General features: G+C 61.7%; 85 protein-coding genes and 1 tRNA gene. 43 read left to right on the forward strand and 43 right to left on the reverse strand.

Annotation, left to right across the window (positions count from 1 at the left end; translation table 11 throughout):
- The 5 genes from NZ746_04070 to NZ746_04090 form a co-directional block, all read right to left on the reverse strand.
- Nucleotides 1-777 (reverse strand): DNA repair exonuclease (locus tag NZ746_04070; protein MCS6816541.1); only part of this gene is annotated, 777 nt, incomplete at its 3' end.
- 62 nt (nt 778-839) lie between these two features.
- Entirely contained in the window at nt 840-2255 is a 1416-nt protein-coding gene (locus NZ746_04075; protein ID MCS6816542.1) for a sigma-54 dependent transcriptional regulator, read from the reverse strand.
- 66 nt (nt 2256-2321) lie between these two features.
- A complete protein-coding gene (locus NZ746_04080) occupies nt 2322-5222 on the reverse strand; it encodes an ATP-binding protein (protein ID MCS6816543.1) in 2901 nt (966 codons plus the stop codon).
- Nucleotides 5223-5444: 222 nt separating this feature from the next.
- Complete coding sequence (locus tag NZ746_04085) at nt 5445-7133, reverse strand: TonB-dependent receptor (protein ID MCS6816544.1); 1689 nt, start codon at nt 7131-7133, stop codon at nt 5445-5447.
- A gap of 209 nt (nt 7134-7342) precedes the next feature.
- Nucleotides 7343-7756, reverse strand: coding sequence for a hypothetical protein (locus tag NZ746_04090; protein MCS6816545.1), 414 nt, complete (start codon nt 7754-7756; stop codon nt 7343-7345).
- Between the two features lie 174 nt (nt 7757-7930).
- Here NZ746_04090 and NZ746_04095 point away from each other — a divergent pair, with 174 nt between their 5' ends.
- Nucleotides 7931-8236 (forward strand): ferredoxin family protein, encoded by a 306-nt coding sequence (locus NZ746_04095; protein MCS6816546.1) that lies wholly within the window; start codon nt 7931-7933, stop codon nt 8234-8236.
- A 95-nt stretch (nt 8237-8331) separates the two neighbouring features.
- On the opposite strand, the gene NZ746_04100 is transcribed toward NZ746_04095, so the two are convergent.
- The 5 genes from NZ746_04100 to NZ746_04120 form a co-directional block, all read right to left on the reverse strand.
- Nucleotides 8332-9408 (reverse strand): dockerin type I domain-containing protein, encoded by a 1077-nt coding sequence (locus tag NZ746_04100; GenBank protein ID MCS6816547.1) that lies wholly within the window; start codon nt 9406-9408, stop codon nt 8332-8334.
- Nucleotides 9409-9448: 40 nt separating this feature from the next.
- Complete coding sequence (locus tag NZ746_04105; protein ID MCS6816548.1) at nt 9449-10750, reverse strand: DUF1501 domain-containing protein; 1302 nt, start codon at nt 10748-10750, stop codon at nt 9449-9451.
- Between the two features lie 10 nt (nt 10751-10760).
- The gene (locus tag NZ746_04110) at nt 10761-12311 is read right to left on the reverse strand and encodes a DUF1800 domain-containing protein (GenBank protein MCS6816549.1); all 1551 of its coding nucleotides are present in this window, start codon (nt 12309-12311) and stop codon (nt 10761-10763) included.
- A 106-nt stretch (nt 12312-12417) separates the two neighbouring features.
- Nucleotides 12418-12774, reverse strand: a complete 357-nt coding sequence (locus NZ746_04115; protein ID MCS6816550.1) for an HU family DNA-binding protein — start codon at nt 12772-12774, stop codon at nt 12418-12420.
- A 169-nt stretch (nt 12775-12943) separates the two neighbouring features.
- Entirely contained in the window at nt 12944-13321 is a 378-nt protein-coding gene (locus NZ746_04120) for a helix-turn-helix domain-containing protein (GenBank protein MCS6816551.1), read from the reverse strand.
- Nucleotides 13322-13678: 357 nt separating this feature from the next.
- On the opposite strand from NZ746_04120, the gene NZ746_04125 reads away from it, so the two are divergent.
- The 9 genes from NZ746_04125 to dtd all read left to right on the forward strand — a co-directional run bounded on the left by NZ746_04125 (nt 13679) and on the right by dtd (nt 22880).
- Nucleotides 13679-13885 carry a cold shock domain-containing protein gene (locus tag NZ746_04125; protein ID MCS6816552.1) on the forward strand — a complete coding sequence of 69 codons (207 nt, stop codon included), beginning with the start codon at nt 13679-13681 and terminating at the stop codon, nt 13883-13885.
- A 184-nt stretch (nt 13886-14069) separates the two neighbouring features.
- Entirely contained in the window at nt 14070-16763 is a 2694-nt protein-coding gene (locus tag NZ746_04130; protein ID MCS6816553.1) for an insulinase family protein, read from the forward strand.
- Nucleotides 16764-16854: 91 nt separating this feature from the next.
- Complete coding sequence (locus tag NZ746_04135) at nt 16855-17526, forward strand: sigma-70 family RNA polymerase sigma factor (GenBank protein MCS6816554.1); 672 nt, start codon at nt 16855-16857, stop codon at nt 17524-17526.
- Nucleotides 17523-18023 carry a hypothetical protein gene (locus NZ746_04140; protein ID MCS6816555.1) on the forward strand — a complete coding sequence of 167 codons (501 nt, stop codon included), beginning with the start codon at nt 17523-17525 and terminating at the stop codon, nt 18021-18023. Before NZ746_04135 ends, NZ746_04140 begins: the two co-directional genes overlap by 4 nt.
- Nucleotides 18023-18433, forward strand: coding sequence for a periplasmic heavy metal sensor (locus NZ746_04145; protein MCS6816556.1), 411 nt, complete (start codon nt 18023-18025; stop codon nt 18431-18433). Before NZ746_04140 ends, NZ746_04145 begins: the two co-directional genes overlap by 1 nt.
- 14 nt (nt 18434-18447) lie before the next feature.
- The gene (locus tag NZ746_04150; protein ID MCS6816557.1) at nt 18448-20280 is read left to right on the forward strand and encodes an efflux RND transporter periplasmic adaptor subunit; all 1833 of its coding nucleotides are present in this window, start codon (nt 18448-18450) and stop codon (nt 20278-20280) included.
- A gap of 137 nt (nt 20281-20417) precedes the next feature.
- On the forward strand, nt 20418-21227 hold the full coding sequence (locus NZ746_04155) for an ABC transporter ATP-binding protein (protein ID MCS6816558.1): 810 nt from the start codon (nt 20418-20420) through the stop codon (nt 21225-21227).
- A complete protein-coding gene (locus NZ746_04160; protein ID MCS6816559.1) occupies nt 21175-22395 on the forward strand; it encodes an ABC transporter permease in 1221 nt (406 codons plus the stop codon). The genes NZ746_04155 and NZ746_04160 overlap by 53 nt, the downstream gene beginning before the upstream one ends.
- A gap of 35 nt (nt 22396-22430) precedes the next feature.
- A complete protein-coding gene (gene dtd / locus NZ746_04165) occupies nt 22431-22880 on the forward strand; it encodes a D-aminoacyl-tRNA deacylase (protein ID MCS6816560.1) in 450 nt (149 codons plus the stop codon).
- 24 nt (nt 22881-22904) lie between these two features.
- On the opposite strand, the gene NZ746_04170 is transcribed toward dtd, so the two are convergent.
- Nucleotides 22905-23315: a nuclear transport factor 2 family protein gene (locus NZ746_04170; GenBank protein ID MCS6816561.1), complete on the reverse strand. Its 411-nt coding sequence runs from the start codon at nt 23313-23315 to the stop codon at nt 22905-22907.
- A gap of 195 nt (nt 23316-23510) precedes the next feature.
- On the opposite strand from NZ746_04170, the gene NZ746_04175 reads away from it, so the two are divergent.
- A complete protein-coding gene (locus NZ746_04175; protein ID MCS6816562.1) occupies nt 23511-24440 on the forward strand; it encodes a hypothetical protein in 930 nt (309 codons plus the stop codon).
- 51 nt (nt 24441-24491) lie between these two features.
- On the opposite strand, the gene NZ746_04180 is transcribed toward NZ746_04175, so the two are convergent.
- Nucleotides 24492-26285 carry a UbiD family decarboxylase gene (locus tag NZ746_04180; GenBank protein ID MCS6816563.1) on the reverse strand — a complete coding sequence of 598 codons (1794 nt, stop codon included), beginning with the start codon at nt 26283-26285 and terminating at the stop codon, nt 24492-24494.
- A 690-nt stretch (nt 26286-26975) separates the two neighbouring features.
- Here NZ746_04180 and NZ746_04185 point away from each other — a divergent pair.
- The 11 genes from NZ746_04185 (at nt 26976) to truD (ending at nt 39696) form a co-directional block, all read left to right on the forward strand.
- Entirely contained in the window at nt 26976-28868 is a 1893-nt protein-coding gene (locus NZ746_04185) for a S8 family serine peptidase (GenBank protein ID MCS6816564.1), read from the forward strand.
- Nucleotides 28869-28887: 19 nt separating this feature from the next.
- Nucleotides 28888-30675, forward strand: a complete 1788-nt coding sequence (locus NZ746_04190; protein MCS6816565.1) for a M1 family metallopeptidase — start codon at nt 28888-28890, stop codon at nt 30673-30675.
- A gap of 152 nt (nt 30676-30827) precedes the next feature.
- Nucleotides 30828-31541, forward strand: coding sequence for a hypothetical protein (locus tag NZ746_04195; GenBank protein ID MCS6816566.1), 714 nt, complete (start codon nt 30828-30830; stop codon nt 31539-31541).
- Between the two features lie 44 nt (nt 31542-31585).
- Nucleotides 31586-31996: an SCP2 sterol-binding domain-containing protein gene (locus NZ746_04200; protein ID MCS6816567.1), complete on the forward strand. Its 411-nt coding sequence runs from the start codon at nt 31586-31588 to the stop codon at nt 31994-31996.
- Between the two features lie 14 nt (nt 31997-32010).
- Nucleotides 32011-32529 carry a DinB family protein gene (locus tag NZ746_04205; protein MCS6816568.1) on the forward strand — a complete coding sequence of 173 codons (519 nt, stop codon included), beginning with the start codon at nt 32011-32013 and terminating at the stop codon, nt 32527-32529.
- A gap of 117 nt (nt 32530-32646) precedes the next feature.
- Nucleotides 32647-33165 (forward strand): hypothetical protein, encoded by a 519-nt coding sequence (locus NZ746_04210; GenBank protein MCS6816569.1) that lies wholly within the window; start codon nt 32647-32649, stop codon nt 33163-33165.
- An 82-nt stretch (nt 33166-33247) separates the two neighbouring features.
- Nucleotides 33248-33874 carry a peptidylprolyl isomerase gene (locus NZ746_04215; protein ID MCS6816570.1) on the forward strand — a complete coding sequence of 209 codons (627 nt, stop codon included), beginning with the start codon at nt 33248-33250 and terminating at the stop codon, nt 33872-33874.
- A 72-nt stretch (nt 33875-33946) separates the two neighbouring features.
- Nucleotides 33947-35683: an ATP-dependent DNA ligase gene (locus tag NZ746_04220; GenBank protein MCS6816571.1), complete on the forward strand. Its 1737-nt coding sequence runs from the start codon at nt 33947-33949 to the stop codon at nt 35681-35683.
- A gap of 152 nt (nt 35684-35835) precedes the next feature.
- Nucleotides 35836-37206 carry an anion permease gene (locus tag NZ746_04225; protein ID MCS6816572.1) on the forward strand — a complete coding sequence of 457 codons (1371 nt, stop codon included), beginning with the start codon at nt 35836-35838 and terminating at the stop codon, nt 37204-37206.
- 117 nt (nt 37207-37323) lie between these two features.
- The gene (locus tag NZ746_04230; protein ID MCS6816573.1) at nt 37324-38427 is read left to right on the forward strand and encodes a metal-dependent hydrolase; all 1104 of its coding nucleotides are present in this window, start codon (nt 37324-37326) and stop codon (nt 38425-38427) included.
- Nucleotides 38428-38436: 9 nt separating this feature from the next.
- A complete protein-coding gene (truD, locus tag NZ746_04235) occupies nt 38437-39696 on the forward strand; it encodes a tRNA pseudouridine(13) synthase TruD (GenBank protein ID MCS6816574.1) in 1260 nt (419 codons plus the stop codon).
- 54 nt (nt 39697-39750) lie between these two features.
- Here the strand turns inward: truD and NZ746_04240 are convergent, their stop codons facing one another.
- Both NZ746_04240 and NZ746_04245 read right to left on the reverse strand, forming a co-directional pair.
- The gene (locus NZ746_04240; protein ID MCS6816575.1) at nt 39751-39954 is read right to left on the reverse strand and encodes a hypothetical protein; all 204 of its coding nucleotides are present in this window, start codon (nt 39952-39954) and stop codon (nt 39751-39753) included.
- Between the two features lie 253 nt (nt 39955-40207).
- Nucleotides 40208-43573: a fused MFS/spermidine synthase gene (locus NZ746_04245; GenBank protein MCS6816576.1), complete on the reverse strand. Its 3366-nt coding sequence runs from the start codon at nt 43571-43573 to the stop codon at nt 40208-40210.
- Between the two features lie 171 nt (nt 43574-43744).
- Here NZ746_04245 and NZ746_04250 point away from each other — a divergent pair, with 171 nt between their 5' ends.
- The 6 genes from NZ746_04250 to NZ746_04275 all read left to right on the forward strand — a co-directional run bounded on the left by NZ746_04250 (nt 43745) and on the right by NZ746_04275 (nt 53897).
- Nucleotides 43745-46621 (forward strand): carboxypeptidase regulatory-like domain-containing protein, encoded by a 2877-nt coding sequence (locus NZ746_04250; GenBank protein ID MCS6816577.1) that lies wholly within the window; start codon nt 43745-43747, stop codon nt 46619-46621.
- Nucleotides 46622-46780: 159 nt separating this feature from the next.
- Nucleotides 46781-48334: a M20/M25/M40 family metallo-hydrolase gene (locus NZ746_04255; protein MCS6816578.1), complete on the forward strand. Its 1554-nt coding sequence runs from the start codon at nt 46781-46783 to the stop codon at nt 48332-48334.
- Nucleotides 48335-48419: 85 nt separating this feature from the next.
- Entirely contained in the window at nt 48420-51620 is a 3201-nt protein-coding gene (locus NZ746_04260; GenBank protein MCS6816579.1) for a glycosyl hydrolase, read from the forward strand.
- Nucleotides 51621-51770: 150 nt separating this feature from the next.
- Entirely contained in the window at nt 51771-52544 is a 774-nt protein-coding gene (gene surE, locus NZ746_04265; GenBank protein MCS6816580.1) for a 5'/3'-nucleotidase SurE, read from the forward strand.
- Entirely contained in the window at nt 52513-53181 is a 669-nt protein-coding gene (locus tag NZ746_04270) for a protein-L-isoaspartate(D-aspartate) O-methyltransferase (GenBank protein MCS6816581.1), read from the forward strand. Before surE ends, NZ746_04270 begins: the two co-directional genes overlap by 32 nt.
- Entirely contained in the window at nt 53178-53897 is a 720-nt protein-coding gene (locus NZ746_04275) for a DedA family protein (GenBank protein MCS6816582.1), read from the forward strand. The genes NZ746_04270 and NZ746_04275 overlap by 4 nt, the downstream gene beginning before the upstream one ends.
- Before the next feature lie 26 nt (nt 53898-53923).
- Here NZ746_04275 and NZ746_04280 read toward each other — a convergent pair whose 3' ends face one another.
- From NZ746_04280 to NZ746_04295, 4 genes are all read right to left on the reverse strand, one after another.
- The gene (locus NZ746_04280) at nt 53924-54424 is read right to left on the reverse strand and encodes a GNAT family N-acetyltransferase (protein ID MCS6816583.1); all 501 of its coding nucleotides are present in this window, start codon (nt 54422-54424) and stop codon (nt 53924-53926) included.
- Nucleotides 54421-55185, reverse strand: coding sequence for a nicotinate-nicotinamide nucleotide adenylyltransferase (locus tag NZ746_04285; protein MCS6816584.1), 765 nt, complete (start codon nt 55183-55185; stop codon nt 54421-54423). Before NZ746_04285 ends, NZ746_04280 begins: the two co-directional genes overlap by 4 nt.
- 116 nt (nt 55186-55301) lie before the next feature.
- Complete coding sequence (gene nrdR / locus NZ746_04290; GenBank protein ID MCS6816585.1) at nt 55302-55787, reverse strand: transcriptional regulator NrdR; 486 nt, start codon at nt 55785-55787, stop codon at nt 55302-55304.
- Nucleotides 55784-56875 carry a flippase-like domain-containing protein gene (locus NZ746_04295; protein MCS6816586.1) on the reverse strand — a complete coding sequence of 364 codons (1092 nt, stop codon included), beginning with the start codon at nt 56873-56875 and terminating at the stop codon, nt 55784-55786. Before NZ746_04295 ends, nrdR begins: the two co-directional genes overlap by 4 nt.
- Nucleotides 56876-57020: 145 nt before the next feature.
- Between NZ746_04295 and NZ746_04300 the strand changes: the two genes are divergently transcribed.
- The 3 genes from NZ746_04300 (at nt 57021) to NZ746_04310 (ending at nt 57858) form a co-directional block, all read left to right on the forward strand.
- Nucleotides 57021-57278: an HU family DNA-binding protein gene (locus NZ746_04300; GenBank protein ID MCS6816587.1), complete on the forward strand. Its 258-nt coding sequence runs from the start codon at nt 57021-57023 to the stop codon at nt 57276-57278.
- 38 nt (nt 57279-57316) lie between these two features.
- A complete protein-coding gene (locus tag NZ746_04305; protein MCS6816588.1) occupies nt 57317-57751 on the forward strand; it encodes a MerR family transcriptional regulator in 435 nt (144 codons plus the stop codon).
- 29 nt (nt 57752-57780) lie between these two features.
- A tRNA-Pro gene (locus NZ746_04310) sits at nt 57781-57858 on the forward strand.
- Between the two features lie 12 nt (nt 57859-57870).
- Here NZ746_04310 and NZ746_04315 read toward each other — a convergent pair.
- The 15 genes from NZ746_04315 to NZ746_04385 all read right to left on the reverse strand — a co-directional run bounded on the left by NZ746_04315 (nt 57871) and on the right by NZ746_04385 (nt 77451).
- A complete protein-coding gene (locus tag NZ746_04315) occupies nt 57871-59007 on the reverse strand; it encodes a fructose-1,6-bisphosphatase (protein ID MCS6816589.1) in 1137 nt (378 codons plus the stop codon).
- Nucleotides 59008-59103: 96 nt separating this feature from the next.
- On the reverse strand, nt 59104-59811 hold the full coding sequence (locus NZ746_04320; GenBank protein MCS6816590.1) for a queuosine precursor transporter: 708 nt from the start codon (nt 59809-59811) through the stop codon (nt 59104-59106).
- On the reverse strand, nt 59789-60028 hold the full coding sequence (locus tag NZ746_04325) for a DUF3006 domain-containing protein (protein ID MCS6816591.1): 240 nt from the start codon (nt 60026-60028) through the stop codon (nt 59789-59791). Before NZ746_04325 ends, NZ746_04320 begins: the two co-directional genes overlap by 23 nt.
- Nucleotides 60025-61119 carry an MBL fold metallo-hydrolase gene (locus NZ746_04330; protein ID MCS6816592.1) on the reverse strand — a complete coding sequence of 365 codons (1095 nt, stop codon included), beginning with the start codon at nt 61117-61119 and terminating at the stop codon, nt 60025-60027. The genes NZ746_04325 and NZ746_04330 overlap by 4 nt, the downstream gene beginning before the upstream one ends.
- Before the next feature lie 7 nt (nt 61120-61126).
- A complete protein-coding gene (gene purF / locus NZ746_04335; GenBank protein ID MCS6816593.1) occupies nt 61127-62572 on the reverse strand; it encodes an amidophosphoribosyltransferase in 1446 nt (481 codons plus the stop codon).
- A gap of 61 nt (nt 62573-62633) precedes the next feature.
- Complete coding sequence (locus NZ746_04340) at nt 62634-63758, reverse strand: glycosyltransferase (GenBank protein ID MCS6816594.1); 1125 nt, start codon at nt 63756-63758, stop codon at nt 62634-62636.
- 12 nt (nt 63759-63770) lie between these two features.
- On the reverse strand, nt 63771-64997 hold the full coding sequence (locus NZ746_04345) for a glycosyltransferase family 39 protein (GenBank protein MCS6816595.1): 1227 nt from the start codon (nt 64995-64997) through the stop codon (nt 63771-63773).
- A 17-nt stretch (nt 64998-65014) separates the two neighbouring features.
- Nucleotides 65015-66931 carry an asparagine synthase (glutamine-hydrolyzing) gene (asnB, locus tag NZ746_04350; GenBank protein MCS6816596.1) on the reverse strand — a complete coding sequence of 639 codons (1917 nt, stop codon included), beginning with the start codon at nt 66929-66931 and terminating at the stop codon, nt 65015-65017.
- Entirely contained in the window at nt 66907-68094 is a 1188-nt protein-coding gene (locus NZ746_04355) for a 1-deoxy-D-xylulose-5-phosphate reductoisomerase (GenBank protein ID MCS6816597.1), read from the reverse strand. The genes asnB and NZ746_04355 overlap by 25 nt, the downstream gene beginning before the upstream one ends.
- 65 nt (nt 68095-68159) lie before the next feature.
- Complete coding sequence (locus NZ746_04360) at nt 68160-68963, reverse strand: phosphatidate cytidylyltransferase (protein ID MCS6816598.1); 804 nt, start codon at nt 68961-68963, stop codon at nt 68160-68162.
- 48 nt (nt 68964-69011) lie between these two features.
- Nucleotides 69012-69809 carry an isoprenyl transferase gene (locus tag NZ746_04365; GenBank protein MCS6816599.1) on the reverse strand — a complete coding sequence of 266 codons (798 nt, stop codon included), beginning with the start codon at nt 69807-69809 and terminating at the stop codon, nt 69012-69014.
- Between the two features lie 82 nt (nt 69810-69891).
- Nucleotides 69892-70626 (reverse strand): tRNA pseudouridine(38-40) synthase TruA, encoded by a 735-nt coding sequence (gene truA, locus NZ746_04370; GenBank protein MCS6816600.1) that lies wholly within the window; start codon nt 70624-70626, stop codon nt 69892-69894.
- A 50-nt stretch (nt 70627-70676) separates the two neighbouring features.
- A complete protein-coding gene (gene pyrE, locus NZ746_04375; GenBank protein MCS6816601.1) occupies nt 70677-71252 on the reverse strand; it encodes an orotate phosphoribosyltransferase in 576 nt (191 codons plus the stop codon).
- Complete coding sequence (locus tag NZ746_04380; protein MCS6816602.1) at nt 71249-74908, reverse strand: tetratricopeptide repeat protein; 3660 nt, start codon at nt 74906-74908, stop codon at nt 71249-71251. The genes pyrE and NZ746_04380 overlap by 4 nt, the downstream gene beginning before the upstream one ends.
- A gap of 26 nt (nt 74909-74934) precedes the next feature.
- A complete protein-coding gene (locus NZ746_04385; protein ID MCS6816603.1) occupies nt 74935-77451 on the reverse strand; it encodes a protein kinase in 2517 nt (838 codons plus the stop codon).
- A gap of 117 nt (nt 77452-77568) precedes the next feature.
- Between NZ746_04385 and NZ746_04390 the strand changes: the two genes are divergently transcribed.
- Nucleotides 77569-78633 carry an isoaspartyl peptidase/L-asparaginase gene (locus tag NZ746_04390; GenBank protein ID MCS6816604.1) on the forward strand — a complete coding sequence of 355 codons (1065 nt, stop codon included), beginning with the start codon at nt 77569-77571 and terminating at the stop codon, nt 78631-78633.
- A gap of 196 nt (nt 78634-78829) precedes the next feature.
- Nucleotides 78830-79576: a CDP-diacylglycerol--glycerol-3-phosphate 3-phosphatidyltransferase gene (pgsA, locus tag NZ746_04395; protein MCS6816605.1), complete on the forward strand. Its 747-nt coding sequence runs from the start codon at nt 78830-78832 to the stop codon at nt 79574-79576.
- Nucleotides 79577-79585: 9 nt separating this feature from the next.
- Here pgsA and NZ746_04400 read toward each other — a convergent pair whose 3' ends face one another.
- Nucleotides 79586-80581 (reverse strand): CPBP family intramembrane metalloprotease, encoded by a 996-nt coding sequence (locus tag NZ746_04400; protein MCS6816606.1) that lies wholly within the window; start codon nt 80579-80581, stop codon nt 79586-79588.
- Nucleotides 80578-81741: an SWIM zinc finger family protein gene (locus NZ746_04405; protein ID MCS6816607.1), complete on the reverse strand. Its 1164-nt coding sequence runs from the start codon at nt 81739-81741 to the stop codon at nt 80578-80580. Before NZ746_04405 ends, NZ746_04400 begins: the two co-directional genes overlap by 4 nt.
- 87 nt (nt 81742-81828) lie before the next feature.
- Here NZ746_04405 and NZ746_04410 point away from each other — a divergent pair, with 87 nt between their 5' ends.
- The 6 genes from NZ746_04410 to NZ746_04435 all read left to right on the forward strand — a co-directional run bounded on the left by NZ746_04410 (nt 81829) and on the right by NZ746_04435 (nt 89453).
- Nucleotides 81829-84072 carry a transglycosylase SLT domain-containing protein gene (locus tag NZ746_04410; protein ID MCS6816608.1) on the forward strand — a complete coding sequence of 748 codons (2244 nt, stop codon included), beginning with the start codon at nt 81829-81831 and terminating at the stop codon, nt 84070-84072.
- A 7-nt stretch (nt 84073-84079) separates the two neighbouring features.
- Entirely contained in the window at nt 84080-84988 is a 909-nt protein-coding gene (locus NZ746_04415; protein ID MCS6816609.1) for a tetratricopeptide repeat protein, read from the forward strand.
- Entirely contained in the window at nt 84985-86370 is a 1386-nt protein-coding gene (gene der, locus NZ746_04420; GenBank protein ID MCS6816610.1) for a ribosome biogenesis GTPase Der, read from the forward strand. The genes NZ746_04415 and der overlap by 4 nt, the downstream gene beginning before the upstream one ends.
- Before the next feature lie 22 nt (nt 86371-86392).
- On the forward strand, nt 86393-86881 hold the full coding sequence (locus tag NZ746_04425; GenBank protein MCS6816611.1) for an acyl-CoA thioesterase: 489 nt from the start codon (nt 86393-86395) through the stop codon (nt 86879-86881).
- Between the two features lie 144 nt (nt 86882-87025).
- Entirely contained in the window at nt 87026-87814 is a 789-nt protein-coding gene (locus NZ746_04430) for an enoyl-CoA hydratase/isomerase family protein (protein MCS6816612.1), read from the forward strand.
- Between the two features lie 43 nt (nt 87815-87857).
- Nucleotides 87858-89453 carry a DASS family sodium-coupled anion symporter gene (locus NZ746_04435; GenBank protein MCS6816613.1) on the forward strand — a complete coding sequence of 532 codons (1596 nt, stop codon included), beginning with the start codon at nt 87858-87860 and terminating at the stop codon, nt 89451-89453.
- A 9-nt stretch (nt 89454-89462) separates the two neighbouring features.
- Here the strand turns inward: NZ746_04435 and NZ746_04440 are convergent, their stop codons facing one another.
- The 7 genes from NZ746_04440 to NZ746_04470 form a co-directional block, all read right to left on the reverse strand.
- Nucleotides 89463-89954 carry a DUF393 domain-containing protein gene (locus tag NZ746_04440; protein MCS6816614.1) on the reverse strand — a complete coding sequence of 164 codons (492 nt, stop codon included), beginning with the start codon at nt 89952-89954 and terminating at the stop codon, nt 89463-89465.
- Between the two features lie 46 nt (nt 89955-90000).
- Nucleotides 90001-91497: a M48 family metalloprotease gene (locus tag NZ746_04445; protein MCS6816615.1), complete on the reverse strand. Its 1497-nt coding sequence runs from the start codon at nt 91495-91497 to the stop codon at nt 90001-90003.
- Between the two features lie 234 nt (nt 91498-91731).
- Nucleotides 91732-93432, reverse strand: coding sequence for a cation:proton antiporter (locus tag NZ746_04450; protein ID MCS6816616.1), 1701 nt, complete (start codon nt 93430-93432; stop codon nt 91732-91734).
- Between the two features lie 157 nt (nt 93433-93589).
- The gene (locus NZ746_04455; GenBank protein ID MCS6816617.1) at nt 93590-94078 is read right to left on the reverse strand and encodes a cation:proton antiporter regulatory subunit; all 489 of its coding nucleotides are present in this window, start codon (nt 94076-94078) and stop codon (nt 93590-93592) included.
- Nucleotides 94079-94099: 21 nt separating this feature from the next.
- The gene (locus NZ746_04460) at nt 94100-95257 is read right to left on the reverse strand and encodes a dihydrodipicolinate synthase family protein (protein ID MCS6816618.1); all 1158 of its coding nucleotides are present in this window, start codon (nt 95255-95257) and stop codon (nt 94100-94102) included.
- 94 nt (nt 95258-95351) lie between these two features.
- Nucleotides 95352-95897 carry an NUDIX hydrolase gene (locus NZ746_04465; protein MCS6816619.1) on the reverse strand — a complete coding sequence of 182 codons (546 nt, stop codon included), beginning with the start codon at nt 95895-95897 and terminating at the stop codon, nt 95352-95354.
- A 10-nt stretch (nt 95898-95907) separates the two neighbouring features.
- Entirely contained in the window at nt 95908-97026 is a 1119-nt protein-coding gene (locus NZ746_04470) for a glycosyltransferase (GenBank protein MCS6816620.1), read from the reverse strand.
- Here NZ746_04470 and NZ746_04475 point away from each other — a divergent pair.
- Nucleotides 97019-98215 carry a prepilin peptidase gene (locus NZ746_04475; GenBank protein MCS6816621.1) on the forward strand — a complete coding sequence of 399 codons (1197 nt, stop codon included), beginning with the start codon at nt 97019-97021 and terminating at the stop codon, nt 98213-98215. The two genes, NZ746_04470 and NZ746_04475, sit on opposite strands and share 8 nt — an antisense overlap.
- 30 nt (nt 98216-98245) lie before the next feature.
- Here NZ746_04475 and NZ746_04480 read toward each other — a convergent pair whose 3' ends face one another.
- Complete coding sequence (locus NZ746_04480; GenBank protein MCS6816622.1) at nt 98246-99214, reverse strand: quinone oxidoreductase; 969 nt, start codon at nt 99212-99214, stop codon at nt 98246-98248.
- A gap of 209 nt (nt 99215-99423) precedes the next feature.
- Here NZ746_04480 and NZ746_04485 point away from each other — a divergent pair, with 209 nt between their 5' ends.
- The 3 genes from NZ746_04485 to NZ746_04495 all read left to right on the forward strand — a co-directional run.
- Nucleotides 99424-100131, forward strand: coding sequence for a Crp/Fnr family transcriptional regulator (locus NZ746_04485; protein MCS6816623.1), 708 nt, complete (start codon nt 99424-99426; stop codon nt 100129-100131).
- A gap of 194 nt (nt 100132-100325) precedes the next feature.
- Nucleotides 100326-101276, forward strand: coding sequence for a hypothetical protein (locus NZ746_04490; GenBank protein MCS6816624.1), 951 nt, complete (start codon nt 100326-100328; stop codon nt 101274-101276).
- A 120-nt stretch (nt 101277-101396) separates the two neighbouring features.
- Nucleotides 101397-101752, forward strand: a 356-nt coding sequence (locus NZ746_04495) for a hypothetical protein (protein MCS6816625.1), incomplete at its 3' end; no start/stop codon positions are given.

The raw sequence follows: 101752 nt of genomic DNA on the forward strand, positions 1-101752 counted from the left end.
GCCGCGCTCGTCTATCTCTCCGAGGAGAGCGAAGTGGGGACCTGCTTCGGAGAGATAGCGACCGGCCAGACATCCGGCATAAGCAGCGCGCACGCGCCCGTCATCGTCTCTGATCTCCGCATAGTGGTGGTAATGACCGAGCGCCGCGTAGGAGAATCCTTGCGCGAGCAATTCCCCGCGGGAGAACGGGGCGGTGAACAATTTGTCCTCCTCGAAGCGATCTCTCCCCGCATATTCGATCCACGAACCGTGAAAGAGGAGCACGCTCACCCGCGCCGGGGGGCGCGGGATCGGATTCCGCAAAAGCCGCTCCTCGAGACGAACGTTCTCCAAGAACGCGCGTCCGGTGATGGTGACTTCGGAGCGCGCCGGATGGCGGATGGTCTCGAACTCAGAGGACCGAAAAATGTGGACGTTCTTCGGCCATGTGGGCAAGCCGCGGGCGCGCAGGACATCGCCGTTATACGGCGAGGTCGGCGAGTAGAAGTCGTGATTGCCGGGAGCGATGAAGACGGGGATGGGATCGAGCGCGGCGAAGGCGTCGATCAACTGCGCGATGGTCTCGGCCGAGATCGTCTCATCGTCCCAGAGATCGCCGGGGAGAAGGAGCGCTTCGACATCACGCTCGCGGGCGAGATGACAAGCCTTGCGCGCGGCCTCGGCGATCTCTCGAATCCGTTGCTCGCGTTTCTCCTTGGGCCAGGCCAAGCGCGATCCCGTCAGTCGAGAGTCCAGATGGACGTCGGAGAACTGCAAGAAGCGAAACGTCGCGGCCATGTGGTTCGTCCTCGCTCATCTGATGCCCCATCCGCTGGAGGGGGGAGATTGGTGAGCGCCTCTCACTTCACGTTGAGATTGTAGGCCTTGATCTTGCTGTTGAGCGTCGTCGGATTCATGCCGAGCAAGCGCGCGGCGCGGCTCTGATTGCCGCCGGTGAGCTCCAGGGCGCGCCGAATGAGGCGGATCTCGAACTTGGCGACCTCGTCGTAGAAGGAGATGCCTTGCGCGATCGGAATGTCGCGCACGAGATCCTCCGTCTTCAGGCGATGGAGGAAATCCTCGGCGGCGCGAGGATCGAGGATCTCATCGGGCAAGCAGTCGAGCGTGATCCGATCGCCGCGGGCGATGATGACGGCGCGCTCGATCACATTCTCTAACTCCCGCACATTGCCTGGCCACGGGTATTCTTCCAGCACGCGCAGCACCTCCGGATCCAGGTCGGTCGAGATGTTCCGATTGTTCTCGGCGTTGAATTTCCGGATGAAGTGCTGGGTGAGCGGCAGGATGTCCTCCTTCCGCTCGCGCAGCGGCGGCAGATGGATCGTGATGACGTTGAGGCGATAGAAGAGGTCCTCGCGGAAGCGACCTTCGCTCACGGCCTTTTTGAGATCAATGTTGGTCGCCGCGATGATCCGCACGTCCACCCGCCGCGTCGTCGTATCGCCGACGGGGGTGAATTCCCGTTCTTGGATGACGCGCAAGAGCTTGGCCTGAATGTCGAGGCTGATGTTGCCGATCTCATCCAGGAAGATGCTGCCGCCGTCGGCGATCTCGAAGCGCCCTTTCTTGGCGGCAATGGCGCCGGTGAAGGCGCCTTTGACATGGCCGAAGAGATCGCTCTCCAGAAGCTCCGGGGAGACGTTGCTGCAATTGACGGCGACGAATTGCCCGGTCTCCGCGCGCGGGCTCATGAAGTGAATGGCGCGCGCGATCAGCTCCTTGCCCGTTCCCGATTCCCCCTGGATGAGGACGGTCGAACGGGTGGGGGCCACTTGCGCGACGAGATCGAGCACCTTGCGCATCTTCGGACTGCGGGCGATGATCTGACGCAGCGCTGAACCTTGACGCAGCGTCTGGCTCAAGATGCGGCGTTCTTCGTCCTTACGCCGACGACGGATGCCGGCCTCGACAATCTGCAGGATCTGATCGTTCTGGAACGGCTTGCGGATGCAATTGAACGCTCCCAATTGCCAGGCGGCCATTGCCGTCTCGAACGTCGCATAGGCGGTGATGATGACGACGACAGCTTCCGGATCCACGCGCAAAAGCTCCTGCAGGGTCGCGATGCCCCCCATGCCGGGCATGGAGACGTCCAAAAGGACGAGATCATATGGGCGCTCGCGGAACTTCTCTAATCCCTCTTCGCCCGTGCGCGCGACGTCCACCCGATACCCCTCGGCCGAGAGGAGGCTCTCCAGAACATCGCGCATGACCTCCTCATCGTCAATGACCAGGATCGTGCCCTTGCGCCCCATAGCTTTCTAAATGCTAGCACAGAGGTTGGGGGTGAAGGAACGGATGCGCGTCCGCGGTGGAAGGCCTCAATCTCCAGCCGCGGCCACGCGATCGAGGGGACGGAACGCCCGTTCCAGCGCCGGCAGCGCGATGGTGAAGCGCGTTCCTCGGCCCACCTGACTCTCGACGAAGATGCGCCCGGCGTGTTCCTGAATGATGCCGTAGCTGAGCGCCAGGCCCAAACCCGTTCCACGTCCCACGCCCTTGGTCGTGAAGAACGGATCGTAGATGCGAGTGATGTGCTCGGGCGGGATGCCCACGCCCGTGTCTTCGACATCCACGCAAACCTGACCATTGCTCACGTAGGCGGCCAGCGTGAGCCGCCCTCCCTCGGGCATCGCATCGCGGGCGTTCAAGATGAGGTTCATGAAGACCTGCTGCAACTTCGTCGCGTCGCCGAGGATTGGCGGGAGCTCCTCGGGGTATCGCTTCACCACCTCGATGCGCGTATTGCGCAACTGCGGCTCCAAAAGCTGGAGCGTATCATCGAGGACCTTGCGGATATCGAGTTCGCTGACGGTCGGCCGCTCCATGCGGGCGAAGTTGAGCAGATTCTGGACGATCTGTGAAGCCCGCAGCACTTGCGTCTCGATCTTCTCCAGAAGCGAGCGGCGCGGATCATCGGCCGAGAATTGCTTGAGCAACATCTGCGTGTAACTGGAGATGCCGGCCAACGGAGTGTTCACCTCGTGCGCGATGCCGGCGGCCAGCAAGCCCAACGAGGAGAGCTTCTCGCGTTGCTGCAGCTGCTCTTCCAGCCGCACCCGATGCGTCATGTCTTCGAGCACGAGCAACGATCCCGATGGCTCCCCTGAGCGCATCCACAGCGGCACGATCGAGACGTTGAGCACCAGATCGCGCTCGCGATCCGCGCGCCATCGGAATTTGTAAATGTTCCGTGCTTCGGGCACTGCCCATCCATAGGGCCGCGTGACGTCGTGCAGGGCGCGAATCAGATCGGCGTCCAGAAGCGTCTCGATCGGACGATCGAGCGCCTGCGGCCGCGCGATCCCCAGCAATTCTTCCGCCGCTGAGTTCCACATCGTGACGCGCCCCTCGGGCGTGAGCGCGATGATCCCCACGTTGATGGATTCGATGATGCTCTCGCTGAAGTCCTTCAGATGCGCCAATTCGGCCGCGCGCTTGGCCTGCTCGCGATAGAGGAGACTGTTCTCAATGGCGATGGCGACGTAGCCGGAGATGACGCGGAGCAGCTTCACCTCTTCCGAGGTCAAGAGCGGCGCATCGAGCGGCCGACCAAGGGCCAGAATCGCAATCGCGCGCTCATGAATCGAGCACGGGACGAAATACTGCAAATCATCCACGCCGCGCGCGAAGGTGTCCGGAAGCCAAGGCATCACATCGCGCGCGAGGACGCCCCCAGGACCGCTCTCCGCGCAGACGATTCGTCCGAAATCTTGCGGTAGCTGCAACTCGCTCTCTCGCACGCCGTGCGAGCGCGCCAGGCGATAGCCAGCCGGGGCCTCGGCATCTTCGATGAAGATGGCGACCTTCTCCACGGCGAAGGCCCGCCGCACCCATTCGACCGTCTGCTCCAGAAGAGCGGAGAGGTCCGTCGTCGCCGAGATCGTCCGGATGAACGCATCGAGATTGCGACGGGCGCTGTACCGCTCGCCATAAAAGAGCCGGTCCATGCGTTCCATGAGCCAATTCTTGATCGGAGCGAAGAGCATGGCGATGGCGAGCACGCCACTGACGGTGACCGCTTGCAAGACCCAGCTCGGAGCATTCGGCACAAGCGCCGTGATGAGCGCCGCCCCTTTCCCAATGAGGATCAAGTAAACGCCGGCCACCGATGCCGTCGCCAGGAAGTGGACGAAGCTGCGGCGCACGATCACGTCCACGTCCATCAGCCGATACCGCACAATCGAATACCCGAATGAAAGCGGGATGAGGATGAGCGGCCCGATGGCCAAGGCTTCCACGAGCGGCGAGACGGTGGACGCGGTGAAGTAGGTGTACAGTTCGTAAGCCGTGAAGGGAACGATGCTGACGCCCAATCCCCAAACGATCCACTTCATCTGCTGACGCAGGAGGGGCGTCTCAGCCTTCAGGAATGTTCGGAACAGAAGACCTCCGCCGGCGAGGAAGCAGACGATGAACTGTACGAGCGCTGCCGCGTCCAAGCGCGCGCGCAGTCGCAGCACCGATTCGCTCTGCGGTCGCCAACCGACGGCTAGCGCGATCTCCAAGGCCAGGAGAATCACGGCCGGCACGTAGAGCGCGACGGTGACAGCACGCCGTCGCGCGACGATCTGTCGCCTCAAGGGAAAGAGCGCTGCGAAGTGCAGAAAGAGCGGAGCCAGCAGCAGGAGCGCGGCGTTATCCGTGAGGAAGATGATCCGATCTAGGCGATCGAACGTCTCCGTGAAGCTGTAAAAGTGCACGACGAAGGCCATCAGGCAGATCCCGTAAAAATGGCGCACATACGGCGCCGATCCTTGCCGGAGTAGCACGTAGAGTCCGATCACCAGGTAGACCAGACCAATGGCTGCCAGATACAGTCCTCGCCCAAGCTTCTGCGGCTTGGCCACTAACTCGGGGATATCCGCTGCCCACGTCGAACGATCCCCGTAGACGTTCTCCCGTTCGAGCGCATACGAGATCGGCGCACCGACGCCAGCCGCCTCCAGATAGATCTGCACATCGCTGGCGCGCGCGATGGCATCAAACGGGGCTTCCCCATTCAGGCTGATCCCCACCAGATAATCGCCCTGGCGAACTCCGGCCCGCGCTGCTGGTCCTTGCGGGTCCACGACAGCGGCCACGACGCCACGAGGGGAATCCGCCCAGATTACTCCGTCGTATGGAATTTGGGGACGTTGAAGGCGAGAGTGGAGGTTGAGGGTCCCCAGCAGGACCAATGCGCCGGTCACAAGCAGGAGGAATATCGTTTGTCGGCTCAACCTCCTCGGCATCATCGTCGTTGATGTAAGCAAGTGGCGTTCCGCAGCAAGGTGATGGAGAGTAAGCGCCGGATTTTCAGGCGATTTCCAGGAAGTCGCTCACGAAGCGCCCTCCACGAAACCTCCATTTTTTCGGAAGCTCCTTCCAGATTTTCGGACGTCCTCACACGATCATGCTTCAGACCATTCATGGCGACGATTCGGGCTGTGCGAACTCCTGGCTCAGAATCGCACGGCGAGGCTGCCTCGGATCAGGCGCGGAGCGCGAACGAGGACGGGGGTGTTCCCGTCAGCATGCGCGTTGTGAGCCCAAGCGATGATGTTGCGCGCCTCGATGATCGCCTCCCATCGGCCGGGCAGGAAAGCAACGGTGGGGAGCTGCTGCGCGATGACCAGCGTCAATCCGGGATCCACAAGCGGCAAGCTGGGGACGCCCTCTTCCAGTGGCTTCTCCCAAAGCGGGGCGATTAGAAGCGACAGGACCTCCGGCGAGAGGTTGTAGAACGGGTCGGATTCGATCCATCCCCGTCCCGCGCGAAAGTGAGCGATCAGCCGCGTGCGCGTGCGCGCGAACATCGCGTCTACACGTCCGGCGAGCACGTGGAAGTCCCCTTGGGCGAACGTCCCGAACACTTCAGCCGGATGGGCGCGCCTATGGCCGAATGCGTAACCGACGGTCGTCTTCACAGCTCCTCCCAAAGCGCGAGTGTAGAGGACGCGAATCCCCTGTTGGGATTCGCGCTCGCACGGATTCCCATCGCGAGTCTCTCGCGTGGCGGAGGGAAAGGCCTCGTGCGTGGGAGTCGCGCTCTGAAAGACAGCGATCTCGATCATCTGGTGCTCTCCAAGAACGCGCTCGACGCCAACCTGCCAATGATGCCCCTCGTCTCCAACGTGGCCATCGTTTCGAACCTGAGGAAGGATCGGGTATGGGGCGAGAAGCATCGGCCCGCCGTGCGTGAGATCGGTCTGCGCCTCTTGGATGGTGAAGGGGAGGAAGTTCGCTTTGATGCGCGTACGGTCAGTGGCATTCCATCGAACGCCGAATCGCGGAGCAGCATCCCAAAAGGTGTGACCGCGAGCAGTCGTCCGCTGTACATCAACCCCACCGATGAGCGAGAGCTCAGGGAGAAGATGCCACCGATCAGCGACCCGAAGCTCCAAACGCCGCGCTTTAGCCGTTCGTGGCGCTTCCAACGCCGCCTGCCAATCGGTCACGGCGATCACCGTCTTCAGGTGATGCGCCGCACGGGGCCTGGCGAGGACTCCCATCTCCCATCGCCCAGGATGCCCCCCAAGCCCATTGGTCTGAGCCGCCACTCCGAGTTCGAGCCAGGGGCCCAGCCCTTGCGAGAACGCGAGATTCATCGTGCTGCCCGCTGAGCGGCGTTGAGAGAACCCGCTGGCGATGACTACCTGTCCGCGCCATCGTCCATCGGGATTCCGAACCATGAAGCGCTCTTCCCTCTCTCCGTTCTTATTGAAGCGAAGCACCGGACGGCGCGAGGCGCGGACAGCCCATCGGTAGTCATCGCGATCTTCGCGTTGCTCGGCCAACGTCTGCGTCCGTCGCAGCTCGAAATCGATGCTGAGGAGGACGTGCGGCTTGATCTCGACGACCTGCGCGACGGGGAGGAATCCTCGCGCTTCCGCGCGGATGCGATAGATCCCCGGCGTCAGCTTCTTCACGAGATATTTCCCCGCCATGTCCGTGCGTGAAGTCTTCACGGGCTGACTCGGGGCATCGGCTGGGAGCAGACGCACGACTGCTCCGATGATTGGATTTCCCACTTCATCCAAGACGAGCCCAGTGATGCCCCCAGAGGGACGCCCTTGTGAGAACGCGCTTTCGGATACCCCCCATAAGGCGAGTAACAGAACCAAAGCGGTGGGCGATGATTTCCTTCGCATATTCCCCCCTCCTCGTATCCCCATTTGTCTTCGAGGAGATCGTCGGTGCACACAGTCGCGCAGGCCCTTAGCGAAGGCAGAAAACAGGTGCCGCGTTCGGTTTCGGTTGGCCGTCATAGCCGGTGACATTGTGCCCAAGAGGCGCGCCTTCTGTCAAGCGCCGAGCTGACCGAGACCAATCGCGCGGATGAACCCCCTCTGTCCCCACCTCATGGCCAGCGGGTTTGATAATGGCACTCCGCGCAGTAGGTGATGAGGCGTCCGAAGAGCATCACGGTGAGCATCGCATCCTTCCGATCGGCTTGGTTCTTCACCGACTGCGTGTCGCGCGCCAGATTGCGCGAGATGTTCGCCAGATCAGCGTTGGTCTCTAACTTCGCGTATTCCTCGGCGAGCCGGATGAGAGCCGCTGCTTGTGCGCTCAATTCCTGGAAATCGGCGTCGGTGAATTTCGCTTCGACGGCGCCCGTGTAGATCTTGGCGTGCAAGGCGCGATAGACCTGTCCCATCTCGATCATGTTCTCCTTCTTCGAGCGCTGCCGCGGCGCCTCCGCCCGATGTGAGAGGCCAAGCAGCACACCGAGGGCGAGTATCCCGACCACGATCCCCCCAATCCCCTTCATGTCCATTCCCTCCCGCTGTGGGGTGTCCGTTCGCGAGCTAGTGTAGCACACCCGACGGGCTTTCCCCGAAAGATCTTCTTCCGTGGCCGAGCCCCGGCGACCTCGCCCTTGCCAGAGCGAGCGAAATCGGGTATAACGAAACGCTTCGAGTTTCGATCGCGTGGAGGGAGATGTATGGCCTATACCATCGCAGAACCGTGCATCGGAACCAAGGATACGGCGTGCGTGGATGTCTGCCCGGTGGATTGCATTCATCCGGGGAAGAACGAGCCGGGATACGACATCGTCGAGCAGCTCTACATCAATCCGGAGGAATGTATCGACTGCGGCGCGTGTGTGCCCGCCTGTCCCGTAGAGGCGATCTTCCCCAACGACGAAGTTCCCGAGAAGTGGGCCTTCTACATCGAGAAGAACGCCGATTACTACGCGCTCTCGGCGGCGGAATTTCAAGCCAAATGGAACTCGCCGAAGCCCGAGTGAGCGGGCGCGCGCCGTCATCGAAGGAGCAACGAGAACACACCAACGAACCTCTCTGAGCGATGCTCGCCAGAGAGGTTTCGACTTCTCTTTGTTGTTCATCCCACGCGTTGTCTCAGAAGCAGCTCGAGCAATCGGAGCGCATCTTGAAAGTTGATCGCGCCATCTCCGTTCACATCGGCCATCGGTATGGGAGGGGTCTTCCCAGAGAGGATGCGAAGTAAGAGTTGGAGGTCTCGTTCATCGAGGCGTCCATCGCCGTTCACATCTCCGGGCTGTCCGTGCGGTGCTGTCACAATGCGAAAGGGCTTACTGTCGGCGAGGGCGAAACCGACGTCGTTGAACGCAAGAACGGCCAAACGCGCCGATTCGGTTTGGAGATCGGGGACGATCCACAACAGGCTGCGCGCTTCAGCGGGAAGTCCGCTGGCGATCGTCATCGGCAGCGCGCCTGCGCGCGGGAAGAAGAGCACGTCGAATGACGTCACGTTGGATGAGGCTTCCCAGTGGATGACGACGGGCTGTCCGGGACGAAATGTCTCGCCGCCGCGCGGGAAACGCAAGGTCGCTGTCGGATACGAAGGGGGGACGATGGTGGATTCCGCAGCGTAAATCCAATCGCCCAGCCGCGTGCCATCGCCATCGGCCGCATTCCCCGTCGCATAGAACGTCACCGGACCAAGGTCCCGCTCCGGCGCGCGCCAAGCAACCACCCATTGCGCGCGATCTCGGTGTCCGGCGAACGTCCCTTCTCGCGTGTGTCCGATGTATGGACGTCCGTTGGGTCCCTCCACACGTCGGGTATGAAGCGGATCGATGACGAGAAGCTCTCCGGCCGGTTCGGACGTATCGGCAGTAAGGGCCGTCAATTGGAAGCCCCATCGGCGCTGACCCGCGTGCTCGAGCTTCACCACAACGGTCACGACCTGTCCAAGCTCGTATCGAGGGGGATGCTCGATGACGAGTTCGCCCGGCCCGCGATTGGTTGCCTCGCCAAACGAATCGTGACATTCCGTGCACGTGCTTTCCCCCGGAGCTTGGGTGAATCCCGGCGGTGGGCCAGTCGAGAGACCAAAGGCCATAAGCCCCGTGGCGAGAAATCCGAACACCAGTCCCAACAGATATGTGACGAATGCCGGGAATCTTCGACAGCGAAATCCCCAGCTCTCGGACATGAAACGGCGCATGTCGCACGAAGCCGGAGGCTCCCCACATCTAGAGGATATCGAGCAGCTCGAAGCCGCCGCCCAGGATCTCCCGCGAGTCTACGAGGAACCACTTCTCCAGGATTGTCGCGTAGATCGAGCGGAAGTCGATCGCGCGGGCGGAGAACTTCGGATCGCTCAATCCGGGGTTCAAATCCTCCGGGCGCAGGCTCGGATGTTCGCCGACGATTCTTCCTTTGACGCGCGTCCCGATCAGGAACTGCGGGCCTACGGTCCCATGATCCGTGCCCTGATTTCCGTTCTCCGTGACCTTGCGACCGAACTCCGACCACGTCATGATGAGAACACGATCATCGAGCCCAAGGCGGACAAGGTCGGCATGGAACGTGGCCACAGCTTCCGAGAGTCGAGCCAGAAGAGTCGCATGCGTGTTCGCTTGGGATTGGTGCGTGTCGAATCCTCCGATGCTCACATAGAGGATACGCGTACCGAGCGTCGCCGCCAGAATCTGCGCCACTTGTCGTAAGGCCTGCGCTAAGGAATTCTGCGGGTTGTACGTGATGGCGGGATCGGACGTGTATCGCTGGATGCCCGATTGAAGCCTCTCAACGCTCTCGTAGGTGTCGAGCGCGACGAGTTGGATCTGCTTGCGGAGGACGTGATCCGAAGCGGTCTCTCGATTCAGAGCCAGAAAGGCGCGTATCTTGTTTTGATGATCGCCCGGGGGCTGGGTGCGGAATTGATAATTGGCTACGCTGCCTACGGCTGGCACGAGCACATGCTCGGCATGAAGCGTGAGCGGAAGACGGGTCCCGGCCAGCGAGACGGCCAACAAGGGATTCTCCGCCGAAGGAGAGGTCACATCCAGGTATCTGCCGAGCCAGCCCGTGCGCTTGCGACCTTCTGGATCCCCCGTATGCCAAATATCCTGCGAGGCGAAATGCGAACGGTTCGGATTCGGATAGCCGACCGATTGAATGACGGCGACATAGCCGCGGTCATACAGCTCCTTCAACGGTTGCATATTTCGGTGAAAGCCAAGGAGCGTCCCCGCAGCATCTGTTCCAATGGGCAGAGCGTTTGTCTCCGGGATGGCCAACGTCGGCCGATACTGCCGATAGAGCGAAGCCGCTGAGCCGCTCAACGGAATCACCGTGTTCAGGCCATCGTTACCGCCATCCAGTTGAATGACCACGAGGATGCGATCCGCGGGACTGAGCGCTGCCGCCTGCGTGAGGACGCTCTCAGAGGCCGCACGCACATGGCGCCAAAAGGCCTGCTGACTGAGACCCACGCTCAGCGCCATCATTCCGCTCTTCTTGATGAACTCACGACGTGTGGTCTTACTCATAGGCGCCTCCTCAGCTCAGTTGAAAGTCCGGGGCTGCGAGCATCAGGTGAATCAGCCCGCGGATCTTCTGGCTCACGAGAGTGCTCTCGCTGGTATTCGGGATCGGCGCTTGCAAGTATCCGATGAGCGCTTCTCGCGCCTCGGCCGATGGGGGGATCTGCCACAACAGACGGGCGAGGAAATCCACGACTTCGCCATAGCGCCGCTGTTGCAGAGCTTCCTGTAGCCTCGCTTGGGTCATGAGCCGCGTCAGGTCTATGCCCCCTTGATTGACCTGAAGCGCGAGGATGTCATTGGCGAAATTGAAGCGCGCTAGGACCGACGTCGTCGAGATCCACGCCAAGCCCTCTCGCCAACCGCTCACATCCGGAGGGGCGAAAAGTTGCTGTCCCATCTGGACCATTCCATTCGATAGCAAGCGCATCACGGCAGAGGAAGAAGAAATGCCCTCAGGTCGGCTCGTCGCGCGGTCGAACGTGAGCAGGCGCACGAGGCTCACCACATATTCAGTTGGACTCTTGACGCGCGCGCGAAAGGCTCGTTCCGAATAGAAGGCCTCGGAGACGAGATTCCCCGGCGTGAAGATCGTCCGCAACATGTTGCGGATGTTGAAGGGTTCTCCTCCATGGGCCCCGTCGAAGACGTCAGCCAAGGCATTGATGATCTCCGGCTCCGGGTCCTCGTAGCCGAAGAATGTGAACAGCCGATAACCGAGAAACCGCCCGACGGCGCTCTGCTTCTGCCCAGGATTCCGATGCCGCACGATGTTATCGAAGATGAAATCAGCGTTGTTGCCCCCGCGTTTGCCCAAATGCTCGTAGGGACCGAAATCATGCCGCGTCGGGTCGAAGGAGAAGACACGTGGGAAGGTGAAGTTCGCCGAGCGCGGTAACACGCGCCATCCCGTCAGCGCGCGCGAGGCTTGTCGAATGTCACGCTCCGTATAGTTGGGGACTTTCGCCACCACATCCTCAACGCCCATCGAGAACAATTCGTGCAATTCCCGCGCATAGTTCTCGTTGCTGCCGACCTCGTTGTTCTTCTTCACGTTGAATTGATTGTCGAGCCAATAGAGCATGGCCGGGTCTTTGGAGAGATACTCCAACATGCGGCGGAAATTTCCCACAGGGAACGGATTCCCCGGCGCCGGCCTCAGGAGCTGTCCCGTGTCGGGATCGAAATTGCCCCGAAAGTTTTCATTCTGGAGGTAAATCTGCTGCCAGAACTCCAGTCCCGCGACCGAAGTCGCAAACAGCCCGTGCCAGAAAAGCACCATCTTCTCCTGGAGCGGGCGCGGCGTCGTCGCCATCGCATGAAGCCACCACCGGGTCAGTCTGTTCAAGAAATCCCCGCGCATTCGATTGAAGGTGTCTTGAGACTGGTCTAAGGCGGCGAGGATCTCCGGATCAGGAGGCACGTCGGGAAATCGCTCGAAGTTCAAAAGGTCCTCGACCACCGCCTGGAGGCCGCGCGCGGTAGCAGCCTCTAACTCATCGGGATGGGCCGTGAAGCCGGCACGACGAAGAAGATGGGCGATCTTGTCGTACTCGTCAAGCGGCATAGCTCCCTCCTTGTTCTAACCTCACCACCATCCGTCCCGGAAAGACGGAGAACGCATCGAGAAAGTTTGAAAACTTTTCGACCAGCGACCTCACAAGGTGCGAGCGTTACGCCGAAAGGGAGGCCTCGCCCGCTTCTGCTGAGTCTTCCTGCTCTTTTTGGCGCGCCTCGCCTGGTGCGCTCAAGATAGCCGTCTTCAAGGTCCTCGCGATACGGAACTTCAGTACCGCCCGTGCCGGAATCTCGATCGGTTCCCCCGTCTTCGGATGCCGTCCCGTTCGCGCTTTCCGTTGCGAGAGGACGAGCTTGCCAATTCCTGGGAGAGAGAAGATCCCGACCGTCTTCACTTGCTTGGCCGCTAACGTCTCCAATTCTTCCAAGATCCGACGAGCCGTCACTTTGCTCAGGCCGAACTTTTGAGCCAGATGTTCGGCCAACTCCATCTTCGTCAGTCCTCTTTTCATGTCGCCTCCTTGGGGGCTCCCGCAAGATCCCCCTCTTGCGAAAGCCCCGCTCCATCGAGAGTTTTTGACCGCGTGGATTATACTCAGGAGGCGAAAAATCCCCAAGCTTTTTCCGCCAAAAAGGCCCTATTGTAGGGAGAGCCCTACTCCTCACAGAATGGAATTTGGATCACTCCCCTTCGGCCCGTTCAGGCACGGGGTAGAATACCCATTCGTTGAGCGCGGGGCTCTTTCGCGGAGACGGGCCACTGGATTGGTGCGAAGACTCGCGTTGCCCCCCCTCTTCAATCGGTTTGGCCCGATTCGACAGCGGCTTGCCACTATACAGGCCCTCGATCCCGAAACGGTTGAATTGCCGAATCCACATTCGAACGCGACTTTCATGTCGCCCGATCCGCCGCGCGATATCCGGCGCCGAAAGCCCATCGGCCGAAAGCAATATGATTCGAGCCCGAATGTAATGGTCACGGGACGGGGGGTTCTTGATCCACTCTTCCAACGTCTTCCGCTCCTCAGGAAGCGGCTGTCTGGCAAAAGTCGGCGTCATCATCCACCTCCTCGATATTTTATCGCGTTTTATCGCGCTTTGGTTTATTATTAAGCACAACGGCATAGTATACTATCATTGACTCAAAAGTCAAGCGTTTAGTATTTACAGATGCCTTGATCATTGGTGTGAATTATGCTCGGGGATGAAGCTCAGGCCATGTTAGGGGACAGCTTGCAAGTGGCGAAGTCAGGCTTTTGGGGGTGCGTGCCGTAATGGGTTGACTTTCGATGAGGTTTCCTCTACGCTCTTGGCCGTTGCTTCGCAAGGCTCAAAGCGCTGGCGTGAGGACAGAACCTCATGGTGGATGGTCGAGAGCCCGAGGAGCAATGGAAAATTTTGGGAAAGGAGTTGACAATGCGAGAGACAGGACGCGTCAAATGGTTCAACAATAAGAAGGGGTACGGATTCATCGAGCGCCAGGAGGGCGGCGATGTCTTCGTCCACTATACAGCGATCAAAGCTGAGGGCTTTCGATCCCTCGAAGAGGGGGAGGTCGTGACCTTCGACATCGTGCGTGGGCCGAAGGGCCTACAAGCTGAGAACGTCGAGCGATTGAGGTAGCACTCGGGGGTACTCACTATTTGGTCCTGGGCCCTTCTCTTGGGGCTCAGGGCCTTTTTCATGGAGATGCGTCTCGTTCATCAGCCTTAGTTTTGACTGGGTTAAGAACTGTAAGCCTGGGCTTCGATTTCCACTCGCCTTTGCGTATAATTTCCCTCTTTGACATTGCTGCAGGGAGGTACTGATGAGGAGCCAACTGCCGGAAGGTATGGTTTTCGTAGCTGAGTCAGGAGGGATCGAGGAATATCGCATGGCCAATGGGATGAAGGTGCTCCTTTCGGAGCAGAGAGCGGCGCCAGTAGTTGCCTTCATGGTCCTCTATCACGTGGGGTCGCGGAACGAGGCCGTGGGACATACAGGAGCGACGCACCTTTTGGAGCATATGCTCTTCAAGGGGACGCCGACGTTCAACGCGCGGCGAGGGACGGCGATCGCGACCGTGTTGCACCGAATTGGCGCAGTCTTCAACGCGACGACGTGGTTCGATCGGACGAACTATTATGAGGCCGTCCCTCGCGAGCATTTGGAGTTGGTCATGCAGCTTGAGGCGGACCGCATGCGAAATGCGCTCATCTTGGATGAGGATCGGGAGCAGGAGCGGATCGTCGTGCGGAACGAGTTGGAGCGCGGGGAGAACGATCCGCTCAACGTCTTGGAGATTCACACTTGGGCGACGGCTTTTCGCGAGCATCCGTATCATCATCCGACGATCGGGTGGCGAAGCGATGTGGAGAACGTTCCGACGGAGCGGTTGCGGGAGTTCTATCACACGTTCTACTGGCCAAATAATGCGACGGCGATCATCGTCGGGGACTTCGATCGGGAGAAGGTATTGCTCTGGCTCGAACGCTATTTCGGAGTGATTCCGCCTTCTCCACGTCCGATCCCCAAGGTTTACACGGTGGAACCTCCGCAAGAAGGGGAGCGTCGCTTCGTCATTCGGCGAGCGGGCGAAGTCGGCGCTTTGATGCTTGGCTATCATACGCCTGAGGCGACGCATCCCGACATTTATCCGCTGGCGGTGTTAGGGCGTCTTTTGACCGGAGGCGTGACGACGCGCCTTTATCAGCGGCTCGTGGATGGGGAACTGGCCATTAGTGTACGGGCATTTGTCGCGCATCTTCGGGACCCGGGGCTCTTCGAGATCACGGCCGTGCTTCGCCCAGGCGTCGAGCATGCGCGCGTCGAAGGAGCAATCCGCGATGAGATTGCGCGGCTCCAAGATGCCAAGGTGAGCGAGGCGGAACTGGAGCGGGCGAAGAACAAGATCGAGGCCGAGACTTTCTACGCGCGGGATGGCGCGCTGCAATTCGCGTTCGCGCTAGGAGAGGCGGAGGCGAGCGCCGATTGGCAATGGTTCATCACTTATGTCCCGAACGTGCGACGTGTCACGGTTGAGGACATCCAGCGCGTCGCCCAAACGTATCTCCATCAGGACAATCTCACGGTAGGATGGTTCGTCCCGAAGAACGCGATTGGAAGTGGACCAACCGCGAGCGCCGGTCAGCCGGGAATGCTCTGGCTTCATCGTCCGGCGTTCTTCGCTCCAGAGGCGCCGGATGCGTCGGCTGGAGCCACAGAACCCCTCGTGGGGCAGTCCTTCGCCAAACGCACGCTCTCCTTCGCTCTCCCCAATGGTGTTCGAGGGCTTGTTCTAGAGAATCGTGCGAATCCGACGGTGGAGGTTCGAGCAGCGCTCTTCGCTGGTCGAGCCTTCGAGCCAGTCGAACAGCCGGAGCTGGCCGTTGTGACGGCCTCCATGCTGATGCGGGGGACTGAGCGACGGAGCAAGTTGGAGATCGCCGCTTGGCTGGAGGATGTGGGAGCGGAGATGCACATTGGGGCGAATCGCTTTCTGGCGACGGCGAGCGCGACTTCCCTCAGCCAAGATGTCGGACGTCTGCTGGAGACGTTGGCCGAAGTACTGCGGGAGCCGGTTTTTCCTGAAGAGGAGCTGATGAAGCTCAAGTCGCAAATGATCGGTCAAATTCGCCGGAGCCAAGAACACACGGGCGTGCGCGCTTTCGAGCGCTTTTCACAGCTCATCTACGATCGGTCGAGTCCGTTTTATGAACCTCCGGCATCCGAGCGCGTAGCGAGCATCGAAGCGATGACCGTCGAGGATGTGCGGCGCTTTCATCGCGCGCATTACGGCCCGCGCCATTTGGTGCTCGTCGTCGTCGGTGATGTCGTGGCGACGGAGATCGTCGAGCGGATTCGGCGACAGTTTGGCGACTGGTCTGCTGAACCGGCCGAAGACCCGCGCACGAGATGGGCTCGAATGCCACGCACTCCCTTACCCGAGGCCTCGCTTCGCGAAGTGATCTACATGCCGGATAAGGCGAACGTAGACGTTGTTCTCGGGCATGCAGGCCAGCTGCGACGAACCGATCCCGACTATGTGGCGGCGATCATTGGCAATGCCGCCTTGGGCTATTCGACGCTCTCCTCTCGGCTAGGGGTGCGCGTCCGGGATCAGGAAGGGCTCACATACGGGATTATCTCGCGCTTTTTCGAACCGAGTTTCCTGGATGGCCCGTGGGCCGTGAGCGTGACGGTCAATCCGGCGAACGTCGAGCGCGCCATCGCCTCCACGATGGAGGTCCTCACTCGCTATGTGGCCGAGGGGATCACCGCACAGGAGTTGGAGGATGAGAAATCGGCCTTCGTGGGGTCATTCCTCGTGGGATTAGGGACCAATGGGGGGATCGCCGCGCAGTTGCTTCTAGCCGAGGTTTTTGGCTTCGGGCCCGCATACCTGGATCATCTGCCTGAGCAGGTCCGAGCCCTCACGCGGGAGGAGGTGAATGCGGCGATTCGCACCTATCTGCATCCGGAGCGGCTCATCACGGTGATCGCCGGGGAATATCGGCCGTGATGGGGGGATGCGGCGTAACCGAGATCTCTTGGCCCGACGTAGTAGATTCGGGAACCAAGATGGCACAAGCTGAGTTGTATAGAGCGTGGTGGTGGAGAGGTGCAATTCGGCGAACGAGCTTGTGCCCGACGACGAGGAGCTGGTTGAGCGGAGTCTGGCGGGCGATGCTGAGGCATTCGAGGCGTTGGTCCGGCGCTATGGTCGAGCCATCTACAATGTCGCAGGGCGCTTCTTCCGGCAGCCGGAGATGCGGGAGGACATCACACAGGAGACGTTCTTGAAGGCATATCAGGCCTTGCACACGTATCGGCGGGGAGCGTCCTTCGAGAGGTGGCTGATGAAAATTGCCGTGAATGCATGCTATGATGAATTACGGCGGATGCAGCGGCGGCGGGAGTTCAGTTTGGCGGACTTGACTGAGGATGAGCGGACGTGGTTGGAAGAGGCGTTAGCCAGACCGGCATTCGAGCTGTTTGAGCAGCAGCAGCAGAACGAAGATGCTGCGGCCTTGGCCGAGAAGTTGCTCGCCAGTCTCTCGCCGGAGGATCGCTTAGTTATGCTTCTGTACGAACGCGATGGGCTCTCGACGGCCGAGATCGGCGAGCTGATGGGGTGGTCGCGCTCGAAGGTGAAGATCCGGCTGTTTCGAGCGCGTCGCGCTTTGGATAAACGGCTGCGTCGGATGCTGCAGATGGCGCAGCCAGCATCGGCCTCAAGGACGAAGGCTGACGAGTTGAAATCGCAGCGGGCGAGAAAGAGATGACGTGCCGAGATATCCGAAAGCGCATGGCGATGTGGGCGCGCGCGGCGAATCGCGGGGGGGGCGCCGCAGAGGAGCGGGAGGCGCTCGCGGCGCATCTGTCCGCATGCCCGGTCTGCGCGGAGGAGCTGCGGTTGCTGGCGCTCAAGCGCATCTTGTTGCAAGCGACCCGAGCGCCGGAGGCCGAGCCGATGCCTTCTCTCTATGCGCGCGTGAGCGCGCGACTTCGCGAGGAGCGCGTCCGACCCGTTTTCTCCTTCTGGGAGGCAGCGCGCGCCTTTGCGGCGAGCGTCGCCGTGGTGGCGATGATCCTACTCATGCTGCTTGTCGGAGTGAATGTGTATATCCACCGGCAGATTCCCGCCGAGCGGCGGGATTTCATCTCCGCCCTGATGGAGCGCAATTTCTCGGAGGCCGAGCGCCTGGTCTTCGCTGGAGAAGAGCTGAGCCAAGAAGGCGTGTTGAGCGCGCTGGCGGCTGAACCGCAGGGATCGAGATGATGTTTCGCAACAGCTCATGGCGAGCTCGCTTAACGGTTTTGGGCGTTTTCGCGCTTGGAGTAGCGCTTGGCGCGTTGGCCATGGACTTTTATCAGCGAGGCGTTTGGGGGCGTGGCCCTCAGGAGCCGCCTCCGCGCGGAGAGAGCGCGCGCGAACGCCATCTGCAGCATCTTGTCCGAGAGCTGAAGCTCACGCCGGAGCAGACCGAGCAGGTGCGACGCATCCTTGATGAGACGCGGCAAGAGTTCCTGCAACTTCGGAATGAGATGCGTCCGCGCTTTGAAGAGATTCGGCGTCGCTCGCGCGAGCGGCTGCGTGCCGTCCTGACGCCGGAGCAGCAGGCGAAATTCGATGAGTTGATGAAGCGCATGGAGGAAGAGCGGCGACGCTATCGCCGAGAGGGGCCGTGAGGGAGGGAAAATCTATGGAACGGATGAAAGCCCTTTTGACGAAAAAACGGATTGTGATCCTCTCGCTCGTGCTTGTGGTCGTCGTCGGGGGAATCCTCTCGATGACGGTGTTTCGACAGCGAGCGGCCGCGAGCGAGTTCTTCACCGCGACGGTGGATCGTGGACCCGTGCGCAATGTCGTTAACGCTACGGGCACGGTCCAGGCGGTCGTGACGGTTCAGGTGGGAAGTCAGGTCTCCGGGCAGATTCAAGCCCTGTATGCGGACTTCAATTCCGTCGTCAAACGGGGGCAGCTTCTGGCGAAGATTGATCCCCGCAACTTCGAGGCGCAGTTGGAGAACGCGCGGGCGAATCTGGCCGCGGCCGAAGCCCGCGTGCGCACGGTTGAGGCCGAGTTGAACACACAACGGGCGAATCTGGCGGCTGCCGAAGCGAATCTCGAAGCGGCGCGCGTCGCCATGGAGAACGCCAATCTCATCTTGCGCCGCTATACGGAACTGGCGCAGGGCGGGGTGCTCTCGCAGAACGATTACGACACGGCCAAGGCCAATGCCGATTCGGCCCGAGCGCGGTATAATCAAGCCTTGGCGGCCGTGCAACAGGTGAGGGCGCAGATTCGCGCTACCGAGGCGCAACTGGAGCAAGCGAAGGCCCAGGTCGAGCAGGCGCGTGCTGAGGTCAATCGCGCCCAGGTCAATCTGGAGTACACGAACATCTATTCTCCTGTGGATGGAGTCGTCATTTCGCGCAACGTAGACGTCGGGCAGACGGTCGCCGCGAGCTTGCAAGCCCCCACGCTCTTTGTGATCGCCAACGATCTGACCAAGATGCAAGTCCAGGCGAATGTGGACGAGGCCGACATTGGAAAGATCTCCGAGGCAGTGGATGTGCGCTTCACAGTAGACGCTTATCCCAACGACACATTCGTCGGTCGGATCCAAGAGATTCGTCTGAACCCGCAGACGGTCCAGAACGTCGTGACCTACAGCGTGATCATCGCCGTGGATAATCCCGACCTGAAGCTCAAGCCGGGGATGACGGCGAACATCACCATCACCGTGGATCAGCGGGAGAATGTCTTGCGCGTGTCGAACGCCGCCTTGCGGTATTTGCCGCCGGGAATCACGCGGGAGAAGGTGATGGAGCTGTTGCGGCAGGGGCCACCGCTTCAGCCGCCTTCCTCGCCTGCGGGGAAGCCCGGTGCTGCTTCGTCCGTGGAGAGGAAGGCCGAACCTTCGGCGCGTGGGGGACAGGCGCCTGAAGCACGTCCACAATCCCCGCGCGGGTCCAGTCAAACGTCTGCCGAGATTCCTGGGTTGTCGCCCGAAGCCGCGGCCTTAGTCCGACAGCTTCGCGATCCCAATCTGACGCCGGAAGAGCGTCAGGCGCTCGTGCAAAAGCTGCGCGCCTTTCCCGAGGCCGAGCGACAGAAGATTCGCGAGAGCTTCCAGCGCTTTCGCCCGGAAGGGGAAACCCCGACGGCCGCATCAGCGCGACCGATGGAGCGACGCAGACCGACATCCGCGGTGACGCTTGCTCCCGGACAGCTTTGGGATCCGGCTGAGAAACTGCGCTTTCCGACGCCGCGCGAAACCAATCGGGTTCGTCCAGCGGTCGTCTGGGTCCTGAATGCGCAGAAGAAGCCCGAGCCGCGGCGCGTCCTGCTGGGCATCACTGATGGGGTGAATACGGAGGTTCTCGCGGGCGAGTTGAAAGAGGGGGATCAAGTGATCATCGGCGATACCTCGCAGGTGCCGGCGCAGGCGCAAGGTGGCACTCCGTCGCCCTTCGGTCGGCCCGTTGGTTTTGGCCCGCCGCGGCCGGCGGGTGGCGGCATGCGCCGGTGAACGTCAGGGACCCGGTGAATGGGCGGTCGCGACGCTTCGCCCATTCCCGGGAACGCTTTGGAGAGGGAGAAGCGGATTTGGTTGAGGCGATTCAAAAGAACCTCTGGCATCGGAAGGAAGAAGAGAGCAGCGTGCGGTTGCCCCCGTACGCGCCTAATCAAGTCATCCGCCTGGAGCGAGTGCACAAGATCTACAATACGGGCGAGGTCGAGGTCCATGCGTTACGTGGCGTCTCGCTCTTGATCGAGCGGGGGGAGTTCGTGGCGATCATGGGGCCCTCGGGATCGGGGAAATCCACCCTGATGAACATCGTGGGGTGTCTGGATCGGCCGACGCGCGGCCGCTATTTCTTGGAAGGGGTGGACGTCTCGACGCTCTCCAAGAGCGAATTGGCCGATATTCGCAATCGGCGCATTGGGTTCGTCTTCCAAGCCTTCAATCTGGTGCCCCGCACGTCGGCGTTGGAGAACGTCGAGTTGCCGCTCCTGTATGCAGGTGTACCGGCCAAAGAGCGATTGCGACGCGCGCGCGAGGCCTTGGCGGCCGTTGGGTTAGCCGATAAGGAGAAGAGCTTCCCCAATCAGCTCTCGGGCGGCCAGCAGCAGCGGGTGGCCATTGCTCGAGCTTTAGTCAACAATCCCTCGATCATCCTCGCGGACGAACCGACTGGAAACTTGGATAGTCGAACGTCGGTCGAAGTGATGGAGATCTTCCAGCGCCTCAATCGGGAGCGAAATCTGACGATCATCATCGTCACGCATGAGCAGGACATCGCGCAGTATGCCAGACGCATCATTCTCTTCCGCGATGGGCGGATTCGGCATGATATGCCGGTCGAGGCGCCGCGCGAGGCGCGCGAGGTCCTCCTGACCCTACCTCCGGAGGAGGAGAGCGATGAAAATTTGGGCGATTTTGAAGGTGGCCTTTCGGGCCTTGGGGCGAAATAAGCTGCGTTCGACGCTGACCATGCTTGGCATTATTATCGGCGTTGGGGCCGTCATCGCCATGGTCTCCATCGGCCAAGGCGCCCAAGCGATGGTCAAGGATCAGATTCAGAGCATGGGGACCAACGTCATGTTCGTCTGGGCGGGAAGCCGGATGTGGGGAGGGGTACGCCTAGGGGCTGGCGCTGCGGCCACGCTCACGGCCGAAGATGCCGAGGCGATCGAGCGCGAGATCCCGCTGGTCGCGGCGGCTTCCCCAATTGTGCGCGCCTCGGCGCAAGTCGTCTTCGGGAATCAGAATTGGTTCACCTCGATCCAGGGGACCAATGAGAAATTCCCGAAGATTCGGAATTGGCCCGTGCAAGACGGAGAATTCTTCAATGAAGGGGATGTGCGCGCGGCCGCGCGCGTCGTCGTGCTCGGTAAGACCGTCGTGGACAACCTCTTTCAAGGCGTCAATCCCATCGGGCAGACCATTCGCATCCGCAATCTGCCTTTCCGGGTCATCGGCGTGCTCGCCCCGAAGGGACAATCCGTGATGGGGCAGGATCAGGACGATGTGATCGTCATGCCGTACACGACGGTGCAGCGGAAGCTGCTCGGGCAGCAAATCCTCTCGGTCAACGCCATCATGATCTCGTTCGTCACCCCGACGGCGGCGACGGCGGGCGAGCAGCGCGTGGCTGAGCTGTTGCGGCAACGCCATAAGACGCCTCCGGGGCAGGACGATTTCATGGTGCGGAACATGACGGAGATCGCCGAGGCCGCCGAACAGACCAATCGAGTGATGACGCTCCTTTTGGGGAGCATCGCCGCCGTCTCGCTCATCGTGGGGGGGATCGGCATCATGAACATCATGCTCGTCTCGGTCACCGAGCGCACGCGCGAGATCGGCATTCGCATGGCCGTTGGCGCGCGTCCCGGCCACATTCGCATGCAGTTTCTGACCGAGTCGGTCGTCCTCTGCTTGATGGGCGGGATCATCGGGCTGCTCTTGGGGGTGGGGTTATCGGTGGGCATCTCCCGGGTGCTCGGTTGGCCGACGCTCGTCTCTCCGCTCTCGATGATCATCTCCTTCAGTTTCGCGGCGGCCGTGGGCATCTTCTTCGGCTATTACCCAGCGCATAAGGCCGCCTCGCTTGATCCGATCGAGGCGCTGCGCTACGAATGAGCTCACCACTTCGTTGCCTCCCCTGAGGACGCACCATGCGAGCGGTCGTGCAACGGGTCGCTTCGGCGCGCGTGCGCGTGGGCGATCGCACGGTCGGAGAGATCGGACGTGGTCTACTCGTCTTGCTCGGCGTCGGGCGAGAGGATACGGAAGCGGATGCCGAGTATCTCGCCGAGAAGATCGTTCACCTGCGCGTCTTCGAAGACGAGGCGGGGAAGATGAACCGTTCGCTGCTGGAAATCGGGGGAGATATGCTCGTCGTTTCTCAGTTCACCCTCTACGGCGATTGTCGCCGAGGGCGACGCCCTTCGTATTCCGAAGCGGCGCCACCCGATCGAGCGCGCGCGCTCTATGAGTATTTCATCGCGAAGGCCCGCCAGTATGGCCCGCGCGTGGAGACCGGCGTCTTCCAGGAGATGATGGACGTCGAGTTGGTGAACGCCGGTCCCGTCACCGTGCTCCTCGATAGCCGCAAGCAGTTCTAGCCTCGCGCGAGCGCGCTGGTGCCCTCATGTCTCCCGCTCTGGCCGATGATGCGCGCGAGAGAAGTGTTCGTGCACGATTCGCCATTGACCGTTCTCTCGGTGAAAGACGTGTGTCCCGCGTCCATGGATCTCACGGCGATGAGTGCCGTCGCTCAACACGACCGTCCAATAGAAGCTCACGATCGCCGTCTCGCCGAACTGCTGAATGAGCGGTTCCGAGATCTGGTACTCGACTCGCTCCGCTTGTCGGAGATAGTACTCGAACGTCTCGCGTAAGGCCTCCAGTCCTTTCACGCGCTCGTGCCGTGTTGAGGAGAAGCCCACGATTTCGGGGGAGAAGCTTGCGAGCGCGGCGACGACGTCTCGGCGGTTGAAGGCGGCGGCTTGCTCTTCCTCAAGGCGAAGCAATTCGCGTTCGAGGTCCGCGTTGACCATAGGTTCCCTCCACGTTGAGGGTTTCCGCTCGACACCTTTTGTAGCACAGCCGGAGGAGGGGAAGCAATCGCCGTTCGTCCTTCGCTTTCGCCGGGCTGGGGTGGTAAACTGAGAAGCTCCTCCGAGGGGCAACGCGCTCGGTCGGAGATTCATCCAATCGGGCTCGGAGGGGGAACTTATTCGGAAGGGGGGAATATGGCGCGAAAGACGCTGGACGAGTTGCTTCTCGGGAAACCGCTCTCTGATCCTCACAGAGATGAGGGGACCCAAGGTGGTGGGCATCGTCTTTGGCCTCTCCTTGCGGGAGTGTCCCTGCTGATGATCGTGGTGATCGCCATGCTGTATCTGATCTACGACCTGAGAGCGACGGCGCGCCAATTGCGCGCCGATTTGGATGCGACCCAGCGAGATCTGCAAGTCGCGCTCAAGCGATTGGACGATGCCGACGCTCGCTATGCGAATCTGAAGGCGCAGTTGGCGGTCACCGCTGAGCATATTGGCATCACGGAGAAAGAACTGCAGCGGGCGCGAGCGCTGGCGGTGGAGATCAAGCGAGAGCAGGAGCAACGGGTCGCCGCGCTTCAAGCGGAGTTGGCGCGAAAGGCAGAAGCCGCACAGCTTTCGGCGCTACAAGAGGAACAAGCACGGCGAATCGGCGCCATCACCGGCGAGATCACGACCGTGAAGAGCGATGTCTCGGCTACGCGAGAGGAGATTGAGAAGGCGAAACGGGAGATCGGTGGGATTCAACTCAAGCTGAGCGAATACGGAACGCTCATCGCGCGCAATCGCGAGGAATTGGCGGAATTGCGTCGGCGCGGCGAGCGGGAATATTTCGAGTTCGACATCACGAAGAAAGGCGGATGGCAGCAGGTCGCCGATGTTCGAATTCGGTTGACCAAGACCGATGTCAAAAGGCAGAAGTTCAACATCGCCCTGTATGTCGGCGACCGGCAAGTGGAGCGCAAGGATAATCTCATCAACACCCCCATTCAATTTCGTGCGGAGCGAGGAGTCGCGCCCTACGAGTTGGTCGTCAATGAAGTGAAGCCCGATCGCATCATCGGGTATTTGGCCCTTCCGAAGGAGCGGGCGGCAGCGCTGCAGCCGACGATCACGCGGTGAACCAGTGAGGGCTCAGTCCGAGAGGGGCGTGGACGTCCGCACGGGGGTGGCTCACGCCTTCGGGAAATACTCGGACCAGCGACGATCCACCAGCCGTACGATCTCCTCGCTCATTTCCAAGGGGCGGGGATACCCCTCCTTCCACGTCGCATCAATGGCCAGCCGTCCGCGATAGACCGGCCGAGCGCCAACAAAGCGCATGTCTTCCGCGATCATATCGCGCGCGGGATCGAAGCGCGTGAAGATTCCCCAGAGCAGGTTTTCCTCGTCGTCGAGGCGCACATCGGGACTAACGGCCACGAGGATCTTGATCGGGCCGAGCGTTGGGGCGCGCACGAGATCCGCGAGCACGGCGCGCGCTTCGCGTTCGATGGTGAGCACCAGCATTCCTCCCTCGAGCAAACGAGAAGCGAGGATGCGCCGGTCGAGCGCGCGCGGATCAGCGACGTCAGTGGGCGGCGGATTCGATTCGATGCGCTCACCGGTGGCGTCGAGGATGAGTTTGCTCCCGACGTGCGGAACGAAAGAGGTGAAGTCGAGCGTGTCCAGTGGCGCCGTCGGCAAAAGCAGCAAATGTCGCTCGGGATTGAAACGGAACCACAACTCGCGAAGCAGCGCCCGAAAGCTCCGACAGTTCACATCCTCGCGCACCAAGACCATCACTTTCGTGAGCGCCAATTGTCCCAATCCCAGCAGCGCGAAGGCCGTCTTGAGCGCTTCCTTCGGATGGCGCTCCCGAAGGGCGACTCCGAGCAGATTATGAAAGCCCGCTCCCGGGAACGCCCATAGGTCTACGACATTGGGATTGGTGAGCCGCGCCAGAGGGCCGATGACCTCCGTGGATGCGATGCCGAGATACTTGTCCTCCTGCGGTGGTTTGCCCACGACGGTAGCGGGATAGATGGCCCTTCGGCGGCGCGTGATCCGATGGATGTGAAAGACGGGGAATTCGGCCGCATCAGAATAGTGGCCGAAGTGATCGCCAAAAGGCCCTTCCATCTGGCGTTCATAGGGGGGGACAACGCCTTCCAGGATGAACTCGGCATTGGCAGGAACGAGCAGCGGGATCGTGTGGGCTCGGACTAAGGGAACTGGCCGTCCGCGCAGGAATCCGGCGAAGGCGATCTCGTCGAAATCTTCCGGCAGGGGCAAGATCGCGGAGAGCATCAGCACGGGGTCTCCGCCCAGGATCACCGCCGCCGGTAGCGGACGCCCTTCGCGTTCGGCCTCGTCGTAATGGGCGCGTCCGCCCTTGAGGCTTTGCCAGTGCATCCCCGTTCGATCGCGTCCGAAGACATGCAGGCGATATAGGCCCAGATTCCGCCGATGCGTCTTCGGATGCTCCGTGAGCACGAGTCCGAAGGTGATAAATCGGCCTCCGTCCTCCGGCCAACATTTCAGGATCGGCAGCTTCTCGAGATCGGGTTCTTCGACGACCTCCTGTACGGGGGCGCGCCAAACTCGCTTGGGACGCATGTTGAGGGCACGCCACAGCACTGCGCGAGAGCGCCACAGCCCACCAAGCGTCGGCGGATTCAATCGCTCGAGAGCGCAAATGAGATCATGACCGATCTCAGCCGGATGGCGACCGAGTGCCCACTGGACGCGTTCGGGTGTCCCGAACAGATTGATGACCAGCGGGAAGGCGGCGCCTTTCGGGCGCTCGAAAAGAAGCGCCGGACCGTTCTCCCGAATGACGCGTTGGACGATCTCGGTGACTTCGAGAACCGGATCCACTTCCGCGCGAACGCGGACGAGTTGGCCGCGCCGTTCCAAGAAGGCCAGGAACGCCCGCAGATCTTCGAATCGGCCTCCCTTCTGATCTCGCTCGCTTCCCGAGAGCATCGGGAACACTGTATACGATCCGCGGGCTTCGTGAAAAGGGCTCTTGTGGGCGTCGAGCATTTCCTCTAGCGCACACGCCGGTTCAAAAGACTTTCTCTTTACGACGCGCGGTCTTTGGCCTAGACTAGGGGCGCATGATCGAGAGCGAACACAGAGGAGGAGCCTATGCGGTCGAGGAGAGGGATCGTGTGGTTGCTCGTGGGAATCCTGATGGTGTTGAATCCGTTGTGGGGGGCATCGCTCCGAGGACGCCCGTCTCCACGGGCTCAAGCACTTCCAGAGACGATCTCCGTCGAGGGGAAGAAGGCCTACATCCTCATCTTCAAAGAACCTCCGCTTGCTCGATATGAGGGGGGGATTCGCGGGTTGGCAGCGACGAGCTTGCGCGTCGCGCCGCAGAATCGGCGCCAGGGCAAGTTGAATTTGGAATCTCCAGCTTCGGCGAACTACTTGAGCTATCTCGAAGCTCGACAGGACGTCTTCGTACAGAGGCTTCAGCAACGCGTGCCGGAGGCGGAGTGGGTATACGCGTACCGAATCGTCCTGAATGGTCTGGCGGTATTGATCCCTGAGGAGCGAGCGGAAGAAATCGCTCGTTGGCCGGAGGTCGCCCGTTTGGCGCCGGTTCGATTGAATCAATTGTTCGTGGGACCGGCAGCTCCCGCCCCATTAGACGTGAGCAATCCGCTCATGGGGGTTCCAGGGCTTTGGGAAGCCGTGGGGGGCGCGGAGAACGCTGGGCGCGGGCTCAAGATCGGGATCATTGACAGCGGGGTGGATTTCAGCAATCCCATGTTTCAGGATCCGACACTTGTGCCTCCCCCCGGGTTCCCCAAGGGGGATCTCACGTTGGCCAATAGTAAGGTGATCGTGGCTAAGGTGATCCCTTCGCTCAAGGATCTCAACGACAGGAATCTCAATCCGGGGCACTTCACGGCTCAGGATCTCGTCGGACATGGGACGCATGTGGCCGGAGTCGCGGCTGGTAATTTCGTAGACTTGCGAGGTCGGCCCGGAGCACGTCCGGTCGTCTTGAGCGGCGTTGCGCCCAAGGCGTTCATTGGGAGCTATCGCGTCTTCGCGCCCAATGCGGCGACGGATAACGTCGTCAAGGCCATTGAGGAGGCTGTCGCCGATGGGATGGACGTCATCAATATCAGCTTCGGCAGCATCTCGCTTGGCCCTCAGGAAGAGCCTGATCCACAGGTTGAGGCCGTCGAGAATGCTGTTGCGGCTGGCGTCGTCGTATGCGTCGCGGCGGGCAATTTCGGGCCGGATCGCGCGACGATCACCTCGCCGGGGACGGCTCCGAGCGCGATCACCGTCGGCGCGGTGACCAATGCGCACGATGGCTTCACGCCGGGCCAGCTTCGCGTCGTTCAGGTGACTTCGCCGGAGGCCCCAGCGCCTGGGCTCCGGGTCGTCGGCGTGCGCGCCAATCGGTTCCCGGAATCGCTGGTGACGCCGATCGTGGATGCCGATTTGCTCGATAACGGACGATTGGATGGAGGGGGATATGGCTGCAACCCCCTTCCCTCGGCACTCGTTCGCGATCGCGCGCTTCTGGTTCAGCGCGGCAATTGCTTGATCCTCACGAAGGCCTTCAACGCCTGGATGAGCGGCGCGACGGCGCTCATCATCTACAACAATCAGGAAGCCGGCGACGTGATTGATGCCATTCCCTTGGCTGGGCAATTTCTGCCCACCCTCTTTCTGCCGCGTTCGAGTGGGCTCGCGTTGAAGAACCTTGTGGCGACGAATGCGACCAACGGTCGGGAGACGATCATCGCTCTGACGCCGGCGAGCGAGCCACTTGTCTTCGAGCGTCAGCCCAATGTTTTGCTCGATCTCAGCTCGCGCGGGCCGACGCCGACGCGCCTGCTGTTGATCAAGCCCGATGTGGTGACCATTGGCGGAGGCAGTTACGGACCGGCTCAAGACGACGATCCGCGTGGCGAGAATCGGTTCCCCCGTCCGGATCCGGGATCGCTTCAAACGACGCTTTATGATCCGAGCGGATTTGTCTTCACCTCCGGCACGAGCTTCGCTGCGCCGCGCGTCGCTGGAGCGGCGGCGCTGCTGCGTCAGCTTCGTCCCGACTGGTCGCCGGCTGAGATCAAAGCGGCCTTGATGACGACGGCCGCGCGTCCGACCGGCCCCAACGAGGTTGGACTCGCGCGCATCATGGATCGGGGCGCGGGGCTCGTGGATCTGGACGCCGCGCGGCGCGTGCTCGCGCTCGTGGATCCTCCGAGCCATAGCTTCGGGTCAGTCATCGTCGGCACGCCTTCGACACTCATCCGGGAATTCACGATCAAGAATCGTTCCCGGTCAGCGGCCGTCTATACGCTTCGAGCGGCGCTCTCCCCTCCGGCGCCATCGTTCCTGAAGGTGGATATCTCGCCGGCGCAGCTCACGGTGCCGGCTGGTGGTACGGGGACGTTCACCCTCAAGCTCACTATTGACGCGGGCTCGATCTCGAGCCGGATTGACAGTGAGGGGTTTGTGCTCGTCTCCGATGGTGGGCAGACGACGCCGCGGCCGCTTTACATCCCGTTCTGGATTCGGACGGCCTCACGATGATTCCGAGGGCGTCATCAGCATGTGGCTTCACCGACTCCTCCGGATCGGCTCTCGATTCGCTCGCGCGAACTCTCGCGCGGGGCTGCTCCTTGTGCTCGGGCTCTCGCTGGGAGCGCCAACGCTCTCTTCCGGCACGATCTGGCGCTCCTCGGAGGCTGAGAAATGGCGCGGACGAGTGGAGGGAGCGATCTCCGCTCGCCGCGCTGTTGAGCCGCAGCCGCTTGATGTCGAGCATTACGTGCTGCAGATCACGCTGTTTCCCGAAGCGCGCCGAATCCAGGGGCGCGTGACACTTCGTGGTCGGACGACAGCTTCGGTTGAGAGCCTTCGGGTTGACCTTCTCACTGCGCTTACGGTCACTCGCGTATTGTGGGAGGGCGCGCCGATCGCTTTCACTCACGCGGACGATCGGGTGCGAGTGCCGATTCCGCTCGCCCGCGGGCAGACATTCACGCTCACCATCGAATACGTCGGGCGGCCGGCGCTGCTTGGACGGCTGCCGAGCGGGATGTTCTTCAGCGAGCATGCCGGCTTCCCCGTCGTCGCGACGTTGAGTCAGCCGAATGGTGCGCCTGCGTGGTGGCCATGTGTGGACGATCCCGCGGACAAAGCGACAGCCGATATCGAAGTGACCGTCCCCCCCGGATATCTCGTCGCCTCCAACGGACTCCTCGAGGATGTGCGTCTGCATCCCGATGGATGGCGCACGTATGTATGGCGAGAGCGGTATCCAATTGCGACTTACCTCATCTCGATCGCGGCCACGAACTTCGTGCAATTTTCGGACGTTTATCGAGCGCGCGACGGCACGATGATGCCGCTCGTCTACTACGTCTATCCGGAGCACTTGGATCGCGCGCGGCGCGCCTTCCCCATCACTCGTGAGGCGCTGCGCGTGTTCGCCGAACTGTTCGGCGAGTATCCCTTCCTCGCCGAGAAGTATGGTATGGCCGAATTCCCGTGGAGCGGCGCCATGGAGCATCAGACGATGACAAGCATCGGATCGTCCGTTCTCACCCATGTGGATACGATCGTGCATGAGGCCGCCCATCAGTGGTGGGGGAACATGGTGACGCCCCGCACGTGGCACGATATTTGGCTGAGCGAAGGTTTCGCCACCTACAGCGAGGTCCTCTTTCGCGAGCACATGTATGGAGCCGATCCCGGTCAGCTTCTTCGCCAACGGGATGATGGACTCGCAGCGGGGCGGTTGCGAGGGACCGTATACGCTGAGGACGCGACGGATCCCTTCGATGACATCCCGGCCATTTACACGAAGGGGGCGTGGGTGCTGCACATGCTTCGGTATCTTCTTGGCGACGATCGCTTCTTCGCCGCGCTGCGGGAATATGGGCGGCGTTTCGCCTATGCGAACGCGAGCACCAATGACCTCGAGCGCGTCTTCTCAGAATTCTATGGCGAATCGCTCGAATGGTTCTTCGAGCAGTGGGTCTATACCCCCATGCGTCCGATCTATGCGTTCAGTTGGTCGGTCCATCCCGAGAGCGAGAGCTATCAGTTGCGTCTCCGGCTGCAGCAGCGGCAGACCCATCTGATCGCGCGGCGGAATCCGACGCTCCCCCCAATTTACATCATGCCCGTGGAGTTCACCCTTTACTACGCGGACGGGACGTCCGAAGTGAAGCGCGTGTGGAACCGCGCGCGGGAGGAGGAGTTCACGTTCGCTCTGAAGCGCCCTCCCGTGCGCGTCACCTTCGACGAACGGGGATGGATTTTGAAGGAGATGCGCGCAAGCCTCGCAGGGCCTGCGGCCGTCAGGACGCCGTCATGGCGCCGCGTCCGGTGAAACGAAATGTGCGCATCGGCGCGTCCTTTTCCAGGAGATATCGTGGACCCCTTGCGTCGAAGGGGAGTAGCGTCTCCTTGACAGCAAATGAGGGGGACCGATATACTCACGCGCGTTTTCGGGGAAGATTGCGGGAAAGGAGTGCGAGAGGGATGAATGTCGTAGAGACGCCGGCGGAAGCGGGACCGCTGAAAAGGTACCATGTGCTGGTCCTCGCGTATTTCCTCAGCGTCTTGATGGTGCAGCTTGCGGTGGCGTATCGGTACATCGGTTTGTTCCCGCCGGAATGGCGCGGCCTCTTCGCGATGACCGTCCTCATGTTCTTCCTCTTCCAGTCGTTCTTCATGGTGGCGGTCGTGCCGCTCGGCATGACGTTCATCTACTGCTGGCTCTATCTGATCGACATCAAGGCGCGAGTGCGCAGCCTGTATGCGATCGTAGCGGCCTCGCTTCTGCCCTTCGTCCTCTTGCTGGCGATCAGCCTCATCTACGTGGCCCTCATCATGGATGTGCGCGTGCCGCCGACGCAAGATGTCCAGGAGCTGGCCGAATTGATTCGCGCCGATCTCATGAGCAAGCGCTTTCCGATTCGGGGATTAGGTGCGGCGGCGGCGATCGCGAGCGTGCTCATCTGCGCGTATGAGATTCGGCGACGGCTTGCGCTCGGGGAGCTGCTGCGACGACGGATCGAGCAGGGGCCAGCTTGGCTCCAGCGCTTGTCCGGAAAGGTGGATTTGAGCGTGATCGTCGCGTTGCTCATCCCGCTGACGTTCGCCGGATCGCTGTATCTCTTCAATCGAGTGGGGAGCGCGATCGCCGGGAATTTCTGGGAGAAGTTGAATCTGCCGGTCCCCCCGCCTCAGTGAGGGGGTATGAACGAAGTGGTTCGAGACGATTGCGAGCGTGTCCTATGACGATCCCTTTTCCGAGTGCCGAATGGGCACAGGCTCTCCGCGAAGCCATCAACGCGAGTCCCGCATATCGGGAGGCGGCCGCGGATTGGGAAGCCGGGCCGATCGGGTTCGTCGTTCGTGCGGGAGAAGAGAAGACGTATCTTTGGCTCGATCTGCATCGAGGGGAGTGCCGCGCGGCGGAGTTGGTCTCTCCAGCGGAAGGGGAGCGCGCGCCGTTTCTCATCTCCGCTGAGTATGAGGATTGGAAGCAGATCTTGCGCGGGCAGCTCGATCCGGTGCGGGCGATCTGGATGGGGAGGCTGAAGGTCCGAGGGGATCTCTCGCTGCTGTTGCGCTACATGCAGGCGGCTCGCGAGCTGCTCGCTTGCGCCGCGCGTGTGCCCACGCGGTTTCAAGACGAATCGTGAGGGGAGCGAATCCGATGTGGCCGGATTCAGCGAGAGCGGGGACGACGATGCGAACTGCGGAACGCCTTCGGGCTCATGTGCAGAGCGTTCGCGCGCGAACGCTCGCGGTGCTTCGCCATATCCCGCGGGATCGGGTGAATTGGCGGCCGGCCGAGGGAATGCTCACGCTCGGGCAGCTTGTGCGGCATCTTGCCCAATCCGAGATGATGTGGCAAGAGGTCGTGAAAGGGCATTGGGATTTGAAGCAATTGCTGGCCGTGCGCCGCGATCTGGATCTGATCGAAGCCACCGGTCCGGTGGAGAATCTCATGGCCGAGCTGACGCTCCTTGAGGTGACGCATCAGCAGACGCTGGAGCTGCTCGCGACGCTCACGGATGAGGATTTGGCGCGCTCGATGAATGGACTGGCGGGTCGCGTGACGCTCTACGATGTGATCCTCGGCCTTTGCGAGCACGAGGCGCATCATCGCGGGCAGATCGTGGCATATCTGCGAATGCTGGGCGTCGAGCATCCCTCCCCTTGGGGATTTTGAGCCCCGATCGTGTCTCCGATGACGCGCGAACCTTGAGGTCGCGCGAGTGAGACCTTCGCCCTTGTCCTCTCCAGGCCGAAGCGGTATAAGTGTAAGGAGACCATCGTGAGGGGGGATATGTTCACACCACCTTTGGAGCACGAGGAGCGCGAGCAACGGCGGAGGCAATGGAGGATCCTGGTGCTCACCCTTGCGGGGTTCGCTCTCATTGCGGGGCTTCTCCTCTATTGGAGCGCGCGGCGCACGACATCGGGACCGGGTGGGGTGGCAGGAACGGCGCTGACGGGATTCGTCTCAGCGGGTTCGCCGGAGTTCGAGGCGTATCGCCGCTTCGTGACAGTGGAGGATCAAGAGGCGACTCAGGCGCAAAACCTCATCGGGCAAAAGCAAGTCGTCGTTTACGGGCGGCTCACCAATCGGGGCACGCGCACGCTCACGGGCGTGCAGGTTCGGGCGATTGTCTACGATCTGGAGGATCGGCCTGTGGCTGAACGCACGGCCTTCCCTATTCCGCGTCGCCGACCGAGCTTGGGGCCGAACGAATCCATGATCATTCAGGTCAACGTGGACAATGTCCCGCCGAAGGCGGACCTAGCGCGGTTCGAGATCGTGGTCGAAGGATTGCGGTTCCAATGACCGTCTGGCCGATTGAGCAGATGTGTGCGCGACTGCGCGGCCTTCCGCCCTCGCTCGCCTCTCGACATGGGGAGGATGGGTCATGAGGAGAATGTGTGTCTCTAGTTGGGGAATGATGAGTTTTGCGCTGGCGCTCGTGCTCGTCTCCGGAGTCTGGGGCCAGCAGCGGCCTTCTGCGCCGGCGCGTCGCGCTCCGGGCCTATATGCCATCTTCGAGACGAGCATGGGGCGGATCGTATGTCGGCTCTTCGAGCAGGAGACGCCGAAGACCGTCGCCAACTTCGTCGGCTTAGCCGAGGGGACTAAAGAACACCTGTCGCCGCGCACGGGGCGGAAGATCAAGAAGCGATTTTACGATGGCCTGATGTTCCATCGCGTCATCCCGAACTTCATCATTCAGTCGGGGGATCCGACGGCGACCGGACGCTATACGCCGGGCTATACGTTCGAGGACGAGATTCGTCCGAACCTGAAATTCGACAAGCCGGGACGCCTGGCGATGGCCAATCGCGGGCCCAATACGAATGGGAGTCAATTCTTCATCACGGTGGCGCCGGCACCGCATTTGAATGGCAAGCATACGATCTTCGGCGAGGTCGTCGAAGGATTAGATGTGGCGCGGCGCATCGCCAACGTCCCGCGCGACGCGACGGACAAGCCGATCAATCCGGTGCTCATCCAGAAGGTGATCATCGAGCGCGTGAAGTGACGCCAGGCGATCTGATCGCCACTCTGGGCCCGCCTCGCGAGTGATTCCCGTGGTGGGCGATGAGGAGGGGATATGAAGTTCGCTACCCTGGTGGAGTATTTCGAGCGTCTGGAAGGGACGACCAAGCGGCTGGAGATGTTCGACATCTTGAGCGAGCTGTTTCGCGAGGTGGGGGCTGAGGAGATCGCTCCAGTCGTTTATCTGCTGGAGGAGCAGCTGGCCCCTCCCTTCCGGGGCCTTGAGATCGGGATGGCCGAGAAGCTCGTATTGCGAGCCATTGCGAAAGCCACCGGCGTTGACGAATCGCGCGTCCTGACGCTCTACAAGAAGCTGGGCGATCCGGGGCTGGTCGTCGAGCGATTGAAAGAAGCGCCTGCGCGCGGCAAGCTCACCGTCGCCTCCGTCTATGCGCGGCTGATGGAGATTGCCGAGCAAAGCGGCGAGGGGAGCGTCGAACGCAAGGTGCAGGGGCTCAGCGCATTGCTCGCGGAGGTGGGGCCAAAAGAAGCGCGTTACATCGCGCGGTTTGTCATGGGACGCTTGCGCTTGGGGATTGGCGATCCTACGATCCTGGATGCGCTCTCAAAAGCGGTAGCGGGCGATCGGAGTTTGAGGCCAGATCTGGAGCGCGCGTACAACCTTTGTTCGGATCTGGGACTGGTGGCGCGGACGCTTCGGGAGCGCGGCCTGGAGGGGATTCGCGCCTTTCGAGTTCGCGTCGGGCATCCAATTCGCATGGCCTTGGCCGAGCGCTTGCCGACGGCCGAGGAGATCATCCGGCGGCTCGGACGCTGCGCCGTCGAGGTGAAGATTGATGGGTTCCGCTGTCAGGTGCACAAACAAGGGGATGCGGTCGAGATCTTCTCCCGCAATCTCGAACGCACGACGCCGATGTTCCCGGATATCGTCGAGGGGGTGCGACGACAGATCACCGCGCGCGAGGCGATCTTCGAGGGTGAAGCCGTGGCCGTGAACGAGGAGACGGGTGAGATCTATCCCTTCCAGGTCACCGTCCAACGCAAGCGCAAGCATGGGGTCGAGGAGATGGCGCGCGAGTATCCGCTGGTCCTCTACGCCTTCGATCTGCTCTATTGCGACGGCATGGATTACACACCCGAGCCTTATGAGAAGCGGCGACAGACATTGGAGCGGGTGATTCGTCCGGGCGATCGGTTGAAACTCGCCGAGATGATCATCACCGCTGATCCCAAGGCCGTGGAGCGGTTCTTCGAGCAAAGCATCGAGCGCGGATTGGAGGGAATTGTTGCCAAGCGGCTCGATGCGCCGTATCAAGCCGGCGCCCGGGGCTTTCATTGGATCAAGCTCAAGCGCTCGTACAAAGGCGAGCTGAGCGATACGATTGACGTTGTCTTGGTCGGATATTTCTATGGTCGCGGGGCGCGGGCGCGCTTCGGCATCGGGGCCTTGCTCGGCGCCGTGTACGATGAGGAGAGCGATACGTTCAAGACGATCGCCAAGATCGGAAGCGGATTGAGCGAAGAGGAATGGGAGCGCATTCGGAAGTTGCTGGATGATCATCGCGTGGCACATCGGCCCGCGCGCGTGGATTCGCTCATTGAGCCCGATGTGTGGGTCGAACCTCGCTATGTCGTGACGGTGCTGGCGGACGAGATCACGAAGTCGCCAGTGCATACCTGCGGCAAGCGAGGGGAGGAACCGGGCTATGCCCTGCGCTTCCCGCGCGTCGTCGGTTGGATTCGGGAGGACAAGAGGCCCGAAGATGCGAACACCGTTCGCGAAATCCTCGAGATGTACGAGATGCAGAAGAAGGTGAAGCTGGCCGGATGATATTCGCGTCGGAATTCTGGCTGGGAGGGTGAGACTCCGGACCTTCTCGGTGGTGATCTCATCTCGGTCGTGTGGTGGGCGGAATCAGGAACGTGTCAGTCCTCACACATCGCGGATCCTCCCCGGCGTTGAGGCGTTGGGGGATCGTCTTTTTGACGGGCCTTGGGATCGCATTGGCGCCCGTTCCCGAAGGCGTCGCGCGCGCGTCCTGGAATCTGCTGGCGATCTTCGCGGCGACGATCGTGGGCTTGATCGTGCAGCCGGTGCCTGGAGGAGCGATGGTGCTCCTGGGCGTGCTGGCGCTTGCTGTGACGGGGACGATGCCCGTGAACGAAGCGCTCTCAGGATATGCGGACCCGATCGTCTGGCTGGTGCTCGCTGCCTTCTTCTTCGCGCGCGGGATGATTAAGACTGGATTGGGACGGCGCATCGCGTTCCTCTTCATCCGCGCCGTGGGGCGTCATTCGCTCGGTCTCGGATATGCGCTGGCAACGACGGACCTGGTGCTGGCGACGATCATTCCCTCAAATGGCGCGCGCGCCGGGGGAATCCTCTTCCCCATCGCCCGAAGCTTGGCCGAAGCATATAATTCGCAGCCTGGGGATTCAGCGCGTCGGTTGGGCGCATTCCTCATGGTCCTCGTGTATCAGTGCGAGGTCATCGTGTGCGCGATGTTCCTGACGGGGCAAGCGTCGAATCCCTTGATCGCGAAGTTCGCCGAGCAGGTGGCGGGAGTCTCGCTCACCTACGCGCGATGGGCACTTGGCGCGCTCGTGCCGGGCGCGCTCTCGTTCCTCCTCATCCCCTTGCTCCTTTACCGGTTGTTTCCACCGGAGCAGCGGCGCACTCCCGAGGCGGCGGCCTTGGCCGAGGCCGAATTGAAGCGCCTGGGGCCGATGTCGCGCCAAGAGAAAATGATGCTGGCGGTCTTCTTGATCGTGGCGTCCTTGTGGATGACGATGAGTTGGCATGGGCTGCATTATGCTGTGATCGCGCTTTTGGGGATCGCGCTATTGCTGCTCGGCGGCGTACTGACGTGGGAGGATGTGATCTCCGAACGTGGTGCTTGGGACGTGTTCCTCTGGTATGGTGGGCTTGTGCGCATGGGGGGAGCACTCGGCGAAACCGATCTCACGCGGCGCTTCGCCGAGGCAGCGGCGGCCGTGACGGAGGGATGGAACTGGTGGGGGGCGCTGCTTGTGCTCGCGCTCGTCTACTTCTACGCGCACTACGGATTCGCGAGTATCACGGCGCATGCCACGGCGATGTACATTCCATTCCTCATCGTCGTGCTCGCAGCCGGAGCGCCAGCGCCTCTGGCCGTACACACGCTCGCGTATCTCTCGAACTTGATGGCCGGACTCACGCACTATGGGACGACGCCCGCGCCCATCTATTTCGGCGCCGGATATGTCGCACAGACGACGTGGTGGCGGCTCGGACTGATCGCTTCGTGGATCAATCTCGCGATCTGGTTCGGAATCGGATCCGCATGGTGGAAGATGCTGGGTTGGTGGTCGTAGATGGAACACGTGGGTGCGATCGAGCGGCTCCTGCGTCGGACGTGCGAGGGGTGAGGCTTTCGAGAACTCCGGCGATTGCTCGCTGCGACGAAGATTCGGTACGTTTGAAGGGCTGAGATGGACACGATCACGCACGGATTGATCACGCGGCTTTTCGCGAAGGCCATTGTACCTGAGCGGCGTGGACGCGATCTCATCGTGCTCGCGACCATTTGCAGCGTCCTGCCGGATGTGGACATCCTCTACGGCGCGGGCGATCCGTTGGCCGGGTTGCAGAATCATCGCGGATTCACCCATTCGCTTCTAGGAGCTGTCCTATTGGGATTCCCACTGGCAGCTCTCACTTATTACCGCCTTCCCCACAGGCTTCTGAAACGCGCGCGAGAGCGTTCAACGCTCCCGCACGGTGTGGAGCGCCGCGCGAGCCCATCAGAGCGCGCGGCCTATGGCTTCTGGGCCTTCTATCTGGCGAGCGTTCTCGGGATCGGTTCCCACATCTTCTTCGACCTGGTGACGTCCTACGGGACGATGATCCTGCAGCCGTTCTCCGATCGGCGATTCAGCCTCGACCTTTGGTTCATCATTGATCCGTACGTGTGGCTGATCCTCAGCGTGCCGTGGTTGCTGCGACGCGCGCTCGGGCCCGAGAGGTTGCGAAGACGGGGGACGGGATGGGAGTATCGCATCGCTGCGCTGCTCCTTGTGGGGTACATCGGACTCGCCGCGGGCGTGCAGATGACGGCGCTTCGCCAGTTGGAAGCGTGGACGAGAGTGCAGGGGATCTCGGCGACGACGATCGGGGCAATTCCCGTTGCCTTCTCACCACTCCGTCGCAAGGGCATCGTCATGACTCCCGATCGCGTCTACGACATTCCGATCCGCGTGACGAGTGCTGATTTCGGACCGATCGCCACATATCCTTCGCCGTTTCGCACGGATGATCCGTTCATCGTGCGCGCGTGGGCGACACCGCACGGAAAACGCTATCGGTGGTTCGCCCGCTTCCCGCTGGCCGTGCGCCTCGACGAAGAGGAGAGACAACGCGTCATCCTGTACGATCTGAGATTCCAGCCGCGGTGGGAGGATCTGGGGATTGTCGGACGAACGGTCGCGCGCGCTCTCCTGAAGCGTTGGCCCGAGTTGATGGAGCAAAAACGACAAGCCTTGGAGATCGTCTTCGACGCTCGTGGGCGCGCTGAGCGCATCGCCTTTTTGGATTGAGCGAGACCGATGTCGGAGGATCGCACACCTCTCTCCAGCACCGAGGAATCGGCGGTCGAAGCGCAAGTTCGCCACGGGAGACCGATCGCGTACAAGATCAAGGTCATGCCGGAGGATTTTCAGGTCGCGGAGATCTGCGATCTGACACCGTCTGAGCGCGGGCGGTATCGGCTCTATCGGTTGACGAAATCCGGATGGAACACGACCGATCTCTTGCGACGGCTGGCGCGGCGGTTCGGCCTCCCCTACGAAGCGTTCTCCTACGGGGGACGGAAGGATCGTCATGCCCTCACGACACAATACATCACGATCCGCGACGAGCGCGACTTTTCGCTCACTGAACCTGCGTTCTCGCTCCAGGCTCTGGGTTGGACGGATGAGCCGATGACGCCCGAATTCCTTCGGGGCAACGAATTCCGGATCACTCTGCGGGCGATGCGCGCGGAAGAAGTCGTCCACCTGGAGCGTAATCTCCGCGCCGTGCGGGACTATGGCTTGCCGAACTATTTCGACGATCAGCGCTTCGGCTCCTATGATCGAAAGCGCGGCTTCATCGCCGAACGGCTCCTGAAGGATCAGTGGGAGGAGGCGCTGCGGATCTATCTCACCCTCATCTATCCTGAAGAGAAGCGAATGGCGAAGGAGCGCAAGCGCTATTTCCTCGAACACTGGGGGCAGTGGGAGGCATGCTTGGAACGAGCGAAGACGGTGACCGAGCGTCGCCTCTTTCGGTTCTTGCAACGACATCGGGGGGACTACGTGGGAGCGGTCAATCTTATCCCGCGCGAGGAGCTGGCCATGATCCTCTCGGCCTATCAGTCCTTCCTCTGGAACGAGATGGTGCGCGAGATCGTGCGGACGTGGGCATCGTCGGTTATGGAAGTCCGCGGCGTTGTCACGCGATACGCCTTTTACCTGACGCTCTCCCGCGATGCGCTCGACTACTTGCGGGGGGTGAAACTCCCTACGCCGGGGCCTCGTGCCTCGCTCGCCGATCCGTATCTGGAGCACGCCTATCGGACAGTCTTGGAGCGCGCGGGGATCGTTTCAGATCGAGTCTTCGCGCTGAAGAAGCTGCGACGGGCTTACGTGAAGGCCGTTCCGCGCGATGTGATCTTGTTTCCGGAGGAGCTGGAGCTGCGCGATGTGGCGCCGGATGAGCGATATCCAGGCCGCGTGAAAGCCGTGCTGCGCTTCATCCTTCCACGGGGCGCCTACGGGACCATGGTCATCAAACGTCTCACACTGCGCCTCGAAGACGCGCCATAGATCGCTCTCAGCACGACGACACCGGTATCCGTGAAGCAACTTCTGCCGTCCACCTCATGTGGATAAGGAGGACACCCATCGAGGCGGCGTCGGCGTGCCGCTTACCTTCTGCCAGAATTCCTGAGCGATCTTCACGCGCTCTTCATGCGTGCGCCCTTGCTCGAGTAACCGAAATAGCTCATGCAGGCGTTGCTTCCGCCGCTTCAGCTTCCGATGTCGGCGCTGGCGTAACTCCTGTGCGCGCGTTCCTGCTCCCATGGTGCATCAGCCTCCTTTCCGCTCCAGGGAGATCTCAAGGGCAAAATTTATAGACGATCTCGGCTCCCTTGTCAAAATCGAGCCACTTCGATGTTCGCGCAGGAGATCCACCGGATTCGAAGAGACGAAATTACGCGCACGCCATGACCAGGGGAGACCTCACAAATCCCCTCCATGAGCGCACTCCCTGTTCAGACGATGTCGGGGCTGGGCCTTTTGGGGTGGAGGTCGCTCGGTGAACGGGTGTGGGGCGTCATGCCCGTCCATACAGGATCTCCCGCGCGAGGGGGTTGTGCGGGTCCCATCGCAGGACACGACGAGCCCAGGTGCGCGCCTCGCGCTTTTGGCCGCTGCGCCAGAAGGCTTCCGCCAGGCCGAGGTAGCTTTCCACATGGAGAGGATCTCGATCCAGAGCCTTTTGAAATTGCTCGCGAGCGTCGCGGAATTGCCCGGCGTTCAGGAGAAAGAGCCCGTAGTTGTAGTACGCCATCGCTTGCTTCGAATGAGTGCGCGTGATCTCTTCGAAGAGAGCGCGCGCTCGGGTGGTCTCGCCCATCTCGGCGGTGATCATGGCCACCAACGTGCGTGCTTGGAAATGCTGAGGATTCGCCTCGACGCTGCGCCGAGCGAGCGCGAGGGCATCGGCCAACGCTCCCTGCTGGAATCGAAGTGCGGCCAAGTGAAAGAGTGCGATCCCGTTTCCAGGATCAGCCTGTAGCCATCGTTGGCATGTCTCTTCGAGAGCCGCGACTTCGCGGGCTCCGGCCAAGCAGGCCGCGTAGCGCTCCAGGAGGCGGGAACTTTCTGCCGCCGTTCGAGCAGACATTGCACGCGATCTCGGGATTGGGGCCAGGGCCTTCTCAGCGTCCTCCCGAAGGATGGCGAGACACTGATCATAGCGCCCCTCCTCTTCGTACCACGTCGCGAGCGCCAGCCGTGCGTCAAGATTGCGCGGATCGTCTTTCAGCACTTGCTCGTAGAGCGCTTTCGCTTCGGCTCGCAGCTCGCGCGTGCGGGCGACGCGAAGCAGTCCCTCCAGGGCTTCTCGCGCACGAGGATAGCGCTCGATGGCGCGCCGGTATTCGCTGAACGCTTCCGAGAAGCTCTCGGCGCGCTCATACATCCGTCCTTTGTTTTGAAAGCTCTCCCAGGTCGCGCGCTGTAAGATCGCTCGAATCGCCGGAGGCGGTGGCAGCGCGCGGGGGAATCCCTGCAACGCTTGAAGATTCGATCGGCTCGTCTGCGCGTGCATTGCCCGTGGACTGGAGAATTCCAAGACGGGGTGATCATCCGTATGAAGCGGTGCCCCCTGAGCGAAGCGACCGAGGTCATCGTCGCGCATCACATAGAGGCTGAGCACGGCGTAGAGATCCGAGATCCCGAGGCGTTCGAGATCTTCCCGCACCGTCGCGCGATGGAAATTCTGCTCCAGACGCGTCAGATCGAGATCGAAAGTGGGATCCTTCGCCCCGATCAGCAGCAGATCGTTCTCGTTGAGCATCCAGAGGGATGCGCGGGGGAAGACCGCGTGGAACGTCCGCAGCAGCGTCTGCAGATCTCGCAGGGACATGTTGTAGCTATGGAACCATTGGCAGAGGAGCCCGCGGTCGGTCAACCGTGCTCGCGCCAATTGGAAGAATTCACGGGTGAAGAGCGCGCTCATGCCCGCCATCCACGGATTCGAAGGTTCGGAGATGATGACGTCGTACGATTCCTTGGCGAGCAGCAGATGGTTCCGTCCGTCGCCGAGAATCAGGCGAGCGCGCGAATCGTCGAGAACTCGATCATTGACATGCTCGAAGAACCGAGCTGCGCGCACGACCTCGGGCGAGATCTCCACGATGTCCACCCGCTCGAGCGGATGCTTCAGGGCGGCGCCCGCTGTCACTCCGCTCCCCAGGCCGATGACACACGCCCGTCGGGGGCGATCGGCCAGGAGAAGTGGCAGGTGCGCCAGCAATTTTTGCGTGAACATGTCGGCTCCGCCATCGCTCGCGTCTACCTTTCCATCGAGCGAGAGTTGATGTTCCTCCCCCACGCGGCGGACGGCGACTGTGGCTAGGGCGCCCTCTTTGTAGAAGAGCAGGTCGCCACGATGGGCGATGATCTCCACATCCACGTCGGCATAGTATGGCGCATATTTGTAGAGTCCGGCCGAGAGTCGTTCCACGTCCCATCGCGGGATGAGCGCAAAGAGCAGGAAGAAGAGGCCGAGGAGACCTGCCACAAGGCTTAGGCGAATGCTCGCTCGGGGCGAGAGCGACAGCAACAGCCCCGCGCTGATTCCCACGTTGATGAGGATGCCAACCCAGAACGTGCGCTCTGTCCCCAGATGGGGGATGAGCAGAAGTCCAGTCAGCAGTGAGCCCAGAACGGCTCCGATGGTGTTCGCAGCCAAAGCTCCTCCTGTGTCCCTACCAATGGCGCGCTCTTCTCGAAGGTAGAGCTTGACGATCACAGGGAACGCGGCTCCCGAGAGCATCGTGGGGACGAGCAAGAGGCCGGCGATGATCGCCCCTTGTATCAACTGAAGTCGAGCGTAGTGCTCGGCATGGATCTGCACGATCTCGCTCACCACAAGCGGCAGGCGATTGAGGATCGGCAAGGTCGCGGTGACCGAGAGTCCCAGGAGGGTGTAGAGGCTCGCTAAGAGCCGCGTGAGCTTCGCTCGTCCGTCGGCGCGCTCTCCCCACCGATCGCTCCACGGAGCGAGCAAACGACTCCCCAGCGCGAGCCCCAAGATGAAGATCGTCAACATCAGACCGAATGCATAGACGGTCGGCCCGAGTAAAAGAGCAAGGACGCGCGTATAAGCGACCTCATAGAGGAGCGCGGCGAATCCGGAGAAGAAGAAGACAAGCAGAAGGGAAGGAGAATGGAGCAGTGACGATTCCGAAGCAACGTCTCGTTGCCGCGTGCCCTCGAAGACGCCATCGGGGCGGCATCCGATTGAGAGGAGCGCTTCATGGCGTTCTTCGATGGAGACAGTGCGGGCACATCCGAAGGCGATCGCGGCGACGAGGATATTCAGTGCGACGGCGAGCAGTTGCGTTCGGCTGAGCCCCAGCGCGGGGATGAGGAGGAAGCCGCTGCTAAAACTACCCGCCGCTGCGCCGAACGTATTAATGGCATAGAGCCGACCGATCTCACGACCAAGCTGCGCGAAGCGCCCGCGACCGAAGAACGCGCTGAGTACGGGGAATGTCCCCCCCATGAGCGCGGTTGGGGGAAGCAAAAGAAATGCGCTCGCGATCGCCTTCACCGTCGTGAAGAGCGCCGGAGATAGAGTGCGATGCCCGAAGATCAACAACGGTTCGAGCCACCACCGACTTCCCAACAATGCGAGCGCCCAGAGCCCGATGCCTAACTCCATAAGCGCATACGCGCGAAGCAGCGTCGAGGGACGGGCCCGCAGCGTCGCCCATCGTCCGAATCCATAACTGCCAATGGCCAATCCCCCCATGAAGACGGCGAGGATGAAGCTCGTGGAGAGGAGCGCGTTCCCGAACACGAGTGAGAGAGCGCGCATCCAGACGACTTCGTAGACGAGGCCGCAAAATCCCGAGAGCAGGACGCTCAGCATCAGCGCATGTCGGAGGCGATCCCGACGGTTCGACATAATTCGGCGCCCGAAGTGTATCCGAAAAGGCAGCGGCGGGTCAACGCGATGGAGATCGCAGGCAAGCGCAGCGAAAACGCACGCCGGTGCGGTAAAAGTATATTGCCTCGCGTGGGGACTTATGGTATAAATTTGCCGCACTTGCGACCAAACTAAGGAGGGAGGAAGAGTATGGCGAGGAAGTGGTGGGGTCTGACGCTCGCTCTTCTCCTCAGTGCGTCGCCTCTCCTTGTGTTCGCTCAGGAGATCACAGGGAATATCAATGGGCGCGTCACGGATGAGAAGGGCGATCCGATTCATGGCGTGAAGGTCACGCTGACGAGTCCCGTGCTGATGGGCGAGCGAGTGACGACGACGAGCGAACTGGGCACGTATGCGTTCACGGCTTTGCCTCCGGGCATGTACACGCTCAAGTTCGAGGCGCAAGGGTTCAGGACGCTCATCCGCACGGACATCGAGGTCCGCGTGGGATTCACAGCGACCATCAACGCGAAACTTGACGTCGCGGCCATCGAGGAGACCGTGACGGTCGTCGGTGAGACGCCGATCCTGGACGTCTCGACGACGCAGGTGGGCGTCAACTATACGGAGCGATTGCTGAAGGAACTGCCGACAGCGCGCGACATCTGGGTGACGCTGGCGATGACGCCGGGCGTCACGATGGTCGGGCGGCATGATGTTGGAGGCTCGACGGCGGGGACGCAGACGGCCTATCGGAACTACGGCGCGCGAGGCCAGAACTGGCCGAACATTGACGGTGTGATTACGGCCGAAGGTTCGGAGGCAGCCGGATTCTACTACGACTACGGTGCGTTCACTGAGATGCAGATTGTGGCGGCCTCGAACAGCGCGGAGGTTCCCGTTCCCGGCACTTTCATCAACACGGTCATCAAGACTGGGACCAATGAATTTCACGGCGACCTCTACGTGGACTACGAGCGCGAGGGGTGGAATTCCGATAACGTGAAAGGGCGGAGCTACAAGTTGCCCACGGGGGCCGTCCTCCCGCTTGTGGACATGGGCATCCCGCGCGCGGCGAAGATCAAGCTCTACAACGACTGGAACGCGAATGTAGGCGGGCGGATCATTCGTGATAAGCTCTGGTGGTTCGCTTCCTGGCGCGATCAGCGCAATCATGCTGGCGCGCTCGGATGGGTCTCGCCGAAAGGAGAAAAGGACTTCTTCCCCACGCGCTTGCAGAATCAGACGATCAAGCTGACGTATCAGCTCACGTCGAAGAATACGATCCACTGGTTCGCACAAGGCGGGCGCAAGATCCAACCCTATCGGAATTGGCTCGCGCCGGCTCCGGATCGGTTCACCTCTCCTGATGCCGTCGCCAATCAAGACTCCTGGTCTTGGGCTGGGAAGATCCAGTGGGTTTCCACGCTCACCCCGAAGGTGTTGCTGGACGTGAACGTCGGACACATGGGCTACGACTGGCCGCAACGGCCGTATAGCAATCGGCCGCGCTACCGCGACTTCAACAACTCGCTCTTTCAAATCGGTCCGCCTGAAGGCGCGTTCTTCCTGAACGAGCAGCGACGCTGGCAGTGGCAAGGTCATCTCTCCTGGCGCGTGGATAATTTCCTGCGCGGGAGCCATAACTTGAAGTTCGGCATCTGGCGGCTTTTCGAAGCCCGACGACGAACGGAATACGGCGTCTGGGCGGGCAATGCGCGCGACGTCGTCTATTGGTTCCGCGGCTGCACGGGCGTGGCCCCGAACCTCTCCTGCGATACGGCGACCCCGGTCGAGATCCGGCAGTACAACTATCCGTGGTTCTTCCATCACGGGCTGCACACGACGTCGTTCTTCGTGCAGGACGGATGGGAGTTGGGACGACATCTCCGGCTCAATCTCGGGATGCGTCTGGATAGCTATCGCAATTTCTGGCGAGATCAGAAGCAGCCGGCGGGCCGCTTCCAACAGGAATACGTGATCCCGAAAAACGATGACGTGCTCAGTTGGACGAGCGTTGCTCCGCGCTTGGGTCTGGCCTGGGACCTGTTTGGCGACACGAAGACCGTGATCCGCCTGAGCTATGGGCGTTATTACTTCAATCCGAGCACGGACATCGTGGCGGCGGTGAATCCCTCGACGCTCACTTACAAGCGATTCGCCTGGAACGACAGGAACGGCGATCGCGATTGGTCGCCCGATGAGTTGACGCTGATTGACGTCGTGGGCGGACAAAATCGTAGGCTCGATCCGAATGTCAAGCATCCCTACACGGATGAATTCACGGCGGGGATCGAGCGCGAGCTCATGCGCGATCTCTCGGTCCGCTTCAACTTCGTGCGGAAGTTCGAGAAGAATCGGTGGACGAGCTTTCCGCTCCACGCCCCCTTCTCGGCTTACAATGTGCCGGTGACGGTGACCGATCCCGGACGCGATGGGCGGGTTGGGACGGCAGACGATCGTCAGATCACGCTCTACGATATTGATGATCCGGCGCGGCTGGCGAATCCGCGATTCCTCATCGCGACGAATCCGGCTTATCAGAATAACTTCGCGGCTTACGAGATCGAGGTCCTCAAGCGGATGTCGCGGCGGTGGATGCTGCTCACTGGGTACACGATCCAGAAGCTCAACGGGTGGACCGAGGGGATCAACGATCAGTATCCGACCAATCCGAATGCGCTGCTCAACAGCGCGCGTCACACCTGGGAATGGCTCTACAAGCTGCAGGGGATTTACGAGTTGCCCTGGGGCTTCCAGTTCAGTACCGTCTTCAAGCACCAACGGGGTGATCCTTATCGGCGAACGTTTGCCGCCACGCTTCCGAGGCTGCGGACCGTCACTGTCGCGACCGAGGGATTTGATTCCGGCCTGCGCTTGCCGAACGTGAACATTTGGGACGTGCGCCTCATGAAACGCTTCCGGATCGCCGAGCGGCATCGCCTTGATGCGATGTTCGACCTCTTCAACGTGCTCAATGCGAACACGCCGCTGGAGGTCGTGACGACGACGGGGGCGCGCTTCGGACAACCGACGCGTATCCTGGGGCCGCGCGTCTTCCGCTTGGCGTTCCGATATTCGTTCTGAAAAGACGGACTCATCGGTCGCCCGGCCACGGGCGACCGATGGCGCCCATATGGGCGATCTCAGATATGGCAGCGAGCGCCGCGTCTTACAGGGGATGAGTCGGTCTCGCTGCCGATTTTTCTCTTCTCGAGGACCTCGTCAGGGAAAGGAGGGGAAACGATGAAGATGACGCGGAAGGAATTCCTGGAGTTCACCGGTCGGGCGATGATGGGCGCGCTCGTCGCACCCGACTTCTTCCATTTCTTGGAGGCGCCGCGCGGGTTCATCGAGGACATCCTCGAATCGCCGCGCGTGAAGAAGATCCACAAGTACATCGAGGAGCACAAGGAACAGCACATCGCCAAAATCCAGCGCGATCTCCGGCAGCCTTCGGTGAGCAGTTGGAACATGGGAATTCAGGAGATGGCCGAGCTGATGCGGGAGTCGTTCAAGGAGCTGGGCTGCAAAGAAGCGGAGCTGGTCAAGACGGACGGATATCCGGGCGTCTGGGCCTGGTACGATGCGGGCGCGCCGAAGACGATCTCGACCTACATGATGTACGATACGCAGCCCTTTGACGAGAAGGAGTGGTCGTCGCCACCGCTGGCGGCCAATCGGGTGAAGATGGATCCGTTCGGCGAGGTGATCATCGCGCGAGGGGCGATCAATTCCAAGGGACCAAACCGCATGTTCCTGAACGCGTGCGAGGCGATCATCGCCTGCGAGGGGAAGCTGCCCGTCAACATCATGTTCACGTGCGATGGGGAAGAGGAGCAGGGGAGTCCCCACTTCCATCAGGTGCTCGCTCCGTATATCTCCCGCCTCAAGACATGTCGGGCGCATTTGAGCGCCGGTCCGTCGCAGAATCGCGAGGGATTCGTCAACATGTATCTGGGCAATAAGGGGATCGCCTACGTGGAGCTGGAATGTCACGGCCGGTACTGGGGGCGAGGACCACAGCGCATGCCCATTCATTCGAGTCGCAAAGCGATTCTCGACAGTCCTGTCTGGCGCTTGGTGAAAGCCCTCTCGACGATGGTGGACGAGACGGGCAATAAGATTCTGATCGAGGGGTACTACGACGCCATCGTCCCGCCGACGGAGGAAGAAGTGATGCTCGTCAACACATTGATCGCGCGATTCGGTGAGCGCGCGCTCGCCTCCGAGCGGGAGAACGTGAAGGTATGGATGAACGATTGGTCGGCGGCCGAGGCGATCTGGCATCTCGTCTTCGATACGACGCTTAACATCAACGGCATCTGGGCGGGCTACACGGGTCCGGGCTCGGCGACGATCCTGCCGGAGAAGGCCGCCGTGAAAATTGATAGCCGTCTCGTCCCGAATCAGGTGATTGATGAACAGATCGCGCTCATTCGCCGTCATCTCGATAAGCACGGCTTCAGCGACATCAAGATGACGAAACTCGGTGGCGGCGATGAGTGGTCGCGCACGAGCGTTCGCGCGCCGGTCGTCCAAGCGGTGCTCTCCGTGTACAAACATTACGGGATTGAGCCCGCGATCTGGCCGCGTTCGGCCGGCTCGAGCCCGCAGGCACAATATACGCGCCCACCGCTCAATCTTCCCGCGTGCTCGGGCGGACTCGGTCATGGCGGTCGCGCGCACGCCATTGACGAGTATTTGGTGATCGAGGGCAACGATCGTGTGGCCGGACTTGTCAAAGCCGAGCAGTCTATTGTAGACATCCTCTTCGCGTATGCCTATTGGCCGGAGTAGGGAGAAGTGAGTCGGGGGGGGATGTCCACCTGTGAGGATCATCCCCTCCGGCCAAAGGCGAGTCTTCGCTTGAAGGAGGAGGGGTATGTTGATCTTGCCGATGAGGATTCGTCGAAAGTTTCTCGGGCTTCTTTGTTGTGCCCTCCTTGTGGGAGGGATTCAGCCGCTCCTGTCCCCCTCGGCGTTGGGAACAGCTCAGGAGCGCGCGGTCCGCTATGATCCGAAGCTCTATCAAGCGTTGCAGTGGCGCTTGATCGGACCGTTTCGCGGCGGGCGCGTGACGGCCGTCGCCGGAGTACCCAGTCAACCGATGACCTTCTACATGGGCGCGACGGGAGGTGGGGTTTGGAAGACCGAAGACGGAGGCATGACCTGGCGGAATATCTCCGATGGCTATTTCAAGACCGGTTCGATCGGCGCGATCGCTGTCGCTGATTCGGATCCGAACGTCATCTATGTCGGCACGGGCGAGGCCTGTCCGCGCGGTAACGTCTCGCACGGCGACGGCGTGTACAAATCCACCGATGGGGGGAAGACATGGGTGAACGTGGGACTCCGCGATACGCGCCATATCGCGCGGATTCGTATCCACCCGCAGAATCCGGATCTCGTCTACGTCGCGGCGCTCGGGCACATCTTCGGCCCCAATGAGGAACGCGGCATCTTCCGTTCCAAGGATGGAGGGAAGACGTGGGAAAGAGTGCTCTACGTGGACGAGCGGACAGGAGCGATTGATCTCGCCATGGATCCGACCAATCCCCGCATCCTCTATGCCGCATTCTGGCAAGCCTTGCGTCAGCCCTGGACGTTCGTGAGCGGTGGTCCTGGCAGCGGACTCTACAAGACGACCGATGGAGGCGATACGTGGATCAAGCTGACGAATGGCCTTCCGCAGGGGATCAAAGGGCGCATTGGCGTCGCCGTCTCCCCCGCGCGGCCGGATCGCGTGTGGGCGATTGTAGAAGCGGAGGATGGAGGCGTCTTTCGCTCCGATGACGGCGGGCGCAGTTGGCGGCTCGTGAATAAGGAGCGAAAGTTGCGCCAGCGCGCGTGGTACTATTCGCACATCTACGCCGATCCGAAGGACCCCGACACGGTCTACGTCCTCAACGTGCAGTTCTTCAAGTCCATTGATGGGGGGCGAACGTTCGACATCGTCATTCGCGCACCGCATGCGGATCATCACGATCTCTGGATCAATCCGAACAATCCGCTGATCATGGTCAATGGCAACGATGGTGGGGCGAACGTCACGTTCAACGGGGGACAGACGTGGTCGCCGCAGAGCAATCAGCCGACGGCGCAGTTCTATCGCGTGGCTGTGGACAATCGGTTTCCGTACTACGTGTACGGTGCGCAGCAGGACAATACAACCGTTGCGATCGCCAGCCGCACGACGGGTCCGGGCATTGATCGGCCCGATTGGTATCCGGTCGGCGGGGGCGAGAGCGGTCACATCGCTCCCGATCCCCGCGATCCCCATATTGTCTACGCGGGCAGCTATGGCGGACTCATTACTCGATACGACCATCGCACGCGACAGGCGCGCAACATCACGGCCTGGCCGCAAACGGCCGTGGGCGAAGCGGCCAAGGATCTGAAATATCGGTTTCAGTGGAACGCACCCATTCTCATCTCGCCGCACGATCCGAGGGTCCTCTATCACGCGGCACAGGTGCTGTTGAAGTCCACGGACGAGGGACAGACGTGGCAGGAGATCAGCCCTGATCTCACGCGCAACGACAAGACCAAACAGGATTATTCCGGGGGACCGATCACGCGGGACAACACGGGCGTCGAAGTCTACGGCACGATCTTCGCCTTGGCAGAATCGCCGCGTCAGGCTGGCGTCATTTGGGCGGGCACCGATGACGGACTCGTTTGGGTCACCCGCAATGGGGGGAAGAATTGGGAGAATGTGACGCCGAAGGAAATGCCTGAGTGGGGGACGGTCAACACGGTCGAAGCCTCTCCGCACGATCCGGCGACGGCCTATATCGCCGTACATCGCTATCGGCTCGACGACTATCGGCCCTACATCTTCAAGACGAACGATTACGGGAAGACGTGGAAGAAGATCACGCGTGGCCTGCCCGAGAATGATTTCGTGCGCGTTGTGCGTGAAGATCCGGTGCGACGCGGCCTCCTCTATGCGGGGACGGAGACGGGCGTCTACGTCTCCTTCGACGATGGGGAGACGTGGCAATCATTGCAACTGAATCTGCCGGTCGTCCCGATCCATGACCTCGTGGTGAAGGACACGGATTTGGTGGCGGCGACGCACGGGCGCTCGTTCTGGATCTTGGATGATCTGACGCCGCTCCGCGAGCTGACGGATGCCGTTGCGCAAGCGGACGTTCACCTCTTCACTCCGCGTCCCACCTATCGTATGGAGGGAGGGAGCGCCGATATTCCGGGCATGGGGAAGAATCCGCCCAACGGCGTGATCGTCCACTACGTCTTCAAGCAAAAGCCCGAGGGCGAGGTGAAGCTCGAATTCCTCGACGCGCGCGGCAATGTCATTCGGACGTTCAGCAGTCGCGCTCGTGAGGAAGAAACGCCGCCACCGCCGATGGCGGAATTCCTTGGGACGGGACCGACGCCGCAACGCGTTCCCGCTGAGGCCGGCATGAACCGATTCGTATGGGATTTGCGATATCCCGATCCCGTGCGAGTGCCGGGTGCGGTCACATGGGGGAGCGCGCGGGGGCCAAGAGTCGTGCCGGGCACATATCAGGTGCGTCTCACCGTCGGGGGGAAGACGCTCGTGCGCTCTTTCGAGGTGAGAAAGGATCCGCGTGTGACGACGACGCTGGAGGAGCTGCAGGAGCAGTTTGATCTGCTCATGCAGATTCGCAATGCGATCAATGATGTTCATACGGCGGTGAATCAACTGCGCGATGTGAAGCGCCAGCTCGAGGAATTGACCAAGCGCCTGGGCAATCATCCGCAGGGGCGGACGCTCGCCGATTCGGCCCGCGCGCTTCAGGAGCGGCTCACGCGCATTGAGGAAGAATTGTTGCAGACGCGGAACGAGGCGCCGCAAGATCCGCTCAACTTCCCACCCAAACTCAACAATCAATTGATCACGCTCTATGGCGTTGTGGCGAGCGCTGACGCGCGTCCGACGGCGGCTGCTCGAGCGCGCTGGGAGGAGTTGAAGGCGCAGGTCGCGCGACAGCTCGGTGATCTTCGCCAGGTTTTGGATCGCGATCTCGCGGATTTGAACAGGCGCATGAGGGATTCGGGCATTTCGCCCGTCTTCGTCACAGCGCCTCAGCAGTGATCGTCTCTTCAAAGCGTTCCCTCGCCTCGTCCACGCCCTCCGCGAGGCCTCTCTTCGGAGGCGATGCCGGGGAGAGGCCTCGTTCAGTTGCCTTTCCTCTTCGCCTGTGCTAGCTTTGCTCGCTCAACGAGAACGCGACCATGAGGGAGTATGCCGAGGATTCTCATCACGAATGACGACGGGATTCATTCCGAGGGGATTCGGAAATTGGAGGAGAAATTGCGGGCGGTGGGCGAGGTCATTGTCGTTGCTCCCTCCCATGAGATGAGCGCCGCCTCACATGCCTTGACGCTCGGGCGTCCGCTCCGCATTGACCGCATTGATGATCGCCATTTCGCCGTGGATGGGACCCCCACCGATTGCGTGACGCTCGCTATGGCGACGATCCTGCGCGAAGCTCCGCCGGACATCATCGTCTCCGGGATCAATCACGGAGGGAACCTCGGTGACGATGTGCTCTATTCGGGGACGGTTGCGGGAGCTATGGAAGCGCTCGTTTACGGTCTGCCGGGCGTGGCCATCTCTCAAGTGGGGCGCGGTGAAGTCGATTTCGAACCGGCGGCGCAATTCGCCGCGCAGTTGGTGCGCAAGGTCCTGGCCCACGGGCTGCCGGAGCGCACGGTCTTGAACGTGAACGTCCCGCGCGGACCGATCCGCGGTGTGCGCCTCACCCATCAGGGGACGCGCGTCGCGCGCATTCGCATCCATGAGGGGGTTGATCCGCGTGGACGTCGGTATTACTGGATCGGCGAAGAACATGCCGAGTGGAATCACGAAGAGATGAGCGACTACGAGGCCATCCGAGAGGGGTACATTTCGATCACCCCGTTGCACAATAACCTGACGAACTTTCGCGCCTTGGAGGAATTACACTCCTGGGCCGCCCTCACCGATGAGCTTGCTCTCCCCGAACCGAAACGGTGATCCTTACGCCCGCGCGCGGCATCGCATGGTGGAACGATTGCGGGAGAAGGGGATTCGCGATCCGCGCGTCCTGGAGGCGATGGAGCGCGTCCCTCGACATCTCTTCGTGGAAGAGGCTCTCTGGCCACGAGCGTATGACGATCACCCGCTGCCGATCGGCTATGGGCAGACGATCTCGCAACCGTATATAGTGGCGCGAATGACCGAGCTGCTGGAGGTCAGACCGGGCGATCGCGTGTTGGAGGTCGGTGCGGGATCGGGCTATCAGACAGCGATCCTCGCCACCTTAGGAGCGCAGGTCTACGCCGTCGAGCGCATTCCGGAATTGGCCGCACGCGCGCAGGCTCGACTGGAAGCGCTTGGGATTCCTAACGTCGTGATCCGAGCCTTCGATGGGACGCTTGGATGGCCGGAGATGGCGCCCTTTGATGGCATCCTCGTTGCCGCCGCAAGTCCCACCGTTCCGCAACCGTATCTCGAGCAGCTCGCTATCGGAGGACGACTCGTCATGCCTATTGGGGATGAGACGTATCAACGGCTCATGCGCTTGATCAAGGGGGAGCACGAGAACGTCGTGGAATGGCATGGTGGGTGCGTGTTCGTCAAGCTCATCGGACGATACGGATGGACGGAATGAGCGATTTGGGGAAGAGGCGAACGTCGGAGGAGCGAGCGACGCCGACGACGGCCCAAGGCCTCGAGGAGGCGCGCATCTGCGGCCGTCTTTCCCTCTTTCGCCTGTCTCGAGAGGCCGTGGCGCGCTTCCGCGCGGGGATGCGTCACCTCTATGCGTGGACATTACGATGGGCGCAGACACCACAGGCCGTGCTCGCTCTCTTCTTGGTCGCGTTCGCTGAATCCTCCTTCTTTCCGATTCCTCCGGACGCTCTCTTGATCGCGATGGTCGTGGCGATGCCGCGCCGATTCCTTCGTTACGCGATCGTGTGCACGCTCGGCTCGGTGCTCGGCGGGATGTTCGGATACCTGATCGGCTATGCCTTCATGGAGACGCTCGGTTGGCGCATCATTGACTTCTACGACGCGCGCGCAGTGTGGGGGGAATTTCAGGCGAAGTATCACGCCTATGGGACCCTCTTCCTCGCCATCGCGGCCTTCACACCGATCCCCTATAAGGTCGCGACGATTGCCTCAGGAGCGACGCGCTTGGATCTGCTCGCCTTCGTACTCGTCTCTTTGCTAGGGCGGGGAGCGCGTTTCTTTCTGGTTGCTGGATTGCTCCGTCTTTTTGGGGAGCCGATCCGTGCGTTCATCGAGAGGTACTTCGACGTGCTGTCGCTCCTTTTCGTGCTGCTTCTGATCGCGGGATTCCTCGTTCTGGGATATGTGCGATAGAGAGCGGTGCCCTCATGGGAGAGGCGTTAGAAAGCACGCTGCCCCTCGTTCGTGTCCTCGAGCCGCTTTCCCATGCGAAGGGCGTCTTTCTCACCCAAATAGTAGCCCCTGATCCGCTCGAGCACGACGTAGCCATGCTTCGCGTAAAAGCGAATCGCCGGGATATTGTCCACGGCCGTTTCCAGTAAGACGGCACGAGCGCCCGCTCGATGCAGCCGGCGTTCCGCCTCTTGCAGAAGGAGGCTCCCGATGCCTCGTCTTTGCCAATCGGGATGTACGTCTATGGTCACGAGATGTCCAATGCGAACCTTCGCGCGCTCCAGTGGAAGGCGTCCGATCTCAAGGCGCGCGATGAGGAAGCCGACGATCTCGCTCTGAGGGCCTTCGGCGACGATTGTGAAGGCGCGGCGGTCTGCGAGGTACAAACGCATCTCCTCGGTCGTATAGGCGATGCCCTGGGGAAAACAGAGCCGGTCAATTTCACAGAGACGGGCGAAATCTTCCGGGCGATAGTCGCGAAGGATCATCGGTAGAGATTGGTCGCTCGGAGGTAGGCCTCAACGGCTTCCGGAACAAGCGTCGCGATGGGTTCACCCATTCGGAGGCGCCGTCGCACCTCTGTCGCGGAGATGGCTTTCACCTCCTCGGGAAGTTCCAAGCAAGCGATGCGCTGGCGGAAACGGGCTGCCTCTTCATCCAAAAGTCGCTCGAGCGCTGAGCACGTGAAAGAACCTCGCGCTGCGACGATCATCCGGCTCGCCGAGAAGAGATCTTCCAATGCGGCCACTCGATCGGGATAGGGCTTGTAATAGCGGCCGAGATAGTGTCCTTCTCGGTCCAAGAGGCGCTCGAACGTATCCGAGCCGACCAGGAAGGTGATCTCCGAGGTCGGATGCTCTCGTTGCAGGGGCAGGATCAGGTCGACGAAGAAGGGATGGGTGGCCACGCCGATGGCAATCGTCGAGTCGGTTTGGAACGTCACCAGAAGCATCGCCGCGCGATCTTCGAGCGAAGCCTCATACGTCCGCTTGTCGGCGTTCGTGAGACCCAATAGAAGCGCGATCGCCTCTAGGTGAAAATGTTCGCGCGCGCGTGCGACGATCTCCACATGGGCGCGCGTGAGTGGATTGAACGAGGCGGGGAAAACGCCCAAATGGGCCGGCGATTGCTCCAAGCGGCGAATCCAGGCGATCGTGGGCGCATCCGTCGGCGAGCGCGTGGCGAGAGCCTGGCGGATGGACGCCTTCAGGGCCTCGATATCGGGCGTTCGCTGCTCCGCCTTCGACATCTCGGCAGGATTATAGCATGAGTGGTGGCGGAAGTTCCCGCGCGAAAGATGCTCCGCATTCCTTGGCTCGCGATGAAGAGGCAGTCCCTCGTCCTCACCTCGGGAAGGCGAAAGGGTCATGAGCGAGTTGATTTCCGGGAGGGCTTCGCCTTCCTCCGCACCAATCGCTTGAGTTCGGCCATGAATTCGGAGACGTCTTGGAACTCCAGGTACACGGACGCGAAGCGCACGTAGGCGACCTTATCCAGCTCCTTGAGTCGCCGCATGATCAACTCCCCGATCTTTTGCGTCGGGCGCTCCCGATCGGGAGAAGTTCGGACATACGATTCGACGGCATCGACGATCGCTTCGATCTTAGCCATCGGGATGGGACGCTTCTCGCACGCCTTCAAGATTCCCGCGAGGACTTTTTGACGGTCGAACGGTTCCCGTCGCCCGTCTTTTTTGATGACCATGTAGGGGATCTCGTCAATCCGCTCATAGCTGGTGAAGCGGCGGCCGCACTTGAGACATTCGCGTCGGCGGCGAATCGAATCGCCTTCGCGCGACTCCCGGGAATCCACTACGCGATCTTCCAGGTGTCCGCAGAATGGGCATTTCATAAGCGGTCGCTCACTCTCCAGGGAGAAGGATCGTTCGGGATATCCTCCCGTTCGGTCTCACGCGAAGAGGGCATGGTGAATGTCATTTCCGCCAGGACCAGCTCGCGCAGGGGTCCCCATGAGAATCCTCCGCGTCGGAGGAAATAAGGGCTCACCAAAAGAGCTGGTCCGAAGCTCACCACATGCATGATCAACGCCATGCTCGCTGCCGTATTTCTCTCGATGCCGAGCCACATCAGTCCCAGCATCGTCGTCGTGTGGAACGCTCCGGCGGACCCCCCTGGGGTCGGCACCAGAGAGCCCAACATCGCGAAGCCGATGACAAATATGACGGAAGCGACCGTCAAGTGCAAGCCGAAAGCCCGTACGACTAACCAGAAGCTCGCCGTCACAAGTCCCCACGTCATGAGCGTGTAGCCCACCGCGCGGGCCAATGCCCGAACGTCATGCAGGACTGACAGGCCATCGGCCAAGTGGCGAAGGAGATTGAGGGCAGGCCGACGAAGTTTCTCCGGGATCCATCGAGAGCGTCGCTCTAACACCTCCAGAATCCCATCCGCTCGAAAGCGGAAGACCGAGAGGCCCACCAAGCCCAAGAGTGAGAGTAAGAGAGCCGCTTCTCCGAAGTTCCTGAGCGCCGCGAGTGGCTCCGGCGAGCGGCTCGAGTTGCAGACGAAGAAGAGGCTCACAGCGAAGGCGACGGTCACGGTGATCATGTCGCAGATGCGTTCGATGAGGATCGTCGCCAGGGTAGCGCTCGGGCGAATCCGCTCGCGGAGACTGAGGACCAGAGGGCGCGTCGCTTCCCCAATGCGCCCGAACACGAAGATCGTGGAGAAGCCGATCACGGTCGCGGCCAGAGCGTTTCCCAACGTGGGTGTTCTCACCGGAGTCAAAAAGACTCGCCATCGCAGCGCTCGTGTCAGATAGGTCGCCAGAATGGGGACGATGGCCAAAAGGGCTAAGGTAACGTTCATGCGCCTCAGGCTCTCTCGCACCAAAGGCCAATCGAGCTGATACCAAAAGGCACCCAGCAGCCCTGCGGCCACAAGCAACCAGAAGATGAACGTCACGCCTTTCCGTCGCATCGCGTGACCCGGGCTAAGGCTATCCGAAGCCCGAACGGGCGGTCAAGCGCGATCCTTCGGCTCAACTTCCGATTTGTTCCCGACGACTCATTGACAGGCCGTGGGGAAAGCCGTAAGATAGTGCCGATGTGAGGGGCGAGCGACGATGACGAAAGCCGACATCGCGCGAGCGGTCTACAATCGGCATGGTGGACTTTCGACGCGGGAAGCGACGGCTCTCGTGGATCTGATTCTGGAGATCATCAAAAACCGGCTGGCTCAGGGGTACAAAGTCTGCTTGGGGCGCGTGGGCGTGATGGAGGTCATCGAGCGCACGTCGCGTCGAGGGCGTCCGCCCTCGGGCGGTAGGAAGCCGACCACGCGCGTTCTGATCTTTCGACCAGCCCGAGCGTTGCGGGCATGAATTCGATGATGGGAGGCCTTGGGGGAGGGAAAAAGCCTATGCAGCCGGTGAAGGCCATTCCGGATAAGCTCTATTTCAAGATTGGCGAGGTTTGCGAGATCACGGGTATTCAACCCCATGTCTTGCGGTATTGGGAGACGGAGTTCCCGCAACTGGCTCCTGAGAAGAATCGCGCCGGACAGCGCGTCTACAAGCGGCGCGACATCGAATTGATCTTGCGAATCAAGAAGCTCCTCTACGAGGATAAATTCACGATCGCCGGCGCGCGAAAGCGCTTAGCTGCCGAATCTCGATTCAAGCTCTTATCCTCGGAATCTCCTTCTGAAACCATGGAAGGTGCGAGCGAAGGTCCGCCCCCCTCGGTCTCTCCCAGAGTATATCAGGTCCTACGCGACATCAGGCGCGGGTTGGAAGAGCTGTTGGCGATGCTGAACCAAAGTGATATAATCACCTCTTCGAAGCGAACGCCTTGAAGGCAGGGACTCGACAAAAAAAGACGACACGGGACGTGGCGCAGCCTGGTTAGCGCGCTTGCTTGGGGTGCAAGAGGTCGCCGGTTCAAATCCGGCCGTCCCGACCAATTTTTTTGTTGTTAATCCCGCGTGATGAACTCTCGATCTAGGGCTTCGAGCGTCTCCACAATCCCCGTATACGCGAGTTCCGTATGCGACGCCATTGTCGGTCCGATGAACCCTTGGCGACGCCATTCGTCGGCCTTGGCTTGGACCTTCAATCGCGTCTGATCCCATACGGGACCGCCGAACATATCCACACACTCCTCGGCGAATCGCCCTTCAGCGTCCATGGAGAAAGCCAGGCAGGAGACGATCGGCAGACAGAATGGCCCGGTCACAGGCGTATTGATGGGGACGGGCATGAGCGGCATCACATGCGATCCACGGGCATCGCCCGCGACGAAGTGCCCAAGCAGGAAGGGTTCGACGATCTCCTCAGGAGCTGGGAAGATGCCCTGCGTGCGGACGATCGCCACCGGATCATCCTTCCCCGTATAGCGGCCGGCGATATTGTGCAGGCGCGTGGCCGAGACGGCGACGATTTGCTCATCGGGCTTATAGCGCGAATGAATCGCTTCGACGGCGAACCGATCCGGATTTTGTAAGAGTGTCGCGACATCCCAGATCCGCTCGGGGACATCGAGGCGGATGATCCGATCCTTGTCCTTGGCGTCCATGTCAATGATGGTGAAGGTGAAGCCCTGATGCATCTTCGGGTTGAGGAGCAAGCCGCCATTGTGCATGGGATCACAGAAAGCCGCGTACAGGGGATAATTGTACGCGCCCGGGCTGCACTTGTCGGCGGCGAACACGAGAAAGGCTTCGGCCGGCCGATCCTTGCTCTTCGGATCGCGCTCGAACTCGATTTCGGCGACGGCCGGACCCGCGCCGCGGATGTTCCCCGACGGCGCATCCACCAACAGATCTTGTCCGGCGCCATACAGTCCCTGCTTGCGTGCGACCTCGGTCGCTGCCAAGAAGCAATCCCAGGCGAAACGATGGACCGCTTGGGCTCCCACCCCATGCGTATGGCTCATGATGAGCGCGATGTCATCACCTGTGAACGTGACAAGCCCATCAATGAGCAGCCCCTTCGTCCCGGAACACGCCGCCTTCATTTCTTCCCGAACGACGTGAAGCATCCGTTCGGATGGGCGCGTGTGTCCGCCAATGGAACCCACGTCGGCTTTGATGACGGAGAGCGTGACCTTCATGGTTGTCCTCCTCAAAGAAGATTCACCGCCCAATCTCCGGCTCTGGACTGGAGGCCTATTATATCATCGGAGCGAGCGCTCGGAAACTGCGCCCGCTCATCCCCTGAGCGAGAGAGGGGTGAATCGCGTCTTGAGATCGTAGACGTCCACTCCCTCCTTCCGTTTCAAAAATGCCACGATCGCATAGGTCGCCGGCGTCGCTGCGGCTTCGTAAAGGGACTTCGCGAGCCACTGCGTCAGGAAGGTGCGAAAGAGTGCACTCGTCGGAATCGTTCCGGCGAAGGCGAGCGTCAGAAACAGCAGCGAATCAACGGCCTGACCGACAAGAGTGGAGCCGATCGTGCGCATCCAGAGCCAGCGTCCGCGCGTGAGGGCCTTCATTCGAGCGAGCACGTAGGCATTCGTGAACTCGCCGAAGAGGTAGGCCGAGAATGAGGCGGCGAGAAGGCGCGGGGTATATCCGAGGATGCGCTCATATGCAGCTTGTCCGTCCCAGAAGGGAGCTGGCGGGAGGATTTGCCCGATCCAGATGGCAGCGACCGTGAGCAGATTGCAGAAGAAGCCGAGCCAGATGACGCGCCGTGCTTGCGCGTAGCCGTACACCTCCGTGAGGACATCGCCGAAGATATAACTGATCGGGAAGACGATGATCCCGGCCGGGACGACCCATCCGCGAAGCTCCACGAGTTTGACGCCCGTGATGTTGGCCGCGATCAAGCACGTGATGAACCCAGCGGTCACGAGCACGAACCAAATGGAATATCCGCGCGCGCCATCCCCTTCAGAGTTTGAACCGCTTCTCATCCGGCTGCCCTCGGGTCAGTTCTCGCAGCAGTTCTTCCGCGCGGCGGCGTTCCCGCTCGCGGCTTTCTCGATCGAGCTCGAAGCTCACGCGAAGATGATCGCCGGCGACGACGCCCGGTGGCAAGTATCGAAGCGGAATGTCGAAGCGGAGGCGATCGTCCTCATACAGGTAGCACACGGCGATGTTCTCCTCAATGCGATCCACGACGAGCTTCATGGTCGGTTCCTCCGGGGCGCGAGATCAGCTTGGACCGTGCTCCTAGCGAAGGGAAGCTTCGGGGTTCCGTCAGCGGCGTCTCTCGTAGAAGGAGAGGGCGCGTATACCTCCTCGGCCCGCAAGCGCGGACGTCGTCCGCGCCAGAGGTCCTCGGCGGCTACAGTCCGCTCGGGGCGAACCTCATACTGGCGTCCATCGCTTCGGATCACGATCTCGCCTTCGAGATCGGTGCGATGTAACTGGCGCGCCCAGCGGCGCAGCCGGTCCAGAGTCTCTTGCGCCGGATGGCCGTATTCGTTATCCGCCCCGCAGGAGATGATCGCGACCTCCGGACGCACCCGTTCCAAAAACGCCCGCGTCGTCGAATGGCGCGATCCGTGGTGAGCGACCTTGAGCACGCGCACGGCAAGCGGCGCTGTGGAGTTCTCGCGTTCGATGAGGCGATCTTCGGTCTCGCGCTCGCTGTCCCCGGTGAAGAGCATGGAGAACGCGCCGTAGCTCAATCGCGCGACGATCGAATTCGCGTTCTCGTCGCTGCGCGTCCCCTGAAGGCGTGGGGAAGACGGAGCTAGGATCGAGAGCGTCACGCCCGCCCCGAGCTCGAATTCCTGTCCCGCTTCGGCGACCACGAAGCGAATCCCCTTCTCCCGAATCTTCTCCAGCATGCGCGTGTACGTGCGCGTCGGATACGGTTGACCGCTATCCAGGAACAGACGAACGGGAACGGCGTCGAGTACGGCCACCATGCCGCCGATATGATCGGCATGTGGGTGCGTGGCGATGACGAGATCGAGCTGCGTGACGCCATATCGAGCGAGAGCCTCGCGGACCCGATCGGCAGCCTCCGGAGGCCCAGCATCAATGAGCACCGCTTTGCGCTCGGGGGTAAGGATGAGGAAACTGTCGCCTTGGCCGACATCGAGGGCGACGACCGTCAGCTCTCCTGCTGAAGGCAATGGCTCGCGCCGCCACAGTTCGAAGCGAGAGAGCAGAAAGGTCGCGATGAGCAGCAGAACGCCGAGGAGCAACCACAGCAGCGTTCGTCGTCGGAGTCGTGGCATCGCCGTGCGCGTTCGTCGTCGTCGGGCCATGTGCGCCTCACGAGCGTTCGAACAGGGAAACAGGGTGCATCGCTACCGGAGATCCCGCGCAGCGAACGCTCCGGGGCTGATATTCCGGATCGATCTCCGTCGGATAGCGTCCCGTATAACACGCCGTGCAGTAGCGCGTGTCGTGCGGGTCGCCGCAAGCTTCCAGCAGCGAGGCGTAACTCAAGTATCCGAGGCTATCGGCCCCCAGGAACTCACGAATCTCCTCGAGGGACATGCGGGCAGCGATCAGCTCTTCCTTGCGCGGCGTGTCAATGCCGTAATAGCAGGAGGCGACCGTCGGGGGGCAACTGATGCGCACATGAATCTCCCGCGCTCCGGCGGCGCGGATCATTTGCACGATCTCGCGACTCGTGGTGCCCCGTACGATGGAATCGTCCACGAGCACGATGCGCCGACCATCGAGTAATTCGCGCACGGGATTGAGCTTGACCTTCACCCGCAGATTGCGAATCGCCGCGCGCGGCTCGATGAACGTGCGCCCGACATAATGATTGCGGACCAAGCCGAAGACCAGGGGGATTCCGGACTCCATCGAGTATCCGATGGCCGCGGCCACGCCGGAATCGGGGACCGGGACGACGACGTCGGCCTCGGCCGGATGCTCTCGCGCCAGCAGTCGTCCGAGCAGATAACGCGATCGGCTCACAGGACGCCCGAAGACGATGCTATCCGGGCGAGAGAAATACACGTGCTCGAAGATGCATTGCGTCGGACGCTGCCGGGGGAAGGGAAAGAGCGAACGCATGCCGCGCTCATCCACGACGATCACCTCGCCCGGCTCCACGTCGCGCAGGAGCGTGGCTCCGATCAGATCGAACGCGCAGCTCTCGGAGGCGAAGACCGTGGCGCCGTTGAGCGTGCCCAAAAGCAGCGGTCGAAAACCGCGGGGATCGCGCACGGCGATGAGCGCACGGGGCGTCGCGAAGAGCATCGAGTAGGCGCCGTCCAATTGCGCGAGCGCTTCGACGATCGCGCCCAGCAGATCGCGCGCGCGCGACCGCGCGATCAGATGCAGCACGACCTCCGTGTCGCTCGTGGATTGGAAGATTGCGCCCTCGCGTTCCAGCTCCGCGCGCACGCGCAGCGCTTGCGGCATGTTCCCATTGTGGCAGACCGCGATCTGTCCCCCATGGAAACTGACGACCATGGGCTGCGCTTCGCGCACGCTCACTTCGCCCGTGGTCGAATAACGCACGTGCCCGATGGCCGATCGTCCCGGCAATTCGGTGAACGTCTCTTCGCGGAAGACTTCGCTCACATATCCCAAGCCGCGGACGACGTGCAAGCGTTCGCCATCGGAGGTCGCGATGCCGGCCGATTCCTGCCCTCGGTGCTGCAGGGCATAGAGCCCGTAGTAGGTCAATCGCGCCGCTTCTTCGTGGTCGTAGATGCCAAAGACGCCGCAGGCTTCGCGGAGCTTCTCATCGCTCATGGCCGATCCGCCTATGTAACGGTTTGCTTTTACTGCACGCCATCGGAAAAGTCAATGGCGTCTAGGACGGCGAGTCGGTGTGCGCCGCTTCTTCCAAAAGGCTCCCACGTCGAGCGCAGTGCTGAATCGCCCGTCGAATGGCCTCGGCGTGGACGGCGACGCGATATCGCTGCACGGCCACTTCGCGCGCGGCGCGTCCCATCTGTCGTCGCAGCTCGGGATTCTCCAAAAGCAATCGCAAGCGATCGTACCATTCCTCCGGCGAACGAACGAGGAATCCGGTGACGCCGTCCTCGAGAATCTCCGTGACGACGCCGACAGCGGAGGCGACAGTGGGAATGCCGACGGCCATGTACTGAATCGCCTTCAATCCGGATTTCCCCACGGACCATTCGTCCTCGATGAGGGGGTAGAGGCCAATGTCCAGGGAGCGGAAGTCTTCGACCTCGCGGTCCAGCGCCCATCGCCGATTCTCCACCTCGACCGTGCGCAAACGAACGGGTTCAGTCCCGCCGACGACGAGCAGGCGAAACGTGAAGTCTCGGCCCAATTCTTCGAGTACGGGCAGGAGCGTCTTCAAATAGCGAAACGTCGAATGGCTCCCGATCCATCCGAGTACGGGTGGATCCGAAGCCTCAGCCTTTGGCACGAACAGATCCGTGTCCACGATGGTCGGCAGAAGCAGGACGGGTTTCTCGCGCTGGCGCACGTATTCGGCGATGAGCCGATTTCCCGCCACGACGACATCGGCCCATGCGATGAGCCGATCGGTTTTGCCAAACCATTTGAGCGGTCGAACCCATGGCCCGTAGGTGGGGCTCACATAGGGCACGAAGGTTGCGTCATCCAGATCCAGGAGCATCGGTTTGCGCAAGCCTCGGACGATGAGCCATTCCAAGACTGGCGGGCCTAGCGGCGCTGCCTCGCGTTGGATCCACACGACGTCGGCGCGCGCGGCTCGAATGAGCGCGCGCGAACTCCGCAGCAGAGCGGCCAACAATCCCGCGATCTTCTTCCCCCAATGCCCTCGTTCGTACAAGATGGCGAAGACGTCGTGCGAGAGGAATGTTTGAAGCTCCACCTCTATGCCGCGCGCTGCCAGCCACGGCCCGTATTGGACGACGCGATAGCGGGTCGCCGCGGCTTCGATCGGATACGAGGCGAGTGCGAGCACGCGAAGACGCATAGCATCGCACGCTCATGAGATCGGCGCGGTGAACGATGGCGTAGCCGGCCATTCCGGCTTCGACCCGATAGGAGCCGCGCGCTTTCGCTGCTGCCAACCGGCGACGACGAAGATGAAGAGAAAGACGAGGATCTGCGCGCGCTGCCGATAGGCCGTGCCCACGTTTCCTTGAAAGAGCGCGTAGACGAGCGTCAGACTGCCGACGAAGAGAAGGATCACGGACGCGTCCGCCAGCTTCCGCCGCACGGCGAAGGCGATTCCCCGAAGGAGCCAGGGGAACATCCCCCACCACAGCACCATCTCCGGCAGCGTGATGGCTTGCCGCACGTTGGCGATGGACCATGGGAAGGGGGCTAGGAGCAAGTATGTGAGGCCGATGGGAAGAAAGCGCAGCGCTCCCCCGAGGGTAGAGACGTCCGCTTCCGGCGCATATCCGGATTGCGCGAATCGCGCCAACTTCGTGCGCGACATGTGGATTTGTTCGAGCACGCTCTCGATCGAGAGCGTTTGAAGCTCGCGCTCCAAAAGTCCCATGCTGTTGAGAGCGAGCAGGAAGGCGAGCGCTAAGACAGCGTGCACGAAGAGCCCCATCACGAGACCACGTCTGTGCCCCACGAAAGAGAGGAGCGCTGAGAACGCCACGATGTAAAAGACGTAGTTGCGCAAGGAATGCAGCGGCAAAAGAGCAACGAAGAAGAGCGCGAGCCACAGCAGCGAGAACTTCCGGTGAAGGACAAGGATGGCATAGATGCTGAGCAGCGTGCAGAAGATCACAAGCGCATCCTTCAAAAGTTGCGCCGACCACAACACGAGAGAGGGAAAACATGCCGTCAGCAGAGCGGCGCCTCGCGCCACGCGCCGATCGAAAGTCAGAGCGGCGATCTTGTAGATGAGGACGGCATGCAGAGCCCCGATCACGCAATTGACGAGGACGACGAGAAACGGCGCGCGTCCGAAGACGAAGTAGAACGCAGCGACGAGGTAGAAGTAGCCGGGCTGGCTGGCCGGACGCACGGGGAAAGCTGTCTCTCCCGACCAATAGCGCGCGATCGCCCATCCCACCCAATCGTAAGTCCCAGCATCGCCTCCGAAGAAGCCTTCCAAATTGAAGAGCGCGATGAATGACGCGACGGCCACCCGCAAGCCGAGCCCAAGGAGGAAAACGCGTCGTAGGAATCGGCGCTCTTGGGCGCGCTCCTCGATGGAGGGGTCGGAGGCGATCGATGTCATCTTCTCCATATCGGGCATCCCCGTCCTCATGTGAGCAGGCGCGCGCTTGAAGCCTGCCCGTCAATGAACTCTCGGAACCATAGCTCGAGCACGAGTAGGGTCCACAGTGGCGTCGAGAAATCCGCGCGCCCCTCCAGATGCGCGTCTACAAGAGCGCGCACCGCGCTCGGGCGAAAGAGTCCGCGCGCAAGCGCGCGTTCCGAAAGGAGCAGCTCGCGCGCGAAATCGCGCAGCTCCCGGCGCAGCCAACGCCCGATGGGGACGCCAAATCCCTGCTTGCGTCGCGCGAGGGTCTCCGGTGGCAAAATCCCCCGCATGGCGCGTCGCAAGAGATATTTGCCCCGCCCGCGCCTGAGCTTGTATGTGTCCGTCAGGCGCGCTTCCCACTCCAGCAGCTCGTGATCAAGCAGCGGCGCGCGCGCTTCGAGCCCATGCGCCATCGTCGCGATGTCCATCTTCACGAGCAGGTCATTGGGCAAATAGAGGCGCACATCTGCGCGAAGGAGCGCATCTAAGAACGTTCCGCTCGTGGCCATTTGCTCTTCCACGAACCGCTCTGGACGAAGCGCAGTCGTGAGGGCATGGAACGCCTCGCTGTACAACTCTCGCCGCATCTCCTCATCGCACGCGCTCATCCACCGCGCGTAACGCCTCGAAGGCGGCAGCGCCGCCGCAAGCAGAAAGCGCTCCGCTCGTTTCCAGAATCGCCATTCCAAAAGGCGTCCTCCGAGCAGAGGCTTCGCCACGTGGTGACTCAGGACGAAGGTCTTGCTCAAAGCAGCCCACACCGCTGGAGGCACGCGTTCGGCCTCCACCATCGCGCGATAGCGATCATATCCCGCAAGCCCTTCATCCCCCCCATCACCCGTCAGTGCGACCGTGATCGAAGCGCGCGCGAGCTTGGCCAGGTAGTATGTGGGAATAGCCGACGAATCGGCGAATGGCTCGCCGTAGCGGCGGATGAGCGTCGGAAGGACGTCCACGACGTCCGGTCGCACGACGGCCTCATGATGTTCTGTGGCGAAGTGGCGTGCGACGCGTCGCGCTTGCTCCCGCTCGTCGTAATCGGCTTCGTCGAAGCCGATGGTGAAAGTCTTCACCGGCGTCGAGCTGACCTCGCTCATCAGGGCGACGACGGCTGAGGAATCGAGCCCGCCGCTCAAGAAAGCTCCGAGGGGGACATCGCTGCGCATGCACAATTGCACCGACTGGCGCGCTCGCGCGAGCCACTCTCGGGCCGCCTCTTCTTCGTTCAGCCGAAGCTTTGGGGAGAACGTCAACGTCCAATAGGGGGCGATGACGACTTCTCCCGCGCGCCAAAGGAGGCGATGTCCCGGCTCCAGTTTTCGGATGGCACGAAATGCCGTCAGCGGCGCCGGGATGTAGGAGAGCGCGAGATAGGCGTGCACGGCCTCCCAGTCCACTTCGCGCGAGACCGAGGGATGTTCGAGGAGCGCCTCGAACTCCGAGGCGAAGATCAATTCCCCATCGGCGAGGGCATAGAGGAGCGGCTTCTCCCCCACGCGATCGCGCGCCAGCAGTAACTGCTGCTGTTCCTCATCCCACAGCGCGAAAGCGAACATGCCACGGAGTCGCGCCAAGCTCTCCAAGCCATACTGCTCGTAAGCGTGGACGATGACCTCCGTATCGCTCTGCGTCGCGAACCGATGGCCGCGTGCTTCCAATTCCCGACGCAGCTCGCGGTAGTTGTAGATCTCTCCGTTGTGAACGACCCAAATCGTCCCGCGTTCGTTGGCGATCGGCTGATGGCCGCTTTCGAGGTCAATGATGCGCAAGCGACGCACACCCAGGCCGACGCCGATCGCTCGGAAATATCCCTCCTCATCGGGCCCGCGGTGCGCGAGCCGGTCGCACATTCGGCGCAGCACTTCCTGATCCGGAAGCACACCGCGCGCGTTCACGATTCCAGCGATTCCGCACATATCAGGGAGGTGATCACCTCGCGGGCACGCGCGCGCGCCCAAGCGTCGGCTCGAAGGACATCTTCGATCTCGCGCGGTTCTTCAGGTTGATGGTCGCGCATCACGCGCTCGATCACGGTGGGGATGGCGAGGAAGGGAAGGCGACGCTCCAAGAAGGCGGCGACGGCCTCCTCGTTCGCCGCGTTGAGGACGGCAGGCATCGTTCCACCGCGTCGCAACGCTTCATAGGCCAGGCGCACGCAGGGGAAGCGCTCCAGATCTGGTGGGTGAAACTCCAAATGAAGTGCGGGGGAAAAATTCAGTCGCGGCAGCGGCGTCGGCCGCCGATTCGGATAGGTGAGGGCGTATTGGATGGCATATCGCATGTCCGTCGGTCCCAGTTGCGCGAGGATGGAGCCATCTACTAGCTCGATCATCGAATGCACGACCGATTGGGGGTGGATGAGGATGTCGATCTGCTCCGGCGCGACGCCAAATAGCCAATGCGCCTCGATGACCTCCAATCCCTTGTTCATGAGCGTCGCCGAATCCACGGTGATCTTCGGCCCCATGCGCCAGGTCGGATGCTGCAAGGCTTGCTCGGGGGTGACGCGCGAGAGTTCGGCTGCGGAGAGCGTGCGGAATGGCCCTCCGGAAGCCGTCAGGATCAAGCGCGCGACGTCGCGGGGATTGACCCCCTGCAGGCATTGATGCAGGGCGTTGTGCTCGCTATCTACGGGCAGGATCTCGGCACCGGTCGCGGCCGCTTTCTCGGTCATCAACCGACCGGCCATCACGAGCGTCTCCTTGTTGGCCAAGGCAATGCGTTTGCCCTGTTCCAGCGCCCGATATGTGGGGAGGAGGCCGACGGCCCCGACCGTCGCGACGAGCACGATGTCCACGTCTGGTTCCGTCGCCACGGCGAGGAGCCCTTCCGGTCCGTATCGAATATCGGGGGGCGTACGCACGCCGCGCCGCTGCAACTCCGCACGCAATTCGGCAGCCGCCTCATCCGTCGCGACTGAAACGAGGCGGGGCGAGAACCGCACGATCTGATCCGCGAGTCGCGCGACGTTCCGCTGGGCCGCTAGACCAATCACGCGAAAGCCATCCAATTGCTCCAGCAGCGAGAGCGTGCTCGTCCCAATTGAACCCGTTGAGCCTAAGATCGCGATCCGCTTCATTGTGTCCTGTAAGGAAAGCTCGAGCCCGCCGATTCTCCGAAATCGGTTGCGGGCCTCCGAGCCCATCATGATAGGAGAATCCGACTGTAGATGTAAATGATCGGCGCGTTGAAGAGGATGCTATCGGCCCGATCCAAAATCCCCCCGTGGCCCGGCAGCAGCCGTCCGGCATCCTTCACCTTCGCCCCCCGTTTGAGCATGGATTCGATCAAGTCGCCGATCTGGCCGACTGCATTCAAAACGAGCGCGAGGGCGAGGGCGTGCCCAAGGGGCAGATCTCGAAAGAACCAAAACTTTCCACCCAGTGCGGCCAATCCACTGCCGAGCACGCCAGCGATCGCCCCTTCGATCGTCTTGCCCGGACTCACGCGCGGCGCCAACTTCCGACGTCCGAACGCGCGGCCTCCGTAGTAGGCCGCCGTATCCCCAGCGAAGATGATGAGGAAGAAGAGCGAGAGCAGTCGCGCGGCCGTCGTCGCCTCCATGCTCACCCGCAGCAGGATGAGGAAGCCCAAGGCCACGGCGATGTAGAGCACGCCGGCGACCGTCACGGCGCTTTCCAGAAGCACGGTCTCAAAGCGCTCGGCCGTGAAGAGCGAGAGCGCCAGCGTGAGCGCCAGAAGCAGCAACAAGCTCCCCACGATCAAGAAGGCGTTCTGTTGCTGGAAGGCGAAGAGGACGCTCACAGCGGCCGCATAGCCGAGCCAGCGATCGGGACGACAACCGATCCGCTCCGCCAGCGCGTAGAATTCGCGAAGCCCCAGCAACGTCCCGGCCACGACCCATCCGATCAAGTAGTATGGGCTCGAAGCCCACAGCGCGAAGATGAAGAAGGGGAGCAGAACGACAGCCGTGAGCACTCGCGTCATCCTCTCCTCCTAGTGCGTCCTCTTGGGAACGTCCCATGGGAGGACCGATCATGGAAGCGCCGCAGCTCCCAATCCCCCATAACGCCGCTCGCGCTTTTGATATTCGACTACCGCTTGAAGGAAGTGCGCCGGTCGGAAATCAGGCCAGAGCGTCTCCGTCACATAGAGTTCCGTGTAGGCGATCTGCCAGAGCAAGAAATTGCTCACCCGCATCTCGCCACTGGTACGGATGAGGAGATCGGGATCGGGCAGATCGGCCGTGTAGAGATATTGTGCGATGAGCGCTTCGGTGATGGCTTCCGGAGGCAGCTCGCGCTCGCGCGCCTCGCGATAGAGGCGACGGAAGGCATCCACCAACTCCGTGCGTCCGCTGTAGTTGAGCGCGACGACCAGTTGCATCCGCGTGTTCATCGCCGTCTCCGCCATAGCGCGGCAGAGCTCTTGACGGATCGCCGGGTCCAATCCTTCCCATCGCCCGATGACGCGCAACCGAATGTCGTGGCGTTTGAGCGTCTCCACTTCTTTTCGCAGGAATTCTCGAAGCAAGCTCATGAGCGCTTCGATCTCTTCCTGCGGGCGCTTCCAGTTTTCCGTCGAGAAGGCATAGAGCGTCAATACGGGAATGCCCAAGCGCGCCGCCGTTTCCACGATCCGACGCGCGGCTTTCGCTCCGGCGCGATGGCCGACGACGCGCGGCTTCTGCCGCCGCAAGGCCCACCGTCCGTTTCCATCCATGATGATGGCCACATGGTGAGGGAGCCGCTCGGGGTGAATCTGCGTCAGAAGAAGCGCTTCGCGCGAGCTGGGTTTGATGAACCCCTCGAACCTCTTCTGCAAATCGTCCATTGAACTGCTCCGGGGGCTTTCTCCCCTCGCTGACCTTGGCGATGCGCAACCGTTCGCATCGCCAATTCGTTTCGGCTCAATCTTAGTAGTGGACGCGAAGCAGCGTCAAGCCCTTGGCCGGAAAGGTCGGACCGGCCAGCCGCCGATCGCGCGCGTGGAGGATGCGTTCCATCTCCTCGACGCGCCAACGCCCACGCCCGATCTCGCAAAGCGTCCCCATGAGCGTGCGCACCATATAGCGGAGGAAGCCATTGGCCGTGATCTCCAGATGCAGCAGCTCGTTCTCTTGCCGCAGGCGCGCTTGGTAGACGCGACGCACGGTCGACTTGCCCGGGCGCTCGCGCGTGCCGAAAGAAGCGAAATCGTGCTCGCCTATGATCACCTCCAGCGCTTGCCGCATGGCGGCCAGATCGAGCGGGAAGGGAAAATGATGCGCGTACCGATAGAGGAAGGGGCTCAGGACCGGTCCGAGACAGAGCGTGTAGCAGTAGGTCTTCGACACGGCGCTGTAGCGCGCATGGAAATCGGGCGGGACCCATTCCACGGCCATCACGCGCACGTCCGGGGGGAGATTCGCATTGAGCGCGCGTCGCCATTCCTCTTCGGACATCTCGCGAGTGAGGAAGACACTGGCGACTTGCCCCTGAGCGTGTACGCCACGATCGGTTCGCCCGGCACCATGCACGGTCACCGGACGATGCTCCAAGCGCGAGAGCACATCCGTGAGAACACCCTGGACAGTCCGCGCACCTGCTTGAACTTGCCAGCCGTAGAATTCCGTCCCGTCGTATTGCAGCAGGAGTTTGGCGTTCGGCACGCTATTCCCTCCGTCAGCCCATCCTCCGCGCCGTGCGACGTCGTTGGCGCTCATGCGAGGTATCGACTGCCGGGCGTGCTGAGCGGTACCCCGGCGGCGCACAAGGGACATGCGTCGGGCGGATACGTGGGCAGGTTCAGTTGCAACAGCGCGCGAAGCGGCACGCCGAAATAGAGCGCCGTCCCACTGCGGTCAATCAATGCGCCGACGCCGACGACTTCGCCCCCGGCCCCGCGCACCAGCTCGATCACTTCGCGCGTCGAGTGCCCGGTCGTGATGACGTCTTCGACAACGAGCACGCGTTCGGCGGGAGCGATCGCAAAGCCCCGACGCAACGTGAATCGCCCGGCTTCGCGCTCGGCGAAGATCGCGCGCGCGTTCAGATGCCGCGCGACCTCGTGCGCAACGAGGATGCCGCCGATGGCTGGCGCGATGACGGTCTCAATCGGTTCGCCAGCGAAAGCTTCAGCCAATTCTGCCCCCAGTTGCGTGGCGATCCGGGGATATTGCAGCACGAGCGCGCACTGGATGTAGCGCGCGCTGTGCAGTCCCGACGAGAGACGAAAATGACCTTCCAAAAGAGCGCCGGCTTCGCGAAACAAGCGTCCGATGTCGTCCGTGTTCATGCCTCCGTCTCCGCGTGATCTCCTTGAAGCGCGGTCGCATCCGCAGCAGATGGAGCCGCGCGTTGTTCTTCCCCGTCGCACGTCGGCCCGAGCGCTGTGGAAAACGGTTTCACGCGCGGAGCGGGCCGTAAGCGTTCGACGAGCCGATCGAAGAGCCCGCTCAGTAAGAGGGCCACGTCTTGCTCCGGGGAGCGAACGGCGTCGCGGGCCGATGCGACCTCGCGCTGCTGAATCGCCTTGCTGTAGGCGGCCGTTGCTCCTTCGATGTCGCCTTTGATGTAGAGCATGCGTCCCAACTCATGATACGCCTCGGCGAAGACACCCTGCCGCTGCGCAATCGCCGTCTTGAAGGCTTCGATGGCGAGAGTGATCTCGCCCCGACGGGCGTGCACGCGCCCTTTTTGGTAATAGGCTTCGGGGAAAGTCCCTCGACTGGCCTTGATCGCGAGCGCGAATTGATCCACAGCGGCGTCGAACATTCCTCGGCGACTGTAGAGCACGCCCAACTCGTAGTGGGCTTCCGGGAAACTCGTCGGATAGGCGGCACAGACCGGTTTCAAGAGCGCGATGGCCCCCTCCACATCGCCTTGCGCCGCTCGTGCGCGTGCCAACCAATATTGCGCTTCGGGAAAATCGCCCTGTTGCTCCCAAGCCATCTGAAACTCATTCGCAGCGGCGGCATATTCCCCCCTCTCGTAGAGCGCCCTCCCGAGATCGAAGTGCGCTTCCGGAAATGGTCCGCTCTTTTGCGCGAGCGCTTGACGCAGCTCGGTCATCGCGGTCTCGACGTCCCCTCGGCTCAAGGCGAGCAAGCCCAGATAGTAATGGGCTTCGGGGTCGTGCGGGTGAAGCGCCAGAGCTTGACGGAAAGAGGCTTCGGCTCGTTCCCACTGACCCGCTTGAAAGAGCACCAGGCCCAGATTGTGATGGAGATAGGGATCGCGGCCTCCGGTTTGCTCCATCGCCTGCTGATACAGCTCGATGGCTTTCGCCATGTCCCCCTGCCGCACGTGCGCGTTGCCCAGATTCCAGAGCGCTTCCGGAAAGCGTCCGCCACTTTGCTCGATGGCCGTGCGATACGCCGCCATCGCTTCCTCGACGCGCCCTTGGGCGAGCAAAGCGTTTCCCAAATTGTAATGTGCCAGCGGGAATGTCTCGCATTGAGCGATCGCCTGCTTGAGGGCTTCCAGCGCCGCGTCCAATTCCCCTTGCTCGAGGAGCGTGACGCCCAAGCTATAGTAGCCATGGGGGAAGACTCGCTGCTCGGCCTCGATGGCTCGGTGAAAGGCAGCTCGCGCTTCGGCCAGGTCCCCTCGTTCCCACAGCGCGAGTCCGAGCCGATAGTGCGCTTGACCGAAATCGGGCTTCTGTTCGACGGCGGCGCGGTAGGCGGCGATCGCTTGCTCCAGATCCCCGCGCGTGAAATACGCGTTGCCGAGATTGTAGAGGGCCTCCGGATAGGGCGCTCCAGCGATTTGCAGCGCCGTTTGGAAGGCGGTGATGGCCCGCTCGATCTCCCCGCGATCGAGCAACGCCAGCCCCAAGTCGTGATGCGCTTGCGCGAGATCGGGCTTGAGTTGAAGCGTTCGCTCGAGCGCGCGAATCGCTTCGTCGAGATCGCCGTTCAGGTAGAGTGCCACCCCCAAAGCATGCTGCGCGTGCGCGAGGCTCGGATCGAGAGCGAGCGCCTGCTGATACGCTTCGATCGCTTCCTCCACGCGTCCGATGCGCACGAGCGCGCGCCCCAGGTCATAGTAGGCATCGGGAAAAGTCGGTCGTTGCGCGATCGCTTGACGGAAGCTCGCGATTGCTTCCTCCACGTCGCCCGCCTCCAACAGCGCGCATCCGAGATCGTAATAGGCTTGCGGGAACTCCGGCTGCGCTTGCACGGCCTGACGAAAAGCCTCGATGGCCTCCGGGAGCGCCTCGGTGCCTTTCTGCATGAGCGCGCGACCGAGTTCCCGATACGCCTCCGGCCAGGGCGTCTCGCGCGCCGCGATCGCGCGCCGATAGGCTTCGATCGCCTCGTCCTGTCGCCCTTGCGCGAGGAGCGCGAGTCCCAGATCGCGCCAGGCTTCCGGATATGGCGCTCCCTGCTGTTCGATCGCAGTCTCGTAGGCGTGGATGGCGCCGGCGAGATCCCCCAGCTCATAGCAAATGCGTCCGAGCAGGTGGTGCGCTTCGGGAAACTGACCCTCGCGCTGTTCGATGGCCGTGAGGATTGCTTCCCGAGCGGCTTCTAGCTCGCCCAATCCCAGCAGCGTGCGCGCCAGATTGAAATACGCATTGGGGAAATGCGGATGTTCGGCGATGGCTTGTCGGAAGGCCTCGGCGGCTGCGGCCAAATCGCCCTTCTCGTGCAACACGCGCCCCAGATTATATCGGGCGCGGGGAAATCGCCCTTCTGCGGCCTCAAGAGCCTGATGAAATGCTGCGGCCGCTCGCTCCCAGTCCTTGCGGAGGAAGAAAAGATGCCCCAGCTCGTACCAACATTCGGCGATTTCATGCCCTTGAGCGATCACGCGCTCCAGATGCTCGATGGCCTCGTCCACGTACCCGGCGCCAGCGAGCGCGCGTCCCAACTCCAGCTCCGCTTCGGGGAAATGCCCCTGCCGCTGTTCCAGAGCGCGTCGCAAAGCGGGGATCGCCTCGTCGTATCTGCCTTGCGTCGCATACAAGCGGCCGAGATCGTAGTACGCTCTGGGGAAGAACGGATTCTGCTCGATCGCTCGTTGATAGGCGGCCAACGCGCGTTCCACGTCTCCTTGTTGCGCGAGCACCAGTCCCAATTGGTGATGCGCAGCGGCGAAATTCCCTCCGCGTTGACGAATGGCCGTCTCCAAAGCTTCGCGGGCTTCGGCCAACGCGCCTTGACGCAGATACGCGCGCCCCAAGTTGAAATGCGCTTCCGGCTGATTCGGATTCGCGCGAAGCAGCGCGCGGAAGGTCGCGATCGCTTCCTCCAAATGCCCTTGCGCCAGAAGAGCGCGTCCCAGCTCATATTGGGCTTCGGGATAAATCCCGCCGCGCTGCTCGATCGCCGTGCGAAAGGCCTCGACCGCACCGTCGAGATCTCCTTTCCCCATCAAGAGCCAACCGAGCTGGAAATAGACTTCTGGGCCATGCCCTCCCGATTGCTCGAGAGCCGTGCGATAGGCGGCAATCGCTTCCTCGATTTGACCGATATGCGCCAGAGCGAATCCCAAATGGAAATGCGCTCGCGGGAAGACGCCGCCTCGCTGCGCGATGGCTTTTCGGAAGGCTTCGATCGCGCGCTCGATCTCACCCTTGCCGAGCAACGCGAGACCCAGATTGTGATAAGCGCCGGGATTGTTCCCCCCCATCTGCTCGATAGCGCGCTCATAGGCGGCGATGGCCTCTTCAAGCTCGCCGCGCCGCGCGAGTGCCAGCCCCAGGTGATAGTAGGCCTCCGGATAATGCGGCTGTTGCTCGGTGGCCGTCCGAAAGGCCGCGATCGCTTTCTCGATCTCCCCAGCATCGTAGAGGGCTTTGCCGAGGAGGAAATACGCTTTCGGGAAGCGTCCTTGCTGCTGCTTGATCGCCAAACGCAAAGCTGTGATCGCCGCCTCCACTTCGCCGCGTTGGTAGTGCCGCTGGGCCTGATCGAGATAATGTTGTGCGAGATTCTCCGTCATATCCCCCTCCGTTGCGAGCGCGGGTTTTATTCCCGAACATGGAAGAGGAGTGCCCGACCACCGCGCAATCCCCAAAGCAACGGCGCATTCGACGCAGCCGTGGATCGCTTCACCCGAACGATCTCCCGACCATTGAGCGCGAGCGCGAGATCGGTGCGATCCGAAGTGAGGGTGAGCGTCAATGGAGTGGTCAGATCCAGCGAGTCGTCAAGGGGCTCAAGCACCTCTTCCCGCGCGGCCAGAAGGCGAGCGGGACGCACGCTCCACGGAGAAAGCTCGCGTTCGCGCTCCAGGCGCAAACCGAGAGCGATGTCGCCGCTTCGAAAGAGGACCGTGAGCTGTCGTTCAGTTGGCGACGGGGCCAACGCCAGTTCGAAAGTGAGTTGCGCGGGGACCTCCGTCCGCAGCATCCGCTCTCGCCACTCCGCCGGAGCATGAAGTCCCATGGCATCGCGCGTACGTTCGAGCCAGGAGAGCGCCGAGCGCGTCGCCATCCGCAGCCAGAGGCGACGCGCTTCCTCCAAGCGTCCCAAGCGCAGTGCGTAAATCTGCGCTAACGCCTCCGAGGCCTCGGGGAAGTGGTCGCGGCGAAGCGTGAGCGCAGCCCGCAAGTGCTCCTCTGCTTCCTCGTAGCGCCCGACGGCCGGATCCGAGAGCACGAGGGCCAGATCGTACCGAGCCTCGGGATAATTCCCCCCTCGCAAATGAATCGCCCCATGCAGATCGGCGAGCGCCCGGTCGTAGTCGCGCAAGCGATAGCGGGTGCGCCCGAGAAGATGTCGAGCGGCGGGATCGTTCCCTCGTCGCTGCGCGAGCGCCGTCGAGAGCACCTCAGCCGCTGCGTTCGCCTCTCCCAATTCCAGCAGTGTCCGGCCGAGCAAGAGATAGGCTTGAGGGAAGACGCCATTCTTCAACCGAATCGCCCGCCGAAGTTCGCGCACGGCCAGTTCGTACTGCCCTTGCAGCATGAGGATGCGTCCGACTTCGACGAGATCGTGCGGATCTTCTCCAGCGCGTTGCAACGCCTCGCGCATCACGCGCTCGGCCTCTTCGCGTCGCCCCTGGCGCAAGTACAATTCACCAAGGGCGGCCGCGGCGGCGATCAAACGTCCGCGACTTTGCTCGAGAGCCGTCCGAAACGCCCGTTCAGCACCCGCGACCTCCCCCTCTTCCAGAAGGAGGCGCCCCAGATGCAGATGGGCCTCTGGTAACATCCCTCCCGCGTGCTCCAGAGCCAACAGGATTTCGCTCTTGGCCCAGGCCGTCTCCCCCTGATCGAAATAGATGAGGCCGAGCAGCTCGTGCGCCAGCGCATTCCCGAAAGCCCCTTGGGCAATAGCTTCTCGCAGTAGGATGGTCGCTCCTTCGCGATCTCCTTCCTCGAACAAGCGCCGCGCTTCCGAAACCGGATCGAGAACCCAACGCGGTGCCGGTTTCGGCGTGATCGCTGGCGGCATCGGCAACGATGGCCAATTCGCCAACCATCGAAAGGCGCGGTACCCCAATCCACTCGCTCCCGCTAGGAGGAGAGCGCCGATAAGCGCCATACCCCACCGGCGACGAGCCCACCGCACTGTGGGCGCTGCCAGTTCTTGAGGACGCGTATGCGATGGGGAGAGACGCTCCATAGTCGAGCGTGCCGTAAGAGGCATGGTTCGTCGGCTCGCGCTGGCGCGTACAGCTCGCTCAAACTCTTCGGCCAATTCCCACGCGCTCTGCGGTCGGGCCGCCGGATCTTTGTGCAGCGCGCGCAGCACGACCGCTTCCATTTCCGGACTCAACTCCGGTCGAAGGACACGCAGCGGCGGTGGTTCCTCATGAACGTGCTTGAGCATCACGTCCATGGGATCGCCCTCAAAGGGCGGACGCCCTGCCAGCATCTCGTACAAGATCACGCCCAAGCTGTAGATGTCCGAAGCCACGGTCGGACTCTTCGCGTTGCATTGCTCCGGAGAAGCGTATTCGGGCGTGCCGACGAAGACGCTGCGCGAGATGGGCAAAGCCCCACGCTTTTGCTCATCGAGGACCTTCGCAATGCCGAAGTCTAAAACCTTGACGTAGTCCTTCTCTCCCGCCACCTGCTGTAGGATGATGTTGGCGGGTTTGAGATCGCGGTGGATGATCCCTTGCGCATGCGCTTCCGCCACCGCCGAGCAGATCTGCCTGAGGATGCGCGCAGCGCGTTGCGGGGAGAAGGGGCCTTCGCGCTTCAGCACCTCGGCGAGCGTTTCCCCTTCCAGATACTCCATGAGGAGATAGACGATCTCCTCCTCGCGCCCGCAGTCAATAATGTTGATCGCGTGCGGATGCATGACGTAGGCCGCTGCGCGCGCTTCGTGAAGGAAGCGCTCGACGAAGCTCGGATAGGCCGCCAGATCCTCCAACAGGACTTTGAGGGCAACCACCTTCCCCGTCCCCAGATGACGCGCGCGGTAGACGCTCCCCATCCCGCCCTGTCCGATCTTCGCTTCGATTCGGTACTTGCCAGCGATCGTGCGCCCGAGGAGCCGATCCGGCTTGGCCTCTCCCATCGCTTCAGTCATCGACATGAGGTCTCCGAAGCGATTGCCTATTCTTCCCCTTCTGCCGTATCCTGATAGGCTTTATCTTATCGCAAAACGGATCGGATGCAAGCCAATTCCGCCGAAGGAGGTCGCAGCATGTCGAAGCTCACACGCCGACATTTCATAGCGAGCGGATTGACGTTCCTCGCGGCTCATCGGATGCGCTCCGGATACGCGCAATCGAGGACGCCGAATCGGCCGTTGGCCATCGCCAGCGCCAATCGCATCACCCTGCCCGACGGTACCGTGTACTACAACGGGATTCGCGCGACCGAGCGAGCGTTCCAACTCATGCGCGCTGGAAGCGACCCGCTGGATGCCGTCATCGCGGGCGTCAATATCGTCGAGGACGATCCCAATGACATGAGCGTCGGCTATGGTGGTCTCCCCAACGAGGAGGGTGAGGTCGAGCTGGATGCCTCGGTCATGCACGGGCCGACGGGGCGTTGCGGCGCCGTCGCGGCCTTGCGCTACATCAAGAATCCCTCCAAGGTCGCGCGTCTCGTCATGGAGGAGACAGATCACATCCTGTTGGTCGGCGAAGGAGCGTTGCGCTTCGCGCTCTCCTTCGGATTCAAGAAGGAAGAGCTGCTGACCGAACGCGCGCGCCAGATATGGCTGCAGTGGCGACGCGAGCGCGGCGAGCGCGACCACTGGATGCAAAATAAGCTCCCGGGGGCGCTGCGTTCCGCTCTGCCGAATGAGGATTGGCGGCAGTTCACTGGGACGATCAGTTGCTTGGCCATCACCGAAGCGGGGGATATGGCCGGCGTGACCACTACGAGCGGCCTCGCCTTCAAAGTCCCGGGACGCGTCGGTGATTCTCCGATCATCGGCTGCGGCCTCTACGTGGACAATGAGGTGGGGGCAGCGGGTTCGACCGGTTGGGGAGAGGACAACATTCGCGTCGTAGGCGCACACACGGTCGTGGAGAACATGCGGCGTGGCATGAGCCCGCTCGAAGCCTGTTTGGACGCCTTGCGGCGCGTCGTCAAACTCTACGGCGGTCGGCCCGTGAATCAGTTGAACTTCTACGCCATCAACAAAAACGGCGAATACGCCGGAGCCGCCATCTTCAAAGGAGCGCAGTTCGCCGTCACTGATGCGCGCGGCAGTCGTGTCGAGGACTCCGCCTATCTCTTCGAGCGCCGTCCTTCGTAGGGAAGAGCGCATCATCACTGGTTCGTTGAGGCAATGGGCGAAGAATACCATTCGGCCAATGGCCTCGCGTTCTGAGCGAAGCTCTGGGAGATCGCTTCGCCTCATCGGCGTGAGGCCTTGCTCGTTCGAACGCTTGACAAGGTGCGGGCGGAAGGCGTAGTATCGCGCAGGGAATTGGAGCGAAGGGGGGATTGGGTTGAACCTGCCGAACGCGGTGACATTGCTCAGAATTTTCATCGTCCCGCTACTTGTCGTCGTTCTGCTCACGCGCGTCTCGGAAGCGTGGTTCGGAGTCTCGCAGCGACTGTTGGGGGTCGCGATCTTCTTGGCGGCGGCGTTCACGGATTGGCTCGACGGCTTTTTGGCGCGTCGTCGGCGTCAGATCTCGCCGTTGGGAATGCTGCTGGATCCGCTCGCGGACAAGCTGTTGATCTCGGCGGCATTGATCGCACTCGTGGACAATCGGCTGGCACCGGCTTGGGCAGTCGTTATCATCATCGGGCGCGAGTTCGCCGTGACCGGATTGCGCGGCATCGCCGCGCGCGAAGGATTGGTGATCGCTCCCTCGCGGATGGGGAAGTTCAAAATGCTCGCCGAAGTGATCGCCGTCGCCCTGCTCATCCTCAGCATGACCGATGAAGGCGGGCCACCGGTCACTCCCTATGCCGTCCCGGTCTTTTGGGAAGCCCCCGCCTTCGTCCACGTGCTCGCGCGTTTCTCGGCCAGTGGATACCTCTCGGCGCACGACGTGCGCATCTTGCTCTACAGCGCTGGTCGCGCCGTCCTCTGGCTCGTCGTTATCTCCTCCATCTGGTCCATGTACGGCTATTTTCGACAGTTCTACGCCTTCGTGCGAAATCCGGTGCACGAGCGACTCTCCACATCTCCGCTGGCTCAGATCGAGGAAGATGTGCTGGCACGTTCGTCCGGACGCCCCTCGTGATCGCGTGGCTCATCGGTGGAAGAAGATGCCCCAGTAGCTATTGACCATCCAATGGAGGAAGGCCGCCACCGTCACCTTTCCCGTCCTCAGGTAGGCGAGCCCGTAGAACCATCCGGCGATGGTCGCCAGCACGACATACACCCATGTCGGTTCGTCCGGATTATTGGCGTGGGCGAACCCGAAGATGAGCGACGCGATGGCCAAAGCGCACATGGGATGCTCCTGCCAGCGCCGGACCAGCAGATTGAGCATGACGCCGCGAAAGAGCAGTTCTTCGGGCAATGCGATCAAGAAGGCCGTGGCGAGGAGCACAGGACCGATCTCCGAAAGCGGGCGCATCGCGGGCGAGGACGCCACAAAGTGCGTGGGGATGGCCAATGGAATGGCGAAGAACGTCACGAAGAGCGCGAAGTAGAGTCCCGCTCGCGCGACGTCCGCTCGACCGAGGAGGAACGTGTATCCAATTCCCTCCAAACGACGCACACCGAGAAAGAGCACGAGCAGCCACATCACCCCAAGGAGCTTGTCCATGCCGATTCCCGGTCGTCGCGGAATCTCAGCCAGCGGGAGCCACTCGAATTCGATCGGAAACCAGAGGGCGACAATGGCGAGCGCGTCTTGAAGCGTGAATCCTTCGTGGTTGGGACGTCGGACGGTGAGAGCGACGGTGGGGATCAGCAGATACGCCGCGCACGCCCACACCGCCTCCCAGCGAAATTGGCCGAGGGCGAGCGCTGACAGAGCGGCAAGGGCCGTGAGTGCGAAGACCAACAGGAAGATGTTCGCGTGACGAAGCGCATCATCTCGGCGAACGAAGGCCACGAGTTTCTCCCGTCCCTCTGCTGTGCCGAGCAGCAGCGTCGGCCAAAAGAAGAGGGCGAACGCAAGGAGAGCACTCAGGCGCAAGCGCCACGGTGCCTCCTGCAAGGCATAGATCGAGAACGCTCCGGTCGTCACCAGCAAGAGAAGACCGACGATGAGCCGTTCGCACCGCGTGGGCGTCATACCGATCGTCTTCGCGTGAGCAGTCTCTCGGCTCGCGCCGTCTCGCCCCATTCTTGATACAGTGCGGCCAGGCGCTCGGCCAACCGCGAGGCCTTCGTCCCGAGCACCTTGATTCCCTGTTCCCCTACTCGTATGGCCCGATCCGGATAGTTCGCCTGAAGGTAGTGGTCGAACAACTCCAGGTAGTCCTCCTCGGAGACCAAACTCTTGTGCCGAGCCGTTTCATATTCTTCGATCAGGCCTTCGAGGCGACAGAGCTTGGCGAGCAACGCATGGGCGCCGGTGTCGGCTTCGAGAAGATGCTCCTTCAGTTCGGCGATCACATCGGCCCGGCGATCCCATCGTCCGGCCAATGCTAACAGTCTGGGCTCAAGGAGCGCGCGCGTGGACGCACGTCCAAGCAGAAACAGCGTGACCATGTCGCGCAAGACGGACACCGCGAGTTTCGGATCGCGCTCGAAGGCCTGGGCCTTTGCCTCGATGAGTCCCAGTGCGTGTTCGAGGATCGCCGTCGGGTCCACATCCGGCCGACGCCGACAGAATTCAACAGTCCGTTTGAACGTCTCTCGCACAATCGCTCCCGCGACCTCGGGGTCGAAGGTCTTCGCCCACGTGAGCAGGTGAGCGATGCGCCTCTCGCTCCGCGCGATGCCTTTGGACGAAGCCCCGAACATTCGGCGAAAGAGCAACGTGATGTAGTGAGGCAGCCGTTCCGGGCGCAGCGTCTCCCTCCATCGCTGGAAGGCCTCTTCGAGAGCGCTGTTCATGCGGATCTCTTCGAGAAGAAGGTCGCGGAGGAGATCGGTGGGGAGTGCCTCCACCCATGTCGCGAGAGCTTCCGCTTGTCCTCCTGCGGACGGACCCGATTGCAGCTCCTCGCGCTGATCAAGCCAGGCGAAGAGCACGGCCACGACATGCTTGCAAACTCCCCAATAGGGGCAGGAACATTGCGAGTGCAGCTCCCCGCCTTCGGTCCACACCTCGACGCGGTAGGAGCGTTCCAACTGACCGCGCACGCGTGCCCGCAGGTGATCCTGAGTTACAAGCTGTATCTCTTGGACGCGACCGCTTCGATGATAGCATCGGCCTCGCTCCACGACAGCGTCGCTCTCGGCATACCCCTCGATGTCCCGCGCGCTGAGCGTCCGCAGGTCTGGCATACGTCCCCGAGCCCGTTTGACCCATTCGCTCGACCGTTGGTATTGTATGTCATGGACATGCGAACGGAGAAGCGCATGCGAGGAATCATGTGGAGGAATCATCGCGCGTGGGCGCTCGTCGCCTGCGTCGTCCTGCTGCTCGGGTCTTCTCCGAACCCGTCAGCGGATGTGAGGAATGGCTTCAGCGAACAGCCGCCAGTGGGGGCCTCGCGCGCGATGGCTGAACTTCGCGCCCTCTTCTCGCGCGGAAGTCAACCATCGGATGGGGAACTGCAAGCGCTCGAACGGCGGCATCCGAATACTTCGGCAGCGGCCCTCGCCCGCTTGCTGCGGGGGTATCGAAAGTACACTGCCCGAGAGTATACGGCAGCGGTAGACGCCCTCAAGGACCCCATCATCCCGGCGAGGACGAAGCTCGGGGATTACGCTCTCTACTATCTGGCCAAGAGTCTTCAAGCGCTCGGTCGCGCCACTGAGGCCGAAGCGCAGTTGGTGAAGCTCTGGCACACGTATCCGAACTCGATCTATGCGCGTTTGGCGCTGTTGGAGGCAGCGCGCTCGGCGCTCGAGCGCGGAGAGGCGATGACAGCGATCGCACGCATTGCGCCGTTGGCGGAAGCTGGCGATGTGTCGGCGCTTCTGCTCCAAGCTGAAGGGTACGAGAAACTCGGCCAGACGGAGCGGGCCATTCGATTGTACGAGCGCATACATTTCGATCTGCCGCCGGCGCGCGACAGCGCCAGAGCCCGCGAGCGATTGCTTCGGTTGGGCGTCGTCGTGGACGACGTGGTGCGTTATGGGCGAGAACGCGCGCAAGGGCGTGCCGATCGGCTCTACGAAGCCGGAGCGTATGAGGAAGCGGCACAAGCGTATCGCGCGCTGCGTGCCGCCTTCCCCGAGGTGACGCGCCAGGCCGCTGTGCTCTTGCGTTTCGGCGTGAGTCTGCTCCGTACAGGCGCTGTGCGCGAAGCGAGCATAGTGCTTCAGCAAGCGAGCGAACGCGCCGCGGCCGAGCTGCAGGCCGAAGCCCTTTATTTTCTGGCGGAGAGTCATCGGCGGCTCGGGCGCGTGACTGACTTCCTGGAGACAAGTCGCCGCTTGGTCGAGCGTCATCCCCAAAGCCCTTGGGCGGCGCGTGCATTGCTCGACCGCGCGCGATTCCACGAGCGGAATAACGACCGCGAAGCGGCACTGGCCGCCTGCCGACAGTTAGTCTCCCTTCAACCCGATTCCGAGCTCGCTCCCGAAGCGTTTTGGATGCTCGGGTGGAATGCCTATCGGCGCAAGGCATACGAGGAGGCCTCCCGCGCACTTTTACCAATTGCCGCGCGGCATCCGCAGTCGGAATTGTTGGCTCAAGCGGCATATTGGGCCGCGCGGGCTGAGGAACGGCTGGGACGCAGAGAGCGCGCCGTGCTCCTCTACGAGAAGATCGTCGAGCGATATCGCGACGCCTACTACGGCCAATTGGCGCGCCAACGCCTGGAGCGTCTGAAAGCCCGTGGGATCGTCGCCTCATGGCCGGCCCGACGACAAGGCGAATCCTTGGGCGATCCTCTGCTTGAGCGCGCGCTCGCGAATCTGCGTCCTCCTCGCGCTCCTGAAGAGACGGCCGGACCTTCTACTCTCGATCGCGTGGAGAAGGCGCTCGAGTTGCGCGCGATTCGTTTGGACGAATTGGCGCTCGGCGAGCTCACCCTGGCTCAACGCGAGGCGCCGACGTCGCCCCGCGTTTGTTTGGAATTGGCGCGCCTCTATCGAGATCGCGGGGATCCTCTGGCGGCGATCAATGTGCTGCGACAAGCTCATCCCGAGCATGCTGCTTATCGAGGCGATGAGGTCTCGGAAGAGGTCTTTCGCTTACTCTTCCCCCTCACTCATTGGGACCTCATTCGGCGAAATGCCGAAGCGCATGGTCTGGACCCCTATCTGGTTGCTGGGCTGATTCGACAGGAATCGGGATTCCATCCGCGAGCGCGTTCGGTTGCCAACGCGCGCGGCTTGATGCAACTGATCCCTTCGACTGGGCGATTGGTCGCTCGCCGATATGGCCTGCGGCGCCTCTCGCCCGAACGGCTCTATGATCCCGCTCTGAACATTCGCTTAGGGACGGCCTATTTGGCCGAGCAGTTGCGACGATTTGGGCGGATCGAGTATGCCCTGGCGGCGTATAATGCCGGGCCCGTGCGCGTCGTGCGGTGGCTCCGAGAGCTTCCCACCGAGGAGATGGATGAGTGGGTCGAGAGCATCCCGATCACCGAAACGCGGCAGTACGTCAAAAGCATCATTCGCAACGTCGCGCATTATCGCCGAATCTACAGCACGTCGTGAGGGGATGATGAAGCGCGCAGGGACACTCGCTCTTCTGCTCGCCATTCTGCTTCCCACCGAAGGAAGGGAGCCAGCCCTTTCAGGCCAGTCACGCGCTTCCGCGCACCTAGTGATCTCCACGCGACCGGCAGCCGTCGTCTTCGTGAATGACGTTCGCCGAGGAGTGACTGATGCGCGTGGTCGGCTGACGCTCGTGCTGGAGCCGGGGACGTATACGTTGCGCGTGAGCAAGACGGGTTATGAAGAAGCGCACGTGCGTCTTCGTCTCACGCCCGGGATGCGGCGGCAGCTCGCCCTGGCGCTTCCTCCGCTGCGAGATCCCGCCGAACGACATCGCCAGCAGGGGGATGCGTTGCGCGAGCAGCGACAATTCGCGCAAGCGGCCGCCGAATATCGGAAAGCGATCGCCTTGCGAAAGGGGCGCTTCCCCCGCGCTCGTCTCGGATTGGCGCGCGCGCTGTTGGCGCTGGAGGAACCCGAGGAGGCCTTGCGCCAAGTCCGGCGCGCCATCGCAGAGAGTCGCACGCCGCTTCCCGAAGCCCGCACCCTTTTGGGGAACATCCTTCGCGCTCAAGGCCTCTACGAAGACGCCATTCGCGAATATCGCGCGGCCTTGCGACAGGCGAACAATTTCTCCCCCGAAGCTCATGCTGGGCTCGCGCTGGCGCTCGGAGAGCTTGGGGAGACTGAACCGGCGATCGCTCACATGCGGACGGCGATCGCTCAAAACGCCGATGCGGAGCCGATCCTCTATTACCTCCTCGGCAACCTCCTGCTCGATGCTGATCGTCCTCAGGAAGCCATTGCCGCCTACGAAACCTATTTGCGGTTAGCGCCACAAAGCGAGACGGCGCCGGCCGTCCGCTCGCTCGTCGAACAATTGCGCAAGGAACTCGCGTCGCAGGAGCTGCGATGAAACCGTCGGCTGATGACATCGTGGCGTCGGCGCACGCGCCCGACGTTGGAGAAATCCACGCCGTGCCGAGGGAGTGCCCGAGCGTGGTCATCGTGGGGCGACCCAACGTCGGAAAATCCACGCTCTTCAATCGCCTGGTGGGAGCGCGACGCGCGATCGTGGGCGATGAGCCTGGAATCACGCGCGATCGTCTTCACGGGCGGGTGCGATGGCGCGGTCGAGAATTCGAGTTGGTGGATACGGGCGGGCTCCTTCCGGACGAGGATGCGCTCATTCCGGCGAGCATCGTGCGGCAAGCCGAAGTCGCCATCGCACGCGCCGCTTTGCTCCTCTTCATGGTGGACGTGCGCGAGGGGATGACGCCGCTTGATGAAGATCTGGCGCGGCGGTTGCGCCGATTCGGCAAGCCGATCTTCTTGATCGTCAACAAGGTGGACGCGGCTCGATGGGAAGTACATGTCGAGGAATTTCGCCGTCTCGGATTCTCGCGCGTCTTCCCCATCTCGGCCGAACACGGGCATGGTATCGGCGAATTGCTCGAAGCGATCTTGGAGATCGTCCCAGCTCCGGAAGTGCCCGAGACGCGTCCCGAGGAGATTCGCCTCGCCATCATTGGAAGACCGAACGTGGGGAAATCCTCGTTGGTGAATCGGCTGCTCGGGACCGAGCGGGTGATCGTCGCGCCCACGCCCGGCACGACCCGCGATGCCGTGGATTCGGAGCTGGAGTACGAGGGGACGCGATTCCGCGTGATTGATACGGCGGGCATTCGGCGAAAGTCGCGGGTGCTGGAGCAGACCGAGCGCGTGGCCGTGCTCATGGCCAAGCGGCATATCGAGCGCGCCGACGTCGCCGTGCTCCTCATTGATGCTCTCGAAGGCCCCACGGCTCTGGAGGCGCACATCGGCGGATTCGCTCACGAAGCGGGGAAATCGCTCATCCTCGCCGTCAACAAATGGGATCTCGTCGAAAAGGATCATACGGCGGCGGCGCGCATGGAAGCTGCCGTTCGCGCGCGCTTGCGATTCCTCGATTATGCGCCCCTTGTCTTCATCTCGGCGCTCACGGGACAGCACGTCACTCAAATCCTCGAGCTGGCGAAGAAGGCCTACGAGGCGCGGCATCTGCGCATCCCGACGGCCGAGTTGAATCGCTTCTTCCAAGCCTTCGTCGCCGAATCTCGAGCGACGACGAGTCGTCGGCACGTGCGCGTGCAGTATCTCACGCAAGCGGGCGTGGATCCCCCGACGTTCATCCTCTTCTTGAATTCGCGACGGGAGAAATTGGAAGCCGCCTACGAGCGATACATTGAGAATCGGCTGCGCGAGCAGTACGAGTTCTTCGCCACGCCGATTCGCATTAAGCAGCGACTCAAGACGTGAGCTTTCTCCTGGGGGTCCCTACATGGAGGGCAAACGCGTCGCCGAGAGTCAGGTCGTCCTCAGCCAAATGATGCAACCGGAGCACGCGAACATCTTGGGGAACGTGCACGGCGGATGGATCATGAAGCTCGTTGATGAGGCCGGGGCGATCGTCGCCTCGCGCCATGCGCGCAAGCCCGTCGTCACGGTCGTCGTGGATTCGATTCGGTTCTGCGCGCCCGTGCACGTCGGCGACCTCGTGCACGTGCGCGCGCGCCTGACGCAAGCCTGGCGGACTTCAATGGAAGTGGAAGTCGAGGTCGAAGCCGAGACGCTCTTGACGGGCGAGCGACGCGTGACGTCAACGGCGTATCTCGTCTACGTCGCCCTGGACGAATCGGGGCGCCCGACGCCCGTTCCGCCGTTGGAGTTGGTGAGCGATGAGGAACGCCGTCGCGCCGCGGAGGCCGAACGGCGTCGTGCCGAACGCTTGGCCCGTCGCGAAGCCGAAGGCACTTCGCGCGCAAATTGAAGGCGCGCCGAGCGGTTCCTTCCGATCCATGAGGTCTCGCAAGGAGCCCTTGCCCTTCCTCCTCGGTTTCCAGTAACATCGCATGTCCCCTAGTGGGGGTCGAGAGATCCCTCGGAAAAACGTTCACGGCGAGGAGCAAGGCGTATGGAGATCAAGCTCGTCGAATATCGTGTGGAGGATGGCATCGCCATCATCGAGCTTTCCGATCCCCCGGCAAATACCTACACCTACGAGATGATGCGCCAGTTCGATGAGGCCATCCTCCAAGCGCGCTTCGATGATAGCGTGCATGTGCTCGTGGTCACCGGTTCCGGAGATCGGTTCTTCTGCGCCGGAGCCAACATTCGCATGCTCGCGGAGGTGACGCCGCAGTACAAGTATTACTTCTGCCTGCACGCCAACGAGACGTTGAATCGCTTGGAGAACACGCCCAAGCTCGTGATCGCGGCGCTCAATGGGCATACGGTCGGTGGAGGATTGGAGATCGCGCTCGCGTGCGATATTCGTATCGCTCGGAAGGACAGCGGGAAGATCGGATTGCCCGAGGTCTCGCTCGGCGTCCTGCCTGGCACCGGAGGCACACAGCGCTTAGCGCGATTGCTGGGGAAAGCGCGCGCCCTGGAGTTGATGGTCACCGGGCGATTGCTGACCTACGAGGAAGCGTTGGAGATCGGGCTCATCCACCACATCTTCCCGAACGAGAATTTCATGGCGCACGTCCTGGAGTACGCGCGCCAATTCCTCCCCCCGCGGAAAGCGAGCCGCGCCGTCGGCCACATCAAGCGCGCCGTGCAATCGGGCTGGGAGATGTCCTTGTACGACGGGCTGGCGCTCGAGCGCGAGTTGCAGCAATTGCTCTTTCAAAGCGAGGACGCGCGCGAAGGCTTGTGGGCTTACGTCGAGAGGCGCGAGCCGCGATTCCAAGGGCGATGAAGCGCACCGTGCGCTTTGACAGCTAGCGCGAGACCTCCCTAAAATGGCGCGCGTGAGCGCGGAGGGACGGATTTCGGCTCGAGGAACATCGTTCGAGCGCGCGCGTTCAGGGATAGGTTTCTTCGCAGGACCGCTCCTGTTTCTTCTCGTCTTACTGCTGCCGACACCGGATGCCTTCTGGCGCGAGGCGGAAGCGCAGGCGGCCGCTTCCCCCGCCGCGTTAGAGACTGCGCATTTAGCCTTCAGCATGAAGGTGACGCTCGCGCTGCTTGTGCTCATGGTCACGTGGTGGGTGACCGAAGCCGTTCCCCTTCCTGTCACAGCGCTTCTGCCCGGCATCATTCTTCCCCTGTTTCAGGTCATCGGCGTTCAAGATGGTCGGCCAGTTGAGTTGAACGGTCGTGCGGTGCTCGCGCACTATGCCAATCCCGTGATCTTCCTCTTCCTCTCGGGATTCCTGATCGCGGGGGCGATGCAGAAGTGGGGCTTGGATCGGCGCATCGCTCTTTGGATTTTGACGCGTGGGAACATCGCGGCGAGTCCCGGCAAAATCTTGCTAAGCTTAATGGGGGCTTCAGCCTTCCTCTCGATGTGGGTCTCGAACACAGCGACGACGGCCATGATGCTCCCGATTGGCTTCGGCATTCTTTCGCGCGTGTCGGGGGCTGAAGCTTCCTCTAATTATGCGCGAGCGCTGCTGCTGGGGATCGCTTATGCGGCGTCCATCGGCGGTGTGGGAACGATCATCGGAACGCCGCCCAACGGCATCGCCGTCTCCATCCTGCGGCAGCAAAATGTCGCCCACCTCGATTTCCTGGAATGGATGGCGTTCGGCCTCCCATTCGTGCTCTTGGCCGTTCCGCTCGCGTGGTTCGTCTTGCGCGTGGTCTTCCCCTTCAACTTCGCTTTCGACGAAGGCGTTCGTGCGCTTCTTCAGGCAGAGCGCGCGGCGCTCGGCCCGTTGGGGCGGGGGGAGAGGTTGACGCTCTTCGGATTCCTTCTGGCCGTTGTGCTCTGGACGACGCATCCGTTTTGGTCGCTTCTGCCTGGTCTGGGTCAACGCCTCGCGTGGTTCGATGAGCATCTGATCGCGCTCTCGGTGGCCATCCTTCTTTTTCTGCTGCCCGTGGATTGGAAACAGCGTCGCTTCGTCTTGCAGTGGGAGGATTCTCGATACGTGGATTGGGGGACGCTGCTGCTCTTCGGGGGAGGATTGGCACTCTCGGACGCCATGTTCAAGACCGGACTGGCGCGAGTATTCGCGTCAGAGTTCATCGCGCTCTTCGGGAGACCGAGTCCACTCGTGCTCGTCTTCATGATCGTGCTCTTCATGGATTTGCTCACCGAGGTGAGTTCCAATACGGCGGTCACCTCGATGATAGTCCCGATCTTGATCTCCATGGCATCGGGATTAGGGGCAGAGGCCACGACGCTCGTCCTGCCGGCGACAGTCGCCGCCTCGATGGCCTTCATGCTCCCGGTCGCGACGCCGCCGAATGCGCTCGTCTATGCGACGCGGCGCGTGGGGATCGTGGATATGCTACGGGCGGGCATCGCTTTGGATATAGCGGCGTGGCTTTACATTGTCGCCTTCTTCTACGGCTACGTCGCTTCGGTCCTCGGCCTCATTCGCTTCTGAAAAGAAGCATCACGCGGGACGACAGGCGCTGAGACCAAGCCATCGCGAGAGCCGATGGCGATGCTTCGCGACGAGCGCGTAGATCGCCATCTCCAGAAGGAGGAGCGGTGGCACGGCATAGATGACGCGCACGAGCCATCGCCACGGGAAGAATTGAGAGAAGAAGGCATTGATCCCGAAGACACCACCAAGCACGCGCCCGTGTCGCGTGATGACATACAGCCGCTCGGCGCAATGTTGTGGCGTCAAACCAAGCGGCGCAAGCGCTTCAGCGGGGACTTCCTGATAGGGGAGGAAGACGAAACGCCCATGCTGATCCCGACGACGCGCCCATCGCGCGAAAGCCGTGCATATGCCGCATGCTCCATCAAAAAGCAGATAATCGGCTGCGCCGATCTTCAACGAGGTCTCGCCCTCTCCACGAGCGCATTCGCGCGATGCTCCCAAAGGCGCTCGGTGCGTTAGCTCTTCGAATGCATTGGTCTTCGATCGAACGCCCATCTCGCCTCAGCCGAAGGATCCCCTCTTCCCCGCGCCACAATGGGGATCACCGGCACATTCCCATCGGTTCGACGCCGGCGGGGCGTCCGTGAGCGAGCTGTCCCGAACTAGTCGTGGGGTTCGGAGATTTCGGCGGTTCGTCTTCAGGACAAGTCTCCTCCTTCCGCAACCGCGGTCGCTTGCGTTCTTGCTCCTTTTGCTTCTCCATGGCCTCTTGAGCCAATTTACGGAGGCGCTCCTTGATCCGATGGAATTCCTCGCTGTCGGTCACATATTCTTCGCGCGGCGGCAGGAAAGCGAATTCGCGAAAGCTATGAATGATGCGATCGGCGAAGGCCGGGTGTGTGCGGAAGAAGCTCGTTCCTCGCGCATACCCCTCCTTGCTCGCCATCTTATCGAAGAACGTGATGAACGAGCGCGGGTCGTATCCGCTCTTCCAGAGGTATTGCGCGCCGAGCTGATCGGCTTCGAGTTCGAATTCTCGGCTCACACCGAGGAGCCTCAATTCGATCACCAGTCCCAGTCCCGCGAATCCGTATTCGAGCAGATAATAGGTGAGCAGGCTCACCACGCCACCGGTCGCGATGTAAGCGGCGATCTGCGCCGCCTGATAGAGGATCGAGGCGATCGTCGCCCGTTTCATCAGTCGCGCGCTGTGACGCGCCGCCGCGTGCGCGATCTCATGCGCGATGACGCCAGCCAGTTCCCCCTCGGTCGCCGCTTCGAGGATGAGTCCCGTGTTGATGAAGAGGAAGCCGCCCGGCAGCGCGAAGGCGTTCACCTCATCGGTCAACAATAGCTGCGTCTTCACCGGGACGCGCAAATCGGAATTCCGCGCGATGTACTCGGCCAGGTTTCGGATGTACGCCTCGATTTCCTCATCCTTGAATTCCGGCGGCATAAGGCCAAGCGCCTTCAACTCTCGAATAGCCTCTTCACCCATCTTGACGTCCTTCTCTTGGCCCTTACCGACCTCGCGGAATCCAATGTCCTCCACATCTCCATAGGGACGCTGCCGCGCGCGCCCAGAGCGGATCTCCTCCTCGATGCGCTTCTTCTCCGGCGGCCATCGCGTGAGCAGATCGAGCTTGGCCTCCTTGTTCTCGTAAGCGACTTCGATCGTCTTGCGCTCGAGGGCTTCCTTCTCGACGAGCTTCTTGCGGAGGCGCTGGATCTGACAGTGAATGTCGCGCCGCTCCTTGGCCGTTTGCGGATCATCCCGCGATCCGCGTCGGTTCAACTCCTGAAGCTTTCGGCGCGCGTCTTCGATCTGACTCCTGAGCGCGGCGATCTCTTGTTTGAGCGCGGTGAGCTTCTGCTCCTTCTCTTTTCGCAGTTGAGCGCGGAACGCCTCGATGTCGCCCGGGCGAAACGTATATTGCTCCGAGAGCGCAAGGACGTCCAAATACGATTTCTCCACGATCTCCGCCAGAGGGGGAGGCACGCGATCTTGAGACCTCGAAGCGCTCAGCGGAGCGAAGTTCGTTAAACAAAGCGAGAGTCCCACGCCGATGGAGAGTAAGCGTATCGGCCGTCTCTTCATCGCTCTGCCTCCTTTCCCGCCTTTAAGATGCCCCAGCAGGCCAATGGGTTTTTCTCCTCCCGCCTCGCGTTAGTTCTCGCGCCCATTTGTCTCCCGTCCGCCCATTCTCGGCGTGAGCGCCGCGCCTCTTCAGTTCAGACGGCTTTCCGCTCACCCACAAGGCCTTGCTGCTCCGACCACCAGTATAAAACGAAGCTCATGCCGCGCCCAAGTCGCTTTCGCCGGAGAGCGGTCTCATGGATTGCCCGAGGGAGCGGGCCCACGCCATGCGCGATGGAGCTTCCATGCGCGCCCGATATGAATGGGCACGAGGAGGGGAAATCCCAGGAGCGCCCACGCACCGAGGTCGCTCCAGAGCGCCGCCGCGAGCAACGTCACCCCCAAGAGGCTCAGGACGACGTGAGCCGTATAGGCGATCGCGCGTCGCGGATCCGCCCGAGGCGTGGAGAAGCGCGTGAGGTCCATCTGAGCGCCAGCCTGCTCCAGCGTGCGCCGCAGCGTCCGCGCAAGTCCGACGAGCAGAAGCACGCCGATCCCGAAGAGGATCGCGCGCCCCTGTATCGCGCGCGTCGCGAACGCTGCCGCGCACACAATCAGCAGCGCGATCATGCCGGCGAGCGTCAACGCGCTCTCGCTGATCGGCAAGGAACGCGGACCGTTCGTCGGTGGGCGTCGCGAGGTCGAGGAAGCGTCCAGAGAGGTTCGTATCGTCATCGGCTGCAGAGTCGTCGAGATGAGCGTCCCCGCGAAAGCGATAGGAGCGGGGATGAGGCGACGCAGGGCGCGATACAGCGGCCGCGTATTCCTCATGAAGGCCGGCGCCACGAGCGTCATGAGGAAGACGTACCAACCCGTGAACTGGAAGAGATCCTCGCGAATGAGGCCGAGTTGTTGACCGAAAGCGGCATACAGCAACGCATACTCGCCGCGCGGGATCATCCCCGCTCCGATAGCGAGCGCGATCGGAGCCGGAAAGCCCGCCAAAAAGGAGAGCGAGGAAGTCACGACCAATTCGGTCAGAATCGAGAGCGGCGCCACCAGTAGGACGAGCGGAAGGACGCGCCTGAGGCTCTCCGGTTCCAGCAGCATGCCAAAGGTGAGGAAGAAGAGGGCGAGGAAGACATCGCGGAAGGATTCCAAGCGGCCGTAGATTCGTTCGCCAAGGTCGCTCTCGCGCGTGGGGGAGATCATGCCGAGCAGGAACGCGCCCGCAGCCGGCGCCAAACCGAACTGCGCTGCTCCGACGCCGGCCAAGATGATCAGCGCAAGCCACAAGAGCGCGAACAGCTCCTCCGACCTCAAGCGCAGCGCGAGCGTCAACGCGCGAGATAAGACTTTCCCTCCGATCCCCAAGACGAGCGCATAAAAGGCCGTTGCCCGGAGAAGCGAGAAGATCAGCGGTGACGTATGCACGCTGTCGCCGGAGAGGCCCGCGAGCACGCCCAGATAGAGCACGGCGACGAAGTCCTCGAAGATCATGATGCCCATGAGCGCTTCCGCTTCGGGATTAGCCGTGCGACGCCATTCGATCAGCAGCTTGGCGACGACCCCGCTGCTGCTCATGGCGACGATGCCGGCCAGAAACGCCCGCTCGATCATGCTCCATCCGAGCGCGTAGCCGACCAAGAATCCCACCGAGAGGTTCGCTAAAAGCTCTCCCGTTCCGACGAACAACACAGCCCCGCGCACGCGCTTGAGGCGTTCCAGGGAGAATTCGACACCGAGGAAGAACATCAGCAGGAGGATGCCCAGCTCTGAGATCGTGCGCACGAGCGCCGTCTCCGCGATCACGCCCAGCGCATTCGGACCGAGCACGGCGCCGACCAAGATGTAGCCGATGATGACCGATTGTCCACGACGGGCAGCGAGCCAGGCTCCGAGGAAGCCGAACAGTAGCAGCAGCCCGAGATCACGTAAGAACGAATGTTCCGGCATAGGCCTCTTCGCTCGAGGAGGGAATCAAGAGCAAGCTTGCGCGCATTCTCCGCCTTCTTCGTGCGGGCACGGGATCATCGCCGGCGCTCGATGCGGAAAGTCCCTCCTCCCTTCGTTCGCCATCAGCAGGTCGCTCTCTCCGGAGGCATGACCAGCATCAGGGAGCCGCTTCGATGAGCCGACGCAGCGCTTCGAATCCCTCCTGCTTGCCGAGGACGACGATCGTATCACCAGCGCGCAGGATTTCTTCGGCCGAAGGGTTGGGCACGCTCTCCGGTTCGCGCAGGATGGCGATGACTGAAACGCCGGTTCGCTTCCGAATGCCCAGCTCGCCGATGCTCTTGCCGACGACTGGAGAGCGCGCGTCGAGTCGGAACCACTCGATGCGCAGCTCTTGTAGGACGACCTCCAAATTCTCCACCGCTTTCGGTCGGAAGAACGCTCCGGCGAGGATCGAGCCAATTTGTCGCGCTTCGTCGTCCCTCAATTCCACGGCGAAGAGCGGGTCGGGATCGCCATCGCGGTAGATGTAGATCTCGCGGATGCCGCTGTGATGGATGACGATCGTGAAGCGATCGCGCTCATACGTCGTGATCTCATATTTTCGCCCGACGCCAGGTAAGTCGACTTCGGAGATGACGGCCATAGCGTCTTCCTCCTCATCGCGTCATCGTGCCGCCTCTGCTTCTTGCGGCGAGAACGCCGCGCTCTCTGGGAAAGGCGCGCGATCTCCTTCCTCCACCCGCGAATGCCAGAGGGGATCGGTCTGCGCGCGAAGCTCTTCCTTCAGTCGCGCGTAGCTTTCGGCGAAGATCCGTTTCTGTTCCTCGGTGAGAGCGGGCGTGCCCGGAGCGACGTGCGCGCGCGTGATCACGCCCTCAAGGGCGAGAGCGTATTTCATGGCGGCGACGAGTTTGAGGACCGGTCGTCCCTTTTCCTCGAACGTACAGAGGCGCTCGAACGCCCCAAGCCCTCGCCGATATCGCTGCATCAACTCCTCATCCCCCGCCGAGCACACGCGCCACGCTTTCTGCCACTCCCGCGGGAAGACATTGGCCGGACCCGCGACCACTCCGATCGGCAAGGCGTAGTGCAAGAGGTAGAGGTTCCAGTACTCGCGAATCTTCCCGAGGAAGCCCCGCGTCGGTCGGAACACGTCGAAGATCAACATCGCTTCGCCCACGTAGATCCCGAACTCCCCCCGCTCGTTGAAATGGAGCGCGGCCTTCGTATAGTGGCCGAGCACCTTTGGCGGCGCCGTCACCTTGATCCCGCAAATGTACGGGAGGCGACTGAGCCACTTCACGTCGCGCGTGCGAATGTGCGGGATCGTTGGATGAACGGCGATCTCCGCGTTGTCGTAAAGCAGCAACGGCAGCTCGCGCCCCTTCCGCTCATAGAGCGGCGTCACTTCGCGATGGAAGAACGGAACCACCTCGCCGATGTCTTCGATCGAGAGGGGGGCGATCACGCCGGCATCGGCGCCCAGCTCCAAAGCCAGCGCCAGGTTCCTGAGGGTCTCCGCGCGCGTCCGTCCCGTCACGCCCACCCAGACTTCGATCGGCGGACGTCCGAGTTGACGCAAGCGCTCGTTGATCGTCCGCCCTTCTTCCACAGCGAGCGCGATGAGACGTTCCCGCTCGGTCTGCGCGATTCGATGCCACTCCCCCGTCGTTCCCAAACTGAAAAGGATGTCCGCTCCGAATCCGGACTGCACGAGATAGCGGAAGAGGCGCCGTTGATCGGATTCCACCAAACGCCCATTCTCATCCACAATGGTCAGAACCGGGATGCTCAATCCCCATCGCGGGCGGTACTTCTCCATGATCCCCTCCGCGCGCGTCCTCTCGCCATCTCATCGGGAGAACATACTGGCGCTCCGGCGAGAAATCAAGCCGCGGGGTCCGGGAGCGCTCCGTTCACGCCCGACGCATGAGAGCATGCAGGTGAAGCGCGGCCAATGTCTTCCCATCGCGAATCTCCCCGGCGCGCACCTTCGCCTCGATGACGTCCCAGGGGAAGGGGAAGACCTCGATCAACTCGTCGCTCTCGAGGCGTTGTGTCGTCGGATGCAATCCTTCGGCTTGAAACACGTGCATTCGCTCATCCGTGAATCCTGGGGCCGTGAAGAATTCCCCGAGACGGATCATGCGATCAGCGCAATAGCCGGTCTCTTCTTCGAGTTCCCGATGCGCGCACGCCTCCGGACTCTCGGCCGCGCGATCGAGCGTTCCAGCCGGAAACTCCCACAAGGCTTCGCCCACGGCGTATCGAAATTGACGAATCAAGAGCAAGCGCCCATCGTCGAGCACGGGCACGATGACGACCGATCCGGGATGGCGCACGATCTCCCGCGTCGTCTCGCGTCCGCTCGGCAAGCGAATGCGATCCACATCGAGGGAGATGGCGCGCCCCGTGTAAAGGCGTTGCGTCGTCAGCCGAGTCTCGCGCAAATGCTCTTCCATAGAAGCTCTCTCACAGTGCGTGTGATCGTGACGGGACAGGACGATCGCGGACGGCTTCGTACACGGATTCGATCTGGCGGAGGATGCGCTCTCGATCGAAGCGCTGTCGGACGCTCTCGCGGGCGGCATGAGCCAAACGCGCGCGAAGGGCCGAATCGTCTAAAAGCTCCCGCATGCGTTCGACCAACATCGCCACGTCGCGCGGAGGGACCAAGAATCCCGTCTCGCCATGCGCGACGATCTCCGTCGGACCTCCGGCGGCGAAGGCGATGACGGGCACGCCAGCCACCATCGCCTGGATGAGGACGAGCGAGAAACCTTCGCCGTGCGAGGGGAGGACGAAGAGATCGCTCGCCGCCCATATTGGACGCAAATCGTCCACGTGTCCGAGGAAATGCACCTGCAGGTTGAGATCGCGCGCCAGCCGCCGCAGTCGCGCTTCGAACCCGCGATGTTTCGCCGAGGCCGCACCGACGATCAGAAATTCGCAATCTCCTCGCCCCAAGAGAGCCGCAGCGCGGAGGAAATCCTCCTGCCCCTTGGCCGGAGCGAGTTGCCCGACGGTCGTGATCACCCACGGTCGGGTCAGGTGAAAACGCGCCCGCGCTTCCTCCCGCTCGGGCAGTGGCATGACCTCTTCCCATCGCACCCAATTCGGGATGGTCACCACCTGTGTTTCAGGGAGACCGAATTGGGTGAGCAAACTCCGACGCACGAATTCGGAGACGGCGATGATTCGTCCCGCGCGCCGAAGAGCAGCTCGAGAGAGGAAATTGCGTCGCAGCGGAAGATAATGGTGTCGAGTGAGGACCACGCGCGCGCGTCTGGACCAAAGAGCGGCGGCAATCGCCGGGAGATAATCGCGTCCCAGATGCGCGTGGACGATCTCGATGTCATAGTCTCGAATCACGCGGCTCAGCCGATAGGCCGAAAGCCCATCGAGCGAATTCCGCAGCGGCAAAACATGTGCGGCCACGACGTGCGGACTCACGCGCTCAAGGAGCGGACTGCCCGGGCGCACCGCGACATGCACCTCGTGCCCGCGCTCGCGTAATCCCACCACCAGATCGGCGACATGAAGTTCGCCACCACCGATCGCCGTCGCTGAGCAGACCTGAAGAATGCGCATCGGCTTGACAAGTCCAGGGGCAACCATACAAGATGCCCTCGGCATGTGGCAAGAGATGTCGCGTGAGGTGACGACTGCTGAAGCGCCGCTCGCGCTTTTCCTCCTGATCGCCTTTCTCTTCGGGCTCGCCGTGGGCAGCTTCTTGAACGTCGTGATCTATCGCGTCCCGCGCCGCATGTCCATCGTGCATCCCGGATCGCACTGTCCTCACTGCGGCGCGCGCATTCGTTGGCGAGACAATATTCCGATCCTCAGCTTCCTGCTTCTGAAAGGGCGCTGTCGTGCGTGTCATCGCCCCATCTCCTGGCTCTATCCGGCCGTCGAAGTCGGAACGGCGCTCGTGTTCATGCTCTTGGTCTGGGAACGTGGAGCAGGATGGGCGTGGGTGCCGGATGCCGTGTTCGTGAGCGTGCTCATCGCGCTCGCGGCGATTGACGCGCGCCATCGCTTGCTGCCGGATGCCCTCACTTATCCGGGATTCGTGTTGGCCGTCGGCTTGCGAGCGCTTGTGCCCGCAGGAGAAGACTTCGTCTTCGGCGCTGTGTTCGGGGGCTTCCTCTTCGAACACGCGCTCATCGCGGGCGCGGCGCTCATTATGGGGAGTAGTTTCTTGCTCTTCCTCCTGGAGCGCGTGGATTACCGAGTGCTCGGGCGTAGGCTCGAGGAGCAAGAGATCGCGCATGCGGGTGGAGGGGAATCGTCTTCTCTTCGAGAAGAGCGTCCGTTGGTGGAGCGAGAGGAGAAAAGCGCAGACGCTCACGCTGGCGATGAGGGATCTCGGGAAACATGGTCTCCCGAATGGGCAGCGCTCATTCTGGCGATCGGCCTGTCGGGAGTCTTCATCGCGCTCGGGCGCGATGACCTTTCCCGAGCAACGTCCGGAGTGCATTCGGCTCTCGGCGCACTCGTCGGAGCGATGGTCGGCAGCGGCGTGTTATGGCTCTCGCGCTTGGGATACTATGCCCTGCGCCGCTTGGAGGGCGTGGGCTTCGGCGATGTGAAGATGATGCTCATGGTCGGTGCCTTCCTAGGATTGGGCGGGACGCTTCTGACGATCTTCCTCGCATCGCTGCTCGGCTCAATCTATGGGGTGACGCTCATGTTCCTGACGCACGAGCGCAATCCGAAATTGCCCTTCGGTTCGTTCCTGAGCCTGGCCGCGCTCGTGGTCCTGTTGCTGTTCCGTTGAAGCGCTGCGCTTCCGAACGCCTCCACGCGCTCACGGAACGAGCAAGAGTTTACCCATGGAGGCCCGTGCGGCCAGAATGCGATGAGCCTCAGCAGCTTCAGCCAGGGGGAAGAGCTGCTCGATATGAATTTTCACCTGCCCTTCCTGAATCCACTGAAAGAGGGCGCGCGCGCGTTCCAGCAACTCCTCCCGCGTAGCCACATAGTGCGAGAGGTGTGGTCGGGTGAGGAATACTGAACCCTTCGCCGAGAGAACCAGGGGATCAATCGGAGGAACAGGACCGCTCGATTGACCGAAGAGCACGAGCAGACCGCGCGGCCTCAAGCAGTTCAAACTCTTCTCGAACGTCGCCTGACCGACCGAGTCATAAACGACGTCCACGCCACGTCCATCAGTGAGCCGTCTCACCTCGGCTTCGAAATCCTGCTGTGTGTAGAGGATCACTTCATCGGCGCCCGCTTCGCGCGCGCGTTGCGCTTTCTCTTCGGTCGAGACCGTGCCGATGACGCGCGCGCCTCGAAGTTTGGCCATTTGCACGATCAGAAGCCCCGTTCCCCCCGCCGCCGCATGCACGAGCGCTGTATCGCCTGGCTTGAGAGAATAGGTGCTGTGAGTGAGATAATGCGCCGTCAATCCTTGCACCATTGCGGCAGCGGCCGTCGGAAAATCTATCGTTTCCGGCAACGGGACTAATTTCCACGCCGGGACGATGGCACGCTCGGCATACGCTCCCAGCGCGAGCGCATAGGCGACTCGATCTCCCACGCGCACGTCCGCGACGTCAGGACCAATGGCTTCCACAACACCCGCGCCTTCAACTCCCAGCGTGAAGGGAAGCGGATTCGGATAGAGACCTGTCCGGTGATAGATGTCAATGAAATTGACGCCCGCAGCCTCGATCTTCACCCGCACTTCACCCGGCCCCGGCTCAGGAAGTGGGACGTCTTCATATCGCAGGACTTCTGGCCCACCATATTCGTGAACGCGGATCGCTCTCATCGTTCGTCCCTCCGGACATTCATCCCTTCCCACGAGACGCTGTAGTGTACACCACCGCGCGCGATCGGAAAACCTCGAGAGCGGGCGGATGACGTTGATAAGCTCATCGCGTGTAAGAATCTGACCCTCGATCAAGCAGACCGGATTCGATTCGTCCCTGGATCAACAACGCGCGGGGATAGCTGCCCCCGTGGGAGGCGAACGGCGCCATGAGAAAGAACGATCGAAACGCTCGTTCCCTCTTCGAACCCGGGAGCGCGACGCCCGACGCGAAGCCCACAAGGCCCGCTGGCGAATCGGCGAACTATGGTGCACTCAGATTCCAGCAAGTATATCCAGCGGGATTCCCACTCTTCGTCCAAGGCGCTCATGTCCAGGAGGTGGTCGGGATCGAATACGGACTCGTCAAGCTCGCGTGCGTGAGCGAGAGTGGGCGAGAGCTGATCATAGGAGTGTACGGCCCTGGTTGGATGCTCGGCATGGCCGCAGCAATTTTGCAACGTCCGGCTCCCGCTACCGCTGTGACGCTCACCCGCTGTAGCGTATGGCGGATACCGGTTGAGAATCTTCGTCGTCGGATCGAACAGTCGGATGATTTTTCCAAGCTCCTCCTTCAAATGGCTAGCCGCGAGGCGTATGAGCAGATCCACTGTCATGTGGCGATGGGATTGTCTACAGCGCGAGAGCGCTTGGAACAGGTCTTCAGGGAATGCCTTTCTACGGTGAATCCCACGGTGGGAGAGGTCCCATTACCCCTACCGCTTCGGCAGTGGGAGTTGGCCGCACTGATCGCCGTCGCGCCCGAACACCTGAGCCGAATCCTGCGGGAGATGGAGCGCGAGGGCCTCATTCGCCGCTATAAGGGCCGAGTGATCATCGCAGACCCTCAGCGGCTACGGCGCGAGTCGGAGCTTTAGCTGGAGAGCGCGCGCCTTCGCCCAGGTCGACTACGCCTAGGGGTCTCGCCGATCTTGATCTTTGTCAAGAACGACCTTGATCGAGATCAATGACGTGGCGGGTCGAACTCACTACAATTGCTGCCGGTTCGAGACGAAGAACCGGGGTTGGCAGGTATCTGCCACCCCTAAACCCGGTAAAGGAGGGAACGACGATGCTAGCTAACACCACTGTGAAGTTTGCGTCGGCTGCTTTGCTGATAATCAGTGGGATTGGGACTACCCCATTTCGGTTCGGGGAGATTCGGGCGAACCGGCCGACGGTCACACCTGTGCTGGGCTCGTCACAGTCGGGCATAGAACCGAAGGTCATCGAGCAGAAAGATCGCTCAGGCAACGTGCTCGCTCGACTGCGGATTACTCCTGGAACCCGGCCCGGTGAATTTCGGTTCGAGGTGGAGGATTTCAACCAGCCGATTCCGGCCAGAGCCACCGGGACAGGCATGATCTCTGATACTGAAGTTGCGGTTCAATTCGTAGAGTCACGAAGTGGGACGCGACTTGGCTTGCGAGCGAAAGCAAACGGTGGCAAGTCGGCAGAGGTTCGGATCACGCTCTCGCTCGATCGCCTGAGTTTCAATCTCGTCGTGGATGAAAAAGTGCAAACCCTGATGAATGAGGTGCGAAATCGTGCCGCAGGAGGGGCAAGTGATGCCGACCTTATTCGTCTGGCGAGGCAAATTGAGGATGCCTTGCAAATAAGGACAGGGTATTGGCCTTTCATTGAGCATGTCAGGAGTTCCGCTGCCGCTGACACTCTGACCGTAATCCGTTCACTTATTGGTACAGTCTCTCTGGAAGAGGTGAAGCATGATCCTGTCTTGGCTGTCATTTGGGCTGCGAGCAGATTCTTCACGGTGGCCTCGCGATCACTTTCATTTAGCGCGGTCACCTTGAACCTGACTACGCAAGGCCGAATCGTAAAAGCCGTCCGGAGTGGGGGAGAGGGTGTCCTTGCTACTCAGGGATCTAACTGCGGTCCCAATATCAGCTGCACTGAGTGTTTTTGGCTCATCGGGCATTTTATTTGTGGTCCGTTGCCAGCGCTCCAAGAAGTACTTTGTTGGACTATGAATTTTGTTGAATGGCTGTTCTGCATACCATAGCCCCTGCAACCGGTAAAAATGAGAGCCGTGTGCAAGTCGGCTTCTGGCTTGCACACGGCCTTCCTACCCGATAGGATTTTCTGTGGAAATTTACTGAACGCTCGATTGTTGAGGTTGGTTATGGCTGGCAAGGTATTGACTTCTACATTTCTAGCCCTCCTCTCCGCCATCCCCAGTGCTAATGTATTGTCGGTTCAGCAAAATGAAAATGCGGCCCAGAGAGAAGAACTGGAGGTGCGGCTCACAGCCGATTTGGTTCTAGTTCCTGTTGAGGTGACCGTTAAAAAGACCGGTTTGCCAGTGACCGGACTGAAGAAAGAGGATTTTATCCTCTTCGAGGATGACAAACCACAAAGAATCGTATTTTTCGGTCAAGATGATATTCCGCTGTCGCTGCTGCTGTTGGTTGAATCACGATTCATCGAAGAGGTAGCTCGCGCCGCTCGCGTGGTTTTAGGTTATTTGAAACCGGAGGA

The sequence above is a fragment of the Blastocatellia bacterium genome (assembly GCA_025055075.1).
In the GTDB taxonomy this organism is placed as follows: Bacteria; Acidobacteriota; Blastocatellia; order HR10; family HR10; genus HR10.

Excerpts from the sequence above, each read along its gene's own strand:
- NZ746_04090 (MCS6816545.1), bottom strand. The coding sequence starts at position 7,756 with ATGAAGGGGATTGGGGGGATCGTGGTCGGGATACTCGCCCTCGGTGTG.
- NZ746_04400 (MCS6816606.1), bottom strand. The coding sequence starts at position 80,581 with ATGACGCCCACGCGGTGCGAACGGCTCATCGTCGGTCTTCTCTTGCTG.
- NZ746_04160 (MCS6816559.1), top strand. The coding sequence starts at position 21,175 with ATGAAAATTTGGGCGATTTTGAAGGTGGCCTTTCGGGCCTTGGGGCGA.
- NZ746_04280 (MCS6816583.1), bottom strand. The coding sequence starts at position 54,424 with ATGATCCTTCGCGACTATCGCCCGGAAGATTTCGCCCGTCTCTGTGAA.
- NZ746_04250 (MCS6816577.1), top strand. The coding sequence starts at position 43,745 with ATGGCGAGGAAGTGGTGGGGTCTGACGCTCGCTCTTCTCCTCAGTGCG.
- NZ746_04240 (MCS6816575.1), bottom strand. The coding sequence starts at position 39,954 with ATGGGAGCAGGAACGCGCGCACAGGAGTTACGCCAGCGCCGACATCGG.
- NZ746_04180 (MCS6816563.1), bottom strand. The coding sequence starts at position 26,285 with ATGCTCTCGGGAAGCGAGCGAGATCAGAAGGGAGGCCGATTCGAAGAT.
- NZ746_04220 (MCS6816571.1), top strand. The coding sequence starts at position 33,947 with ATGAAGTTCGCTACCCTGGTGGAGTATTTCGAGCGTCTGGAAGGGACG.
- NZ746_04120 (MCS6816551.1), bottom strand. The coding sequence starts at position 13,321 with ATGACGCCGACTTTTGCCAGACAGCCGCTTCCTGAGGAGCGGAAGACG.
- NZ746_04195 (MCS6816566.1), top strand. The coding sequence starts at position 30,828 with ATGAATGTCGTAGAGACGCCGGCGGAAGCGGGACCGCTGAAAAGGTAC.
- NZ746_04295 (MCS6816586.1), bottom strand. The coding sequence starts at position 56,875 with ATGCGACGGAAAGGCGTGACGTTCATCTTCTGGTTGCTTGTGGCCGCA.
- NZ746_04255 (MCS6816578.1), top strand. The coding sequence starts at position 46,781 with ATGAAGATGACGCGGAAGGAATTCCTGGAGTTCACCGGTCGGGCGATG.
- NZ746_04355 (MCS6816597.1), bottom strand. The coding sequence starts at position 68,094 with ATGAAGCGGATCGCGATCTTAGGCTCAACGGGTTCAATTGGGACGAGC.
- truD (MCS6816574.1), top strand. The coding sequence starts at position 38,437 with ATGTCGGAGGATCGCACACCTCTCTCCAGCACCGAGGAATCGGCGGTC.
- NZ746_04245 (MCS6816576.1), bottom strand. The coding sequence starts at position 43,573 with ATGTCGAACCGTCGGGATCGCCTCCGACATGCGCTGATGCTGAGCGTC.
- NZ746_04260 (MCS6816579.1), top strand. The coding sequence starts at position 48,420 with ATGTTGATCTTGCCGATGAGGATTCGTCGAAAGTTTCTCGGGCTTCTT.
- NZ746_04210 (MCS6816569.1), top strand. The coding sequence starts at position 32,647 with ATGTTCACACCACCTTTGGAGCACGAGGAGCGCGAGCAACGGCGGAGG.
- NZ746_04480 (MCS6816622.1), bottom strand. The coding sequence starts at position 99,214 with ATGAGAGCGATCCGCGTTCACGAATATGGTGGGCCAGAAGTCCTGCGA.
- NZ746_04205 (MCS6816568.1), top strand. The coding sequence starts at position 32,011 with ATGTGGCCGGATTCAGCGAGAGCGGGGACGACGATGCGAACTGCGGAA.
- NZ746_04450 (MCS6816616.1), bottom strand. The coding sequence starts at position 93,432 with ATGCCGGAACATTCGTTCTTACGTGATCTCGGGCTGCTGCTACTGTTC.
- NZ746_04490 (MCS6816624.1), top strand. The coding sequence starts at position 100,326 with ATGCTAGCTAACACCACTGTGAAGTTTGCGTCGGCTGCTTTGCTGATA.
- NZ746_04230 (MCS6816573.1), top strand. The coding sequence starts at position 37,324 with ATGGACACGATCACGCACGGATTGATCACGCGGCTTTTCGCGAAGGCC.
- NZ746_04405 (MCS6816607.1), bottom strand. The coding sequence starts at position 81,741 with ATGCCAGACCTGCGGACGCTCAGCGCGCGGGACATCGAGGGGTATGCC.
- NZ746_04140 (MCS6816555.1), top strand. The coding sequence starts at position 17,523 with ATGACGTGCCGAGATATCCGAAAGCGCATGGCGATGTGGGCGCGCGCG.
- NZ746_04380 (MCS6816602.1), bottom strand. The coding sequence starts at position 74,908 with ATGACGGAGAATCTCGCACAACATTATCTCGATCAGGCCCAGCGGCAC.
- NZ746_04430 (MCS6816612.1), top strand. The coding sequence starts at position 87,026 with ATGGAGATCAAGCTCGTCGAATATCGTGTGGAGGATGGCATCGCCATC.
- NZ746_04360 (MCS6816598.1), bottom strand. The coding sequence starts at position 68,963 with ATGACGCGAGTGCTCACGGCTGTCGTTCTGCTCCCCTTCTTCATCTTC.
- NZ746_04340 (MCS6816594.1), bottom strand. The coding sequence starts at position 63,758 with ATGCGTCTTCGCGTGCTCGCACTCGCCTCGTATCCGATCGAAGCCGCG.
- NZ746_04465 (MCS6816619.1), bottom strand. The coding sequence starts at position 95,897 with ATGGAAGAGCATTTGCGCGAGACTCGGCTGACGACGCAACGCCTTTAC.
- NZ746_04100 (MCS6816547.1), bottom strand. The coding sequence starts at position 9,408 with ATGTCCGAGAGCTGGGGATTTCGCTGTCGAAGATTCCCGGCATTCGTC.
- NZ746_04125 (MCS6816552.1), top strand. The coding sequence starts at position 13,679 with ATGCGAGAGACAGGACGCGTCAAATGGTTCAACAATAAGAAGGGGTAC.
- NZ746_04200 (MCS6816567.1), top strand. The coding sequence starts at position 31,586 with ATGACGATCCCTTTTCCGAGTGCCGAATGGGCACAGGCTCTCCGCGAA.
- NZ746_04095 (MCS6816546.1), top strand. The coding sequence starts at position 7,931 with ATGGCCTATACCATCGCAGAACCGTGCATCGGAACCAAGGATACGGCG.
- NZ746_04330 (MCS6816592.1), bottom strand. The coding sequence starts at position 61,119 with ATGGCCCGACGACGACGAACGCGCACGGCGATGCCACGACTCCGACGA.
- NZ746_04440 (MCS6816614.1), bottom strand. The coding sequence starts at position 89,954 with ATGGGCGTTCGATCGAAGACCAATGCATTCGAAGAGCTAACGCACCGA.
- NZ746_04485 (MCS6816623.1), top strand. The coding sequence starts at position 99,424 with ATGAGAAAGAACGATCGAAACGCTCGTTCCCTCTTCGAACCCGGGAGC.
- nrdR (MCS6816585.1), bottom strand. The coding sequence starts at position 55,787 with ATGAAATGCCCATTCTGCGGACACCTGGAAGATCGCGTAGTGGATTCC.
- NZ746_04415 (MCS6816609.1), top strand. The coding sequence starts at position 84,080 with ATGAAGCGCGCAGGGACACTCGCTCTTCTGCTCGCCATTCTGCTTCCC.
- NZ746_04075 (MCS6816542.1), bottom strand. The coding sequence starts at position 2,255 with ATGGGGCGCAAGGGCACGATCCTGGTCATTGACGATGAGGAGGTCATG.
- NZ746_04115 (MCS6816550.1), bottom strand. The coding sequence starts at position 12,774 with ATGAAAAGAGGACTGACGAAGATGGAGTTGGCCGAACATCTGGCTCAA.
- der (MCS6816610.1), top strand. The coding sequence starts at position 84,985 with ATGAAACCGTCGGCTGATGACATCGTGGCGTCGGCGCACGCGCCCGAC.
- NZ746_04410 (MCS6816608.1), top strand. The coding sequence starts at position 81,829 with ATGTGGAGGAATCATCGCGCGTGGGCGCTCGTCGCCTGCGTCGTCCTG.
- NZ746_04315 (MCS6816589.1), bottom strand. The coding sequence starts at position 59,007 with ATGAAGGTCACGCTCTCCGTCATCAAAGCCGACGTGGGTTCCATTGGC.
- NZ746_04215 (MCS6816570.1), top strand. The coding sequence starts at position 33,248 with ATGAGGAGAATGTGTGTCTCTAGTTGGGGAATGATGAGTTTTGCGCTG.
- NZ746_04460 (MCS6816618.1), bottom strand. The coding sequence starts at position 95,257 with ATGGAGAAGTACCGCCCGCGATGGGGATTGAGCATCCCGGTTCTGACC.
- NZ746_04475 (MCS6816621.1), top strand. The coding sequence starts at position 97,019 with ATGCGCATCGGCTTGACAAGTCCAGGGGCAACCATACAAGATGCCCTC.
- NZ746_04445 (MCS6816615.1), bottom strand. The coding sequence starts at position 91,497 with ATGAAGAGACGGCCGATACGCTTACTCTCCATCGGCGTGGGACTCTCG.
- NZ746_04345 (MCS6816595.1), bottom strand. The coding sequence starts at position 64,997 with ATGGAGAAGATGACATCGATCGCCTCCGACCCCTCCATCGAGGAGCGC.
- dtd (MCS6816560.1), top strand. The coding sequence starts at position 22,431 with ATGCGAGCGGTCGTGCAACGGGTCGCTTCGGCGCGCGTGCGCGTGGGC.
- NZ746_04105 (MCS6816548.1), bottom strand. The coding sequence starts at position 10,750 with ATGAGTAAGACCACACGTCGTGAGTTCATCAAGAAGAGCGGAATGATG.
- NZ746_04365 (MCS6816599.1), bottom strand. The coding sequence starts at position 69,809 with ATGGACGATTTGCAGAAGAGGTTCGAGGGGTTCATCAAACCCAGCTCG.
- NZ746_04190 (MCS6816565.1), top strand. The coding sequence starts at position 28,888 with ATGTGGCTTCACCGACTCCTCCGGATCGGCTCTCGATTCGCTCGCGCG.
- NZ746_04385 (MCS6816603.1), bottom strand. The coding sequence starts at position 77,451 with ATGACTGAAGCGATGGGAGAGGCCAAGCCGGATCGGCTCCTCGGGCGC.
- NZ746_04425 (MCS6816611.1), top strand. The coding sequence starts at position 86,393 with ATGGAGGGCAAACGCGTCGCCGAGAGTCAGGTCGTCCTCAGCCAAATG.
- NZ746_04110 (MCS6816549.1), bottom strand. The coding sequence starts at position 12,311 with ATGCCGCTTGACGAGTACGACAAGATCGCCCATCTTCTTCGTCGTGCC.
- NZ746_04320 (MCS6816590.1), bottom strand. The coding sequence starts at position 59,811 with ATGAGAAGCGGTTCAAACTCTGAAGGGGATGGCGCGCGCGGATATTCC.
- NZ746_04270 (MCS6816581.1), top strand. The coding sequence starts at position 52,513 with ATGAGCTTGCTCTCCCCGAACCGAAACGGTGATCCTTACGCCCGCGCG.
- asnB (MCS6816596.1), bottom strand. The coding sequence starts at position 66,931 with ATGTGCGGAATCGCTGGAATCGTGAACGCGCGCGGTGTGCTTCCGGAT.
- pyrE (MCS6816601.1), bottom strand. The coding sequence starts at position 71,252 with ATGAACACGGACGACATCGGACGCTTGTTTCGCGAAGCCGGCGCTCTT.
- NZ746_04285 (MCS6816584.1), bottom strand. The coding sequence starts at position 55,185 with ATGTCGAAGGCGGAGCAGCGAACGCCCGATATCGAGGCCCTGAAGGCG.
- NZ746_04185 (MCS6816564.1), top strand. The coding sequence starts at position 26,976 with ATGGGGGTTCCAGGGCTTTGGGAAGCCGTGGGGGGCGCGGAGAACGCT.
- surE (MCS6816580.1), top strand. The coding sequence starts at position 51,771 with ATGCCGAGGATTCTCATCACGAATGACGACGGGATTCATTCCGAGGGG.
- NZ746_04325 (MCS6816591.1), bottom strand. The coding sequence starts at position 60,028 with ATGAAGCTCGTCGTGGATCGCATTGAGGAGAACATCGCCGTGTGCTAC.
- NZ746_04470 (MCS6816620.1), bottom strand. The coding sequence starts at position 97,026 with ATGCGCATTCTTCAGGTCTGCTCAGCGACGGCGATCGGTGGTGGCGAA.
- NZ746_04145 (MCS6816556.1), top strand. The coding sequence starts at position 18,023 with ATGTTTCGCAACAGCTCATGGCGAGCTCGCTTAACGGTTTTGGGCGTT.
- NZ746_04130 (MCS6816553.1), top strand. The coding sequence starts at position 14,070 with ATGAGGAGCCAACTGCCGGAAGGTATGGTTTTCGTAGCTGAGTCAGGA.
- NZ746_04175 (MCS6816562.1), top strand. The coding sequence starts at position 23,511 with ATGGCGCGAAAGACGCTGGACGAGTTGCTTCTCGGGAAACCGCTCTCT.
- NZ746_04305 (MCS6816588.1), top strand. The coding sequence starts at position 57,317 with ATGCAGCCGGTGAAGGCCATTCCGGATAAGCTCTATTTCAAGATTGGC.
- NZ746_04390 (MCS6816604.1), top strand. The coding sequence starts at position 77,569 with ATGTCGAAGCTCACACGCCGACATTTCATAGCGAGCGGATTGACGTTC.
- NZ746_04150 (MCS6816557.1), top strand. The coding sequence starts at position 18,448 with ATGGAACGGATGAAAGCCCTTTTGACGAAAAAACGGATTGTGATCCTC.
- NZ746_04275 (MCS6816582.1), top strand. The coding sequence starts at position 53,178 with ATGAGCGATTTGGGGAAGAGGCGAACGTCGGAGGAGCGAGCGACGCCG.
- NZ746_04085 (MCS6816544.1), bottom strand. The coding sequence starts at position 7,133 with ATGCGAAGGAAATCATCGCCCACCGCTTTGGTTCTGTTACTCGCCTTA.
- NZ746_04455 (MCS6816617.1), bottom strand. The coding sequence starts at position 94,078 with ATGGCCGTCATCTCCGAAGTCGACTTACCTGGCGTCGGGCGAAAATAT.
- NZ746_04300 (MCS6816587.1), top strand. The coding sequence starts at position 57,021 with ATGACGAAAGCCGACATCGCGCGAGCGGTCTACAATCGGCATGGTGGA.
- NZ746_04170 (MCS6816561.1), bottom strand. The coding sequence starts at position 23,315 with ATGGTCAACGCGGACCTCGAACGCGAATTGCTTCGCCTTGAGGAAGAG.
- purF (MCS6816593.1), bottom strand. The coding sequence starts at position 62,572 with ATGAGCGATGAGAAGCTCCGCGAAGCCTGCGGCGTCTTTGGCATCTAC.
- NZ746_04435 (MCS6816613.1), top strand. The coding sequence starts at position 87,858 with ATGGCGCGCGTGAGCGCGGAGGGACGGATTTCGGCTCGAGGAACATCG.